Source organism: Halorientalis pallida, assembly GCF_004118325.1.
In the GTDB taxonomy this organism is placed as follows: Archaea; Halobacteriota; Halobacteria; order Halobacteriales; family Haloarculaceae; genus Halorientalis; species Halorientalis pallida.
On sequence record NZ_RDFA01000006.1, the window covers coordinates 108628 to 218530 of the forward strand.

At 67.1% G+C, this 109903-nt stretch carries 116 protein-coding genes and 1 pseudogene (2 of these 117 running past the window's edge); 60 read left to right on the forward strand and 57 right to left on the reverse strand.

Annotated features, from left to right (window positions below; genetic code table 11):
* From EAF64_RS16210 to EAF64_RS16225, 4 genes are all read right to left on the reverse strand, one after another.
* A protein-coding gene (locus EAF64_RS16210; protein WP_129070031.1) for a transglutaminase TgpA family protein crosses the window boundary here: on the reverse strand, positions 1-1437 show its 5' portion. Its footprint begins 750 nt before the window's first position; only the first 1437 of its 2187 coding nucleotides appear in the window; it begins with the start codon at positions 1435-1437; its stop codon lies off the left edge, out of view.
* Positions 1434-2480 (reverse strand): DUF58 domain-containing protein, encoded by a 1047-nt coding sequence (locus EAF64_RS16215; protein WP_129070032.1) that lies wholly within the window; start codon positions 2478-2480, stop codon positions 1434-1436. The genes EAF64_RS16210 and EAF64_RS16215 overlap by 4 nt, the downstream gene beginning before the upstream one ends.
* Positions 2477-3439: an AAA family ATPase gene (locus EAF64_RS16220; RefSeq protein ID WP_129070033.1), complete on the reverse strand. Its 963-nt coding sequence runs from the start codon at positions 3437-3439 to the stop codon at positions 2477-2479. Before EAF64_RS16220 ends, EAF64_RS16215 begins: the two co-directional genes overlap by 4 nt.
* A 184-nt stretch (positions 3440-3623) precedes the next feature.
* On the reverse strand, positions 3624-3917 hold the full coding sequence (locus EAF64_RS16225) for a DUF7573 domain-containing protein (RefSeq protein ID WP_129070034.1): 294 nt from the start codon (positions 3915-3917) through the stop codon (positions 3624-3626).
* A gap of 78 nt (positions 3918-3995) precedes the next feature.
* Here EAF64_RS16225 and EAF64_RS16230 point away from each other — a divergent pair, with 78 nt between their 5' ends.
* Positions 3996-4211 (forward strand): hypothetical protein, encoded by a 216-nt coding sequence (locus EAF64_RS16230; RefSeq protein WP_129070035.1) that lies wholly within the window; start codon positions 3996-3998, stop codon positions 4209-4211.
* Here EAF64_RS16230 and EAF64_RS16235 read toward each other — a convergent pair.
* Positions 4180-5148 carry a 5,10-methylenetetrahydromethanopterin reductase gene (locus EAF64_RS16235; protein ID WP_129070036.1) on the reverse strand — a complete coding sequence of 323 codons (969 nt, stop codon included), beginning with the start codon at positions 5146-5148 and terminating at the stop codon, positions 4180-4182. The genes EAF64_RS16230 and EAF64_RS16235 overlap by 32 nt on opposite strands.
* The gene (locus EAF64_RS16240; protein ID WP_129070037.1) at positions 5145-5897 is read right to left on the reverse strand and encodes a coenzyme F420-0:L-glutamate ligase; all 753 of its coding nucleotides are present in this window, start codon (positions 5895-5897) and stop codon (positions 5145-5147) included. Before EAF64_RS16240 ends, EAF64_RS16235 begins: the two co-directional genes overlap by 4 nt.
* Before the next feature lie 329 nt (positions 5898-6226).
* On the opposite strand from EAF64_RS16240, the gene EAF64_RS16245 reads away from it, so the two are divergent.
* Positions 6227-6535, forward strand: a complete 309-nt coding sequence (locus EAF64_RS16245; protein ID WP_129070038.1) for a hypothetical protein — start codon at positions 6227-6229, stop codon at positions 6533-6535.
* Between the two features lie 208 nt (positions 6536-6743).
* Here EAF64_RS16245 and EAF64_RS21465 read toward each other — a convergent pair whose 3' ends face one another.
* The 4 genes from EAF64_RS21465 to EAF64_RS16265 all read right to left on the reverse strand — a co-directional run bounded on the left by EAF64_RS21465 (position 6744) and on the right by EAF64_RS16265 (position 11425).
* A complete protein-coding gene (locus EAF64_RS21465) occupies positions 6744-8387 on the reverse strand; it encodes a DUF4393 domain-containing protein (protein ID WP_227739020.1) in 1644 nt (547 codons plus the stop codon).
* Positions 8384-9700, reverse strand: coding sequence for a DUF445 domain-containing protein (locus tag EAF64_RS16255; RefSeq protein ID WP_129070039.1), 1317 nt, complete (start codon positions 9698-9700; stop codon positions 8384-8386). The genes EAF64_RS21465 and EAF64_RS16255 overlap by 4 nt, the downstream gene beginning before the upstream one ends.
* Before the next feature lie 211 nt (positions 9701-9911).
* Positions 9912-10580 (reverse strand): hypothetical protein, encoded by a 669-nt coding sequence (locus tag EAF64_RS16260; protein ID WP_129070040.1) that lies wholly within the window; start codon positions 10578-10580, stop codon positions 9912-9914.
* A 347-nt stretch (positions 10581-10927) separates the two neighbouring features.
* Positions 10928-11425: a metallophosphoesterase family protein gene (locus tag EAF64_RS16265; protein ID WP_129070041.1), complete on the reverse strand. Its 498-nt coding sequence runs from the start codon at positions 11423-11425 to the stop codon at positions 10928-10930.
* Between the two features lie 78 nt (positions 11426-11503).
* Between EAF64_RS16265 and EAF64_RS16270 the strand changes: the two genes are divergently transcribed.
* Positions 11504-12790: an NUDIX domain-containing protein gene (locus EAF64_RS16270; RefSeq protein ID WP_129070042.1), complete on the forward strand. Its 1287-nt coding sequence runs from the start codon at positions 11504-11506 to the stop codon at positions 12788-12790.
* A 333-nt stretch (positions 12791-13123) separates the two neighbouring features.
* Positions 13124-13285, forward strand: a complete 162-nt coding sequence (locus EAF64_RS21115; protein WP_193767728.1) for a hypothetical protein — start codon at positions 13124-13126, stop codon at positions 13283-13285.
* On the opposite strand, the gene EAF64_RS16275 is transcribed toward EAF64_RS21115, so the two are convergent.
* Entirely contained in the window at positions 13286-14203 is a 918-nt protein-coding gene (locus tag EAF64_RS16275) for a hypothetical protein (RefSeq protein WP_227739021.1), read from the reverse strand.
* A gap of 71 nt (positions 14204-14274) precedes the next feature.
* Positions 14275-14934 carry a helix-turn-helix domain-containing protein gene (locus EAF64_RS16280; protein WP_193767729.1) on the reverse strand — a complete coding sequence of 220 codons (660 nt, stop codon included), beginning with the start codon at positions 14932-14934 and terminating at the stop codon, positions 14275-14277.
* Positions 14935-15151: 217 nt separating this feature from the next.
* Here EAF64_RS16280 and EAF64_RS16285 point away from each other — a divergent pair, with 217 nt between their 5' ends.
* Positions 15152-15622 carry a PaaI family thioesterase gene (locus EAF64_RS16285; protein WP_129070044.1) on the forward strand — a complete coding sequence of 157 codons (471 nt, stop codon included), beginning with the start codon at positions 15152-15154 and terminating at the stop codon, positions 15620-15622.
* On the opposite strand, the gene EAF64_RS16290 is transcribed toward EAF64_RS16285, so the two are convergent.
* From EAF64_RS16290 to EAF64_RS16305, 5 genes are all read right to left on the reverse strand, one after another.
* Positions 15623-16666: a DUF4352 domain-containing protein gene (locus EAF64_RS16290; protein WP_129070045.1), complete on the reverse strand. Its 1044-nt coding sequence runs from the start codon at positions 16664-16666 to the stop codon at positions 15623-15625.
* A 76-nt stretch (positions 16667-16742) separates the two neighbouring features.
* Complete coding sequence (locus tag EAF64_RS16295; RefSeq protein ID WP_129070046.1) at positions 16743-18428, reverse strand: aldehyde ferredoxin oxidoreductase C-terminal domain-containing protein; 1686 nt, start codon at positions 18426-18428, stop codon at positions 16743-16745.
* 120 nt (positions 18429-18548) lie between these two features.
* Positions 18549-19556, reverse strand: a complete 1008-nt coding sequence (locus EAF64_RS16300; RefSeq protein ID WP_129070047.1) for a TIGR04024 family LLM class F420-dependent oxidoreductase — start codon at positions 19554-19556, stop codon at positions 18549-18551.
* A gap of 66 nt (positions 19557-19622) precedes the next feature.
* Entirely contained in the window at positions 19623-19781 is a 159-nt protein-coding gene (locus EAF64_RS21120; protein WP_193767730.1) for a DUF7331 family protein, read from the reverse strand.
* A gap of 183 nt (positions 19782-19964) precedes the next feature.
* On the reverse strand, positions 19965-21842 hold the full coding sequence (locus tag EAF64_RS16305) for a cation:proton antiporter domain-containing protein (protein ID WP_394345755.1): 1878 nt from the start codon (positions 21840-21842) through the stop codon (positions 19965-19967).
* A 157-nt stretch (positions 21843-21999) separates the two neighbouring features.
* Between EAF64_RS16305 and EAF64_RS16310 the strand changes: the two genes are divergently transcribed.
* The 6 genes from EAF64_RS16310 (at position 22000) to EAF64_RS16335 (ending at position 25862) form a co-directional block, all read left to right on the forward strand.
* Positions 22000-23589 carry a methyl-accepting chemotaxis protein gene (locus EAF64_RS16310; protein WP_193767731.1) on the forward strand — a complete coding sequence of 530 codons (1590 nt, stop codon included), beginning with the start codon at positions 22000-22002 and terminating at the stop codon, positions 23587-23589.
* A gap of 70 nt (positions 23590-23659) precedes the next feature.
* The gene (locus EAF64_RS16315; protein ID WP_129070049.1) at positions 23660-24046 is read left to right on the forward strand and encodes a hypothetical protein; all 387 of its coding nucleotides are present in this window, start codon (positions 23660-23662) and stop codon (positions 24044-24046) included.
* A 101-nt stretch (positions 24047-24147) separates the two neighbouring features.
* Complete coding sequence (locus EAF64_RS16320) at positions 24148-24540, forward strand: hypothetical protein (RefSeq protein WP_129070050.1); 393 nt, start codon at positions 24148-24150, stop codon at positions 24538-24540.
* Between the two features lie 82 nt (positions 24541-24622).
* Positions 24623-25012 (forward strand): hypothetical protein, encoded by a 390-nt coding sequence (locus EAF64_RS16325; protein ID WP_129070051.1) that lies wholly within the window; start codon positions 24623-24625, stop codon positions 25010-25012.
* Positions 25013-25094: 82 nt separating this feature from the next.
* On the forward strand, positions 25095-25478 hold the full coding sequence (locus EAF64_RS16330; RefSeq protein ID WP_129070052.1) for a hypothetical protein: 384 nt from the start codon (positions 25095-25097) through the stop codon (positions 25476-25478).
* A 3-nt stretch (positions 25479-25481) separates the two neighbouring features.
* Positions 25482-25862: a hypothetical protein gene (locus EAF64_RS16335; RefSeq protein WP_129070053.1), complete on the forward strand. Its 381-nt coding sequence runs from the start codon at positions 25482-25484 to the stop codon at positions 25860-25862.
* Here the strand turns inward: EAF64_RS16335 and EAF64_RS16340 are convergent, their stop codons facing one another.
* Positions 25863-26774, reverse strand: a complete 912-nt coding sequence (locus EAF64_RS16340; RefSeq protein WP_129070054.1) for an MBL fold metallo-hydrolase — start codon at positions 26772-26774, stop codon at positions 25863-25865.
* Positions 26775-26880: 106 nt separating this feature from the next.
* Between EAF64_RS16340 and EAF64_RS16345 the strand changes: the two genes are divergently transcribed.
* Entirely contained in the window at positions 26881-27075 is a 195-nt protein-coding gene (locus EAF64_RS16345) for a cold-shock protein (RefSeq protein ID WP_077206686.1), read from the forward strand.
* Positions 27076-27153: 78 nt separating this feature from the next.
* Here the strand turns inward: EAF64_RS16345 and EAF64_RS16350 are convergent, their stop codons facing one another.
* Both EAF64_RS16350 and EAF64_RS16355 read right to left on the reverse strand, forming a co-directional pair.
* The gene (locus EAF64_RS16350) at positions 27154-29379 is read right to left on the reverse strand and encodes a methyl-accepting chemotaxis protein (RefSeq protein WP_129070055.1); all 2226 of its coding nucleotides are present in this window, start codon (positions 29377-29379) and stop codon (positions 27154-27156) included.
* An 85-nt stretch (positions 29380-29464) separates the two neighbouring features.
* On the reverse strand, positions 29465-30220 hold the full coding sequence (locus EAF64_RS16355; RefSeq protein WP_129070056.1) for a bacteriorhodopsin: 756 nt from the start codon (positions 30218-30220) through the stop codon (positions 29465-29467).
* Between the two features lie 207 nt (positions 30221-30427).
* Here EAF64_RS16355 and serS point away from each other — a divergent pair, with 207 nt between their 5' ends.
* Entirely contained in the window at positions 30428-31810 is a 1383-nt protein-coding gene (serS, locus tag EAF64_RS16360; protein ID WP_129070057.1) for a serine--tRNA ligase, read from the forward strand.
* On the opposite strand, the gene EAF64_RS16365 is transcribed toward serS, so the two are convergent.
* Both EAF64_RS16365 and EAF64_RS16370 read right to left on the reverse strand, forming a co-directional pair.
* Positions 31807-32145 carry a nuclear transport factor 2 family protein gene (locus EAF64_RS16365; RefSeq protein ID WP_129070058.1) on the reverse strand — a complete coding sequence of 113 codons (339 nt, stop codon included), beginning with the start codon at positions 32143-32145 and terminating at the stop codon, positions 31807-31809. The two genes, serS and EAF64_RS16365, sit on opposite strands and share 4 nt — an antisense overlap.
* 48 nt (positions 32146-32193) lie before the next feature.
* On the reverse strand, positions 32194-33480 hold the full coding sequence (locus EAF64_RS16370; RefSeq protein ID WP_129070059.1) for a redoxin domain-containing protein: 1287 nt from the start codon (positions 33478-33480) through the stop codon (positions 32194-32196).
* Positions 33481-33532: 52 nt separating this feature from the next.
* Here EAF64_RS16370 and EAF64_RS16375 point away from each other — a divergent pair, with 52 nt between their 5' ends.
* A complete protein-coding gene (locus EAF64_RS16375) occupies positions 33533-34051 on the forward strand; it encodes a DUF367 family protein (protein WP_129070060.1) in 519 nt (172 codons plus the stop codon).
* A 1-nt stretch (position 34052) separates the two neighbouring features.
* Here the strand turns inward: EAF64_RS16375 and EAF64_RS21125 are convergent, their stop codons facing one another.
* Entirely contained in the window at positions 34053-34214 is a 162-nt protein-coding gene (locus EAF64_RS21125) for a hypothetical protein (RefSeq protein ID WP_193767732.1), read from the reverse strand.
* Between the two features lie 64 nt (positions 34215-34278).
* Positions 34279-35322: a hypothetical protein gene (locus EAF64_RS16380; RefSeq protein ID WP_129070061.1), complete on the reverse strand. Its 1044-nt coding sequence runs from the start codon at positions 35320-35322 to the stop codon at positions 34279-34281.
* 83 nt (positions 35323-35405) lie between these two features.
* Here EAF64_RS16380 and EAF64_RS16385 point away from each other — a divergent pair, with 83 nt between their 5' ends.
* Positions 35406-35555, forward strand: a complete 150-nt coding sequence (locus EAF64_RS16385) for a 50S ribosomal protein L40e (protein WP_129070062.1) — start codon at positions 35406-35408, stop codon at positions 35553-35555.
* Here EAF64_RS16385 and EAF64_RS16390 read toward each other — a convergent pair.
* Positions 35552-36097: a hypothetical protein gene (locus tag EAF64_RS16390; protein WP_129070063.1), complete on the reverse strand. Its 546-nt coding sequence runs from the start codon at positions 36095-36097 to the stop codon at positions 35552-35554. The genes EAF64_RS16385 and EAF64_RS16390 overlap by 4 nt on opposite strands.
* Before the next feature lie 90 nt (positions 36098-36187).
* Positions 36188-36856, reverse strand: a complete 669-nt coding sequence (locus EAF64_RS16395) for an MBL fold metallo-hydrolase (RefSeq protein WP_129070064.1) — start codon at positions 36854-36856, stop codon at positions 36188-36190.
* A gap of 79 nt (positions 36857-36935) precedes the next feature.
* On the opposite strand from EAF64_RS16395, the gene EAF64_RS16400 reads away from it, so the two are divergent.
* The 4 genes from EAF64_RS16400 to hisH all read left to right on the forward strand — a co-directional run bounded on the left by EAF64_RS16400 (position 36936) and on the right by hisH (position 39275).
* Positions 36936-37127: a DUF5786 family protein gene (locus EAF64_RS16400; protein WP_092691192.1), complete on the forward strand. Its 192-nt coding sequence runs from the start codon at positions 36936-36938 to the stop codon at positions 37125-37127.
* Positions 37124-37687 (forward strand): endonuclease dU, encoded by a 564-nt coding sequence (locus EAF64_RS16405; RefSeq protein ID WP_129070065.1) that lies wholly within the window; start codon positions 37124-37126, stop codon positions 37685-37687. Before EAF64_RS16400 ends, EAF64_RS16405 begins: the two co-directional genes overlap by 4 nt.
* A gap of 51 nt (positions 37688-37738) precedes the next feature.
* On the forward strand, positions 37739-38323 hold the full coding sequence (locus tag EAF64_RS16410) for a uracil-DNA glycosylase (RefSeq protein ID WP_129070066.1): 585 nt from the start codon (positions 37739-37741) through the stop codon (positions 38321-38323).
* Positions 38324-38570: 247 nt separating this feature from the next.
* Positions 38571-39275 (forward strand): imidazole glycerol phosphate synthase subunit HisH, encoded by a 705-nt coding sequence (gene hisH, locus EAF64_RS16415; RefSeq protein WP_129070067.1) that lies wholly within the window; start codon positions 38571-38573, stop codon positions 39273-39275.
* Between the two features lie 36 nt (positions 39276-39311).
* On the opposite strand, the gene EAF64_RS16420 is transcribed toward hisH, so the two are convergent.
* The 3 genes from EAF64_RS16420 to pepF all read right to left on the reverse strand — a co-directional run bounded on the left by EAF64_RS16420 (position 39312) and on the right by pepF (position 43889).
* Positions 39312-40700, reverse strand: a complete 1389-nt coding sequence (locus EAF64_RS16420; protein ID WP_129070068.1) for a PAS domain-containing sensor histidine kinase — start codon at positions 40698-40700, stop codon at positions 39312-39314.
* Between the two features lie 75 nt (positions 40701-40775).
* The gene (gene pan2 / locus EAF64_RS16425) at positions 40776-41996 is read right to left on the reverse strand and encodes a proteasome-activating nucleotidase Pan2 (protein WP_129070069.1); all 1221 of its coding nucleotides are present in this window, start codon (positions 41994-41996) and stop codon (positions 40776-40778) included.
* A gap of 102 nt (positions 41997-42098) precedes the next feature.
* The gene (gene pepF / locus EAF64_RS16430) at positions 42099-43889 is read right to left on the reverse strand and encodes an oligoendopeptidase F (protein WP_129070070.1); all 1791 of its coding nucleotides are present in this window, start codon (positions 43887-43889) and stop codon (positions 42099-42101) included.
* 105 nt (positions 43890-43994) lie between these two features.
* Here pepF and EAF64_RS16435 point away from each other — a divergent pair, with 105 nt between their 5' ends.
* Positions 43995-45338, forward strand: coding sequence for a M28 family metallopeptidase (locus tag EAF64_RS16435; RefSeq protein ID WP_129070071.1), 1344 nt, complete (start codon positions 43995-43997; stop codon positions 45336-45338).
* Here EAF64_RS16435 and truA read toward each other — a convergent pair whose 3' ends face one another.
* The gene (gene truA / locus EAF64_RS16440) at positions 45339-46163 is read right to left on the reverse strand and encodes a tRNA pseudouridine(38-40) synthase TruA (protein ID WP_129070072.1); all 825 of its coding nucleotides are present in this window, start codon (positions 46161-46163) and stop codon (positions 45339-45341) included. It lies immediately after the preceding gene.
* Positions 46164-46188: 25 nt separating this feature from the next.
* Here truA and EAF64_RS16445 point away from each other — a divergent pair, with 25 nt between their 5' ends.
* The 4 genes from EAF64_RS16445 to EAF64_RS16460 all read left to right on the forward strand — a co-directional run bounded on the left by EAF64_RS16445 (position 46189) and on the right by EAF64_RS16460 (position 50010).
* Entirely contained in the window at positions 46189-46686 is a 498-nt protein-coding gene (locus EAF64_RS16445) for a universal stress protein (protein ID WP_227739022.1), read from the forward strand.
* Between the two features lie 178 nt (positions 46687-46864).
* Positions 46865-47569 (forward strand): hypothetical protein, encoded by a 705-nt coding sequence (locus tag EAF64_RS16450; protein ID WP_129070073.1) that lies wholly within the window; start codon positions 46865-46867, stop codon positions 47567-47569.
* Between the two features lie 184 nt (positions 47570-47753).
* Positions 47754-48824, forward strand: coding sequence for a helix-turn-helix transcriptional regulator (locus EAF64_RS16455; protein WP_129070074.1), 1071 nt, complete (start codon positions 47754-47756; stop codon positions 48822-48824).
* On the forward strand, positions 48817-50010 hold the full coding sequence (locus EAF64_RS16460) for a hypothetical protein (protein ID WP_129070075.1): 1194 nt from the start codon (positions 48817-48819) through the stop codon (positions 50008-50010). Before EAF64_RS16455 ends, EAF64_RS16460 begins: the two co-directional genes overlap by 8 nt.
* Here EAF64_RS16460 and hisS read toward each other — a convergent pair.
* Positions 50007-51308, reverse strand: a complete 1302-nt coding sequence (gene hisS / locus EAF64_RS16465) for a histidine--tRNA ligase (RefSeq protein ID WP_129070076.1) — start codon at positions 51306-51308, stop codon at positions 50007-50009. The two genes, EAF64_RS16460 and hisS, sit on opposite strands and share 4 nt — an antisense overlap.
* Positions 51309-51346: 38 nt before the next feature.
* Positions 51347-51823, reverse strand: coding sequence for a hypothetical protein (locus tag EAF64_RS16470; protein WP_129070077.1), 477 nt, complete (start codon positions 51821-51823; stop codon positions 51347-51349).
* 115 nt (positions 51824-51938) lie between these two features.
* On the opposite strand from EAF64_RS16470, the gene EAF64_RS16475 reads away from it, so the two are divergent.
* Both EAF64_RS16475 and EAF64_RS16480 read left to right on the forward strand, forming a co-directional pair.
* Positions 51939-52217 carry a type II toxin-antitoxin system HicB family antitoxin gene (locus EAF64_RS16475; RefSeq protein WP_129070078.1) on the forward strand — a complete coding sequence of 93 codons (279 nt, stop codon included), beginning with the start codon at positions 51939-51941 and terminating at the stop codon, positions 52215-52217.
* A gap of 67 nt (positions 52218-52284) precedes the next feature.
* A complete protein-coding gene (locus EAF64_RS16480) occupies positions 52285-52647 on the forward strand; it encodes a type II toxin-antitoxin system VapC family toxin (protein ID WP_227739023.1) in 363 nt (120 codons plus the stop codon).
* A gap of 12 nt (positions 52648-52659) precedes the next feature.
* On the opposite strand, the gene EAF64_RS16485 is transcribed toward EAF64_RS16480, so the two are convergent.
* The 4 genes from EAF64_RS16485 to EAF64_RS16500 form a co-directional block, all read right to left on the reverse strand.
* Positions 52660-53259 (reverse strand): DUF7411 family protein, encoded by a 600-nt coding sequence (locus EAF64_RS16485; RefSeq protein ID WP_129070080.1) that lies wholly within the window; start codon positions 53257-53259, stop codon positions 52660-52662.
* The gene (locus EAF64_RS16490) at positions 53260-53610 is read right to left on the reverse strand and encodes a DNA-binding protein (protein WP_129070081.1); all 351 of its coding nucleotides are present in this window, start codon (positions 53608-53610) and stop codon (positions 53260-53262) included.
* A gap of 284 nt (positions 53611-53894) precedes the next feature.
* The gene (locus EAF64_RS16495) at positions 53895-54356 is read right to left on the reverse strand and encodes a 30S ribosomal protein S19e (RefSeq protein WP_129070082.1); all 462 of its coding nucleotides are present in this window, start codon (positions 54354-54356) and stop codon (positions 53895-53897) included.
* Positions 54357-54414: 58 nt separating this feature from the next.
* On the reverse strand, positions 54415-55458 hold the full coding sequence (locus tag EAF64_RS16500; protein WP_129070083.1) for a lysylphosphatidylglycerol synthase transmembrane domain-containing protein: 1044 nt from the start codon (positions 55456-55458) through the stop codon (positions 54415-54417).
* Positions 55459-55545: 87 nt separating this feature from the next.
* Here EAF64_RS16500 and thiL point away from each other — a divergent pair, with 87 nt between their 5' ends.
* Entirely contained in the window at positions 55546-56424 is an 879-nt protein-coding gene (gene thiL / locus EAF64_RS16505; RefSeq protein WP_129070084.1) for a thiamine-phosphate kinase, read from the forward strand.
* 6 nt (positions 56425-56430) lie between these two features.
* On the opposite strand, the gene EAF64_RS16510 is transcribed toward thiL, so the two are convergent.
* From EAF64_RS16510 to EAF64_RS16520, 3 genes are all read right to left on the reverse strand, one after another.
* A complete protein-coding gene (locus tag EAF64_RS16510; RefSeq protein WP_129070085.1) occupies positions 56431-57537 on the reverse strand; it encodes a site-2 protease family protein in 1107 nt (368 codons plus the stop codon).
* 108 nt (positions 57538-57645) lie between these two features.
* On the reverse strand, positions 57646-57903 hold the full coding sequence (locus EAF64_RS16515) for a DUF7123 family protein (RefSeq protein ID WP_129070086.1): 258 nt from the start codon (positions 57901-57903) through the stop codon (positions 57646-57648).
* Positions 57904-58215: 312 nt separating this feature from the next.
* On the reverse strand, positions 58216-59046 hold the full coding sequence (locus EAF64_RS16520) for a molybdopterin synthase (protein ID WP_129070087.1): 831 nt from the start codon (positions 59044-59046) through the stop codon (positions 58216-58218).
* Positions 59047-59316: 270 nt separating this feature from the next.
* On the opposite strand from EAF64_RS16520, the gene EAF64_RS16525 reads away from it, so the two are divergent.
* From EAF64_RS16525 to EAF64_RS16555, 7 genes are all read left to right on the forward strand, one after another.
* Positions 59317-60600 carry an FIST signal transduction protein gene (locus tag EAF64_RS16525; RefSeq protein ID WP_129070088.1) on the forward strand — a complete coding sequence of 428 codons (1284 nt, stop codon included), beginning with the start codon at positions 59317-59319 and terminating at the stop codon, positions 60598-60600.
* 310 nt (positions 60601-60910) lie between these two features.
* Entirely contained in the window at positions 60911-62458 is a 1548-nt protein-coding gene (locus tag EAF64_RS16530; RefSeq protein WP_129070089.1) for a methyl-accepting chemotaxis protein, read from the forward strand.
* The gene (locus tag EAF64_RS16535; RefSeq protein WP_129070090.1) at positions 62455-63531 is read left to right on the forward strand and encodes an ATP-binding protein; all 1077 of its coding nucleotides are present in this window, start codon (positions 62455-62457) and stop codon (positions 63529-63531) included. Before EAF64_RS16530 ends, EAF64_RS16535 begins: the two co-directional genes overlap by 4 nt.
* A gap of 26 nt (positions 63532-63557) precedes the next feature.
* The gene (pyrH, locus tag EAF64_RS16540) at positions 63558-64250 is read left to right on the forward strand and encodes a UMP kinase (protein WP_129070091.1); all 693 of its coding nucleotides are present in this window, start codon (positions 63558-63560) and stop codon (positions 64248-64250) included.
* 44 nt (positions 64251-64294) lie between these two features.
* A complete protein-coding gene (gene lysS / locus EAF64_RS16545) occupies positions 64295-65938 on the forward strand; it encodes a lysine--tRNA ligase (protein WP_129070201.1) in 1644 nt (547 codons plus the stop codon).
* 94 nt (positions 65939-66032) lie between these two features.
* On the forward strand, positions 66033-67859 hold the full coding sequence (locus tag EAF64_RS16550) for a site-2 protease family protein (RefSeq protein ID WP_129070092.1): 1827 nt from the start codon (positions 66033-66035) through the stop codon (positions 67857-67859).
* 80 nt (positions 67860-67939) lie between these two features.
* On the forward strand, positions 67940-69874 hold the full coding sequence (locus EAF64_RS16555; RefSeq protein WP_129070093.1) for a heme-binding protein: 1935 nt from the start codon (positions 67940-67942) through the stop codon (positions 69872-69874).
* A gap of 468 nt (positions 69875-70342) precedes the next feature.
* On the opposite strand, the gene EAF64_RS16560 is transcribed toward EAF64_RS16555, so the two are convergent.
* Positions 70343-70894, reverse strand: a complete 552-nt coding sequence (locus EAF64_RS16560) for a VIT1/CCC1 transporter family protein (protein ID WP_129070094.1) — start codon at positions 70892-70894, stop codon at positions 70343-70345.
* A gap of 99 nt (positions 70895-70993) precedes the next feature.
* Between EAF64_RS16560 and EAF64_RS16565 the strand changes: the two genes are divergently transcribed.
* The 5 genes from EAF64_RS16565 to EAF64_RS16585 all read left to right on the forward strand — a co-directional run bounded on the left by EAF64_RS16565 (position 70994) and on the right by EAF64_RS16585 (position 73859).
* The gene (locus tag EAF64_RS16565; protein ID WP_129070095.1) at positions 70994-71422 is read left to right on the forward strand and encodes a universal stress protein; all 429 of its coding nucleotides are present in this window, start codon (positions 70994-70996) and stop codon (positions 71420-71422) included.
* A gap of 384 nt (positions 71423-71806) precedes the next feature.
* On the forward strand, positions 71807-72415 hold the full coding sequence (locus EAF64_RS16570) for a XylR N-terminal domain-containing protein (protein WP_129070096.1): 609 nt from the start codon (positions 71807-71809) through the stop codon (positions 72413-72415).
* A gap of 2 nt (positions 72416-72417) precedes the next feature.
* The gene (locus tag EAF64_RS16575; RefSeq protein ID WP_129070097.1) at positions 72418-72609 is read left to right on the forward strand and encodes a hypothetical protein; all 192 of its coding nucleotides are present in this window, start codon (positions 72418-72420) and stop codon (positions 72607-72609) included.
* A gap of 370 nt (positions 72610-72979) precedes the next feature.
* Positions 72980-73456: a pyruvoyl-dependent arginine decarboxylase gene (locus EAF64_RS16580; protein WP_129070098.1), complete on the forward strand. Its 477-nt coding sequence runs from the start codon at positions 72980-72982 to the stop codon at positions 73454-73456.
* A 40-nt stretch (positions 73457-73496) separates the two neighbouring features.
* On the forward strand, positions 73497-73859 hold the full coding sequence (locus EAF64_RS16585; protein ID WP_129070099.1) for a DUF5811 family protein: 363 nt from the start codon (positions 73497-73499) through the stop codon (positions 73857-73859).
* On the opposite strand, the gene EAF64_RS16590 is transcribed toward EAF64_RS16585, so the two are convergent.
* The 3 genes from EAF64_RS16590 to infB form a co-directional block, all read right to left on the reverse strand.
* Positions 73860-75041 (reverse strand): RNA-guided endonuclease InsQ/TnpB family protein, encoded by a 1182-nt coding sequence (locus EAF64_RS16590; protein WP_129070100.1) that lies wholly within the window; start codon positions 75039-75041, stop codon positions 73860-73862.
* A 138-nt stretch (positions 75042-75179) separates the two neighbouring features.
* Positions 75180-75425: a hypothetical protein gene (locus EAF64_RS16595; RefSeq protein ID WP_227739024.1), complete on the reverse strand. Its 246-nt coding sequence runs from the start codon at positions 75423-75425 to the stop codon at positions 75180-75182.
* Positions 75426-75489: 64 nt separating this feature from the next.
* Positions 75490-77304 (reverse strand): translation initiation factor IF-2, encoded by a 1815-nt coding sequence (gene infB, locus EAF64_RS16600; protein ID WP_129070101.1) that lies wholly within the window; start codon positions 77302-77304, stop codon positions 75490-75492.
* Positions 77305-77469: 165 nt separating this feature from the next.
* Between infB and EAF64_RS16605 the strand changes: the two genes are divergently transcribed.
* Together EAF64_RS16605 and EAF64_RS16610 are read left to right on the forward strand one after the other, a co-directional pair.
* Complete coding sequence (locus EAF64_RS16605) at positions 77470-77709, forward strand: PRC-barrel domain-containing protein (protein WP_092661531.1); 240 nt, start codon at positions 77470-77472, stop codon at positions 77707-77709.
* A gap of 15 nt (positions 77710-77724) precedes the next feature.
* Positions 77725-78183 carry an NOB1 family endonuclease gene (locus EAF64_RS16610; protein ID WP_129070102.1) on the forward strand — a complete coding sequence of 153 codons (459 nt, stop codon included), beginning with the start codon at positions 77725-77727 and terminating at the stop codon, positions 78181-78183.
* Here EAF64_RS16610 and EAF64_RS16615 read toward each other — a convergent pair.
* The 3 genes from EAF64_RS16615 to EAF64_RS16625 all read right to left on the reverse strand — a co-directional run bounded on the left by EAF64_RS16615 (position 78180) and on the right by EAF64_RS16625 (position 80946).
* The gene (locus tag EAF64_RS16615; protein ID WP_129070103.1) at positions 78180-78332 is read right to left on the reverse strand and encodes a CopG family transcriptional regulator; all 153 of its coding nucleotides are present in this window, start codon (positions 78330-78332) and stop codon (positions 78180-78182) included. The two genes, EAF64_RS16610 and EAF64_RS16615, sit on opposite strands and share 4 nt — an antisense overlap.
* A gap of 109 nt (positions 78333-78441) precedes the next feature.
* The gene (locus EAF64_RS16620) at positions 78442-79572 is read right to left on the reverse strand and encodes a CPBP family intramembrane glutamic endopeptidase (protein WP_129070104.1); all 1131 of its coding nucleotides are present in this window, start codon (positions 79570-79572) and stop codon (positions 78442-78444) included.
* A gap of 54 nt (positions 79573-79626) precedes the next feature.
* On the reverse strand, positions 79627-80946 hold the full coding sequence (locus tag EAF64_RS16625) for a glucose-6-phosphate isomerase (protein WP_129070105.1): 1320 nt from the start codon (positions 80944-80946) through the stop codon (positions 79627-79629).
* A gap of 97 nt (positions 80947-81043) precedes the next feature.
* On the opposite strand from EAF64_RS16625, the gene EAF64_RS16630 reads away from it, so the two are divergent.
* The 5 genes from EAF64_RS16630 to EAF64_RS16650 all read left to right on the forward strand — a co-directional run bounded on the left by EAF64_RS16630 (position 81044) and on the right by EAF64_RS16650 (position 87013).
* Positions 81044-81643, forward strand: coding sequence for a hypothetical protein (locus EAF64_RS16630; RefSeq protein ID WP_227739025.1), 600 nt, complete (start codon positions 81044-81046; stop codon positions 81641-81643).
* A 325-nt stretch (positions 81644-81968) separates the two neighbouring features.
* Positions 81969-82427 carry a DUF5812 family protein gene (locus EAF64_RS16635; RefSeq protein ID WP_129070106.1) on the forward strand — a complete coding sequence of 153 codons (459 nt, stop codon included), beginning with the start codon at positions 81969-81971 and terminating at the stop codon, positions 82425-82427.
* A gap of 163 nt (positions 82428-82590) precedes the next feature.
* Complete coding sequence (locus tag EAF64_RS16640; RefSeq protein WP_129070107.1) at positions 82591-84327, forward strand: sensor histidine kinase; 1737 nt, start codon at positions 82591-82593, stop codon at positions 84325-84327.
* A gap of 171 nt (positions 84328-84498) precedes the next feature.
* Positions 84499-85374: a protein translocase subunit SecF gene (gene secF / locus EAF64_RS16645; protein WP_325051214.1), complete on the forward strand. Its 876-nt coding sequence runs from the start codon at positions 84499-84501 to the stop codon at positions 85372-85374.
* Between the two features lie 13 nt (positions 85375-85387).
* On the forward strand, positions 85388-87013 hold the full coding sequence (locus tag EAF64_RS16650) for a preprotein translocase subunit SecD (RefSeq protein WP_129070108.1): 1626 nt from the start codon (positions 85388-85390) through the stop codon (positions 87011-87013).
* 211 nt (positions 87014-87224) lie between these two features.
* Here EAF64_RS16650 and rnhB read toward each other — a convergent pair whose 3' ends face one another.
* From rnhB to EAF64_RS16660, 3 genes are all read right to left on the reverse strand, one after another.
* Complete coding sequence (gene rnhB, locus EAF64_RS16655) at positions 87225-87869, reverse strand: ribonuclease HII (RefSeq protein WP_129070109.1); 645 nt, start codon at positions 87867-87869, stop codon at positions 87225-87227.
* Between the two features lie 45 nt (positions 87870-87914).
* Positions 87915-88076 carry a hypothetical protein gene (locus tag EAF64_RS21130; protein WP_193767733.1) on the reverse strand — a complete coding sequence of 54 codons (162 nt, stop codon included), beginning with the start codon at positions 88074-88076 and terminating at the stop codon, positions 87915-87917.
* A gap of 66 nt (positions 88077-88142) precedes the next feature.
* The gene (locus EAF64_RS16660) at positions 88143-89441 is read right to left on the reverse strand and encodes a tRNA pseudouridine(54/55) synthase Pus10 (RefSeq protein ID WP_129070110.1); all 1299 of its coding nucleotides are present in this window, start codon (positions 89439-89441) and stop codon (positions 88143-88145) included.
* A gap of 84 nt (positions 89442-89525) precedes the next feature.
* Between EAF64_RS16660 and EAF64_RS16665 the strand changes: the two genes are divergently transcribed.
* Positions 89526-90008, forward strand: coding sequence for a GNAT family N-acetyltransferase (locus tag EAF64_RS16665; protein WP_129070111.1), 483 nt, complete (start codon positions 89526-89528; stop codon positions 90006-90008).
* Between the two features lie 24 nt (positions 90009-90032).
* On the opposite strand, the gene EAF64_RS16670 is transcribed toward EAF64_RS16665, so the two are convergent.
* Complete coding sequence (locus EAF64_RS16670; RefSeq protein WP_129070112.1) at positions 90033-90899, reverse strand: esterase/lipase family protein; 867 nt, start codon at positions 90897-90899, stop codon at positions 90033-90035.
* Positions 90900-91140: 241 nt separating this feature from the next.
* Here EAF64_RS16670 and EAF64_RS16675 point away from each other — a divergent pair, with 241 nt between their 5' ends.
* Together EAF64_RS16675 and EAF64_RS16680 are read left to right on the forward strand one after the other, a co-directional pair.
* Entirely contained in the window at positions 91141-91392 is a 252-nt protein-coding gene (locus EAF64_RS16675; protein WP_129070113.1) for a hypothetical protein, read from the forward strand.
* Between the two features lie 100 nt (positions 91393-91492).
* A pseudogene (locus tag EAF64_RS16680) lies at positions 91493-93064 on the forward strand (SLC13 family permease).
* A gap of 4 nt (positions 93065-93068) precedes the next feature.
* Here EAF64_RS16680 and EAF64_RS16685 read toward each other — a convergent pair.
* On the reverse strand, positions 93069-94187 hold the full coding sequence (locus EAF64_RS16685) for a mechanosensitive ion channel family protein (protein WP_129070114.1): 1119 nt from the start codon (positions 94185-94187) through the stop codon (positions 93069-93071).
* A 142-nt stretch (positions 94188-94329) separates the two neighbouring features.
* On the opposite strand from EAF64_RS16685, the gene EAF64_RS16690 reads away from it, so the two are divergent.
* Positions 94330-95877, forward strand: a complete 1548-nt coding sequence (locus EAF64_RS16690) for an aldehyde dehydrogenase family protein (RefSeq protein ID WP_129070115.1) — start codon at positions 94330-94332, stop codon at positions 95875-95877.
* Between the two features lies 1 nt (position 95878).
* Here EAF64_RS16690 and EAF64_RS21135 read toward each other — a convergent pair whose 3' ends face one another.
* Both EAF64_RS21135 and EAF64_RS16695 read right to left on the reverse strand, forming a co-directional pair.
* Positions 95879-96040, reverse strand: coding sequence for a hypothetical protein (locus tag EAF64_RS21135; RefSeq protein WP_193767734.1), 162 nt, complete (start codon positions 96038-96040; stop codon positions 95879-95881).
* A gap of 32 nt (positions 96041-96072) precedes the next feature.
* Positions 96073-96726 (reverse strand): helix-turn-helix domain-containing protein, encoded by a 654-nt coding sequence (locus tag EAF64_RS16695; RefSeq protein WP_129070116.1) that lies wholly within the window; start codon positions 96724-96726, stop codon positions 96073-96075.
* Between the two features lie 176 nt (positions 96727-96902).
* Here EAF64_RS16695 and EAF64_RS16700 point away from each other — a divergent pair, with 176 nt between their 5' ends.
* From EAF64_RS16700 to glmS, 5 genes are all read left to right on the forward strand, one after another.
* Positions 96903-97838, forward strand: a complete 936-nt coding sequence (locus tag EAF64_RS16700; RefSeq protein ID WP_227739026.1) for a ribonucleoside-diphosphate reductase — start codon at positions 96903-96905, stop codon at positions 97836-97838.
* A 298-nt stretch (positions 97839-98136) separates the two neighbouring features.
* A complete protein-coding gene (locus tag EAF64_RS16705; protein ID WP_129070117.1) occupies positions 98137-98946 on the forward strand; it encodes an undecaprenyl-diphosphate phosphatase in 810 nt (269 codons plus the stop codon).
* Between the two features lie 218 nt (positions 98947-99164).
* Positions 99165-100022 carry a CheF family chemotaxis protein gene (locus tag EAF64_RS16710; protein WP_129070118.1) on the forward strand — a complete coding sequence of 286 codons (858 nt, stop codon included), beginning with the start codon at positions 99165-99167 and terminating at the stop codon, positions 100020-100022.
* Between the two features lie 114 nt (positions 100023-100136).
* On the forward strand, positions 100137-101330 hold the full coding sequence (locus EAF64_RS16715; RefSeq protein ID WP_129070119.1) for a sugar phosphate nucleotidyltransferase: 1194 nt from the start codon (positions 100137-100139) through the stop codon (positions 101328-101330).
* On the forward strand, positions 101330-103165 hold the full coding sequence (gene glmS / locus EAF64_RS16720; RefSeq protein ID WP_129070120.1) for a glutamine--fructose-6-phosphate transaminase (isomerizing): 1836 nt from the start codon (positions 101330-101332) through the stop codon (positions 103163-103165). Before EAF64_RS16715 ends, glmS begins: the two co-directional genes overlap by 1 nt.
* Here glmS and EAF64_RS16725 read toward each other — a convergent pair whose 3' ends face one another.
* Both EAF64_RS16725 and EAF64_RS16730 read right to left on the reverse strand, forming a co-directional pair.
* Positions 103166-103798: a hypothetical protein gene (locus tag EAF64_RS16725; protein WP_129070121.1), complete on the reverse strand. Its 633-nt coding sequence runs from the start codon at positions 103796-103798 to the stop codon at positions 103166-103168. It abuts the gene before it with no gap.
* Positions 103791-104909, reverse strand: coding sequence for a DUF4330 domain-containing protein (locus tag EAF64_RS16730; RefSeq protein ID WP_129070122.1), 1119 nt, complete (start codon positions 104907-104909; stop codon positions 103791-103793). The genes EAF64_RS16725 and EAF64_RS16730 overlap by 8 nt, the downstream gene beginning before the upstream one ends.
* Positions 104910-105058: 149 nt before the next feature.
* Between EAF64_RS16730 and EAF64_RS16735 the strand changes: the two genes are divergently transcribed.
* Genes EAF64_RS16735 through EAF64_RS16750 form a run of 4 tightly spaced genes read left to right on the forward strand, consistent with a single transcriptional unit; the run spans position 105059 to position 107867 of the window.
* Positions 105059-106237, forward strand: coding sequence for an NAD-dependent epimerase/dehydratase family protein (locus tag EAF64_RS16735; protein WP_129070123.1), 1179 nt, complete (start codon positions 105059-105061; stop codon positions 106235-106237).
* 3 nt (positions 106238-106240) lie between these two features.
* The gene (locus EAF64_RS16740) at positions 106241-107185 is read left to right on the forward strand and encodes an NAD-dependent epimerase/dehydratase family protein (protein ID WP_129070124.1); all 945 of its coding nucleotides are present in this window, start codon (positions 106241-106243) and stop codon (positions 107183-107185) included.
* Between the two features lie 58 nt (positions 107186-107243).
* Positions 107244-107522 (forward strand): DUF433 domain-containing protein, encoded by a 279-nt coding sequence (locus EAF64_RS16745; protein ID WP_129070125.1) that lies wholly within the window; start codon positions 107244-107246, stop codon positions 107520-107522.
* Between the two features lie 3 nt (positions 107523-107525).
* Positions 107526-107867 carry a DUF5615 family PIN-like protein gene (locus tag EAF64_RS16750; RefSeq protein ID WP_129070126.1) on the forward strand — a complete coding sequence of 114 codons (342 nt, stop codon included), beginning with the start codon at positions 107526-107528 and terminating at the stop codon, positions 107865-107867.
* Between the two features lie 30 nt (positions 107868-107897).
* On the opposite strand, the gene EAF64_RS16755 is transcribed toward EAF64_RS16750, so the two are convergent.
* Together EAF64_RS16755 and EAF64_RS16760 are read right to left on the reverse strand one after the other, a co-directional pair.
* On the reverse strand, positions 107898-108071 hold the full coding sequence (locus EAF64_RS16755; protein ID WP_129070127.1) for an antitoxin VapB family protein: 174 nt from the start codon (positions 108069-108071) through the stop codon (positions 107898-107900).
* A gap of 42 nt (positions 108072-108113) precedes the next feature.
* Positions 108114-109199 (reverse strand): guanosine monophosphate reductase, encoded by a 1086-nt coding sequence (locus EAF64_RS16760; RefSeq protein WP_129070128.1) that lies wholly within the window; start codon positions 109197-109199, stop codon positions 108114-108116.
* A gap of 127 nt (positions 109200-109326) precedes the next feature.
* On the opposite strand from EAF64_RS16760, the gene EAF64_RS16765 reads away from it, so the two are divergent.
* Positions 109327-109903: the 5' portion of an NAD-dependent epimerase/dehydratase family protein gene (locus EAF64_RS16765; protein ID WP_129070129.1), read on the forward strand. 416 nt of this gene lie beyond the right edge of the window; only the first 577 of its 993 coding nucleotides appear in the window; its start codon is at positions 109327-109329; its stop codon lies beyond the right edge, outside the window.

Below are 109903 nucleotides of genomic sequence, written 5' to 3' on the forward strand. Positions count from 1 at the left end.
CGGGATGTTCTGGGTCCGCAGCATCGTCACCATCGTCGTCGCGTAGTACGTGCAGTACCCCTGGTTCATCTCGAACAGGAAGCTGTCGGCGATGTCGCCCTCGGGTCGCTCGACGTCCAGCGAGTATCCCTTCTCTCGCTCCAGGTAGGACTCGACGGCCCTCGCCGTCTCGTAGGCCGTGTCGGCGTCGGCCGCGTCCTGGATCTGACGGGTGCGCGTCGCCACCCGGTCGGGCGTACTCGCCGGGAGGTTCGTGTACCGCGACTCGATCTGTCGCGGGTAGTCGTCACCGCCCCGCTGGAGTCGACTCGGTGCCGCCACGGGCTGGCGGCTGACGACGCTGTAGCTGTCGCCGGGCCCGAAGGCCCGTGTCGGCTGGATCCCTCCTAGCGAAGTCACCGACGTGTCCCCGGCCACGCCGTCGCTGACGCTGACCGGTTTCCAGGCCGCGGGCATGGCGCCGATCTCCGACTCGATGGTCACCTCCTGTTCGAGGACCCGGTCCTCGCCCGGCGGCGAGGACAGCTCGCCGCGGTAGTCGAGCGTCGAACCGGTCCGCACCCAGCCGTCGCCCGTGTAGCGGTCGTAGGCACCGGTCCGCCAGTAGGCCTCGCGCGGACTCTCGACGGTGAACCGGACCTCCGGGGAGAGGCTGATCGACCCCTGGATCGAGACGCGCTGGTCGGAGTTGATCAGGCTCCCTTCGATGGTCTCCGTACTGCTGGTCCCGAACAGGCCGAAGGGCGTCCCGGTCCCGCCGGGGACGACGCTGACCAGCATCGTCACGACCACCATCGCCGCCAGGACGACGGCCATCGTCTCGATCGCCCGGTCGGTGCCACCGAACCGTTCGAGCCGGCCGAAACCGATCGTTCCGACCGCCCCCAGCACGCCGAGCAACGCGACCAGCGTCTCCACGTCGCCCGTGAGGACGAAGAAGGTCAGTGCGGCCCCGCCGACGAGCGCCGTCCCCACGTACCGCCGGCGCAGCGCCAGGTACCACGTCAGGAGGACGGGTGCCGGCGTGTACGCCAGCGCGAACAGTTCGATCATCTGGAGGCGCAACACCGACAGCCCCATCAACAGCGACACCACGTCGCCGAGGATGCGGTCCTGCTGGGCGACCACGTCCGCCGGCAGCGCCGAGGCGTACATCCAGAGCCCGAGAAGCAGGAGCGCCAACCCGACGGGCAGGGCCGTCCACGCACCGACGACCCGCGACAGCCCCGTCGCCAACAGAAGCGTCACCGCAACGACCAGCAGGAACGTGCTGGGGTCGCCGACCACGTCGATGATCTCGTACAGCGGGAAGGTGAACGAAAACAGCAGCAGTCCAGTCGACAGGAGGGCCAGCCCGCGGGGCTCGAACAGCACGTCCAACGGTCGCTTCGCCGCGTCCAGCGCCTCGCCCGCCCGTCCGTCAGTCTCGGTACTCATCCCGACACCTCCTGCTCGGCTGGTGACTCGTCACCCGACTCGGCAGTCGCTCCCGCCTGCCCGTCGTCATCGCCGGGAGGCTCCGGCGGCGTCGGGCCGACCGGGAGCCGGTGGTCCTGACCGTCGATAGTCGCGGTCACGCCGTCCTCGGTGGCGGTGAGGACGACGTCCGCGTTCTCGCGGACCGGTCGGGCCGGTCGTCCCGGCCCGGTGCGCGCGAGCAGGTCGAGGACGTGGCGCCGGTGGGCCTCGCCGCGGCCCGTCGCCACCTCGCCGGCCGGACAGGTGACCCCGACCGAGAGCCCCGCCTCCATCGCCAGCACCGCGAGACTGGCCGCGGCCGACGCCATCGCGTCGTCGTGGCCCGTCGCGGCCCCCGCGGCGACGGTCAGCGTGGACTCGCGTTGCTCGCTGACGAACTGCTTGACCACGAGGTCGTCGTCGCTGCGCTTGGCACTGGACTTCCAGTGGACGTCCCGCAACGGGTCCCCCGGCGCGTACTCACGGATCGTGTCGAAAGCCTGCCGGTCGGTCGCGGTGTCGTACCCCAGCAGACTCGCGACGGCGTCGTCCTCGCGCAGGTCGACCAGGGGCGGGTAGACCAGCGCCGTCGCGGTCCCCCCGGGCTCGAACGACCGCACGAACAGGCCGAGCACATCGGTCACGACCACGCGGGGCGGCCCGAGGTCCCACGCGCCCCGCGCCCCGAGTTCGACCTCGTACTCGACGGTCGCCGGGAGCGTCACCCGCCGGTCGTAGCCCTCGGCCGCCACGCCCGGCGGGACGGCGTCGGTCACCCGCGCGAGCGCGCCGCCGTCGACTGTCAGTTCCACCGTACGGGACTCGCCGGGGTGGCCGGGGACGGGGTCCGCGCGGTCGACCTCCGGCCGGCCGGCGTAGAACACTTGGACGGCACTCACCAGGAGTGCGATCAGCGCGGGTGCGGCCAGCGCGTTGAGCGAGCGAGCGCCCGACGCGGCCGCCATCAGGATCGAGCCGCCGGCGACGCCGACGACGCCGACGGTGCGCCAGGTCGGTCTCATTCGACCGCGACGGTCTCCAGTGCCTCGCCGACGATCTCCTCGCCGGTCCGGTCGGCCGTCGCCGTCTGGACCCGGTGGGGCATGATCGCCCGCGCCTCCGTCTGCACGTCGTCTGGGACGACGTAGTCGCGGCCCGACAGCGCCGCTCGGGCCTGGGCGGCCCGCAACGTGGCGATCGAGCCCCGTGGGCTCACTCCCAGCTGGGCCTGGTCGCGGGTGTGTTTCGCCAGCCGAGTGACGTAGGCCCGGATCGGTGCCTCGACGGTAACCTCGCTGACCGCCGTCCGCGCGGCCTGGAGGTCCGCGAGCGTGGCCACCGGCGAGAGTTCCTCGATAGGATGGTTCCCCACTACGCGGCCGAGCATCTCGGCCTCGTCGTCGGCGTCGGGGTACCCCAGGTGGAGTTTCTTCATGAACCGGTCGAGTTCGGCCATCGGGAGTTCGTAGGTCCGGTCGCGCTCGACCGTGTTCTGGGTCGCGATCACGGTGAACGGATCGGGCATCTCGTGGGTCGCCCCGTCCACCGTCACCTGCTGTTCCTCCATGGCCTCCAGCAGGGCGCTCTGGGTCTTTGGCGGCGCGCGGTTGATCTCGTCGCCCAGCACGACGTTGGCGAACACCGGGCCGGGCCGGAAGTCGAAGTCGCCGCTCTTCTGATTGTAGACGTTGACGCCGGTGATGTCGGAGGGCAACAGGTCCGGCGTGAACTGCACGCGTTTGAACGATCCGTCGAAGGAAGCGGCGATGGAGCGGGCGAGCATCGTCTTGCCGACCCCGGGCACGTCCTCCAGCAGGACGTGACCCCGGCCCAGCACCGCGGTGAGGATGTGTTCGATCTCCGCGTCGTGGCCGACGATCACCTCACCGACGTTCTCGGCGACGCGGCGAGCGAGGTCGCCGGCCGCGTCCACGCCGTCGTCCGACTCCGATCCTAGCGTCGATGTGTCTGCGTCAGTCATGGGTAGCGGGGATGGCGGGCGGGTAGCGGGTCCTGCACTGCCGACCGACAAGTGTCTTGTCCAACTGGCCGGACGGACCGCGAGCTCGACCGCTGCACCCGTCGAGGCCGCGACCGTCGGTACCGTTCACATGCATCGTTCGGGCCGGTCCCACCTAATATTGCTGTATCAGACAACTGACTCGTTACCACTCCTTGCAGTCGGCACAGACCAAGTCGTCGCCGTCCCGCCAGCGCCGCGCAACCGACTCGTCACAGACCGCACACACCGCGTCCGCCCCGCTCCAGGCGTACGTCGAGGTGGCTGTGTCGACCGCGTCGGTGTCGGTCGCCGGGTCCTCGCCCGGGTCGGCACCGGTGCCGTCCGTCTCTGCCTCGTCCCCGGTGACACCCTGCCCGCTCTCGGCAGTGCCGTCGCTGGCGTCGGCATCACTGTCGTCGCTCGCGCCCACGAACTCGTCGAGCGAAGCGTCGTCCATGCGACCGCTTCGGTCCCCGGTCGTCTTAGGCCTTCGCCAAACCACGACACACAAGTACCAGCCCACGAACGTTGCGGTATGGCAGGACTCGCCGATATCGTCACCAGCATCCCGGAACTCGTCCGGAGCATCAGCGAGATCGCCCTCTCAGATCCCCTCAGCGCCGTCCTGATCACCGTCGGTGGACTCCTCATCGCCGGGACGGTCGGCCTGACGGGCTACCTCGTGCTCGGCGTGATCGTCTCGGCGGTGGTCCCGGATCTCAGCGGAGGACAGCCCCCGCAAGCTCGATAGCCCGCTCAAGATCCGGTCCGAGCGGCGCACCGACGACGAAACTGTCCGCGTACTCCATCACCGCCTCGATCCCTTCTTCGACCTGTGCCTGCGTCCCCGCGATACAGAACGCGTCGATCATGTCCCCGGTCACGAGTTCGAAGGCCTCGTTGAACGACCCCGCTTCGATGGCCGCCCCGATCTCCTCGGCACGTTCTCGGTCGAGGTCGTGGCGATCAAGCACGGGCGGGGCCGCGCCGCCGGCGATGAACGCGACCGGCGGCCGGGCGGCCTCCCGGGCGGCCGCTTCCTCCTCTGCGACGCTGACGCTCGCGTAGGCGGCGAAGTCGAAGTCTCCTCGCTCCTCGGGCCGCTCTTCCAGTCCCTTCTCGACCTGTTCGGCCGCCCACGCCATGTCGCGGGGGTGTGAGCCGTTGTAGAGGACGCCGTCGGCGTGTTTCGCGCTCATCCGGATCATGTGGGGGCCCTGCGCGCCGACGTAGACGGGAATCTCGCCCTCGACCTCGTATTCGAGGTCGGCGTCGGCCGCCTGGAACGTGCCGTCGGCGTCGACGGACTCGCCGGCCCAGAGATCCTGGGCGACTTTGAACGTCTCCAGCACGCGCCGGAGCGGGCTGTCGCGTTCGACGCCCAGCGCGGAAAGTGTCGACCGGTCGCCCGGGCCGACGCCGAAGACGGCCCGGCCGTCGCTGACCTCCTGGATCGTCGCGACCCGGGAGGCCAGCGCGACGGGGTGTGTGTCGTACGGGTTGGCCGCTGCGGGACCCAGCGCCACCTCCTCGGTGGCGTCCGCGATCCGGGAAAGCGCGACGTACGGATCGCGGTTGAAGTAGTGACACGACGCCAGGACGGTGTCGAAGCCTGCCGTCTCGGCGGTAACTGCCAGTTCGGTAACCTCCTCGATCGGATGTTCGGGGGTGAGTTCGATAGCCTTCATGAGTCGTAATCCCACGCTTCCAGTGCCTGACGGACCAGATCGTCCGCCCGCTCCCGGAACAGTTCGTCGCTGCCGGCGTGGTCGCCGAACTGCCAGTCGCGAACGACGGTCACCGGGGTGCCGCCGCCGCCCTCGCCGGCCACGAGGTTGCTCGCCGCCGCGAGTTCGTCGACCACTGATTGTACTGTGACGTCGAGTTCGCGGCCGTCGCGGTCGGGTTCGCCCCGCCAGTCGCGGCTGGCGGGTATCCCGGCCCAGCCGACCGCGACCCCGCGCTGGCCGTGTCGGAAGGGTCGTCCCGAGGTATCGGAGACGATCACCGGCCGGTCCAGCGTCTCGGCGAGCGCCTGTGCGCTCGCACCCGGGTCCTCGGGCAACAAGAGGAGATCGGCGTCGGGCACGTTCGAGCGGTCGATGCCGGCGTTGACCGTGACGTGCCCGAACCGGGTCTTCGTGAGCAGGAAGGGAGCCGATAGCAGGAGCGACTCGCTCTCTTCGAGCACCGCCTGCGCGAACCGGGGGTCTTTTCGCTCGCCGGTCAGGTCGGTCAAGCGCTCGGCGATCTCCCGGGCGCGTGCGCTCGGTTCGAAGTCCGAGAGTTCGGCCGTCCGGCCCTCGGCTTTCGAGACGACGGTACTCGCGACCACCACCACGTCGTCGGGCCGGAGCCGGACCCGGCGCTCGATCAACTCGGCCAGGTCATCGCCCGGCCGAACCTCCGGCAGTCCCGGGACCGCGAACACCTCCATACCCCCACTGTGGCGTGGCCGACAAAAAGGGACGCGCCACTGGCAAGGTCGGCCCCCATCGCGGACGCACCACTCTCCCGACACCCGTACTTGAACTGCCGGAGGTTTCCGGATGACATACCAGTATCTGGACATACCGCGATATTCGGCTATTTTTAAATACCGACTTAAACTGCCGGCTATCTACGCGGAGGGATATATCAGATACAGGCGAATGTTTGAAGTACCGTTGCGTGAAAGAAACGGTTGGGGTGACCGATATGGCGACCACGACTCGAACGCGGCGATGGCCTCCAAGGGTGGACCTGACTGTTCTCGTACCGACAGTCGTGCTCATCGCTGCAGAGGTGTGGTTCCTGGCGACGCAGGCGCGGGCGGTACTCGTCCCCCTCATGTGGATGGCGCCGATGAACCTGCTCCTGTTGGCGTACGCTGTCGAAGAGTCGCTCGCGCTCTCGATGGTAGGGATGGTGTTGTTCTTCGCGCGGTTCGTCTACCTGCCGTTCCTGCTGTTTGCCCCCATGAACAACTTCCTGTTGTTCTACGCGCTGTTCATGGCACCGGTCGACGTGCTCATCGTCGGCTACATGACCAGCGCCGCCGGGAAGCGGGTCTTCGGGTCGTCGTCGGCCACCTGACCACTCCCCCACCTCTCCCACGAGACGCTCTCCCAAACACCACGAGCCCGTTCCCACACGGAACGCGCTCCCGAACCAACGACCGACGCTCCCCCAACGGAACGCGCCCCCCACACGCGTTCCCGTCTCTCACTCTCGAATCGACCGCTCCGGAGCGACGCACACGTATCGAGAACCCGCAGTCGAGACCGGCGTCGCCGAGTGCCGCTCAGTCCCGTTTCGCCGCGTCCGACTCTTCGAGCCCCTGTGTGGTCACGTCCCCGGGCATCTCCGGGCGGTCGGGTGCCTCGCGTGCCTCCGGCGTCTCGGGTGTCTCGTAGACGCCGGCGGCCGTCTCGACGACCACTTCGATGGGGAGCACTTCCCGACAGAAGTCGACGCCGAAGGGCGTCAGGTGGATGCTCCGGCGGATCAACTTGGCACGTTTGGCCTCCTCGATGGCCTCCTGGACGTCGGGCTGGGCCTGCAGGATCTGGTACTCGTTCAGGTCCTCGACCGGTTCGTCCGAGAACCAGATCAGCCCCAGCCGCTTGAGATTGTTCAGGTAGGCGTGGACCCGGTCGAGGTGTTGACAGCCGGCCTCGTTGCCGATCATCGTCAGCCCGGCCGCCACGAGTTCGGAGTTGATCGGCACCCAGCCCACGTCGCGCACGTCCATCGAGGGCTGACGACCCTCGGTAGCCAGCAACCGGAGGATGCGGACCTCGTCGGGAGCCACTTGGTCGAGGATCGACGCGTACGCCGGGTGGACCTCCTCGACGTAGTCCACGTCGGCGGATGCCTCCATCAGGCGCGCACCGCGTCGGCGCAACTGGTCCTCGTCGGCCGGCAGTGACGAGGTCGGCCGATCCACCTCCGTCTCGTCGTTTTCGGCCGGCGTATCGACCCCCAACCGGTCCAGTTCGTCGAGCGTGATCGACCGCACCTCCTCGACCATGTCGACCATCGACTCGGAGGTGGCCGCGGCCCGCACCAGCCGCGGACCGGTCCGCACGCCCGACCGGACGGAGTACCCCGTCGACCGCTGGAGGGCGGCCGCCCCGATCCGGGCGACCCGGAACGAGTCGTCGAGGTCACCCGGCGTCGTCGACAACGAGGGGTGATCGACCCCTTCGAGGTCCGGCGGCGAGAACTTGTCTTCCTCCGTCTCGCCGGGATTCAGCAGGTGTGACATCACCCTGTCGACCGACGAGAGCGTATCCCCCGAGTCGGTCGCCGGGTCCGCCATGTCCGCGACGGCCTCGTCGAGCGAGGCCACCAGCTCGTCGGTGTCGACCGACGGGTCCAGCAGGCTCGTGACCGTCGAGTCCAGCGTCGAGAACACCTCTTCGGAGTCCCCCGACGGATCGGTCAACGTGGCGAGGGCGGCGTCGAACATGGTGAACGCCTCTTCGATGCCCTCCTCTGCGACGGTCGGATCGGTCATCGCGGACTCGATCACCGAGAGGACGCCGTCGGTCCGGGTCGCCGAGGAGCCGGTCGGGTCGACGATGGCCGTGTTCAGCACCGACAGCGCCTCCTCGGTGGCGTCGGGATCGACCGGATCGACGATCGTCGACTCCAGTACCGAGAGGAGCCGTTCGGTCTCGCCGGTGTCAAGCGGTGTGGGCGTGACGATAGACGCCTCCAGCACGTCGAGCAGTTGCTCGACCTGGTCCTGCCCGAGGTCGCGCTCGGTCGTGGCCACGTCGAGGATGTCGAACAGGCGCACGACCGACCCGGGGTCGAGCGCGTCGGTGGTGCCGGCGGTCCCCTCCGTTTCGCGTGCGATCTCCGACACCCAGTCGTCGCTGTTCCCCCCTCGCGGCTCGGAATCGCCCCCTCTCCGTTCGCTGTCGTTGAATTCGCTCATATTGGCACCGTGGTTACCACCAGTAGCTGGATCCACCCGGCAACGAACCCGAGGGCTGCCCCGATACCGATGAGCAGCCACTCGTCTTCTTTGAAAGCAGAACGTAGCGTCATTGTAAAGTCTTGCGGGGGGAGCTTTTGCATCCGGCTCGCGATCAGTTCCTTGACGGGAATCGAACGCTCGCGGTTGAAGTCGGTGTCCTGTAACGGTTCCAGCGCGAACTCCACGCCTTCGGTCGCCAGGGCATCGCGGATCTCCTCGTATCGCCGATCACCGGTCGCGACGCGAACGACCGGCGCGGCCATCCCCAGCGCCTCGTCCAGCGACGGCCGGATCGCCTCCTCTATCATCCGCCGGGTCCGGTCGGAGCGTTTCCCGTAGAGGAGGTTCTGTGCCACGTTCTCCACCGTGATGATCTCCTCGGCGACGATCTCGCCGTACCGTTCGGCGACCTCTTCCTGGCGCTGGATGAACAGCCCCTGCAGTGTGAACGGGCCGATCTCGACGGGTTCTTGCGGATTGAAGATCGCCTTGATCGCGATGTAGTTCGTGAAGTAGCCGACGAGCACGCCCGACACCGGCAGGACCCACCACGCCCGGTTGAAATACAGGAACAGTGGGATCGAGAACACGCCCAGGAGCGTCCCGAAGTAGAAGCCGGAGTTGACGAGGAACGTCAGCTCTTCCTCCCCGACTTCCAGGAACATCCGGTTGAGCAACTCGGGGTGGTTGTCGAGGTAGTCGATGACCATCAGCTTGAGGCTCAACACCTCGTCGATGTTCCGGGCCGTCGACTGCATGATCCGGTCGGCCACCTCCGGGAGTTGCTGCTCGATCTGTGCGTGGACGAACTGCCGAGCGCCGTTCGGAATCGAGTTCCAGACGACCGGCTGTTCCCGGCCCAGCAGTTCGTCGACGTACGCGTGGAAGTTGTTCCGGGACTGATCGACCATGTGCTGAGCGATCCGGTCGGGATCGAGGCGCTCGTAGAACTCCTGTTGACTCGCGAGCTTCGCGATGGAGGCGTCGTAGGCGACGCTCCCCATCTTCGCCGACCGTGACGGGATGATTCCCTGCCACCCGATCTTTCCCTCCATCACCCCGGGAATCTGCTGGATCTTCATCGGGAGCATCGGGGCCAACTGCTTCAGCCCCGGCATCTCGAACCCGCGGAACTCGAGCGGGTGAAAGAGCAGTCTGATCCCGACCCAGTTGGTGACGTACCCGATGATTCCGGTGATCGGTGGGATCAGTATCAGATTCCACTGGAGTGGCGGGAGCGACGCCAGTACCCACTCGACGGCCGGGATCATGGCGGCTCACTCACCCCGCTCCGGGCGCCTCGATCCGGCGCCCCATCCCCGATCACGTCGTCCCGTACAGCGTCGGCTCTTCCGATCCGTGTCACTCCCCCACATCCGTCTCGTGCCAGCATCATCTCTGTGGACGTATGTGAAACCCCTGTATCCGCACTCCCCCCTTCGAGTTCGGAAACGGTGCGGCGCGGTGCCGCGTGGTCGCCGGTCAGGCTTCGGCGGTTTCGTCGTCCTCGGCCCCGACCTCGTCGGGCAGTTCCTCGAACTGCTCCTGGAGGTCTTCGACCTGTTCACGGTACCGGTCGATCTGGTCGCCCAGCGCTTCCTCGAACTCCTCGGCCTGCTCCTCGAAACGGCCGCCGAGGTCCTCGGCCTGTTCGCTGACCTCGTCCTGGAGTTCCTCGAACTGGTCGACGAGTTCGTCGAGGGCGTCGAGGGTCTGCTGTTCGACGGTCTCGTTGGCGTCGATCAGGACCTCGAACTGCCTGTCGATGATCTCGAGGGTCTGGTCGAGCTGTTCCTCGTAGAGATCGAGCGTATCCTCGTAGCTCTCGTCGATGCTGTCCAGTGCCTGCTCGTGCTGGTCGAGCAGCTCCTCGAAGCCCTCGTCGACGGCCTCGCGGATGTCCTCGACCGTCTGCTCGCCCTGTTCGGGCGTGGCCGACTCGACGGTGTCGAGCAGCTGGTCGATGGTGTCCTGCACGAACTTGACGGTGTCCTGCTGGGCTTTCTTCTGGTCGCCGATGGTCCCGTGGAGCGACTCGTTGGCCGCTTTCGGGACTTTGAGCGTCTGCTCGATGACGTCCTGTCCGGTCTCGATTGTCCGACGCTGCACCTCGAAGATCGTGCCGATCGGTGAGTTGTCGTCTTCGCTCATTGTCGTACCTCCAATCTGTCGCTGGTTGCCACCGGAATGTCGGACTGGTGCTGCCGACAGTCTCGTCCCGGGGTCCGTCCACCGTCTCGACCCCCCACTGACTCCCGAGGTGACGACCGGTCGCCAGTCGCCCCGGCGTCGGCCGGTCCACGTCGACGCCGACGGCCGCCTCGGGCGATACGACGCCACTCGCTACCACCGACTGCGTCCAACATTCCCTGTACACGGATAGCTACGTTTCTTTCCCGTATTTAGCTGGTGCCATTAATGTACGTCCCATTAAATACCCTGTCAGAGGCCCGCACACGCTATTTGCGATAATAGTACCTTCGAAGGAAAAGTATCGATCACCGGTCACGTTCGTGCACCGTGACGGTGACTTCGCCGCGTTCGACGGCCGCGGTCAGCATCGTGACCTGTGTCGCCGGCGGTGCGCCGGTCGCGCTCCCGGGGTTGAGCAGTCTGACGCCGTCGATCACCGTGTCGAGCACTCTGTGCGTGTGGCCGGCGACACCTACCGTCGGGCCGAAACCGGCGTGTTCCCGCACGGTTTCGGCGACACGCTCTTGATAGCCCACCGGACTGCCGATTCCGTGGGTGACCACGAACTCCACGCCGCCCAGAGTCACGGTCTCGACCGGGGGCAGGCCGAGCCCCACGTCCGTATTGCCCGAGACGGCGGTCAAATCGCCGGCGAGGTTCTCGACGGTCGACAGTGCCTCCGCGGAGTCGAAGTCCCCGGCGTGGACGACGTGATCCGCCGCCCGCAGTCTGTCGCGCACCCAGTCGGGGATGCGGTCGATCCTGGCGGGCACGTGCGTGTCGCTGACGATGGCGACGTTCATACCCGGACGTGTGGGTGGGTCGACTAAAACCGTCCCGTCGGGCGCGGGTTTTTGCACCGTGCGGGCCCCACTGTGCGCATGGACGAGACGCCAGTCGTCACCTGCTTCCTGCGCCACCGCACGGACGTGTTGCTCCTCCGTCGGAGCGAGGCGGTCGGGTCCTACACCGGCCGGTGGGGCGGCGTCGCCGGCCACGTGGCCCGCGAGTCCGAGGCGGCGACCGACCCGGATTCGACGCCCGACGAGGCCGCCCGTCGCGAGATCGCCGAAGAGACTGGCCTGGCGGACGCCGTGACGTTCGTCCGCCGGGGCGACCCGTTTCCCGTCGAGGACGCGGCGCTGGACCGCCGCTGGCTGGTCCACCCGTACCTCTTCGACTGTACGTCCCGTGCCGTGACCCTCGACGAGGAGACGACCGAGTCCGAGTGGGTCCCGCCGACGGCCATCCTGCGCCGTCGGACGGTTCCTCGACTGTGGACCTCGTACGACCGGGTGCGTCCGACCGTCGATACCGTCGCCGCCGACCGCGACCACGGCGCCGCGTCCCTCTCGGTGCGCGCGCTCGAAGTCCTCCGCGACGACGCCGCCCTCGCCGCCGACCGCGACGCCGGGGACTCGGCCACTCTCGCGGACCGTGCCCGTGACCTGCTGGCCGCCCGCCCGTCGATGACCGTCGTCCGCAACCGCGTCAACCGGGCGATGTCCGAGGCCGACGAGCGAACCCCGGCGGCAGTCGAAGATTCTGCCCACGAAGGTATCGGGGCGGCGCTGGCCGCCGACGACACGGCCGCGGACCGTGCTGCCCAGACAGTGGCCGGGGACGCCATCGTGACGCTCTCGCGGTCGGGAACGGTCGAGCGTGCGCTGTCGTCGGCCGATCCCGAACGGCTGCTGGTCGCGGAGTCCCGGCCCGGCGCGGAGGGGGTCGGAGTCGCGGAACGACGGTCCGGGGCTGGCGACGACGTGAGGCTGGCCCCTGACGCGGCGCTTCCCTGGCTCCTGGCCGACGGGGACTACGACGCCGCGCTGGTCGGTGCCGACACTGTCCTCGCCGACGGACGCGTGGTGAACAAGGTCGGGACACGTGCGCTCGCTCTCGCCGCCGCACGCGAGAACGTCCCCCTCTACGTCGTCGCCGCCCGGGACAAGATCAGTCCCGGGTCAGACCCCCACCTCGAAGCCGCCGACCCGGCGACGGTCTACGACGGCGACGCGGTCCTCTCGGTCGCGGCCCCGCTGTTCGACGTGACACCGCCCGACCTCGTGACCGCGCTCGTCACGGAGGACGGCCCGCTCGACGCCGACGCGGTGCGAGCGGTGGCCGACGACCACCGCACCCTCGCCGACTGGAACGCAAAGGCTTAGCCGCGCCGTCGGGTACTCCAACTCGGGCGGCAGTGACGAAGGGTTACCCCCTCCGAGCCCCGTGTGACGAGCGTTTTTCTCCGAGCCGCCCGTTCCGATGCGCCCAGCACCTGCCGTGGGCCGCACTGGCATTGGTATGTGTATAAGGTTGTACAGCCGTCCCGTCCACGTCCGGCGATTTCACACGTAAAAGGGGCTATCTCTATATACGAACCGGTCGTAATCGAGGGTACGGCCAGGCGGCTCGCGTGAGGGGAGCGAGGCGCGACCGGGTGCGTGGTACGGACGGTACTCGTGGCACCCGCGAGCGCGAACCGCCGACCGGAGTGAACCATGTTACAGCACAAACCCACACCGGGGACCGAGCGACTCGAGAGCGACCGTGATACAGTGTCGACACACGTCACCACCTGTCCGACCTGCGACGCCAGCGTCGTCGACGGACAGGGCCTGCTCACCTGCACCGACTGCGACTGGGCCGGCCTCGTCGGCTGATCAGACCGACCGCCGCCGGAACTTCTCCAGCACGACCGCGACGCCGTCCGCGCCCAGGTCGCGAACGGTGTAGCTGGTCGGATACCAACCGTCCTGTGGATAGACCGTGGGCTGGGCGATCGGCCGCCGATCCACGCCGGCCAGCGACGACAGGTAATCGACGGTCACCATCGGCTCGACGAACGTGAGTTCGCCCACGCCGTCGTCGTCCACGTCGTGAGCGCCCCAGATCAGCGTGTTCCCGAAGGTCACCCCGTTCAGCTCCGGCGCCGTCGGATCGCCGAGGTGTTCGCCCATGTGGATCACGGTGTCGAATTCACCGGCCGGGTTGGGCAGGCGGACGTACCCCTCGGGCATCCGGTCGTCGGGAATCGGGTACTCGGGTGTCCCGGGCTGAATCGCCTCCACGACAGACTCCGGCTCGAAGTGAAAGTGTACGTCGAAGTGGGGCAGGTCGTAGGTCCCCGGCGGCGGGTGGCCTTCGGGGTTCCAGTAGAAGCCGAGGACGGTGAACGGATCGGGCGCGGCCTCGGGGAAGGGCAGGAAAAACTCCTCGGACTGCGCGCCGTGAACGGTCAGCCCCTCGCCGCTCGCTTCGAGGTCGGCCGCCGACGGCAGCCCCGAGAGCGCGGCCCGCGTCAGGTGGACGCCGAGGTACTTCGGCCGTTCCGAGGGGGTGACCGACGCGAACGTCGAGAGTTCGCCGTCGCCGACCGACGCCGTGTACCGGTCGCCGTCCTCGTCGGTCGCCCAGGTCGTGATTCCCGCGGGTGGGAACCCCGACCCTCGACCCCGTCTCCGTTTCCGCCCCTTGCCGGGGGTTGCCCCCGCGACACCGCCGGTCAGCGCGAGTCCACCGAGGCCCGCGAGAATCGTTCGTCGCCGCGACACACTGCGTCGGGTATCGTCGGATCCCATACGCTGTCGACCGCGCTACGGGTTATAATCACTCGGGCTACGCTTCTAGAAAAACGGCCAGCACTGCCGGGTCAGTCCATCGCGGCGTGGATGATCTGTGACTCGATGCGGTTGAGGTGTTCGCCGACGGTCCCGACGGTGCAGTCACAGACGTCCGCGATCTCCTCGTAGGTTGCCTGTCTCGGGACCTCGTAGTAGCCCATCTCGACGGCCGCCTCCAGTACCTCGCGCTGGCGCTCGGTGAGGCCGGCGATCGCGCGCTCGTCGTCGGGATTGTACTCGCCCATCTGGGTGGCCTGGGCGTCGATGGTCTCGGGGACGTTCCGGAGCGCCTGCTGGATGTTGTCGTCGCTCCCGATGACGGTCACCCGGAGATACCCCTCGCTGGTGAACCGGAGGGGCAACTCCAGGACGAGACGGTACTCGTCGAGCAGTTTCAGCAGGCCGACCGCCGGTTCGCGGCCCTCGAAGTGGATGTATGCGTAGTAGCCGTCCTCGTCGTTGCCGGGGATCAACTCCCAGTCGAGCACGTCGTCGACGGAACTCAGAACCTCCGCTGCGGCTTCCGGGTCCCCGCGGCCACCCAGCAGGACCACGCCGCTCTCGTCTTCGAACAGGTTGATGTACTTCATCTGCTCGAGCGTGATGTCTGGGTGCTGTCGCGCGGCGACGAGCGACGGGTGGAAGTAGCGGTCGGCAAGCGGGACGAGTGTGAAAGTGAAATAGCGCATCATGGGCTCGCTTCCCCCTCCGAGCCCAGTGGTGTCGTCCGGACCAACGGTTGATCGGGTTGGTCGGCGAACGGTCGAACGTCGTATGTCGGATGTTGCGTGATCATCTCTCGGCACTGCCCCCCGTTGACGGAACGCGGCGGTTGGCTCCGACCGCGTGTCTACTCCCGTCGTTTATCTTCTGAACCCTTATTTTGCGGTGGTTGTATGGAGGCGTATGGACGTAACAGAAATCTTCTCGTACATGCCGTTTACGAACCTCGTCGGCATCGAGTTGACCGAGGCCGAGGACGGCTACGCCGAAGGACGCGTCGAGATGCGCGAAGAACTCGCCTCCGTCCCGGGCGGCGACGTGGCCCACGGCGGCGTCACCTACTCGCTGGCCGACACCGTCGGCGGCGCGGCCGTCATCTCGCTGGCCCACGACGTGACCCCCACCGTCGACATGCGCATGGACTACCTCGCACCCGCGACGGACGACCTCTACGCCGAAGCCGAGGTCATGCGGATGGGCGGCAGCGTCGCCGTCACCGACATCGAGATCTGGGACGCCGACGAGCACCACGTCGCCTCCGCTCGCGGCGTCTACAAGACCGGCGGCGACAGCGAAGGGACCCCCTGGGTCCGCAGCGGCGACGACGCGCCGGAGGGAATGACCGACGACGCGTCCGAGGACGGCGAGGACTGATCAGCGGAGCTGCCAGATCCCCTTCTCGTCGGCCCCATTGGACGTGAAGTCGAACGAAAAGTACAGCGGCCCGTTCCCGGCTGTGACGACGTACGGAATCTCCCCCTCGACGTGTTTCCCCGACGCGACGTTCGGATTCAGCGGGAACGCGTTCCCGAGTTGCTGTTGGACACCGAGATCGAGCGCCTGCGGCGTGCCTCGCCTGTCGGTCAACAGCGTCTGCCCGGTGAGACCGAGGTAGGCCGTCCGACCTTTCGCGTTGTCGACACGCACCGTCGGCAGGAGGAACTCCCGTCCCTCGCCGGCCGTGGCCCTGCCGACGCTGTCGGCGGTCCGCACCTCCGACACCGTCACCGTCAGGTTCGCCGCCGAGACGCTCGCGCCCACCTCGTTGACCGGAACGCGAAGCGACTGGCGGAACACCGACTCGGGCCGCTGTGGGTCCGCGGTCAGGTCGACGGTCACCCGCTCGAACGCCGTCGCCGCGGCGTCCACGTCGAAGACGAACGACCACCCCTTGCTGTCGGTCGCCACCTCGAAGGCGACGAACCCGCGAATCGTCTCGCCCGGGAGGAGCACCCCCCTGGTGAACTGCCCGCCCGTCTGGGAGACCAGTCGGAGCCGCTCCCGCGTCGTCCCGTCGCCGTCGGTCACCCGGAAATCCCGCAGGTCCGCCAGCTCCAGAGCGTCGTCACTCCGGTTTTTCACCGACAGCACGACGATCAGGAACTCCCGTCCGCTCGGGGCCTCGCCTCGCCCGGCGAGTTCCCGCCGTCGGTCGGTCCCCTCCACGAGGAAACCGACCGACTCGTCGACGATCCGCTGGCCGACGACGGCCGACGGGCGCTCGCTGTCGAGTTCCGCCACCTCGTCCGTCGTCGTCCGATCGTCGGTGGTTCCACCTGCTCCGACGCTCCCGCCCGGGATGGTCGACTGTCCCGTGGGCGTCGTCGAGCCATCGCCGGAACAGCCGGCGAGCAAGAGCGTCCCCGCGGCCACACCGCTACCGAGAAGCGCACGTCGCGAGAGCCGATCGTCGGTCATGGTAGGAGCGCTACGCCGACCCCCGGCATAAGCTTCCTGACCTGCGAACGTGGCGACGACCGCTCGACCGAGCCGATCAGTCGCCGGTGGCTGCCGCACCCTCGACGTTCTCGTCGGGCACCGTCCCGTCGTCGTTCCAGCCGCGATGCTCGTAGTAGCTGTCCAGTTCCGCCGAGAGCCCGTCCAGATCGTAGGGCAGTGCCTCGTCGTCACTGCGGTCCTTCCCGCGCTCGTTGTGGAAGTGCCGCTCCATCTCGACGATCCGGCTCCCCACGTGCATCAACTGCTCGTAGTCGGTCTGGAACACTTTCTCGTAGCGTTCCTCCTCGGTGTAGGAGGAGGAGAACTGACAGAGCACGCCACTGTCCCTGACGGCCTTGAGGTTCTCCAGTTCGATGATCGTCTCGGATTTCCCTTCGACGCCCTCTTTCTCCATCGCCTCTGCCGGCGAGACCAGCGGGTACTCGTAGTCGTAGGCGACCGAGTACATGTGGTCTGCGCCGCGGTTCGAGGTGGCGTAGGAGAGGCCCTGGCCGTTGAGCGTCCGGCCGTCGTGGGCGGCGAACTCCATGCCCTTCATCGTCCAGTTGTCCACGCCGAGTTCGTCGTGGATGCGGTCGATCCCCTCCGCGAGCATGTCGCCTTCCTCCTCGCGGCGGGCGATCTTCTCGACCAGTTCCAGCATGAGTTCCTCGTTGCCGAACTCGTCGTTGGCGGCGAGGTACGCCGAGACCGTGTCCCCACAGGAGATGGTGTCGAGCCCGTAGCGGTCACACAGTTCGTTCGCCTCCATGATCGTCCGGAAGTTGTCGACCAGCGCGTTCGACCCGAAGGCCATCACGGTCTCCCATTCGGGGCCCTCGGTCGTGAACCCGTCCGATTCGTCCTTCGTGGGGAGTTTGCAGGCGAAGGCACACGACGAGCAGGTCCCCTTCTTGTACTTGTGGTCGATGACCGCCGACGAGCCGATGTCCTCGAGTTTGTCGTAGGACAGTTCCTCGAAGTACTTCGTCGGGACGGCCTCGACGGCGTTGGCAAAGGAAGAGACCGACACCGTGCCGGCGTCTTTCATCGGGCTGTCGGAGGTCGCGGCCTCCTGGTGGATCGCCTGGGTCACCTCGTCGTCGAGTTCGATCTCCGGCCGGGAGTCCCCGTCGAAGGTGAGGAACTTCACGTTCTTCGAGCCCAGTACCGCGCCGAGGCCGCCGCGACCGAACGCGCGGGACTCGGAGGTGATGATCGAGGCGAACCGCACGAGGTTCTCGCCGGCCGGGCCCGCGATAGCCGCGTGTTCGTTGCCGAGGTCGTGTTCCTCGTCCAGATACTCGATGGTCTCGGGGATCGTCGCGCCTTCCAGATCATCGACCGCCTCGAAGGTGACGCCCTCGTCGGAGATGTGGACGCCCACCAACTCGTCGCTCGCGCCGGTGATCTCGATGGCACCGTAGCCCGTGTCCGCGAACGGCCGGGACATGAACCCGCCGGCGTTGCTCGACAGCAGGCCGTCGGTCAGCGGCGACAGGCCGGTGCAGTTCATCCGACCCGTGAAGCTCATCGTCGAGGTCTGGAGCGGGCCGGTCGCGAAAAACAGCGAGTTCTCCGGCCCGAACGGGTCCGCGTCGAACGGGATCCGCTCGTGGGCGAGTCTCGTGCCCACGCCCCGGCCGCCGATGAACGACTCCAGCACGTCGTCTATGTTCTCCGTCTCCGTCTCCTGGGTTCCCACGTCCACTGTCAGCAGTGGACCCTGCCCGTGTATCATTGGCAATGGCAATGGCTGGCAGCCTAATAAATCAATAGCCACTGGACACGGATGTCTTTAACCGGCCTTCCGGATGGAAGGGTCGACCGTCGGACCAGCTTACATTGGTCAGCGTCGCCGTCAGTCGTCGGTCACGGCGGCCATCGTCGTCTCCTTGTGATCCTGACTCATCCCGGAGACGAAGCCGACCCGGACCGAATCCACGCCGTCGACGGCGGCGAAGGCCTCGACTTTCTCGCGGACGTCTTCGGGCGTACCGACCGCGGCCACGGCGTCGAGCAACTCGTCGGGGAGCGCGTCGGCCATCGCGGCCGTGTCTCGGTCCTCCCACGCGGCCCGGATCGCCTCGACCTCGTCGGTGTACCCCTGCTCGGCGATGGAGTCGCCGTAGAAGGGCCCGTACGCGCCGATCAGGAAGGCGATCATCTGCCGGGCCATCGTGCGGGCGGTGTCGCCGTCCTCGGTCGCACAGCACCGCACGATGGGGCTAACTCGCAGGTCTTCGGGGTCCCGATCACCGAGGTCGGCCCCGCGCCGGAGGTCGTCCATGCGCTCGTCGAGGCCGTCGAGGGTGAACAACTGGGGAACCCAGCCGTCGGCGAACCGGCCGGCGAGTTCCACGGCCTTGGGTCCGAGCGCCGCCACGTCGATGGCCGGTGGGTCTTCCGGGACCGTCCCCTCGTAGCTCATCCCACCGAGGTCGTAGAACTCGCCGTCGTAGTCCACGTCGCCGCCGGCACAGACCTGCCGGATCACGTCGATGGTCTCCCGGAGGCGGCGCAGCGGGCGGTCGAACGCCTGGCCGTGCCAGCGCTCGGCGATGGCGGGCGAACTCGTGCCCAGACTCATCCGGAAGCGGCCGTCGCTCACGTCGTGCAGTGTGAGCGCGCTCTGACCCAATACGGTCGGGGCCCGGGAGTACGGCGAGATCACGTCGTCGGTGATCCCGATGTCGTCGGTTCGTTCCGCCAGCACGGTGAGCACCGAGACGATGTTCCAGCCAGTCGTCTCGCCCATCGTGACGTGGCTGAAGCCGTACTCCTCGGCGCGCTGGGCCTGCTCGGCCAGCGAGTCGACGCTGTCGTGGTCGCGGCTCATCAACACGAGATCGCAGGTCGGGGCCGTCATGGGCCGACAGAATAGGGGGATGGTCTTAAGCGTTGGAGGCGATGCGCCGCGTCGTGTGCCGACTCGTCACCGCATCTCGGCCAGCGAGACGACGAGTTCGGACTGGAGCCACCGGGCGGTGTCCTCGCGGTCGTAGACGACGAGGGCGTCGCCCGCGGTGAACTGCCTGTATCTGCCCTGCGGTTCGTCGCGGTCGTCGGCGGGGTCCGTCTCAGGGTGCGTCATCTTCGTTACTGAACTAGTACCCTATCTACGTATAATCCCGAGACCGTATGGTTCGTTACAGGCCATTTAACGTCCGTTCGACGTCGAACTGTCGGTGAACGGGTTCGAAACGGCGTGAAACGTCGTAAAACGTCGTCGGTGCGACCGGTGTTCCGGTAAAATCGCGGGACCGTACGCCGGTCGCTACTCGTGGTTACACATCTTCATGGCGTCCCGGACGGCCTCGCGCTTGCCGAGTAGCGTCACCCGGTCGCCGCCCTCGATCTGGAAGTCCGGGCCGGGGACCTCGACCTCGCCGTCTCGATCCACGAGAGCGATCAGGCAGGTGTCGGGCAGCTTCGGGCCGATCTCTTCGACCGTCCGGCCCGCGAGTTCGCCGTCGGGGGAGACCTCGACCTCCTGCACGTCGCCCTTGCGGCCCACGTCGGTCATCCAGTGGGCCAGCGCGGGGCGTTCGATCTGGTTGTCCATCGCCCACGCGGTGGCCATAGCCGAGGAGATGGTCCGGACGCCCAGTTCCTCGAAGGCCTCGACGTTGTCGGGATTGTTCGCGCGTGCGATGACGCGGTTGGTGTCGAACTTCGAGGACGACAACTGGGCGATCAGCAGGTTCGCGTCGTCGTCCCCGGTGGCGGCGACGACGGTCTTAGCGTTGGCTGCCCCGGCCTCCCGGAGGATGTCCGTGTCGGTCCCGTCGCCCCAGACCACGGAGTAGCCCTCGTTGCGGGCGTGTTCGACTGTCTGTTCCTCTTCCTCGACGATCACGACGTTCTCGCCGCGATCCTCGAGCCGTTCGGCCAGCGCACGGCCGACCTGACCGCCACCGACGATGATGACTCGCATTGGTATCACGTCTAGGTATTCCGCGATGTAGCGCGCGAAGCCGCCCTCGAGGGCGACCGTCGCGAAGATGACCAGAAAGACCGTCCCGACGAGGAGCTGTGCCTGCTGGTCCAGCCCGTGGGCCTGCATCTCGACGGCAAAGAGCGTCGCGACGGAGGCGGGGATGATCCCGCGCGGGCCGACGAAACTGATGAACAGCTTCTCCGAACGTGTGAAGCGGTCACCCCGGGCCGAGATGAACACCAGCAGGGGTCGGATCACGAAGATGACCGCCGCCACGACGACCAGTCCCGCCAGCCCGAGCCGGAGCAGGTCGTCGATCTCCAGGAGTGCGGCCAGCGCGATGAAGACGAACGAGAGGACGATCAGCGTCACGTCGCCTTTGAACGCCTCGATCTCGTCCTCGTAGGGCACGTCGAGGTTCCCCAGCACCAGGCCGGCGGTAGCCACGGCGGCGACGCCCGCCTCGCTGGCGATGGTGTCCGCGGTTGCGAACGCCACCAGCGCTCCAGCGAAGGCGAGCAAGCGAGCGTTTCGTGGCGCGTTCCCCGGCGAGAGATCGACGTACCGGAGGAGATAGTAGACGATCACTGCGACGACCAGCCCCACGAGGAGGCCGATTCCCAGTCGCGAGGCGAAATCCCGGAGGAAGGCGACGCCGGCCCGGTCCTGCAGGATGACGACCTCGAAGATGACGACGGCGATGATCGCCGCCGACACGTCGTTGATAATCCCCTCGGTTTCGAGTGCGGCGGCCACCCGGTCCCGGACCGGCACGACCTGCAGGATCGGGGTGACGACCGTCGGGCCGGTGGCGACCAGCAACGCACCGATCAGGAAGGAGAGGTCCCACGGCTGGCCCAGTGCGAACTTGATCGTCGCGGCCGTGCCCAGGAGCGCGATGGCGGCCCCGACGGTCACGAGTCGGAGCGTCGCCGAGGGTGCCTCCTTGATGCGGTCGATCCGAAGGTGGAAGGCCCCCTCGAAGACGATGATGGCGACCGAGAGGCCCACGATGGCCGGGAGCGCCTCCGCGCCGAACGTCGCCGCCGAGAGGAGCCGCGTGCCGAAGATGAACCCCGAGAACGGACCCAGTAACAGCCCCGCCGAAATGAGAAAGATGATACTCGGGACCTGGAACCGCGCCGCGAGCAGCTGCGCACCCACGCCCAGCCCGATGATAGCGGCCACGAGGGGAATTATCTCGCCTGTGGCCACGTCCAACCCTCCATGCACCTGGGGCGACGAACGCACGGGGCTTAAACGCACTCACTCGCCGCCGTCGAAACCGCCGTCCAGCCCCGTCAGAGCCACAGTATCGGCGACGATAATTTCACCCGCACCTATTTATGCTACTCTCTATCAAACCAGGGTAATGAGCCTCGCCAACCGTGTCTCGGCGCTCCTCCGGTCGGTCCGGTCCGAATCCGGTGACGCGGACGATGGGCGGACGGCCGACGGAGTGACGGGACGCGTGGAGACGGAGGAACGGGATTCGGGAACCGAGACGGGCGGCCACGCCGGCGGGAGAGACGAGTCGACACTGGGCGAGACGGCGGCCGGAGGCGACGACGAGACAGAATCAGACGACGACGGCACCGGCCGGAACGGGGCCGAACCCGAGCCCGCAGAGCGTGGATCCGACGACGGCGAACCCGCCGAGACCGACCCGGGGACGGTCGTAGCGGACGGGGGCGCGACGGCCGCCGAGACACCGCTCGAAGCGACCGCTCGGGAGTTCCGCGACGCGATGGAGGCGGCCGCGGACGGCGATCTGGGCCAGCGTCTCGATACCGACCGCGAGAACGAGGCCATGGCCGACGCCGCGGCCGCGTTCAACGAGATGCTCGCCGACCTCTCCGAGACGGTCGGTGAACTCGACGAGTTCGCCGACGAGGTCGACGACAAGACCGAAGAGATGAGCGCGGCGACCCGGGAGGTCCGGGACGCCAGCGAGGACGTGGACTCCTCGATGGACGAGATCACCGAGAACGCCGCCGAGCAGGAGGAACTGCTCGAACGCGTCGCCAACGAGATGACGGACCTCTCGGCGACGGTCGAGGAGATCGCCTCTTCGGCCGACGAGGTCGCGACCATCTCACAGGAGGCGGCCGAACACGGGAAGGACGGCCGTGACGCCGCCACCGAAGCCCTCGAAGAGATGCACGACATCGAATCGCACGCCGACACGACCATCGACCAGGTGTCCTCGCTCGAATCCCGGATCGAGGACATCAGCGGCGTCGTCGAGGTGATCGACGACATCGCCGACCAGACGAGCATCCTGGCGCTGAACGCCTCCATCGAGGCGGCCCGGGCGGGCGAGGCCGGTGAGGGCTTCGCCGTCGTCGCCGACGAGGTCAAACAGCTGGCCGAGGAGGCAGGGCAGGCGACCGAAGAGATCAGCGAGATGATCGAGGACGTCCAAGACGAGACGGGCGAGGCCGTCGACGAAGTGCGCGAGATGGGCGAGCGGGTCTCGACGGGGACCGAGACGGTCGAGGACGCGCTCTCCGCGCTCGACGAGATCGCCGACCGCGTCGAGGAGGCCAACGACGGTGTGCAGTCGATCAACGACGCCACCGACGAACAGGCCGCGAGTACCGAAGAGGTCGTGGCGATGGTCGAGGACGTGGCCGAGTTGAGCGAGGAGACCGCCGCGGAGGTCGAAGACGTCTCCAGGGCGACCGGGACCCAGACCACGATGCTCTCGGAAGTGGCCGTCCAGATGGACCGGCTGGCCGACCAGGCCAACACGCTCCGGGACCTGCTGGCGGGCTACGAGGAGGGGGGCGACGACGGCGACGACGAGTTGTCCTGGGACGACGCCCAGGTCCACGACGGTGGGGACGACGGTGACGACGAGTTGTCCTGGGACGACGCCCAGGTCCACGACGGTGGGGACGGTGACGACGGTGACGACGAACTCTCCTGGGACGATGCGCAGGTTCACGACGGGCAGTAACTCGCGCTGTTTTTGAATTCTGATAACCAGCAGGGAACATTGATTGTGGTGTGTGTGAACAGTTCTCTCTATGGCGGACTGGAGTGTCGACACAGACGAAGCACAGAACCGACTGTACATCGAACTCGTCGGGAGTCACGATCCGGAGATGGCGAAGGAGTCGTCGGAAGCGGTGAAGGCGGCGGCCGAACGACTCGATCCCGGCTTCGAGGTCATCACCGACATCTCCGAGTTCGTGCCGGGCGACCAGGAGGCAGTCCAGTACATCGAGGAGGGTAAAAAGGCAGTCCGCGAGAACGGCGCAGCTGCGGCGGTCCGGGTCCTCGGTGAGGGGTCGACGACGGGGCAGATGCACTTCGAGCGCGTCGGTGAGGACGAGGAGGAGTACGCCGTCGCCGTGGCCGACACCGTCGAACAGGCCGAGAAACTGCTCGACAAGCGCGCGGCTTCGCAGTGACTCCCGCCAGTGGCCGTGATGGCCGCCTGTAGAGGCCACTGGTTCTACGAAATGATAATGGGCGGAGAGAACTCATACTTGATCTGTGCTACGCCGTGTCTATGGCGGAGTGGAACCACCGTGTCGACGAAGCGGAGAACCGACTGTACATCGAACTGGGCGGCCACTTCACCGCCGAGGAGGCGGAGAAATCGACCGCGGAAGTGAAAGAGAAAGTCGAGCGACTCGACCCTGGCTTCGAGGTCATCACGGACCTCGAGGAGTTTATACCCGGTGACCAGGACGCCATGAAGTACGTCGAAGAAGGGAAACGGGTAGTTCGCGAACACGGTGCGGAGGCGGCCGTCCGTGTAATGGGTGAAGGGTCGACGACCGGTCAGATGCAATTCGAGCGCCTCGGCGAAGGCCAGGAGAAGTACGCCGTCGCGATGGCCGACACGGTCGAACAGGCCGAGAAACTGCTCGACAAGCGCCGCGAGCAACCCTCGCAGTGACGTAGCTGTTTCTGTCAATCCGACTATCGAACCTGAGAACCGTGCGGCAACTCTTATTGTCGATTGGTAACGAGCCACATGTATGGCGAACTGGGACCTGACAGTCGACGAGGCGAAACAGCGCGTCTACCTGAAACTGGGTAGCGGGCTCTCGGTCGAGGAACAGGCGGCGGCGTCGGACGCGTGTATCGACGCCGCGAAGCGACTCGACGACGGGTTCGACCTGATCAACGACATGCGGACTTTCGAGCCGACCAGCGGGGAGGCACTGCAGGAGGTCGAACGCGGCAAGCGTGGCCTCGCGGAGAACGGCATGGGTGCCGCAGTCCGCGTGGTCGCCGAGTCGACGGTCACCCAGATGCAGTTCGACCGGGCCGGCGAGGACGTCGAAGAGTACGAACTCGCCAAAGCCGAGTCCGTCGAGGAAGCCGAGAAACTACTCGACAAGCGTCGCGAACAGGCGTCGCAGTAGTCCGTCGCTGGCGGCGCAATTAACTATCAGTGCTGAAAACGCCGCGGCAATTCTTAAGCGGCGCTGGGTGTCAACTCCGGGTATGGCACATTGGGACATGGAAATCGACGAGGAGAAACAGCGAGCCTATCTGACACTTGCGGGCGAGCTCGGCGTGGACGGGCACGCGGCGGCCGCCGACGCCTGTGAGCGGGCCGCCGAACGACTCGACGAGGGATTCGACCTGATCAACGACATGCGGACCCTCAAGCCGTCCGACGAGGCGGCCATGCGCGAGACCGAACGCGGCAAGCGGGCGCTGGCGGAGGGCGGTATGGCGGCGGCCGTCCGGGTCGTCTCTGAGTCCACGACGGGTCAGATGCGGTTCGACCGGGCCGGCGAGGGCGAAGAGTCGTACGCCGTCGCGAAGGCCGAGTCCGTCGAGGAGGCCGAGCAACTGCTCGACAAGCGGTCACAGGAGGCCTGACCGATGGGTGACTGGAACGTGCGGATCGACGAGGCGAAAAACCGACTCTACCTCACTCTGGACGGACAGTTGAGCGTCGCGGAGGCCGAGGCGGCGGCCGACGAAGTGATCGAGAAGACCGGCCTGCTGGAGTCGGGGTTCGACGAAGTGAACGATATGCGGACGTTCAAGACGACCGACGAAGCGGCGCTGGAACACATCGAACGCGGCAAGCGCGGCATCGTCGAGAACGGTGTCGCGGCCGTCTGTCGCGTGGTCTCGGACTCGGCGACGGGACAGATGCAGTTCGACCGGGCCGGCGAGGGCGAAGAGGAGTACGCCGTCGCGAAGGCCGACTCCGTCGAGGAAGCCGAGAAACTGCTCGACAGCCGGCGTTCGGCGTAGCTACGCCGATCGGCTGTCGAGGTAGGTCAGGACGCCGCGTGTGTTCATCCGCTCTTCTGCGGCTGCTTTCCGCTCGCTCCAGGCGTCGGTCATCGACGTGTGCTCGCCGAAGGACTCGATCACGGCGTCGTCGTCGCCGAGCTCCGCACGTTTCTCTTCGACCGCCCCGACCCACTCGCTCAGCACGTCGGCGTACTCGCGCAACCGGTCGTCGGCTGCGGCCGGACCGAAGTGTGCATAACAGAGGACGGCGGGATCGCAGTCCCTGATCGTGTGCAGATCCGCGAGACACTGTTCCAAGTCGAAGTTCGGCGGCGGCGTCGTCTGACGGACACTGTCGAGTTCGGGGACGTAGATCCCCGCCGCGTCGGCGGTGAACACGAGCGACTGGTCCGGGTCCTCGAAGACGACCTGGTGGGGCGCGTGCCCGGGCGTGTGGTGGATCCGTAGCTCGCGGTCGCCGAGGTCGACGGTGTCGCCACCGGTCACTTCACGGATCCGCTCCTCGGGGATCGGTTCCGGGTCCGCGTAGAACTCCCACTGGTCGCCGACGGCCTGTTTCGTGCCCGCGACCAGCCGTGCGGGGTCGACGAGGTGGCGCGCACCCTGCTCGTGGACCACCACGTCGGCGTTCGGGCAGGCCTCGGCGAGATAGCCCGCGCCGCCCGCGTGGTCGAGGTGGACGTGTGTCAGCGCGATGGTCGCCAGGTCCCCTGGTTCGATCCCACGCTCGGCCAGGCCGTCGAGGATCGCCCCGTAGTTGGTGCCGATGCCGGAGTCGACGATGGCGGGGTCCTCGCCCTCGACCACATACACCGCGCCGTACTCCGCGGTGCCGTACATGCCCGTATCGACGAAGGAGATACCATCGACGCCGCCGACGGTCACTTCGAAGGAATCGCCGATTGCCATAGCGACAGTCTGACGCCCCCGGTGCAAAGCCGTTCCGGCGGTCGGGGGTCGTGGTAACCCGACTCTCGCCACCTTTATCCATCCACCCGGGTTGTATACAGAGGCAATGGCAAACGGTACGGTCGATTTCTTCAACGACACAGGCGGCTACGGTTTCATCGAGACTGACGACGCGGACGAGGACGTGTTCTTCCACATGGAAGACGTCGGCGGCCCGGATCTCGAAGAGGGACAGGAAGTCGAATTCGACATCGAACAGGCCGACAAGGGCCCCCGCGCGACGAACCTCGTTCGTAACTGAGCGACGCTTCGGACCGCGATTTTTCAGAGACGCTTCCCGGTGAGCCACGGCGTCACCGAGAGCGACACCGACCACTGCTCACCGCTCCGTTCCACCGTCGGCGGCGGTCCCGTCCGCCGACTGCTCGGCTTCGACCCGGAACGTCGAGAGCATCCGCCGGAGTTCGCGGGTCCGGTCGGCGAGTTGGCCCGCGGCCTCGGACACCTCGTCGATGGAGTCGGTCGCCTCCCCGGCGGCGTCCGTGACGGTTTCGGCCTGCTGGGTCGTCTGCTCGGAGACGCTGGCGACTTCGTCGACCATCGCGACGATCCCTTCCGCGGAGTCGGCCTGATCGTCGGTCGTCCGGGCGATGCTCTTGAGGCCGGTGTCGACCTCGTCGACGCCGTCGACGATCTCCTCCAGCGCCTCGGTCAACTCCGTCACCGCCTCCACGCCGTCGGTGATCTGTGACTCGGTGGCCCGGATGTCCTCGGCGCTGTCCCGAGCCCGTGCCTGAACCTGCTCGATCTGTGCCTGGATCTCCGTGACGACCGACTTGGTCTCGCTCGCGAGCTCTTTCACTTGGTCGGCGACGACGGCGAACCCGTCGCCGGCGTCCCCGCCGCCGTCCCCGGCCCGTGCCGCCTCGATGTTGGCGTTCAACGCCAGGATGCTCGTCTGCTCGGCGATGTCGTCGATCAACGCGGTCGCCTCGCTGACCTGTTCGATCTCGGCGGCCAGGTCCTCGATAGTGGTCACGGCGTCGTCGATCCGGCCCTCGACCTCGCGCATCTCGGCGATGGTTCGCTCGGCCTGGTCGCGCCCGTCTGCGCCGAGTCGTGCCACCCGGTCCGACTCCGTGGCGATCTCGTCGGTCGTGGCCGCGACCTCTTCGATGGCCGCCGAGAGGTCGTTGACCTCGTCGGCCGTGCGCTGGAGATCCTCGGTCTGTTCGCGCGCCCCGGCCGAGATCTGTGCGACCGAGTCGTTCACCGCCGCGCTGGCTTCCCTGACCTCGGCGGCGCTCTCCTCTACGTCGGTACTGGAGCCGGCCACGTCGTCGGTGAACTCCTCGACGTCGGCGATAGTCGTCTCCAGCGACGCGATCATGTCGTTGAACGACGTGGCGATCGCGCGCATGGCCTCGCTGTCGGCCTCGGGATCGAGGCGCTCGGTGAGGTCCCCCTCGGCACAGGCGGCCATGACCTCGCTGTATCGCTCGGCCTCGGCTTCGAGTGCCTCGTTGAGTCGCTGGGTCTGCAGTTCGGACTCCTCGGCCTCTTCGCGGGCGCGCTCGGCCTCCGCACGGGCTTCCTGTGCCTCGTCGAGTGACTCCTCCAGCGAGTCCCGCATCGAGTCGAACTCGTCGTACAGCACGCCGACCTCGTCGGTCCGGTCGGTCGACAGTTCCACGTCGAGGTTCCCGGCCCCGATCTCTTCGGCCCGGTCGGCCAGTCGCTGGAGCGCCAGCGCGAGGTTGCCGCCGATAGTGACGCCGAAGATACCGAGGTTCAACGCGACGATGTAGATGAGCGCGACGATGGCCGCGGTCGCGACGTTCCGGTCGGCGTAGACCGTCCCGGCCGGCGCGTGGCTCACGACGTGGTACCGAGTCCCCGGGACGGTCGCCGCTCTCGCGACCAGTTCGGTCTCCCCGACGGTGCCGGTGGCGCTCCCGTTCGCCGCCAGTTCCGCGGCCCCGGCGGCGCGCTCCCCGCCGCCGGCCGCGAGGACGACCTCGCCGCCCGCCGCGAGCGCCGTGTCGTGGCGCCCGTCCCCGAGTCGACTCCGGAGCGTCTCGGCCGCGCCCGCCACGACGACGTACCGGTTCTCGCCGGCCGGCGCGACCACCGGGATCACGGACCCGTCTCCGACGACGGCGGTCCGGGCGTCACCGACCGCGACCGAATCGGCCCCGTCCGGCGGCGTCACCGACACCGACTGGCCGACGGCGCGCGACTGCGAACTCGCCGCGATCCGGCCGTCCTCGACGTAGTGGATCGCACCGATCCGGTCGGAGCCGGCGGCGGCCGCGGCGAGGGAGTCGCCCATCCGCGCCGTGTCGCCGCTTTCGACGGCGGCCGTCGCGGCGACGGTCGTCGCCAGGTCGGCGTTGGCGTCGACCCACAGCGCGGCCGTGTCGGCGCTCTCGTTCGCGTCGGCAGCGATGGCAGCGTCGGCGGACGCGCCGAGTTCGCCGGCGACGTTGCCGTAGAAAAAGAGGGCCGACACGAGCGTGACGGCGAACACCAGCGCGAGCGTCGTCGCGATCTTCAGGCTGTAGCGCGATCTGATCCGGTCGGGGACGAGTCCTCGTGCGTTCATGGATAGACGTCTCCAGTGTCCGCGGGTGTGTCTGTGACGGGCCGATCGGTCGCGGTCGGTCGTCGTGAGCTGCGCCAGTTCATCGTCAGTCGTCGGCCGGTGCGTCCGCGGTGGTTCGCCGTGACCCCGACTCCGTCAGGAACGAGAGCGGCGAGGGGTGGGTTTCGACCAGCGACCTGATCGCCGGTTCCGAGCGCAGGACCAGGCCGACCAGCGCGACGTGGCTGAACAGATCGAGATAGGCCGAGACGTAGATGCCGGTGAACGCGCCGAGCAGGCCCAGCGCCTGTCGCGTCGTCAGCGCGACCAGCAGGTACGTGATCAGCATGATGAGCTGGACGTTGCGGAGTTTCCCGAAGAGCAACCGCCGGTCGCCGGACACGGACGCGGCCGCCCGCGTGTACGGTCGAAGCAACAGCCACAGCGTGTAGGCGAACCCACCGAGTACCAGCAGACTCGCGAGGCTGTCGAATGGCGGCGGCGCGAGGTGGCGGATCATCGCCCCGAAGGAGAACGCCCACAGCCCGAGGACACCGGAGAAGATCACCCTTCGGTCGACGTTCGCGACCTGGCCCGTGTAGGCCGCGGCGAACGCGTAGACGATCCCGTAGTCCAGAAACCGGGTGACGTACACGGGTGCGCCCTCCGGGCCGTGAAACAGCAAGATCCCGGCCGCCATCCCGGCGTAACTCACCGTGAGCGACGCCATTGCGGCCGGTGCGAGTAGCATGTGTCGGCGCGTCGCGCCCCCGAACCGGCGGATCCCGGCGATCAGACCGACTGTCAGTAGTAACGCCACGATGGCAACTGCCGCGTAGAGGGTCTGTTCTTCGAATAACATCGTCTTGCAGGTTCGACGGCTGTCTCCGGGCGACGGTGCCGCAGTGTCGCCCGCAACGATCGCTGTCTGCACGTTCTGTGGTCGAACGCGATCATAAACTCGCGGACGGTTTCACACGCTGAACCGCGGTCCGGGGCCGACGGCCGCCACTCCGACGTTCGCGGAGAGCGACACGGTTTTGCCACGGCACGGAAAAGATCCGAGCAAATGATCAGCAGGCAGTTCCTCCGCGAGAACCCCGAGACGGTCAGGGACGCCCTCGAGAACAAGGGTGTCGACGACGTGGACCTCGACCACATCCTCGAGATCGACGAGGAGTGGCGCGACCTGAAGGCCCGCGGCGACGACCTCCGCCACGAGCGCAACGAGGTCTCCTCGAAGATCGGCCAGCTCAAACAGGAGGGCAAAGAGGAGGCGGCCCAGGAGGCCATCGACCGGTCGGGTGAACTGAAGGCCGAACTGGAGGAGGTCGAGGACCGCGCCGCCGATCTCGAGGCGAAACTGGAGGAGGCGCTGCTGGAACTGCCCCAGATCCCCCACGATGACGCTCCCGTCGGTGACGACGAGAGCGACAACGTCGAAATCGCCCGCGAAGGATTCGACGGCCTGCGTGACCTGCCCGCCGACGTGACACCCCACTACGACCTCGGTGAAGAACTGGACATCCTGAACTTCGAGCGCGGGGCGAAAGTCTCCGGCGGCGGCTTCTACTTCCTGCAGGGGGAGGGCGCACGGCTGGAACACGCTCTGATCCAGTTCATGCTCGATCTGCACCGCGAGCAGGGCTACACCGACGTGTTCCCGCCGATCCCGGTCAACAGCGCCTCGATGGAGGGGACCGGCCAGTTCCCCAAGTTCGTCGAGGACGCCTACCGCGTCGGCGGCGACAACGACGACCCCTACGACGAGGACGACCTCTGGTTGCTCCCGACGGCGGAGGTACCGGTCACCAACATGTACCGCGACGAGATCCTGCTGGACGACGACCTCCCGCTCAAACACCAGGCCTACACCCCCAACTTCCGGCGGGAGGCCGGCGAACACGGCACCGAAACGAGAGGAATCGTCCGCGTCCACCAGTTCAACAAGGTCGAACTCGTCAACTTCGTCCGCCCGGAGAACAGCTACGACCGCCTCGAAGAACTCCGCGGCGAGGCCGAGGCAGTCCTCGAAGAACTGGGTCTTCCATACCGCGTGCTGGAGATGTGTACCGGCGACATGGGCTTCACCCAGGCCAAGAAGTACGACATCGAGGTGTGGGCACCCGGCGACGACATGGACGAGGGGCCCGAGGAGGGCGGCCGCTGGCTCGAAGTCTCCTCGGTCTCGAACTTCGAGGCCTTCCAGGCCCGTCGGGCGGGCATCCGCTACCGGCCCGAGCGCCACGAGTCCGCCGAGTACCTCCACACCCTGAACGGCTCCGGCCTGGCCGTCCCGCGTGTGATGGTCGCCATCATGGAGTACTACCAGAACGAGGACGGCACCGTCACCGTCCCCGAACCCCTCCGGGAGTACATGGGCGGCCAAGAAGTCATCGAGGGCCACGAACCCGTCGGCGAGAGCGCCGTCGGCGCGGGCGAGAAAGACTAGGCTTGCGTGTAGGTGTGGATCGTCTCCACTCTCTCTCCTTCGAAGGCAAATATGTCCACGAACGAGACGACCGGCTCACCGTCGGGGTCGAGTAGTCGGCCGCGGACGGCGACGTCGCCGTCGCTCCCACTCTCCTCGAAGACCCCATCGAGCGGGTGACTCGTCGCTTTCATCGGCCGTTCCTCACGCATGAATGTCACGAACCGGTCCCGACCCTCGATGGTGCGGTCGGGTCGGTAGTGGACGAACTCGGGGGCCAGCAGGTCGGCGAGCGTTTCGTAGTCGTCGTCGTCGAGCGCCCGGTAGTACGCGCGGGCGGTCGCGTCGCGGTCCATGCTCGTCCTTGGGGGGCGGGGGCCGAGAAAGTGTGGGCCCCGGTTCCGTCACTCCGTCGGGTCTTTCAGGTCGAGTTCGATGTCCTCGTCCTCGCCGTCCGCGTCGTCGTCGGGGCTCGCGCCCGTCGACACCGACTCGTCGGACGACGGTTCGTCGGTCCCGTCGCTCGGGGCCGTTACGCCGTCGGTTCCGTCGGTCCTGCCGTCGTCAGCCACGTCGAACTCGACGGCGCTGGAGACGCCGCCGGCGTCGCGGTCGCCGTTTCCGGCCCGTGCCCCGTCGTCGCTCTCGGCCGTGTCCTCGTCGACGGCGACGTCTTCGACGGCGGCGTCCACGTCGTCCTGTTCGCCGGGGTCGCCGTCGGCGTCACCGCCGGGTTCGGACGTGTCCTCGTCCTCGGCGGGATCGGTCGGGGCGTCGAGTGAGTCGTCCGGCTCTGTGCCGGATGTCTCCGTGGCCGTCCCGTCCGCGTCGAGCGTGATGTCGTCGGGGTCCGGCGGCTCGCCGATGTCGCGGGCTTTCTCCAGGGGCGTCTCGGCGTCCTGCCGGAGTTCGTCGGCCTCCTTCCCGTCGCCGCTGGCGTACTCGCTCGCGGATTCGGCCAGCCACTCGGCGGCCTGCCAGAGCGCGGTGGCCTTCTCCTGAGCGCGCTCGAACCCCTGTTCGAGCGCTTCGGACTCGGCGAACCGGACGGCGCTCTCGAACTGGTCCGCGGACTCCTGGAACTCCTCCATCGCCCGCTGGAAGTCACCCTGCGCGATCAGCCAGTCGCGGTCCTCGAAGCTCTTCATCGCGCTGGTGAACGCGCGTCGGGCCTCGATGTAGTGGGCGTGGCCGACGCGGTAGCGGCCGACGGCGGTGGAGTCGCCGCCGATCTCGGAGACGGCCTCCCTGACCGCGTCGATGTTCGGTCGGCGTTCCAGATCGGCCGTCGACCACGCGTACTGGATCACGCCTTCCTGGTCGATGACGAACACCGCGCGCTCGGACAGCAACTGGTCGCTGTCCAGGGCCACGTCGTAGGCCTCGACGGCCTCGCCGTGGGTGTCGCTCAGGAGCGGAATCGACAGGGAGTATTCCTCTGCGTACGCACGGTGGCTGAACACGCTATCGGTACTGATGGCGAAGATGTCCACGTCCCGCTGCATCGTAAACAGGTCGAGTTCGGTCAGGTCACAGGAGTCGTCCTCGCAGGAGGGGTTGAAATCGGCCGGATAGAACGCCAGCACGACGATCCCGCTCCCGACGTAGTCGTCGAGGGAGACGTCTCTCGGCGCGCCGTCGACCACGCCGGGCAGCGTAACGGTTGGAGCCACCGTCCCTTCCGATAACACATCCGAAACTCTACTGCAAGGGACTTAAACCCTGACTGCGTTTGTCCACTCGATGGGCGCGTACGGCCTGCACGTCCGCTACGAGGGCGACGACGACCCCGACAAGTGCAGCGCCCGGAAACTCGCGCGGTTCGACCTCGCGGAGTTACACCGGGCGACCCGGTCGACACCACCGGGTATCGTTCTCAACCCCTTCGCCGAGCGGGCGCTCTCGCCCGAAGACGGCGTCGGCGCCGGTGCGCGCCACGACCGTCTCGTCGCACTCGACTGCTCCTGGGAGACCGCCGAACGCGAGGCGTTCGACCTGGAGGGTATCCACCGCTCTCTGCCATTCCTCGTCGCGGGCAACCCCGTCAACTACGGGACGCCCTTCGAGTTGAACACCGTCGAGGCCTTCGCCGGAGCGCTGTGTATCCTCGGCCAGCGCGACCACGCAGAGCGACTCATGTCGAAGTTCACCTGGGGCCACACCTTCCTCGAACTCAACGACGAACCGCTCCGGCGGTACGCCGAGTGCACCGACTCCGCGGAGATTCTCGACGTCCAGGACGACTACCTCGACCGGGAGTAGCTCACCGTTCCTGCCGGCCGTGGAACTCCTCGGAGAGGAACATGCTGTCGCCGTCGCCGTAGAACGTGTCGAGCGCGCGGAGTGTACCGATGTACGCGCCGATGGCGATGATGCTGACGGTGATTACGAGGCCGAACACGAACCAGAAAAACTGGAGGACCATACGCACGACAAGACGGGCGACCGACTTCAAAACTGCTGGTGAGTTCGAGATTCGAACCCCGGCGTCAGGACCACCGGAACCCGGTCGGCTCCGACGGCGGTTCGAGCGGACTCGGTGACAGATCCCCCTCGAATTCGGGATCGTTGTACCCGCCCGGAGCCACGTCGTTGGGCCCGTCCGGATAGAACAGCGAGGCCAGCGCCTGGATGTGGCCACGACCCACACCGAGTTCGAACTGGCCGCCGCCGTACATCCGAACGTCCCGCTCCAGACAGTACTCGATGCTCGCGAACAGCGACTCGACGCTCCCGAATCGGGAGGGCTTGACGTTGAGCCAGTCGGGTTCGAAGGGCAGGGCTTCGATGCTCTCGACCCCGGTGATCGGGGCGTCCCAGGAGACCCGATCCTCGTGGCCCTCGAACAGCGGTCGCGTCTCGTCGGTGAGGTTGGGGTCTTCGATCACGGCGTCGGGGAACGTCTCCAGTACCAGGTCGTAGAGGTCGGGGTCGGCCGGCGCGTCCACCTCGGTCCCCGAGTACTGGCCTTTCAGGTCACAGATGCGGACGGGCGCGAGATCGGCGACCGCGGCGGCGAGGTCGGCGGTCCAGTCGGTCGTCGGGTCGAGTTTGAATTCGGTGCCGGGCCTGACGTCGAGGACCTGTTCCAGCCGGTCGGTGCTGGGTGGTTCACCCAGTCGCGTGCTGACGACGAACTGGACGGGGTCGTACGTGCGGTCGAGTGCCGACGCCAGGTCGAGGTCGTTCTGCCGGAGCGCCAGGTCGAGCGCGGCGCTCTCGACGCCCCACTGGCGGTAGTGTCGGAAGTCCTCGCGCTCGGGTGGCGTCGGGAACAGGTCCAGTTCGCCCACGCGAGCGGAGAACTCGGCGAACGTGTACTCGCCGGTCAGGTCGGGGAGGCCGGCCTCGGCGAGGTCGTGGTGGAGATCGGTCTCGTAGGTCACGTCCTCGCCGCGGCCCGTCTCGCCCTGGCCCGAGAGCGCGACGGTCGTGGTGGCGCGCGCGAACCCGCTGGTGGTGTCCCGCTCCTGGAGCGTCAGGTCGATCTCCTCGACGACGAGCGGCAGGTCGGCGACCCGGTCGTAGAACATACGCCGACTACGGTGGGTGAGGTCAAAAAGCCAGTCCGGGTGGTCTCGGAACACTTAACCACGACGACGGGAAACAGGCGCTCATGGCTACGTTCGAGAAAGCGGAAGACCGCATTCTGTCGAAGATGATCTGCATGCGGTGTAACGCGCGCAACCCGAACAAGGCGGACCGCTGCCGGAAGTGTGGCTACGGGAACCTCCGACCGAAGAACCGCGAACGCAACGCGGCCTAGAGTTCTCGTAACGCCGCCCTCGCGGCGTCGCTGACCGTCGGCTCGGAGTGGCGTCGCAGCCGTTCCAGCAACGGCGTCGCGTCGTCGATCCCGGCGGCGGCCGCGGCGTGACTGAGCCCGGCCGCCTTGTCGGGGTCGATGTACACGTCGCTGCCCGGCTGCTTGTCGGCCTCCAGCTCGGCCTCTAGCGAGTCGACCAGCCGATCCGCCTCGGGCGCGACGACGCTGGGGTCCTCGTCCGCGACGTGTTCTACCGCTCGCGCGAACGCCCCACGCTGTTTCGAGCCGACACCCTCGAGCACCATCGTCGCCTCGATCAGCTCGGGCACGTGATCGAACAGCCGGCCCGGGCGCTGTTCGACCAGGGCGGTGACCCCGTTGGCCGCGGCGCGCGACACCGCGTGCTCCCCGGGGTCGACCGCCAGGCCGACCAGTCGGTCCACGTCGACTTCTCCGGGCGATTCCTTGGCCGTTCCACGGAGCCGGTTGGCCGTCTCCAGCGCCGTCTCGTCGCCGCCGAACACCCAGTCTCGGAGTCCCACAGTTGGTACTCGGGGGTGTCTCCCGAGTCTGTGATAACTCGTGTGGATTCGGATAGACACGTCTTTTTGAGCACCCCCTCGGGTTCTATCCTACTCGTCGGGGTACTTCGGCTCTCGTTTCTCCGCGCGCTCCAGCGCCGTCTCCAAGACGTCGCGCACGGCTCCCTCGAACGTGTCGCCGTGGCCGGCGTACATGTGTTCGACGCCGGCAGACTCGCTTCGCTCGGCTCCCGAGGCCGCGCTCGCATCGCTCGCGCGACCGCCCTCGGGCATGCGGTCGAGCAGGTCGCGGATGCTCTCGATCAACCGTTCGCGGGACTGGCCGGCCATGTCGGTCCGGCCGAACGAGCCGTAGTCGAACGCGCCGTCGTCGTGGACGACGACGTCGCCGCTGAACAGCGTGGTTTCGCTGACGAGCGAGACGTGGTCGTCGGCGTGTCCGGGTGTGTACACCACGTCGAAGGCTTCGTCACCGAGCATGACCTGATCGCCGTCCTCCAGTTCGACGGTCCGGCGGTCGTGGGGGCCGTAGGCGTAGAGGTCGGCGTCGAACTCGTCGAGGACGACGTCCAGTTGTGCGACGTGGTCGCCGTGCTGGTGGGTGAGGACGACGGCGTCGAGGTCGCGTGTGTGGTCGCGGATGGCGTCGACGACGCCGTCCATCGCGCCGGCGTCGACCAGTACGGGGCGCTCCCCCAGCGCCAGGTAGGCGTTGCAGGTAAACGTCTCCGCGTCGGCCGTGACGTTGTACACGTCCATGTTCACGTGGTCGGCCGGGGGGCGTATCAGGGTACCGGGCGGCGAGATACTTTTTACTCTGCAACTCAAATGAACGTACATGGGGTTCGGGAGCTACGACGAGTCCGAACAGGAAAATCAGGACTACGACACTGATTTTGAGGACGACGACGGCGTATCAACATCCGAGAACACCCACGACGGCGACGTCGAGTACGAGTTCAGCGCGTCGAACGACGAACTCCTCGACAAACTCAAGCACATCAAAGAGGACGAAGACGAGAACACGTGAAGCGAGGGGTCCGTGCCCTCGGCATCGCCGAGTCCTTTCGCGAGGACCGGAGTACGCTCGCCGGCGTCGTGACCCGCGCGAGCCGCGTCGTCGACGGCTTCAGCTTCGGGACTTGCACCGTCGGCGGGACCGACGCCACGGACACCGTCTGTGCGCTGTTCGACGACCTCGGCCGTGAGGACGTCCGATACGTCCTCGTCTCCGGGATCGCTCCCGCCTGGTTCAACGTCGTCGACCTGCACCGCGTCGCCGACCACACGGACCGACCCGTCTGTTCGGTGACCTACGAAGAGAGTGCGGGCCTCGAATCGGCCCTCCGCGAGCAGTTCGACGGTGACGCTCTCGACCGACGGCTGGCGATCTATCACGACCAGCCCGACCGCCACCGTGTCGGCGTCGGCGACGAGACGCTCTTCGTCCGCGCGGTCGGACTCGACGACGACGAGGCGACCGCGGTCGTCGACGGCTTCACACCCGAGGGTGGCCGCCCGGAACCGCTCCGGGTCGCGCGCCTGGCCGCCCGCGGGGCCGACGAGTTCCGGCGCGCGGGCTCGGGCTGACCGGGCGGGCGCAGGCGACTCACTTTTGTCTCCGCCTGCCGGAGCGACCCCATGGGCGAGATGGAGGAGCTGACGGTAGTCGAGTGTACACGCTGTCCCGACCTCGCCGAGTGCCGGAGCCGGATCGTCAACGGCGTCGGGCCGGCGGACGCGGACCTGCTGTTCGTCGGCGAGGGGCCCGGCGCGAACGAGGACGACCAGGGCGAACCGTTCGTCGGCCGGAGCGGCACGGTACTCGACGACGCGCTCCGAACTGCCGGACTGGCGCGCGCCGACGTGCGGATCACCAACTGCGTACGCTGTCGGCCGCCGGAGAACCGCGACCCGCGGGCCGAGGAACTGGCCAACTGCCGTGAGTACCTCGAACGGGAGATCGACGCCGTCGATCCGACGGTGATCGTCACGCTCGGGAAGGTCCCGAGCGAACACCTGCTCGAACGGGACGTCGCCGTGACCGGCGAGGCCGGCGACACGTTCGACTCCCCCATCGCGGGCGAGCCTCGGACCGTCATGGTGTCGGTCCACCCGGCGGCGACCCTGTACGACCGGAGCCAGGAGGCGACCTTCGAGGAAACCATCCAGCGCGCCGCAGACCTGACCGGCTCGGGCGGGCAGTCGACGCTCGGCTCGTTCTGACCGTCCGTGGCGCTTCGCGCCACGCCCCGCTCACTTCGTCGCCGGCGTGGTTCGAGAGAGCTTTGCTCTCTCGTCGTCACGAAATGCGGCTCGCGCCTTTCGAACGACTACGCGCCGGCTGCCAGCGGGATCTCCGGTCCCGCCCTGTTCGCGGGAACACCGAGAGAGCAAAGCTCTCCCGAGCTCCAGCCTCGTTTCACTCGGCTGGAACGGAACTGACTTGGCCCGGACCCCCCAACCGTCGCTCATGAGTACGACCCAGACGGCCGCCGAAGTGGTCGTCGTCGACTACGGGTTAGGGAACCTCCGGAGCGTGACCCGCGGGCTGGAGCGCGCGGGCGCGTCGGTCGAGCTGATCGAGGAACCGGCCGCCGTCGACAGCGCCGACGGCATCGTCCTCCCGGGCGTCGGCGCGTTCAGCGAAGGCATGGAGAACGCCGGTCCCTTCCGGGCGGCCCTGGCCGACGCCGCCGACGAGGGAACGCCCCTCTTCGGCATCTGTCTCGGGATGCAGATGCTCCTGACCACGAGCGAGGAGGCCGACCACGCGGGCCAGGGCGAGGCCGAAGGGCTGGACCTGATCCCCGGGACCAACCGGCGGTTCCACGGCGACCAGAAGGTGCCCCACATGGGCTGGAACGAACTCGACGTGCAACGGGACCACCCGCTGGTCGACGGCGTCGACAGTGTGGGATCGCAGATCCCACGGGCAGACGGAGTCGCCGAAGGCGGCTCCGTCGACGGGGAACACGCCTACTTCGTCCACTCCTACTACGCCGAACCCGAAGCCGACGAGGCGGTCGTCGCGACGACCGACTACGGGCTGGACTTCCCGAGCATCATCGCCGACGAGAGCGGGACGGTCTTCGGGACGCAGTTCCACCCCGAGAAGTCGGGGGAGACTGGGCTGCAGATTCTGCGGAACTTCGTGGAGATCTGCGCGGAGGAGTAGTTCGCCGTCGTGGTTGCGAGCGGTAGCGAGCGAGCTCTACGTCTCCGACGTCGCCAGCGGGAGCGAGACGGTGACGGTGTTGCCGTCGTCGTCGGACTCGAAGCTGATGGTGCCGTTCGAGAGGTCGACGACCCAGTAGACGAGCCAGAGGCCGAGGCCGCTGGTGTGGGTGACGCCGTCCATCTCCTCTTCGCCGGTCAGGACGCGGTACTCGTAGTCGGGGATCGGGGGGCAGCTGTCTTCGATCTCGACGACGCCGCGGTCGTCGACCTGGCCCGCGGTGACCCGGATCCACGGTGACGCCTCGGCGTGTTTCGCGGCGTTGCCGAGCAGTTCCTGTATCGCGGTGCCGATCTCGCCGATCGCACAGATCGGCAGCGACGCCGGGAGGTCGGTCTCGATGTCGGCACCGGGATAGTGATCCGTGACCGTCGCCACGGCCTCCTCGATGGCGGTCGTCACCTCGATCCGACACGGGGTGACGGGATCGGTGAGCAACTCGATGGTCCGGCGCTGTTTCTCGGCTTTGTACAGCAACTCCTGGGCCGTTCGCTCGATGGCACTGGCGTGGGTCGGCGGGTCGTCCTCGGGATGTTCGGACACGTACTCGGCGTGGCCGATGACGGTGTTGAGGTCGTTGCGGAGGTTGTGCCGGAGGATGGTGTCGATCACGCGCAACTGTCGCTCGCGGCGTCGCCGGTCGGTCACGTCGCGTGTGAATCCGACGATCCGGACGACGTCACCCGCCTCGGAGATCGGTTCGGCCTGGACCCAGACCCAGCGGCTGTAGTCGTGCCTCCGGTTGACGCGGTACTCCATGTCGACCGACTCGCCGGCCGAGAGGCGGGCCATGCCGTCACGGACCGCCGTTCGGTCGTCGGGGTGGACTGCGTCGAGGAAGCACTGCGGATTCGCTCGGACTTTGTCGGCCGACTGGCCGTAGATCGGCTCGTACGCCGCGTTGAGAAAGAGCAACTCGGACCAGTCGGCGGAGAACATCCACAGCACGTCGTCGGCCTTGGCGGCGAGTTCCTCGAGACGCTCCGCGGTCTCGTCACGCTCGCGTTCGGCCTGGATCCGTTCGGTGATGTCCCGTGAGCTGACGATGTACCCCTCCGGATCGGTGAGTTTGGCGATCCGGCTCTCGAGCCACATGTACGATCCGTCACCGGTCCGGTGACGGTACTCGACGGTCCCGTCGTACTCCCGGCCGGCCACGACCCGCTCGAACCGCGAGAGGACTTGTTCGCGGTCGTCGGGGTGGATGTGCTCGAAAGCGTTCTCGCCCTGGAGCTCATCGGGCTCGAACTCGAGAATATCCGTTGTCGCTCGGTTCAGGTAGCGGAAGGTCCCCTCCTCGTCGAGAACGACGATCTTGTCCCGGGCGTGCTCGAGCAACGCCTCCGCGGGGCCGGGCCACTCCATTGCTCGAAACAGAGGGCCGACGATCAAAAGGGTGCTGGCCGATCTCACGCCGGTTCGGCGCAAAAAAAGACCGAATTAGTAGAACGCGATGGGGCCCGTCTCGGCACTCTCCTCGTCGGTGACCTTCTCGCGGGCGTCCTCGAAGTCTTCCATGCGGACCTCCGTGCGGCCGTCGCGGATGGCGAACATCCCGGCTTCGGTCGTGAGACTGGCGAGTTCGGCACCGCTGAAGCCCTCGGTCTCGGCGGCGATGGCCGCCAGGTCGAGTTCTTCGGCGAGGTTGAGATCCGACGTGTGGATCTCCAGGATGCGCTCGCGGCCCTCGGCGTCGGGTTCGGGGACCTCGATGAGGCGGTCGAAGCGGCCAGGGCGGAGAATCGCGCGGTCGAGCATGTCGAAGCGGTTGGTGGCGGCGATGATGCGGATCTCGCCGCGATCCTCGAATCCGTCCATCTCCGAGAGCAACTGCATCATCGTCCGCTGGACCTCTGCGTCGCCGGAGGTCTTGGACTCAGTCCGCTTGGCCGCAATGGCGTCGATCTCGTCGATGAAGATGATGGCGGGTTCGCGTTCGGAGGCGAGCTCGAACAGGTCCCGGACCAGCCGCGCGCCCTCGCCGATGAACTTCCGGACGAGCTCGGAGCCGGCCATCTTGATGAAGGTGGCGTCGGTCTCGTTGGCGACCGCCTTCGCGAGCATCGTCTTCCCCGTGCCCGGCGGGCCGTGGAGCAGGACGCCGCTGGGCGGATCGATGCCGACTTCCCGGAACTGCTCGGCGTTGACCAGCGGTTCCTCGACGGCCTCCCGGACTTCGCGGATCTGCTCGTCGAGGCCGCCGATGTCCTCGTACACCACGTCGGGGCTGTGGTCGACCTGCATCGCCTGGGCGCGGGCGTCGGTCTCGGCGTCTAGCAGCGTCTGGACGGAGAACGAATCGTTGATAGCCACCCGGTCGCCCGCTTCCAGTTCCTCGCGGAGGTTCGGCGACACCTCCGTGAGCACCTCTTGGTTGTTGCCGTGCTGTTTGACGATGACGCCCTCCTCGGTGACCTCCTCGGCCGTGGCGATGTACAGCGACGACGTTTTGAGCGTCTCGTTTTCCCGTTCCAGTCGGTCGACCTCGCCACTGAGGTTGTCGCGACGCTCCTCGGCCGAGTCGAGTTGGGACGATAGCTCGTCGTTGACCTGTTCCAGCTTGATAAAGTGCTCCCGCAACGCATCCAGCCGCTCTTCCGGAGACATCTCCGGATCGAGATCGAGGCGCGGCCGGTCCGGGAGCGACGGACTCCGGGACATCTGACTGTCGGTGCTAATGGGTGCTCGTAAAAGGGCCTTTGGGTCGCGGCCATCTTCCCTCACCGGGGTCGGACCCGTCCGAGTCCGTCGATTTCCGGCCGTTCAGGTCAGGTCTGCGAACTCGTCGAGGTAGTCGTCGTAGACGTTCAGGGCCGACTCGACGGGTTCGGGCGAGGCCATGTCGACGCCCGCACCCCGGAGCAGTTCCAGCGGGTACTCCCGGGACCCCTTCCGGAGGAAGTCGACGTACTGCTGGGCCGCCGGTTCGCCCTCGTCGAGAATCCGGTCGACCAGCGCGACCGCCGCCGAGATGCCGGTCGCGTACTGGTAGACGTAGAAGGCCCGGTAGAAGTGGGGGATCCGCATCCACTCGCGGGCGATCCGGTCGTCGATCTCGGCGGGTTCGTAGTAGTCGCCTTTCAGTTCACGGTAGAGCTCGTCCAGCCGGTCGGGCGTCAGCGCCTCGCCGGCCTCCGAGAGTTCGTGGGCGCGGTGTTCGAACTCGGCGAACATGGTCTGACGGTAGAGCGTCGACCGGAACCGTTCGAGGTACTCGTTGAGGACGTGCCGCCGGAGCCGTTCGTCCTCGACCGTGTCGAGCAGGTGGTGGGTGAGCAGGGTCTCGTTGACCGTCGAGGCCACCTCGGCCACGAAGATCTCGTAGCCCGAGTAGACGTAGGGCTGTTCCTCGCTCGTGAACTGGGTGTGCAGGGAGTGGCCGAGTTCGTGGGCCAGCGTGTACATCGAGGACACGTCGTCCTGGTAGTTCATGAGGATGTACGGCTGAGAGTCGTAGGTCCCGCCGCTGTAGGCCCCCGACTGCTTCCCGTCGGTCTCGTACACGTCTACCCAGCGCGATTCCAGACCCTCCGCGAGCCGGGACTGGTACTCCTCGCCCAGCGGCGCGACGGCCTCGACGACGTACTCACGGGCCGCCTCGTAGGTGACTTCCGGGCTCTCGCCCTCGACCATCGGGACGTAGAGGTCCCACATCTGCAACTCGTCTGCGCCTATCGAGTCGCGCTTCAACTCGGCGTGACGGTGGAGCTTGTCGAGATTCTCCCGGACCGTGTCCACGAGGTTGTCGTACACGTCGACGGGGATGTTCGGCCCGTCCAGTGCGGCCTCGCGGGCACTGTCGTAGTTGCGGGCGTTCGCCAGCTTGCTGTCGGTCTTGACGCTGTTCTTGTAGGCCGAGCCGACCGCATTTCTGACGGTCTCCCACTCGTCGTAGAACTGTTCGTAGACGTCCTGCCGGAACTCGCGGTCGGGCTTTTTCTGGAGCGTCGTGAAGTTGTTGAGAGTGATCCGTGTTTGCTCGCCGTCGGGCGTTTCGACTGCGGGAAACTCCATATCGGCGTTGGCGAGCGTGTTGTACACCTCGCCGGGCGCGCCCGTGACCTCGCCCAGTTCGGCCAACAGGTTCTCGATCTCGGCCGAGCGGGTGTGTGCCTTCATCCGCAACACGTCGTCGAAGTAGTGGTCGTAGACGCCGAGGTCGGGTTCCTCGGCCACCATCGCCTCGATCTCCTCGCGGTCCAGGTCCTGGAGCTCCGGTTCGATGAACGAGGCGGCGCTCTGGGCCTCCGAGGACAGCGACTGGGCGCGGGCCAGCAGCGCCTGATAGTGGCCATCCGTCGTGTCCTCGTCCTTGCGCATCCGCGCGTACGAGGCGACGTTCGAGACGGTCCGCATGATCTCCTCGCGGAGTTCGAGCACGTCGAGCAGCGTCTCGGCGTCCTCGGTCACCCGCCCCTCGTACGCCTCCAGGTCCGCCAGCCGTTCTTGCACTTCCTCGAAGGCGTCCTCCCACGCCTCGTCGTCGGCGTAGAGCGCCTCCAGGTCCCACTTGTGTTCCTCGTCGACGTCGCTTCGTTCGGGAACCGAACTCATTGCCTGTAGTACGTGTCGACGCGAAGTAAGCCTTTACGCGCCGGCCGGGCCTGCCGGCCCTCCCCGCCGCGGCAAGCCTTTGAGGATGCCAACCGAAACCGGCCCATGGACATCGACCGGGCGCTCGGCCGGGCCTGGCGCGACGACGCCCCCTGGGACCTGCTGACCCGACTCTGTGAACTCGACGACCGGCTGGGCGGGCACCCGGGCGAGGCCCGCGCGGCCGAACTGGTCGGCGACGCCCTCCGTAACGCAGGGGTCAGGGACGTCGAGACTCGCCCCTTCGAGATGGCTCGGTGGACGCGCGGCCGAACCGATCTCGCCGTCAGCGTCCCCGACCGCGACCGCGAACGCGCGTTCGAGGCCGTCGCCCTCCCCTACTCGCCGGCCGGGGAGCTGGACGCGCCGCTGGTAGACGTGGGCCACGGGACGCCCGCAGAGATCGAGGCTGCCGACCTCCACGACTGCGTCGCGCTGGCGAGCACGGGCACGCCGGCGGGGGCCGACCGGCGAATCCACCGGATGGAGAAGGTGGGACAGGCCGCGGACGCGGGTGCGGCGGCCTTCGTCTTCGCCAACCACACGCCCGGACAGCTGCCGCCGACCGGCGCGCTCCGGTTCGGCGACGCCGCGGCCATCCCAGGCGCCGGCGTCAGCGCCGAGACGGGCGACTGGCTCCGGGAGTACGCCGCCGACGGCGCGTCGGTGTCGCTCTCGGTCGCGGCCGACACGGATCACGGGACGAGTCGCAACGTCGTCGGCCACCTGGGGCCCGACACCGACGAGTCGATTCTCCTCGTGGCGCACCTCGACGGGCACGACGTGGGCGAGGCGGCCCTGGACAACGGCTGTGGTGTCGCGGTCCTACTCGGGGCGCTCCGGATTCTCGGCCACGTCGAGAGCAGTCTCGGAACGGGCGTCGTGGTTGCGGCCGTCGGGAGCGAGGAACTCGGCCTGCTCGGGAGCGAGGCGCTGGCCGCGGACCTCGACCCTGGCCGGCTCCGGGCCGTCGTCAACTGCGACGGCGTCGGCCGGTACCGCCGACTCCGCGCGCTGACCCACACCAGTGACGCCCTGACCGACCTCGCGACGGGTGTCACAGACGACCTCGGTCACCCGCTGGAAGTCAGCGAACGCCCCCACCCTTACAGCGACCACTGGCCGTTCCTCCGCCGCGGGGTCCCGGCGATCCAACTTCACAGCGAGCGTCCCGACGACGAGGGGCACTGGGAACGGGGCTGGACCCACACCCGCGCCGACACCCGCGAGAAGGCGGACGTGCGGACGATCCGCGAACACGCGATGGTCACGGCCCTGCTCGTCCGGCAACTCGCTCGCGACGGCCGAGCGCCGCCCGGCGTGGACCCCGCGGCCGTCCGCGAGCGCCTGGTCGAGACCGGCGCGAAGCCCGGGATGGTCGCCGCCGGTATCTGGCCCACCGACTGGTGACTACTCCGCCGACTCACTCCCGACGCCGGCGACCAGATCGTCGGCTACACGTGCTCTCGTCGTGTGCCTGACGCGGCGCTCCCGGAAGATTTCGCGTGCACTCGCGGCGGCCTCGGGGTCGCGCTCGAAGGTCAGGTCGGGGTAGGTCACGTCGGTCAGCACTAGCGGTTCGGGCGGCGCGGCCGGAACGCCCGCCGGCCCCGGGAGTGGTTCGGACGCGAGGACGCGGTCGACGGCACCCGGGCCGCGCTCGCCGTGGGCGATCTCGTCGAGCAGGGCGACCAGCCGGCGGACCAGCTGGCGGGCGAACCCGCCGGCACGGACGCGTGCCACGAAGTAGTCGCCGTCCCGGCTGATGGTGCCCTGGAGGTCTCTCACGGTGCCGTTCGCGTCGGGCGTCAGGTTGTGGAAGTCGTGTTCGCCACGGAGCGTGTCGAACGCGGCCGTCGCGCGCTCGTCGTCGACGGACTCGGGTGGCGCGTGGAGGTGGTAGACGTATTCCCGACGCGTCGCGTCGTGGGTGGCGTGGAAGCCGGTCGGTGCGTCGGCGACGGCCCACACTCGCACGTCGGGCGGGAGTTCGCTGTCGAACGCCCGTGGGGTCAGCCAGCCGGGCGCGTCGAAGGCCACGGTCTGGGCGACCGCCGACACCCCGGCGTCGGTCCGGCCCGCGGCCGCGTAGCCCGGCGGCGCATCCGTCTCGTCGTCCAGCACGTCGAGGTCGCCCAATGCCGTCAGCAGCGTGTCAGAGACGGTGGGTACGTCGGGCTGGCGCTGGAACCCGTGGAACCGTCGTCCGTCGTACGCGACCCGGTACGCGCGCATGGCTCGTGCGTGTTCGGCGAGGGCCATGAGCGTTTCGACGGATGCCGCGACTGAACGGGTCCGCCGAACTAAGTACCGGCCGCTCGAAGCGGGGGGCATGTATCACGTGTTGCTCGCGACGGAGGACGAACCCGCACCGCTCGTCGAGACCGTCACCGACCTCCCCGCCGATCCCGGGGAAATCGATGTCACCGTCCTCAACGTCTTCGAACAGTTCGAGGTTCGCGACGAGGCCGAAGCCGTCTCCTCCGAGGCCATCTACGACGAAGACGACGTGCCCGAGAGCGTCACGGCGGCCGTCGACGCGCTCGAAGCGGCCGGCGTGACCGCCAGGGTCCGACACGAGCACGGTGATCCCGCGTCCGTCATCCTGGAGACCGCGACCGAACTCGACGTGGACGCCATCGCCGTCCACGGCCGGAAACGGTCCCCCATCGGCAAAGCCCTGTTCGGCAGCGTCACGCAGGCCGTCCTCCTCGACGCCGGCCGACCGGTCTTCGTCGCGACCGAGGGCGGCAACTGACCCGGACACGAAACCCATGTTAAATATTTCGACCGTTCAGTTTATCTCTTAGTGATATTTTTCACGAAAACGCATTACAGCAACGGTGTGGGAATCGGTGCAAGTGTCGGCAATCCGGCGGAATGCACCGCCAGGGCCACCGCTTTATACCACCCTCCGGTCACAAGCTGGGGATGCAATGCGCCTGAACACCCGAACTGGTTCGCTGCTACTGGCGCTCGCGGTGGTCCTCACCGCGACGGTGCCCGCAGCGGCGGCCGCGAACACGGACGCACAGATCGAGAACGAGACGAACGGCGACGCGTCGGCCGAAGCCGGTACCGAGGTCGCGGTGACGGCGTCCGGTAGCGCCGACGCGGACGGCGAGGCCAACGGCTCGGCGGCCGTGGCCGTCGACGCCTCGGCGAGCGCGAACGGTGACGCCCGCGCGGACCGCGGCGAGGCCGCCGCCGAGGGCTCGGCCGACGTGAGCGCCGAGGGCAAGGTCGTGTTGCCCTTCGGCATCGTGATCGACCTCCCGTTCCAGGGTAGCGCTCAGGCCGACGCGAGCACCAACGCGAGTGCGAGCGCGGACGACGGTGACGACAGCGACGAAGGCTTCGTCGCCACCGTCCTGAGCCTGTTCGCCAGCGAGAACGCCGAGGCCAACGCCCAGGGCGACGAGAACGCCAACGCGGCGGGCAACGCCGAGGCCGATCTGGAGGCCGACGTCGATGCGGACGCGAACGGGAGCGCCGCCGTCGACGACGCCCGCGAGGACGCCCGCGACGAAGTGACCGAGGAACTCGACGAGTTCGACGAGGAAGCCAGCGAGGAGATGGCAGACGCCAACGACGAACTGAGCGAGGGGGTCGACGATCTCCAGGACGAGATCGAGGACTGACGACGCTCCCCCCACGCAAGCACCCGAACCAACACCCACCCGACTCCCCACGGGACCCACCCGAACCCCATACACATGTCCCGCCCTGACACTCCCGCTGTCGCTTTTGCTGCCCTGGGGTCCCGTTCGCGGTTCGCATCCGAAGATAGATTACGATCACTCGACCTATCCACGCACGGACGGAATGAGACGAGCATCCCGGTGGCTGCTGGTCGGCCTGGCCGTCGTCGCCGCCTGCTGGCTCTGTGCCGGTCCGGCGGCGGCTCAGTCCGCCGGCGCGGACAACGAGTCGCTGTCGCCCGACAGCACGCTCATCCGGATCGACGCCGGTGCCGACGGGTCCGCCGCCTGGGAGATCCAGTACCAGTTCTACCTGACCGAACCCGGCGAGAGGGAGGCCTTCACCTCCTATCGCCAGGACATCGAGGCGAACCGCTCGACCTACGTCGAGGCCTTCGCCGCCGACATTCGCCCATCGGTCCGGCAGGCCGAGAACGAGACCGGCCGGGAGATGGCCCTCTCGAACGTCACGGTGACGGTTCGCCGCCAGCGCCTGGCCCAGTCGACCGGCATCGTCACCTACCGGTTCGCCTGGTCCGGGTTCGTCGGCGGCAACGACTCGACGCTCCGGATCGGCGACGCCATCAGCGGCTTCTACCTCGGCCCGGACACACGGCTCACCGTCGCCTGGCCCGACGGCTACAGCCTCGACCGGGTGACGCCCGACCCGACCGAGACCAGGCGCGACCGGGTCGCCTGGACGGGCGAACTCGGCTTCGGCTCGACGGCACCACGGATCGTCGCCAGCGAACCGGCCGACGCCGACCCGGCGACCGCCGGCGGGGTCCCGCTGCTGGCGGCCGGCGTCGCCGTCCTCGTGGTCGCCGCGTTCGGGGCCGCCGGCGTGCTGTACGTCCGCAGACGGCCGACCGACGGCTCGGACGGACCCGGCGACGGGGCGACCGTGGCCGAGTCGACGGCCGGAACTGCCAGTCCGCCGGCAGGGACAGCCAGCGACGACGGCGACACCGCCGACGGCCCGTCGGCGGACCTGCTGAGCGACGACGAGCGCGCACTGTCGGCCATCCGCGACCACGGCGGCCGGATCAAACAGCAAGAACTGGCCGACGCCTGCGACTGGGGCGACTCGAAGACCAGCCGCGTCGTCTCCCGACTCAGGGACGACGACGAGATCGAAGTGTTCCGCCTCGGCCGCGAGAACGTCATCTCACTCCCGGAGGAAACCCATGACTGACAGCGCACACATCCGACTCTCGAACCGCCTGCGCCCCCTCGTCGCCGCGGTGCTGGTCGTCTGCCTCGTCGTCGGGGCCGCCGTCCCGGCGGCCGGCCTGCTGGCCGATTCCCCGACAGCGAATTCGGCGGCCACCGACGGTGCGGAAAGCACCACGACCGCGAACGGGGCGACGGCCGCCAGCGCCGACGCCGCCCGGACCGGCGATTCCGGCGACAACGAGAGCGACGCGAACGTGACGGCGTCGGCCGGGGCCCGACTCGCCGGGACCATCGGGACCCAGCAGTCCGAGGTGGCGGGCCAACTCGAAACCCGGACGCTGGTCGTCAGGCTCGGTCGCGCCGACTCCCCGGATGAGCGGGCCGCGGTGCTGGCGGTGCTGGAAACACGCGCCGACGCCCGCCTCGCCTCGCTCCGTGAGCGTCGCGAACGGCTCCGATCGGCCGCGGGCAACCGTTCCGTCTCGGCCGGTGCGTACGCCTATCTCGCGGCCACCGTCTCGGTCGAAGCGACCGTGAACCGGCAACTCGCCGACCGCGGCGAACGCGCCACCGCGGACCTCCCCGACGCCGTCACGGCCGAGTACGGGCTCTCCGCCGAACGGTTCCGAACGCTGGCCAACCGCTCCGACTCGGTGACGGCCGAACTCCGCCGAGACCTCCGGGTGCTCGGTCGCTCCCTGGTCGCCGACGAGGTGGTCGACGAGATCGACGGAGCGGAGGCGGCCGACGCAGAGGACCTGCTGGAGGGACTCAACGAGACCGTCGACCCGACCAACCGGACCGACTGGCCGTTCGACGAAAACGACTCCACGCTCGGCGACGCGCTCGACGACCTGGGCGAGGACAACGAGTCGCTGGATCTCGACGACGTGTTCGAGGACGAACCCTCCGAGTCCGACGGCCTGCTCGACGGTGACGGTACCGACGGCAACGAGACCGACGGGAGCGACGACCCGTTCGGCGGCAACTTCGACGGCAACCTCGACGGCAACCTCGACGGCAACGTCACCGACGAGGACGGCCTCATCGACGGGACCGACGGGATATTCGACGACGACACCGAGACCGCGACAGACGATCCGTCCGGTGACGACGGCATTTTCGACGACAGCACCGGGACGGTCGACGAGGAAGAGACGGGAGACAGCGACGAGTCGACCGACGACGGCCTGTTCGACGGCTAGAAGTCGTCGAACGTGGGTCGGTCGTGGTCGCCGGGGAATTCCGTCAGTGGGACCTGTTGCTGGTCGCCGGAGGCCATGTCCTTCACCGTCACCGCGTCGTCTTCGAGGTCCTGCTCGCCGACGATGACGACCGTCTCGGCGTCCACAGAGTCGGCGTAGTTCAGCTGGCCGCCGAAACTCCGGTCGGAGAGGTCGGTCTCGACGACGTGGCCGCGCTCGCGCAACTCGCGGGTGATCCCGGCCGCCACCTCGCGGGTGTCGCCGACCTGCAGGACGTAGTAGTCGGTCGTGAACCCCTCGTCGGGCCAGACGCCCGCTCGCTGGAGGAGGAGTGAGAGCGGCGCGAGGCCTGGCGCGACCCCCACAGCGGGCGTGGGCTGGCCCCCGAAACTCTCGATGAGGTCGTCGTAGCGACCGCCGCCGAACACCGACCGGGAGACTTCCCCGGTGGCGTCGAAACACTCGAACACGACGCCCGTGTAGTAGTCGAGCCCGCGGGCGGTCTCCAGCGAGAGCGTGCAGTACTCCCGCGCGCCGAAGTCGTCGGCCACGTCCAGCACGTTCTGGAGGTTCGTCACCGCCGCCTCCACCCGGTCGGTCCCGGCGAACTCGATCAGTTCGTCGAGATTCTCCTCGTCGGTGTCCAGCAGGTCGTCGAACTCGGCGGCCTGGTCGTAGGAGAGGCCCGCCGCGACCAGCAGGTCGTGGTACTCGTCGTCGTCGATCTTCTCGGACTTGTCCACCGCGCGGATGGCCTCGCGGGTGTCCACGTCGGCGTCGAACGCCTCCAGCAGGCCGCCCAGAATGTCGCGGTGGGAGACGCGGAACTCGAACTCCGCGCTCGTCAGACCGAGGTTCGTCAGCGCGTCGGCCGCGAAGGCGAGCACTTCGGCGTCTGCGTCCGGCTCGGCCGACCCGAAGATGTCGACGTTGGTCTGGTAGAACTCGCGGAACCGACCCTGCTGGACCTGCTCGTAGCGCCAGAACGGTCGCGTCGAGACCCACTTGATCGGTTTCGAGAGTTCCTGTTGCTTGGCGACGACCATGCGCGCGACCGTCGGCGTCAACTCGGGGGTGAGCGAGACGTCGCGGCCGCCCTTGTCCTCGAAGGCGTACAGCTCCTCGACGATCCCCTCGCCGCTCTTGTCGACGTACATCTCGGTGCGTTCCATCGCCGGCGTTCCGATCTCGCGGAAGCCGTACCGCTTCGCCGTGGCCTCCAGCGTGTCGATAACCTCTCGCCGGGGCCCCATCTCCGCGGGGTAGAAATCGCGAAAGCCCTTCAGGCCGTCGTACATGTGCCCCGATTTGGGGACCCCGCGCTTGAATCTGTCCGTTACTGTCGGTCGGACGTTTCGAGACTCACGTCCGTCGTATTGGCCGCGTCGGTCCCGTTCACGGCAGTCCCGTTCGAAGTTCTCGATGTCGTGACTGGACGGCTCGGAGAGACGGTGACCTCCTGCGGGCCGTCGACGACGACCCGGACTGCATCCCAGGTCGGATCAGTCCTCGTCTCGGTCACGACCGTCCCGTCGACTGTGACCGACAGCAGCAGGTAGTAGTTGTGGTCAGTGACCGAGAACACCTCTTCCGCCTGGCTGGATTCGCCGGGGCCGAGAGACTCGGTGACTGGACCCTCGAATTTGTAACACTCACCCGTCTCCTCGGATCTCGTACACTCGACGCCGACCCGATGGTCGGATGCGTCCTCGTTTCGGATCACCAGATCCTCGTCTTCGGGCGTCGGCAGAATACACCCGGCCAGCGAGGCGGCCACGGCGACGCCCCCCAGTACCGTCCGGCGGTTGACCATAGACCCCTCGTCCGACGGGTTGGAATATGTCTTCTGGTCAACTGGTCTCTCGAAGTCCCACCACTCGCGTTCAGCGAAGCAAGAGCTATTTCGCTGGAGCGACGACTGTCGCCCGATGAGTACCGGAACGAACGAGCCAGCGAGTACGGACATCTCGCTGACCTACGAGGACGGGTCGTGGGTCGCGACTGACGAAGACCGGGGGGTCTCTCGACGGGCCGAAACACGCCGGAAGGCACTGGCGGCACTGGACCGGGCCATCGCCGATGATCAAGAATTGGCGACCGGTGCAGAAGACCCGTTCCTGCAAGCTCCAACGTTCGCGAGCGGGCGAGGGGACGGTTCTGAATCCGTCGACGCGACGATTGCAGACGAGGCCGATCCCGACGAATGAGCGGTCCAGGGGCGCACTCTACGCAAGGTTTGATACTGACGACCAACACCACGACGACGCAGTCTACGTGTTCGAGAACATCGCGGCTGGAAATCTCGTCTATCGACCGCTCTACGTCAGTACGTTCGTGCTTTCGGAACTCGCGACGTTGGTCCTTCACAACAGCGGCCCTGAACAGGTCCCTGCCGTCCTGAACAGTGTGTACGATTCTTCGCTTTTTACTGTCGTCCACCCGGACGAATCCGCGCTTGAAGTGGCACGAAAGGCGACTGACCGTTACGACGATCAGGAAATCACACTGGTCGATCACTTGACCGGCGTGCTCGCTGAAAACCGTAGCGTCGAACGCATTTTCGGGTTCGACAGCGATTCCAGAACGCTCGGATTCACGCTCGCACCGGCTGACACCGGTGATTTAGTCGAGTCCTGAGAATTCGTCCGCTCAGTCGCTGTCCCGAAGCCCCACCACCCGCGTCTGGTCGTGCGCGGGAAACACGTCCTCGATGGCCCCGTCCTCGAACTCCTCGCGGATCAGCGCCCGCAACTCCGCCTCGTAGTCGCCTTTCTGGATCTCCTCGCTCGGGCCCTCCTCGACGAGCAGCGTCGCGTCCACGAGGTCGTCGACCGCGCCGCGACCGAACCCCGACAGCGGCGCGATGTAATCCACGTCGTGGCGGTCTTCGAGACTCTGTGCCTGCGCCCGCGAGACCGTCGGCACCCGATCGTCGCGCCGGGTCCCGTCCGCGACAGCCGAGAAGGACTCCGCCGCCACGACTTCGAGAACGTGATCGTGCACCTCCTGGATGCCGTTGCGCGGGAAGCCGTCCTCGACCATGCGCGCGGCGGCCTCACGGGCGACTGCTTCGTCCAGCTCGACCGTTTCCAGTGGAAAGCCCACGGCTTCGGCGGCCTCGCGGGCGTGATCGGCGGCGTCGGTGATCCCGAACGTCGCCGACACGAGGGTGACCTCGTAGAACGGATCGAGGACGAGCGCGGCCAGCGTCGAATCCTTGCCGCCGCTGTAGAGGACGCCGACGTCCATCTACCGGCGTTCGATGTCGAAACTCTTCGAGTCGGGCTTCAGCTCCGAGAGGAGGTCTTTCATCTTCTCCTCGTCGATCTTGCCCTGGATCCGCCCGCTCCGGGCCAGCGCGATGACCTGCTTTTCGACCTGCTCGCCGAACTGGGGCTTGGACATCTTCACCGTGTTCAGCCGCTTGCGTGCCCCGTCGGTCAGGTGCTGGCGGAGCAGCGCTTTCTTCTGGGCTTCGGCCTGCTGGCGCTGGGCCTCCTGGGCCTCACCGCCGCCCTGTCCCTGTTGCTGCTCGCGCAGTTTCTCCATCTTTTCCTGTCGCAGCCGTTCGAGTTCGTCGTCGTCGGGCTCGCCACTCATGACTACCCGACAATTGCTCGGTCAGCCGCAAAACCCTAACGGACCACCTTTTTACTGCAGGGGGATTCGCCGGAGGCGAACCCCCCTTGCAAAAACGTGGGCAAAAAAGCGCGAGCGCGACCGCTGGTCGCGCTCGCGTGATACCCGCGAGTGACCGCAGGGAACGAGTGGGTGCTCGTCAGAGCGAAGCTCTGACGGTGACCCCGCATCCGGCGGCGGATGCTCGTCGCCCCGCAACCGCCACAGCGACCGCTACCCGCCGAGAGAAAACTGAGAAGATCGGCTTACGCGTACCGTTCGAGTTCCGGGCGGTCGAGGGCTTCCAGAACCTCGCCCGCGGTGTCGTCGAGCAGACTCATCCCATCGGGGGAGACCTTGCGACCCTCACCCTGGGCGATGTTGATGTAGCCGGCGTCTTCGAGCTGCTGGAGCGCGGTCCGGATGACCTTGCCGGAGCCGTCCGTGCTGTTCGGCGGGCGGACACGGTAGCGGGTCGATCCCTGGGTGGAACTGCCGTACTCGGTGCTGAGGCGTTCGACGCCGACGGGGCCGTCGACGGCCACCTTCCGGAGCAGGCTGGCGGCGCGGCGCTGCCAGAAGTCCTCCTGCTCGGGCGGGAGTTCGCGTCCAGTGCCGGTCTTGGTGTAGCGGGCCCAGTCGGGTTCTGTCACGGCCTCTTCCTCGGCGAGCTTCTCGGCGACCGCCTCGATGAGATCCTCGGCGGGCACGTCGTAGAGCGTCGTCATTGCATCTCCGTTCCGCGTGGCGTCATAAAAGCGCATCGTTAGCGACCCGTCGCAGCCGTCACTCGGAGTTCGCCCGCCGCTTCCGGCTCCGCTGTGTCCAGATGGCGGCCGCGACCCCACCGCCGGTGATCGTCGAGAGCCAGTAGGTCGCGGCGCGGTGGATGAAGACGGCGGCGAACGCCGTCGAACCGGGGATGCCGGTCGTCGCCACGAGGAGCGCGGCGAACGCCGCTTCGATCCCACCGAGCCCGCCGGGCAGCGGTGTCACCCCCGCGATGGAGCCGATCGGGATCACGACCATCACGGCGGCGAACGGGACGGTGACCCCGACCGCGTACGTGGCCACCCACAGCGCACCGGCGAGCGAGACCCAGCCGGCCAGCGAGAATCCGAGCGCGAGGACGATGGTGCGGCGACTGGCCGCCACGCGGTCGATGGCCTCGAAAAAGCCCTCGATGCGGCGCTCGATGACGCCGGGTTCCACCGGCTCCCGCCCGGGTATCAGACGCCCGACGCCGCGGATGACCGGTGTGAGAACCCGCACGACGGCCGCTTCGAGTTCGTACCGGTAGCGCCAGCCAAGGAAGGCGGCGAGGGGCACCGCCGTCGCGAGGACGGCGACGGCACCCGCCGCCAACAGCAGGTTCCGCCCCAGCGTCACCGTCTGGACGGCGATGTAGCCCAGCCCGAGCGTCGCCAGGCCGATGGAGGGGACGAAGTGGAGCGCGTCGACCGACGCGATGGCCGCGAGCCCCGTCTCGTACTCGGTGTCGGCCGACTCGGAGATCAGCAGCGCCGACAGCGGTTCGCCGCCGGCCTGTCCGAACGGCGTGACGTTGTTCGCGAACATCGCCGACGCGAACACGAGCACGGCCGTCGGAGCGCTGACGGGGGCATCGAGTGCTCGCAGAACTGTGTGGAGCGCCATCCCCCACATGGTCAGCCAGCAGACCGCGACCGGGACGACCAGCAGTGCGATGGGGAGACTGGCGGAGCGTAGCGCCTGCAGTGTCTTGTCGATGCCGACGATCCAGAAGACGATCCCGAGGACGACGATAGCGGCGGCGAACCCGAGGGCCGTCGCTCCGCGCTCACCGTCCATATCTCGCCCGTGGACCGGTCACCGCTTGAACCCACCGACTCCGCTCCAAGGGGTTGTTTTCTTAACGAGCGGGTACGATGCCCCCGTATGGACGAGCGGGCGGCACTGGCACTGCTGGCCGACGATCTCCCCGCCGCGGGCGACGACGCGGCCGTCGTCGGCGAGCAGGTCCTCACGACGGACATGCTCCACGAACGGACGGACTTCCCTGCCGGCACCACGAGGTACACCGCCGGCTGGCGGGCCGTCGGCGCGTCGCTGTCCGACGTGGCCGCGATGGGTGCCGAAGCCACCGCCGCCGTCGCGGTGTACGCCGCCCCAACCTTCGATCCCGAGGAGTTGCGCGCGTTCGTGCGTGGCGCACAGGACGTGTGTGCCTACGTCGAGGCCGACTACGTCGGCGGCGACCTCGACGACCACGGGGAGTTCACCGTCGCCACCACCGCCCTCGGCAGGACGACCGACCCCGTCCGGCGCTCGGGTGCCGAGCCCGGCGACGCCCTCTGCGTGACGGGGACGCTCGGTCGGAGTGGGGCTGCCCTCCGTCTGTTCGACCGGGGCGACCACGAGTGGGCCAACGAGCTCTTCCGGTTCACGCCGCGGGTCGTCCCCGGACTGGCGATCTCCTCGTCGGCGACGGCGATGATCGACTCAAGCGACGGGCTGGCCCGGTCGCTCCACCAGCTCGCCGACGCCAGCGACTGCGGGTTCGCCGTCGAGACGCCCCTGCCCATCGACGACGCCGTCGACGACGTGACCGACGGCCCCGCCGACCGCCGCGAACTCGGCGTGTTCTTCGGCGAGGACTTCGAACTCGTGTTCACCACTCCACCCGACAGTCTCCCGGGGCTCCGGGACGTGTGTGGCGTGCCGATCAGCCGGATCGGGACCGTCACCGACGACGAGGCGGTCACCCTCGACGACGTGGACCTCCCCGACCGCGGGTACACACACGGCGAGGAGTGAGGACGATCAGGCCGTGACGGGGACGGGCGTGAAACAGGTCAGGCCGATCAGGAACGTGACGACGCCGAGCGCGAACCGCTCGCGGTCGATCCCCTCGTCACTGATCGGCGTCGTGGGCCCGGCGTAAGCCAGGCCGAGCGCGAGCGTCCCCCAGAGGAACCAGACCAGCGTCACGTCGCCACTCCGGGAGAGCAACTGGAATGCGCCGAGGCCGAACAGCGCGGCCGGCACGGCGGCACCGATGGTCTCGGTGCGCTCGCCGAACATCGCGCGGACGACGTGGCCGCCGTCGAGCTGGCCCACCGGGAGCAGGTTCAGGAACGTCAGGAAGGCACCGAGCCAGCCGCCGAAGACGACGGGATTGAAGATCAGCTGGGGGTCGCCGTAGACGAGTTGCTGGCCGGTCGCGGCCGCGATGGCCTGCAACAGGAGCGGGTGGTTGAACTGGACGCCGAAGGGGTTGGTGACCGGCGGGAGGTGGAGCCCGATCACGGTGACGACGACGGTGGCGACCAGCCCTGCCAGCGGGCCGGCGATGCCGATGTCGAACAGCGCCTCGCGGTCGGGTATCCGGCCTTTCATGCGGATGACCGCGCCCATCGTGCCGAAGGGTGGGATCGGGACGGGGATGAAGTAGGGGAGGCTCGCGTCCACGCGGTGGTAGCGACTCATCACGTAGTGACCGAGTTCGTGCGTGCCGATCACGCCGAGGACGGCGGCGGTGAACGGCCAGGCACGGAGCACCGACGCGGGGTTCGCGAAGGCGTTCCCCTGGTACCACAGCGAGCCGACGAACAGCGTGGTCGCCACTGTGGCCAGCGCGAGCGCGACGTTGGTCCAGGGAATCCCGTCGACGCCGACGGTCTGGGGTTCGGCGACCAGCGCGTACGTGCCGGGTCCCGTCGGGCCGGCCGGCTGGTGTCGTCGGAGGCTGATCTCGTACCCGTACTCGCGAAACAGGGGGTGGACCTCGCGTTCCAGGGCGTCGGCGGAGACGGTCGGACGGCCGACGTAGAGGAGCCTCTCGCCGTCGGTTCGGACCTCGTGGACGCGAAACACCGACGCGAACTCCTCGATGGGCGGGCCGTCCCCCGGCGTCCGGGCAGCCGCCATTGACCAGTAGTTACGGGTCGGTACTGTAAAAACCTCGTGTCGGCGGAGTGGCCGTTCGCAGGGCGTCGAACGACCGGTGGCGGGGCGTCGGGCGGGCGTGGTGTCCGATCAGGCGGATTCGATTCGCCAGGTGGTCGCGCTCGTGTACGACCACTTCTCGATCTCCAGTTCGCTGGCGGAGTCTTTCAGCTTCACCATCAGCGCACCGATCTCCTTCGGCGACAGTCCGACTTCGTCCGCGATGAACTTGCTTTTGAAGTACAACTCGCCGTCCTCGGCCTTCCGTGCGAGGAAGGCTTTCAGTCGTTCCTCTTTGCTCGCGGTTTCGTCGTCCTTCTTCGTGGAGGGCTGTGTGGTTGCGCTCATCTTTGACACCTCACTTCGCCCTTCCAACCAGAACCCCATATAAAGGCGGGAACCTTCGCATCACTTCGCCGGTTTTAACGACGCTTTGCGCCTGTTCGTCCGTGAACCGGTGTAAAACGCGTCTTTCAGGACGTTTCGAGAAGGCCTGAGACGTTTTACAAAGCGCTTAGAAGTCGTCAGAGGTGTATCGAAACCTCGTCCCGAAACCCGTCTGACGAGCGTCTCACGGCCGTCGGTTGCCGGACAATGCTGCTGGTTCTATCGTGGCGCGCAGACACGACGCGGCGGCGCGTGCGCGGGTGACGCCGGTGGCTACTCCCGTTCGTGGACCCAGAACTCGTCGTCGACGGTGACCTCTTTCTTGAACAGCGGGACCTCGTCCTTGAGGCGGTCGATGCCGTCCTCGACGGTGCGGAACGCTTCACCGCGGTGGCCCGCCAGGACGACGACGAACACGATGTCCTCACCGTACTCGATGACGCCCGTGCGGTGGTGGAGGAGTACGTCGAGGACGCCCTCGCGCTCCTCGAGTTCGGCCGCGATGGTCTCCATCCGGTCGTCGGCGACGCCCTCGTACTTCTCGAAGGTCAGATACTCTGTGGGGTCGTCGTCGGGGGCGTCCTTTGCACGGACGCGCCCGGTGAAGGTAGCGATCGCGCCCGCTCGGTCGGCTCGCGGGGAGCGTTTGACCCGTTCGACGAGCGATTCGAGTGTCTCGCGGGGTTCGGTCCCGGCCAGCGCGTCGAGGACGGCGTCGACGTCCACGTCGTCGGCTGTCGGTGCAGCGGCCAGTTCCGGGCCGGCGTGGTCCCGGTCGCCCAGCACGACCTGTGGGACCGTGGCGTCGCTGAACCCCTCGACGATGGCGTAGTCGTAGTCCGGGGCGAGGGCATCGAGCGCTTCGTCGAGCGTGCGGTCCTCGCCCGTGGCGAACCAGCCCTCGTCGTCGGTGAGGCCGTAGGTCGTCGCCGCCCCGGCCGCCCGATGGCGTGCGGTGTCCTTGCCGTCGGTGTCGACGTCGGGCGCGTGCGTGAGGTGTTTGACCGTCGCCACACGGCCGCGGTCGATCAGTCGCTCGGCGAGGCGTTCGACTAGCGTCGTCTTCCCCGAGTCGGATGGCCCGACGACCCCGAGTACGTGCATGGATGCTGGTCGGTCCTCCGGGCGCATTAGCGTTCGGTCCGGGTCCGGGAGCGGCGTCCACGACGACCGAGCCCCGACGGCGACCCCGTGCCGACCGATAGGGTCGGCGTGCCGGGAGGATGCCGCCCTCCCCGGGGTTCCCCGAGAGAGGGCACGCCGGGTGGTAGGGTCGGACAGATCTCCCTCGAGAACCGGCCTCTCCCCAGTCTCTCTGGTATTCGATTCGAAAAGAGAGACAGATACAATAGTAAAGGAGAATTGAATGACATTATGGGCACGCAACTCGGGACGGGACAGCACGACGGCAAGAACGGATATACGGTCGCGGTGCAGGCCGTCGAAGAAGCGATCGACAGGATCGAGAGCGACACGGTCGATTTCTGCCAGGTATTCTGTTCGACGCGGTACGACTACGAGGACGTCCTCGACGGTGTTCACTCGGTCGTCGACGACGAGACGGCCGTGTTCGGCTGTTCGTCGTCGGGAGAGTTCACGGAGAACGGCGTTCAGGCCGGCAGCGTCGTCGCCAGCGTCGTCGCCAGTGACGAGATCCGATTTTTCACCAGTCTCTCGACGGGTCTCGAGGACGACCCGCACCGGTGTGTCTTCGAGGCGGTCAACGCCCTCCCCCGGGACGGGAACCCGCAACTGGAGGGGTATCCACACAGAGTGGCCATCAATCTCCACGACGGGCTCTCCGGTCTGAGCGATCAGGTCGCCAGGATCGCCAACGACCAGTTCGACGACAACGTGACACTCGTCGGCGGCGCCGCGGGGGACGACCTCCTGCTCGAAGAGACACACGTCTTCTGTGGCGAACAGTTCGCGACCGACGCGGTCGGGCTGGCACTGCTGGCCTCGAAGAAACCGATCCCGGTGACGGTCAACCACGGTCACACACCCATCTCCGAGCCGATGACGGTGACCGAGTCCGAGGGTGGCGTCGTTCACGAGATCGACGGCGAACCGGCCTTCGAGGTCTGGAAAGAGGCTATCCGCGAATCGGCGGCGGAGAACTACGGGATCGACGTGGACGCGCTCGAAGACGGCTCCGACCAGCTCTCGATGATGCTGGCCCGCTACGAGTTCGGGATCGAATCCGAGCCCCGGGCCGACGATCCGGGCGGACTGCTCGGTCGACTCAAGTCGTTCGTCGAGCGGACGTTCGTCTCGACGAGCGGGTACAACATCCGGTGGCCCGGTATGGAGACGACGACTGCGGGCCCCCTGTCGTTCGCCGTCGCGATGCCCGAGGGAACCGAACTCCGGGTCATGCACAGCGACCCCGACGACCAGATCACGTCCGTCCGGACCGCCGCACGGAACGCCGTCGGTCAGGCCGACGACGGCGACATCGCGGGCGGGTTCGTCTACGACTGTTTCTGCCGGGCCGCGATCCTCGAAGACGAATTCGACGACGCGCTGGCCGCCGTCGAAAACGAGGTCGAGGCCCCGTTCGCCGGCTTCGAGACCTACGGCGAGGTCTGTACGAAAAGCGACGCTCTCACCGAGTATCACAACACGACGTCGGTCGTGATGCTCCTGCCAGCGTAAGTCGCGCGACTGCGCCCGTGCGCGGCCACCGCCCCGGCCGCCGAACCCCACGACCCCGTCCTGTACCCGCCGCTCGTGCCACACAGCGGACGGACCCTCGCGACTGTGCGACCCACGCGGCCCGGCCGGTCCCACCCCGCGCCCGTCTGTGATGATTAAGGCCGTTAAATGAAAATATACCCAATACTTAATCTTCATCGGCTACACCCCACGTTCGTATTATGAAAATCGAGAATTGGAGACGATACGTGTCGTTTACCGAATTACTTTTTGATATTCTAAATCGGAGTTCGCCCGGGGCTGGTGTAGCGTGACCGGACGGGCGACCGGCGTCGCCGATCCGGAGCGTCGTGCGCTCGTGAACGCGCGAGGGGCGCTGAAAGTCGTTCGAACGGCGTCCGTCTCCGTCGACGACGGCCTGGGCGATATCGACGACCGGATGACCACGCAGGCCGAGGAGATGCGCTCGGTGCTCGCGGACGTCTCGGACCTGAGTGCGACGATCGAGGAGATGGCCGCGAGTTCTCAGGAGATCGACGAGCGAACGACTCAGGCGGCCGAAGTGGCGAGCGAGGGGCGCACCGCCGCCGCCGCAGCCATGGAGCGGATGGGCTCTGTCCGTGAGACGAGTGCCGCCGTCTCCGAGGAGATGCAGCGGCTCCAACAGCAGATCGACAGCATCGAGAGCGCACTGGAAAACATCGACGACGTCGCGGACCAGACCAACATCCTGGCGCTGAACGCCTCGATCGAGGCGGCGCGGACCGACGGTGACAGCGACGGGTTCGCCGTCGTCGCCGACGAGATCAAGGGGCTGGCCGCCGAGTCACAGCAACTCTCGGACGACATCGCCACGACACTGGCCGAGGTCCGCGAGGCGACGGACGCCACCGTCGCTCGCCTCGACGAGGCCGTCGACGAGATCGGTGCGAGCGCACGACAGATCGAACGGGCGGCCGACAGCCTGGCCGACGTGGCCGACACCGTCGAGACCACGTCGGAGGACGTGGCCGCCATGTCGGCGACGACCGACGAGCAGGCCGAGGTCAGCGAGAGCGTCGCCGACCGGTGTGAGCGGGCGGCGGAACGGACCGACGCGATCGACGAGGAACTCGCCGACATCCGCGAAGCCCGCACCGAGCAGACCGCGATGCTGGGCGAGATCTCCGAGGCCATCGCCGACGCCGTCCCGCCGCTCGCGCCCGACACCGTGGAAACGGTGCCGACCGGGATCCGCGACCTCGACGAGCGGGTCGACGGCCTCCTCCGTGGTGGCCGCATCGTCCTCCGGTACGACGGGGGCACGGTCGGCGACCTGGTCGCGAGGCTGTGTTCGGCGGCACTCGACGCCGGACTCGCCGTCTCGCTCACGCCGCCGCCGGGCCTCGACGAGGCGACGCTGGCCGAATCGCTCGACCGTCGGCCACGGACCGCACTCGAAACCGACCGGCTCTTCGTCCTCGACGCGTTCGACGACTGGCGGTCGCGCCGGAACGTGTTCGATCTCTCGTCGTCGTCGCTGTCGACGGTCAACGAACGGACCGTCCAGCGCCGTGGCGAGCCCCTGCTCGTCGTGGGTAACGTCGCGGCGGAGATCCGGACGCTGAGCGAACAGCGGGCACGCGAGGCTCGCTACGAGAACGACGCCGGCGTCTTCGACGCCCGGGACACGGTCCTGAACGTCGTCGACGACGGGACCGTCGACGACACCTTCGGCGCCTTCTACGCCGGCGCGGCCGATCAGGTGTTCGAGCTGTCCCGTTCGGCCGGCGAGCGTCGCCTCCAGGTCCGTACCTCGCCGACCGGCGGGGACGGCGCTACCGTCCCACTCCCCGGTCTCGACACCGTCAAATCATGACCGCTACCACACCGGAAGATCGATTCGGCCACCTGTTCACACTCATCGGCGATCCGGTCGTCGAGATCGAACTCGTCGACGGCGAGCCCATCGTGCGAACGGTCAACCCCGCGTTCGAGACCGTGTTCGGCTACGACCGCGACCGGCTACGCGGCGAGTCGCTCAACGATTTCATCGTCCCCGAAGGCCGCGTCGAAGAAGCGACCCGGTTCGACCGGCGGACGGCAGCGAACAAACCCAACACCGAACTGGTGACCAGGGTGACGGCCCGGGGACCCTGTGAGTTCCTCTACCGTGGCATCCCCTACGAGCGAGACGGCGGCCAGTACGCCTTCGCCATCTACACCGACCTGAGCGATCAGCGCCGGTACGAACGCCACATCCAGGTGATCCACCGGTTGCTCAGACACGACCTCCGGACCGATCTGCAGGTCATCATGGGGACCGCGACCCAGGTGGCCGACCGGACGACGGACGACGAGATCGCCGCCCTCGCGACGACCGTCGTCGACCGGGCCGAGCGTCTCGCCAGCGTCGGCGAGGAGGCTCGGACCGTCGAACGACTCCTGCTCGACGAACACGACCCCGAGCCGACGGACGTGGCGGAGCTCTGTCGCAGGGTCGCCGGTCCGCTGGCCCACACCTATCCGGACACGACAGTGCAGGTGTCCACGCCGGACACGCAGTCCGTGGTGGCCGTGCCGCGGCTCCGGGCCGCGCTCGAAGCCCTGCTCGACAACGCCGCCAAGCACGGCGGCGACACCGTCGACGTCTCCGTCCGGCCGTCCGGTGAGCGGGTCGCCGTCGAGGTAATCGACGACGGTCCGGGAATCCCGGAGAACGTGCGAGCCCCCGTGTTCGAGGACAGCGCGATCACCAAACTCCGGCACGGCCGCGGGATCGGGTTGTGGCTCGTCCGCTGGGTGACCGAGATCTGTGGCGGCCACCTCGAGTACGAGCGACACGACGGGCTGACGGTCGTCAGACTGCTGCTCCGGCCGACCCGGACCGACGACCAGCCGCCGCCGGCGGACACGGACCCTACCTCCGTCTCCCCGCTTGACAACCCTTAAGCCGGCAACAGGGCAACCGTGACGTAATGAAAGTCGTCGTCTCTATCGGCGGGAGCGTCCTCGCACCGGATCTCGATCCCGAGCGGGTGCGCGCCTACGCGGACGTCGTCGAGTCGCTGCTGGCGGCGGGCCACCGCGTCGGCGTCGTCGCCGGCGGTGGCACGGTCGCCCGTGACTACATCGCCTCGGCCAGGGAACTCGGGGCCAACGAGATGCAACTCGACCAGCTCGGCATCGGCGTCACGCGCCTGAACGCCCGTCTGCTCGTCGCCGCCCTCGGTGACGCGGCTGCGCCCACACCGCCCGAAACGTACGAGGACGCCGGTGCCGCCTTCCACCGGGGCGACGTGCCGGTGATGGGCGGGGTCGCGGCCGCCCAGACCACCGACGCCGTCAGTGCCGCCCTCGCGGAGTACGTCAACGCGGATCTGCTGGTGTACGCCACGAGCGTCCCCGGCGTCTTCAGCGCCGACCCGAACGAACACGACGACGCGACGAAGTACACCGAACTCTCGGCCGACGAACTGGTGGACGTGATCGCCGACATCGAGATGGCCGCCGGGAGCAACGCCCCCGTCGACCTGCTGGCCGCGAAGGTCATCCAGCGGGCGCGTCTCCGGGCCATCGTGCTCGACGGCACCGACCCCGCGGCCGTCGAGCGCGCGATCCGCGAGGAGGACCACGACGGGACCGAGGTCGTCCCGGGTGATGGGACGTGACCGGCGACGTTCCGGAGATCGACGTGGACCTGGACGACGAGGACATCTACGACCCGTACGCCGTCGGGACGGGTGACCAGCGGGCCTTCTGGGCCGACGCCGTCGCCGACGCCATCCTGGCCACAGAACCCGAGGACCCCATCGTCATCAAGGGCGGCGTCTCTCCCTCCGGCGTGCCCCACATCGGCCACTTCAACGAGATCCTGCGGAGCTACTTCGTGGCCGAGGCCCTGCGCGACCGGGGCCGGGAGGTTCGACAGGTGTTCACCACCGACGACAAGGACCCGCTCCGGAAGATTCCCCGGACGCTCGCCGATCTAGACTGGAACATCGTCGATTTCGGTGACGATGCGGTGGATTCGGCCGCGGTCGGTCAGAACCTCGGCAAGCCCTACACCGACATTCCCGACCCCTTCGGGTGCTGTGACTCGTACGGCGAACACTTCACTACCCTGCTCCTCGAAGCGGCCGACCTCGTGGACGTGCCTATCGAGTTCGTCTCGAACACGGAGCGCTACGAAGACGGCGAGTTCGAGTCGATCACGCGCGACCTCCTCTCCCGGGCCGACGAGGCCCGCGACCTCCTGAGCGACTACCAGGACAGCGTCGACGCCGAGTACACCCCCTTCACACCCCAGTGTGCCGAGTGCGGGAAGCTGACGGGCGAGGTCACGAACGTCGACCTCGACGCCGGCGAACTCGAGTACACGTGCACGGACCTGGAGGCCGGCGACCGCACGATCCAGGGCTGTGGTCACGAGGGGACCGCAACGCTCCGGGCGGGCAAGCTCCCCTGGCGGTTCGAGTGGCCCGCGCAGTGGGACATCCTCGGGGTCGATTTCGAGCCGTTCGGGAAGGACCACGCCGAGGGCTCCTGGCCCAGCGGCGAGGAGATCGCCCGGAACCTGCTCGACGTGGACCCGCCGGTGCCGATGGTCTACGAGTGGTTCACGCTGAACGGCGCGGCGCTCTCTTCCTCGTCGGGCAACGTCGTCACCGTCGCGGAGGTGCTGGAACTCCTCGAACCCGAGGTGTTCCGGTACTTCTTCGTGAAGAACCCCCGCAAGCAGCGGGACTTCAGCGTCGAGACGCTGGACCAGCTGGTCGACGAGTTCGACCGCCTCGAGCGGGTCTACTTCGGCGCGGTCGAGCCCCGGGACGAGACCGAAGCGGAGCTCGTCGAGCGGGCCTACCCGAAGGTGGTCGACTCGGTGCCCCAGCACCAGCCGATCCGGATTCCCTACACCTTCGCCGCGGTGCTCGGGATGACCGACGACCCGGAACTGCGGGAGACCATGGCCCGGCGGGAGGGGCACATTCCCGAGGACGCGACGCCGGAACAGGTCCACGCGGCGCTGACCCGCGTCGAGCAGGCCCGTGCCTGGGCCGAGCGGACCGACAACGAGTACAACTATCGACTGGCCGAGGCCCTGCCCGACGTGGACTTCGACGAGGCGACCGCCGCCGCGCTGGACGACCTGGCCGAGTTCGTCGCCGAGCACGACGACGGCGAGGAGATCCAGGGCGAGATCTACGAGGCGGCCAAGCGCCACGAGATCGAAGTGAGTGACTTCTTCGGCGCGGGCTATCGCCTCTTTCTCGACACGGACCAGGGCCCCCGCCTCGGCCCCTTCCTCGCGGCGCTGGACGAGGCGTTCGTCCTCGACCGACTGCGCCGGGAGGCCTGAGCGGCGGTCCTGCGACTGGCCGTCCCGCCCAGGGTTCCCGTGTGGCGTGTGCCGAACCAAACCCTCTTGACCGACAGGCCCCTCAGTTCGAGCGATGGCAGACCTGTTGTTGTGGGTACTCGCCGGGGTCCTCCTCTACACCCTGGCGATGATGGCGTTGCGGACCCAGGGGTGGCTCCCGAGTTACATCCGCGTGTCGGGGCCGATCACGACCGTCCACACCAAGCGCGGGCGGGCCTTCCTGAACTGGCTCGCCGCGCCGAGACGGTTCTGGCGCGCCTACGGCAACTTCGGCGTCGGGATCGCTCTGGTGACCATGGGCGCGATGCTGGTCGTCGTGTTGACGGCCGCGGCCGGAAGCATCCTCTCGCCCGAAGCGACACCCTCCGAAGTCCGCAACCCCCAGAACGTCCTCGTGATTCCTGGCGTCAACGAGTTCCTCCCGCTGTCGGCCGCCCCGGGTATCATCTTCGGCCTGCTGGTCGGCCTCGTCGTCCACGAGGGCGGCCACGGCCTGCTCTGCCGGGTCGAGAACATCGACATCGACTCGATGGGGCTTGCCTTCTTCGCCTTCATCCCCGTCGGGGCGTTCGTCGAACCCGACGAGGAGAGCCGGAACGAGGCCGATCGGGGCTCCCAGACCCGGATGTTCTCCGCGGGTGTGATGAACAACTTCGCGATCACCGTGATCGCGTTCGCCCTCCTCTTTGGCCCTATCGTCGGCTCCATCGCCGTCGCCGACGGCGCGCCGGTCGGCCAGTCACTGCCCGGCTCGACCGCCGAAGCGGCGGGCATCGAACGTGGCGACCTCATCACGGCCGTCAACGGGACCGCGATCGCCGAGCCCGGCGAACTGGAGACCGTCCTCCGGAACACCACCGGCCAACAGGTGGCGGTCGACCTCAACGGCGGTGACCGGACGATCCAGGTGACCAGGGAGCCGACGATCACGGCCGCGGTCCCGCAGGTCATCGACGGACGGGGGAACGAGAGCGGGATCAACTGGAGCGAGCGGACTCCGACCGACGTGGTCGCGGTCAACGGGACGGCGGTTAGCACCGAACGTGAGTTCGAACAGGCTGTCGCGAACCACACCGTCGCGACGGTCGAGACCGAGAACGGCACCGCGACGTTCCCGACCGGCGCGTTCGTCATTCAGGTCTTCGAGGACGGGCCGCTCGGGAACACCACGGCACCGACCGACCGGTACGTGATCGTCACCGAAATCGCCGGCGAGCGGGTGATCGACCCCGGCTCGCTGAGCGAGGCCCTGCGTGACGAGCAACCCGGCGAGACGGTCCCGGTCGAGACGTACGTCCTCCGGGACGGCGACTTCGAGCGGGACGTGTACAACGTCACGCTCGACCCGCACCCGAACGGACCGGGCGGGTTCGTCGGCGTCGCACCCGCCCGCGGCGTCAGCGGCCTGGTCGTCAACGACTTCGGGATCAAGACCTACCCCGCCGAGGACTTCCTGGGGCTCCTGCAGGGTGACTCGGAGGCCTTCGGCGGCCTGACCGACGGCTCGTGGCTCGGCCGCGTGTTCATGGTGTTGATCATGCCATTCATCGGCGTCCTCCAGTCCCAGATCCCCTACAACTTCGCCGGGTTCGTCCCCGAGATCGCCAACTTCTACACGGCGACCGGCCTGCTGGGTGGCCTGGGCAGCGGCGTCTTGATCGCAGCCAACCTGTTGTTCTGGACTGCCTGGGTCAACCTCCAGCTGGGGATGTTCAACCTCGTCCCGACATTCCCGCTGGACGGCGGGCACATCCTCCGGACCAGTTCGGAGGCGATCATCTCACGGCTCCCCGTCGACGGCGGCCGGCGGCTGACCACGACGGTCACCGTCTCGATCAGCCTCCTGATGCTGGCGGGCCTGTTCCTGATGATCTTCGGGCCACAGCTGTTCACGGGCTGACGGGGCCGTCGACTCCGGCGTCGCGGCCGTGTCCGTCCGAGAACGGAAACCTCCTTACGAAGCCGTCCTAACGGACGTGTATGACTCAGCGCGACCCGCCGCCGACGGAGGAGGGATGGTACGCACTGCACGACTTCCGAACCATCGACTGGGACGCCTGGCGCGAGGCCCCAGAACGCCGTCGTCAGCGGGCACTCGAGGAGGGCACCGAGTACCTCCAGTCCCACGCCGCGCTAGAGGACGTGGACGACCCCGGTGAGTTCGGCGGCGGCCACACCGCCGTGTTCACCGTCGTCGGCCACAAGGCCGACCTGATGATCGTCCATCTGCGACAGACGGTCGGCCACGTCGAAGCCGCCGAGCGCCGGTTCGAGCGGACGGAACTCGCCGCGTTCACCGAGCAGCCGACCTCGTACCTCTCCGTTACCGAGGCCTCGGGCTACACCGAGCGCGCCCGCGACTACTTCGAGGGCGAGGTCGACGACGACTCCGGGCTGGCTCAGTACATCCAGCAGCGGCTCCACCCCGAGATTCCCGACGCCGAGCACGTCTGTTTCTACCCGATGAGCAAGCGTCGCCAGCCCGAGCAGAACTGGTACGACCTGCCCTTCGACGAGCGGGCCGAACACATGGCCCGCCACGGCGACATCGGCCGGGGCTACGGCGGCAAGGTGAACCAGATGATCGCATCCAGCGTCGGTTTCGACGACTACGAGTGGGGCATCACGCTCTGGGCCGACGACCCCACCGACATCAAGGACCTGCTCAACGAGATGCGCTTCGACCCCTCCAGCTCGAAGTTCGCCGACTTTGGCCCCTTCTACTTCGGCAAACGATTCGAGCCCGTCGAGCTGGACGCCTACCTCGCCGGCGAGCCCGTCCCGACCGACGGCGACGCCGAGAGCGCCGCGAGCCACCACGGTGAGAGTCACGGTGACGCCGACGCTCAGCACGGCGGCGACGACCACGCCCACGGACAGACCGACGCCGACGATCACCCGCCAGCCGAGGAGAGCGCCGACAGCGAAGACGGCGACTCGGGGTCTTCTGGTGGCCGCCCCACGCCGGGCGACGCCGACCTCGACGAGGACGACGAACTCGAAGGCAAACTCGCCAACCTCGGACTGTTCCCCGGGCAGGACTACGACGAGGGAACCTACGGACTGGTCTTCTACTCCGAAGCCGACGCGAGCGACCTGGCCGACGACGTGGACGGCCTCCGGGGCAACTTCGAGCACTACGACACCCACGTCCTCACGACCGTTCGCGCCAACGAGGGTCGGGCGGCCATCGCCAGCGTCTGGCGGACCGAGAGCGCGGCCGACACCGCCGCGGGCTTCCTGAACGATCTGGACGGGATCGTCGAGGGCTATCGCGGCCCGCTCGGTGAGCAGGACGCCGACGAACCCGAGGCCGCCGGCACCGACGACGAGATCCGCGGCGAACTGGTCGAGGAAGACATCTACGCCGGCCAGCCCCGCGGCGAGGACGTGTTCGCCTTGGTCCTCTACTCCGAGGCCGACGCCGACACCCTCTTCGAGGAAGTCGACGGCCTCCGGGACAGTTTCGACCACTACGACAGCCACGTGAAGACCGCCGTCTACGACACCCGGGCCGAGGACAGCGACCGGTCGGCCGTCGTCTCCCTCTGGGAGACCGAGACGGCCGCCGAGAAGGCCGCCGGCTTCCTCTCGGACCTGCCCGAAGTCGTCGGCCGCGCCGGCGAGGGCGAGGGCTTCGGGACGATGGGCATGTTCTACACCGTCAAGCCCGACTACCGCGATGAGTTCACCGAGCGCTTCGATGCCGTGGGTGACCTGCTGGCCGACATGGAGGGCCACCGCGAGACGGCCCTGCTGGTCAACCGCGAGGACGCAAACGACATGTTCATCGCCAGCCAGTGGCGGGCCCAGGACGACGCCATGGAATTCTTCCGCTCCGAGGAGTTCTCCGAGACCGTCTCGTGGGGACAGGAAGTGCTGGCTGATCGGCCGCGGCACGTGTTCCTCGCCTAGCACCTTCTTACCTCGGGGGGTTCGCGGATCGAACCCCCCATCGTAAAAACGTGTGCCAAAAACGTCCCGGACGCTCGCTGCGCTCGCGTCCGGTGTCCTCGTGAGTGACCGCAGGGAACGAACGAGGGCTCGAAAGACACAGAGTGTCTTTCGGTGAACCGCGCGCCTCCGGCGCGCGGATGCTAGTTTCGGCAAGAAGTATGTGCAATAGCCGATGCACAGTGCCTGCCAACCTCCTGCTGTCGGTTCTGCCGGTTCGTGTTAATGTTCACGGAGCGCTGCTGAATACAGAGGGTGCATTCAGTACGCTGCATTCACTTTGTTGTGCAATAACCCGCAGTGACTACAGCTGCCCAGTGTCATTTCAACAGCCTCCACACGACTGAAGCCGTGGGCTCTCTCCTCGAATCTCTGTAAAACAGGGTTTCGCATCAACAGGGAAATGACAATCTCACACCGAGACACTTCTCAGGCGATACCGCCAAGGAGATTCCCGACGGTGTAGGCGACGAGGGCGGCAACCATGCCGACGACGAACATCTCGGCACCGTTCACGTACCACTGTCGTCGCGTTACCAGACTACGGCTCGCGCCGACAGCGAAAAAAGCGAGCCCAGTGAAAGCGATCGATAACTGAAAACTGGGGCTGAATTCGAGGATGTATGGAATCAGGGGAGCCCACCCGGCAATGACGAAGGCGAGAAACGTGACGAACGCCGTTCTGCCTGGTGACTTCCCATCGGTCGGCTCTTCTGGGGGGTCTGGATTATCACTACGAACGGAGCGCTGGTAATCGAGTTCTGACCGCCGACTGAGATAGTTGCTCATCCCCATCGAGAACCCGTCGGCGAAGAGATTCGCCGCCCCCAGGATGAGCACGATCGAGGGGTTCAGTGCGGCCCCGGCGACGCCCGAGACGACGGCAAACGTCGTGACGATTCCGTCGTTTGCGCCGTAGATGACTTCGGCGAGATATCGTCCGGATGATTCAACATCGTCGCCGAGGAGTCGTTCAATCATTCTCCCTCAGTACGTACGCCAGTTCTCGACTAATTATTCGTGGTCACTCGCGTCGGAAGTGGAAAGAACAACTTCCCGCTCTCAACCCCATGGCTAACCATGAGGGAACGCGTCCTCGTTCCATTCGATGGATCTCCCCTGTCTCAGCGTGCACTGGAGCGAGCCCTCACGAAGCACCCTGACGACCAGATTACCGTCCTCTACGTGATTGACCCGGTGCTTGCCGTGTACGAAGTGGAGATGAAGGGACTACCCGCAGCAAACACCTGGCATGACCGGATAACCGACTGGGCCGACGAGATCTGTGCTGAGGCAACGGAGTACGCTGGCGAACATGGCTGTGAAATCACGACAGCGACCGAAATCGGTCGACCTGCCCGTACCATCTTAGCGTACGCGGACGAATACGGAATCGACCACATCATCATGGGAAGCCATGGACGCGAGGGAGTGTCACGAGTCGTCCTCGGAAGTGTCGCAGAACGTGTACTGCGACAGGCACCGATCCCAGTAACTATCGTGCGGTAAGAATCATGGTGACAGTGATAAGTGACAGTTCCACGAAATTCTCACATTGTTGATTAAAACGATCTAGCCACTCCCTGCTGCATTCGCGCACTGTATTCACCGCCATGTGTTCTGACAACCTTCGTATACAACAATTCACCGTGTCCAATACTCAGAGGTTGAACTCATCAGGATGGGTCCGTATCTTTCGTCGTCTCATTGCAACTGTTTTGTCACGAACCATGGTAGAGAGTCAGGAGTTCGATCCCCACTGATTCCTCTTACTGAGTGAGTACGCCACGAAGAATCGACTTTCACTCCCAGGCAAAGATAAAATCGCCTGTATTACCACATCTGATACTGTGGCCGTGCAAATTTGTACTGTTACTGGCTATATTCGTGTGGATGCAAGCATCAGACTTCGACTTGGAGGGCGACCTGACATATGGGGCACAGCAGGGTGTGAACGTATTCAAGAACAATCGGATGGTGACGTTCAACGCTGGTGCCATTGGGCTCCTCCGGCAGCAGCTCATCGACTCGATGGGCACAGAGACAGCCCGAGAGCAACTCCTTCGATTTGGCTTTCAGTCCGGCTACGCCGACTTCTTGCAGATGCAGGCCAGCTACGACTGGGAGACCCCGGGTGACTTATTGGAGGTCGGTCCAGCACTCCACACTCAGGAGGGAATTGTCGCAGTTGAGCCGACCGAGATGGAGTACGATCGCGAGGCCGGCGAATTCTACTTCAACGGCACCTGGCACAACTCGTATGAGGCACAACAGCATCTCATACACAACGGCGAAAGCGACCACCCGGTCTGCTGGAGTCTCATGGGGTATGGCTCAGCGTGGTGTAGTGGGTTCATGGGGATTCCAGTTCTAGAGATGGAGTCACGATGTGTTGGCATGGGTGACGACGTTTGCGAGTGGGTCATCAAACCGCTCGATGAGTGGGGTGAAGAGGCTGATCCATATATCGACGCGCTTGAAGATTTCTACGAGGAGGTGTAAACATGGGAGAAAAACTCATGCAATACTACAGCCTGGTCGAGGAAGAAGAGGGTCTCAACGGCAAGATCGAACTGGCCAAAGAGACGAATCTCCCGGGAACAAAGGCATCGACAGCACCGGATTCAGAAGAAAACATCGAGTTGTTCCGAGACGCGCTTGAGGACATTCTAGGCGAGGAACCACCGCAACTGTAGATTACAATCACTCGTAATTTCCAGTTGGTGTGGGCAATCGACGTGATGACAGTACCTGATGAGTGTGGATTCTCATCAGGAGTGAATCTCCAACCCTCTCACCCGAACTGCCGCATTCGCGCGATCCATCCAGCACGCGGCCCTTGTCAGAGATCAGATTGGTCGCTGATCGGAACGGTACATCAGTCCTCTGTACTGAGCGCAGGCATCCGCGAGCGAAGCGAGCGCTTCACTGAAGCCGAACGGAGTGAGGCTTCAGCCTCTCTCGCCCACGTTTTTCGAGGTGAGGTTGCGCGCCGCTGACGCGCCACCCGACGATGAAAAAGGTGGGTTCGAAACACTCACCAGTCCCATCCGTCTTGATGCTGGTATGAGCGTGATTCGGCTCGTCTGGGCCACTGCGACGGGGCCGACGCCCACGGCCTCCTACGACGCGGCCCTGGCCGAGGCCAACGTCCACAACTTCAACCTCGTCACGGTCTCCTCCGTTATTCCGGCCGAAGCACGACTGGAGGCCGTCGGCGAGGCTCCGGATCTGGGTGCGGTCGGCGACGGGCTGACGGTCGTCCAGGGACGCCACACTGCGCCGCCGGACGAAGCGGGCGCGGCGGGTATCGGCTGGGCGCGCAGCGAGTCCGGGCGTGGCATCTTCTACGAGGCCGACGGCGAGAGTGATGCGGTCGTCCACGAGCGCATCGGGGACGGACTGGCGGCGGGCAAAGAACTCCGGGACTGGGCGTTCGTCGAAGAAGATTCGATCGTCGTCGAGGCCGACCCAGATCCCGACGAGTACACGACGGCGCTGGTGATCGCGGCCTACGGTGAGAGCCGGTCACTCCTGCGGTAGCCGGCGGATTTTTACGTGGGTCGCACCTATCAGGGGATCAATGTACGGGAACACTCCGTTCGCGGGTGCAGACGACGATGGTGCCGTCCCACGGCTCACGGCCGAGCAGCGTCGCCATCTGCGCCGCGATCTCGCCAACGTCGCCGCCCAGACCCGCGACCTCCTCCCCGACGAGTTCGCCGTCGGTCTCGAACTCGCCCAGGGTGCCAACGGTCCGCGCGCGACCGTCGCCGTCCAGCCGCCCGTCGGCTCCGCCGTCAGCGCGGGGTACACGCCCGAGGACGACGCCGACCTCCGCATCGCCGAGGACGAACAGACGGATCTGGCCCAGGGACTCGCGGCCAGTGCGGCACTCCAGATGAAACAGGCGATGGGGACCGACCACTCCCCGACGGCGCAGTGACTACTCCCACGACTGAAGTCGCGGGCTTCCCTCACTGAGGGTGAGGCCCACGTTGTCTGGGGAGTTCGCAGGTTCCATCTCGCCGTTGGTTCCAGTGAGTACGACCTGCGTTTCGGGCTGAGCCACAACAGCCCCCGCCGTCGATAGCGGGCTCCGAATGTCCTTACCGACGGCTCGTTGTCCGATGTTCAGCGCACCATTCTTGTCCGCGTTGTCGTCCAGTCCACAGTCGTGACACTCCAGTCGTCCCTGCACGTCACGCCTCGTGTTCTGGGACCCACAGCGCCAACACGTCACAGACGAATCGTATTCCGCCACTGGAGTGCACTCGCGCCCATCGAGGTGGGCTTTGTACGTCAAGAAGTTCGCCAGCTTCGCATACGGCATCTTGTGGGTCTTGTCGTTCACGTACCTGCCCTCGCCGGTGTCGAAGCGCAACCCCGTCATATCACCGAACACGATGACGGCGTTGCGCTCCCGTGCCCGGGCGATGAGGTCGTTCGCCACCTGATGCAACTTGTGTTCGACTGTCCGCGACTCTTTATCACCGAGACGCTCGATAACCTGCGCTCCCGACCGCACCTTCGCTTTCCCGATGGACTTGCGGAGTTGCTTGTAGTGTTCACGGACACGCCGAACTTCCGCGCCGTGGAACGTGGTGTCGCGGTCGGAGAGGAACGTGCTGACGGCGATCCATTTCGCGCCCATATCGACGGCCAGCACGTCGTCGTACTCGTCTGCGACGGCCACAGACCGCTTGCAGACGAGATGAACGTACCACTCGCCGTCCCGAGAGATAAGTTCCGAGTCACAGATATACTCGTCTTCGAGGAGATGTGTGTCCTTCTCGGGAACGTGGACGGGCACCCAGATGCTGTCTCCCTTCTCTTTCTCGGGATTGTAGACAGGGAGTTTGAACCACCACGACGAGAGAACCGTCGCCTCGTCGTGTTCGATGGTGATGCAATCGTTGCGGAGAACGACGGGTTGCTCGGTATCCTCTCGGGGATTCTTGTTCGACCGGACTTTCCCCGCCTGTTGCATGGTCGCGGAGTAGGGGTTCGCGTCGTCACCGTGCACGGCGTCTTGGAACGCACCGTACTCACGCTCGACGAGGCGAGCCTTCCGCCCGGTGAGCGAGTGGAGTTTGACCCGAACCGTGGTGGTGACCTCGCGATGCATCGTATCGCCCGGTCTGTGTTTTGTGTGACGAGTGCTACCTGTATATTAGGTTGCCAACCGGAGTGAAAGTGGTTGCAGGACAGTTGTCGGATTCGTCCCACGACTGAAGTTATGGGCCTTCTCCTTTACCTTCTGTAACTACTGGCTTCCTTCTGTCGCGTTCGGCGTCTCGGTCGCTGTACTTTCGACCGGCGGGCGATAGAACAGCGCGTAGCCGACGACGGCACTACTCGGCAGGCTCCCGACGGCCAGCGCCACCGACAGCGGGACGCCGAGTAACACGCCCAGCACCGCCGCCAGCGCCACTGGCCCGGGAATCGCGGACAACACGAGATCGGGTCGTGACACCGATCCGAGCGGGTGCTCCGAGATAGTTGCCTCCACCAAACACAATCCGACTCCCGCTAATTAAATATTATTACTCCCGCAACGGCCCGCCGGGGCGGGGCTACTTCCCCCAGAAGGGGTCCCGATTCCGCTGCTTTTCGAGGTACTGGTTGAGCGCTTCGCGTTCGTCCCCGGGAATCTCGTCGGTCAGTTCCTGTTCGAGGATCTTGGCGTGTTTCTCGGGGAGGTAGATCCAGAGTTCGTCGCCCTCCTCGATGTCGCGGCCGACGGTGGGGCCGTCGATGGAGACGGCGACCTGATCGCCCATGCGGGCCTCGTCGATGTCCTCGCCGGCGTCTTGGATGGACTTGAGCTTGCCGACGCGCTCGAACTGGCCGTCCTCGAACTTCGCCACGTTCGAGTTGCGGGCGACGGTGCCGGTCAGCACCTCGACGCCGACGACGGCGGGGTCGTTCTGCCGGAACGTGTGGTCGTTGAGGATCTGGAAGCGCGCCGGTCGGGTGATGTTTTCGAGTACCTGGGTCTGCTGGGCCCGTTCCATCTCCTCGACGTACTCCTCGTACTCCTCGACGAGGCGGTAGATCACGTCGTGTTCGAAGATGCGGACGCCCTCCTGCTCGGCCAGCCGGCGGGCGTCGTCCAGCACGTCGACGGAGAAAGCCAAGAGGACTTCGTGTTTCTCCTCGTCGGCGGTCTCGGCGACCCGGACGTCCCGGGGCGCTACGTCACCGACCTCCGCGCGGACGATCGGGATGTCGACCTCGTCGAGGGTGCTGGCGATGGCCTCCAGGCTCCCGAGGGTGTCGGCCTTGACCACGACACCCTGTTCTTCGGTGGTGACCTCGATCTCGGCCAGTTCCTCTTCGACGTCCGCGATGACCGCGCCGCGATCGCGGTTCCGGACGACCCGGATCGGCGCGCCGGCCATCGCGTCGTCCAGGTCGGGCGCGGCGATCTTGACCCCCGCGGCGGCCGACACTTCGGGTACTTTCTCGAAGGCCTTCTCGGTGCGGATCTCCTCCAGCGGTTTGGGCTGGAGCAGTGCGCGAACGTCGGTCGTGATGGGGGCTTCGAGGCCGCCGACGACGATCTCGTCGTCCTCCCGGATGGTGCCGTCGTAGAGGACGGCGTCGACGGTCGTCCCGAACCCGCGGGCCTCCTTGACCTCCAGTACGGTGCCGGCACCGGGGCCCGCCACGTCGATCTGCATCTCGTCTTTCATGTACCGCTGGGAGAGGCCCATCAGTACCGTGAGGAGGTCGGGGACGCCTTCGCCGGTCATCGCGGAGACCGGGACGACACCGACGTTGTTCTGGAAGTTCTGGACGCGCCAGTACATGTCGGCGGCGAAGCCGTGATCGGAGAGTTCGCCGATGATGCCGTAGAGGCGTTCGTTCAGGTCGCCCTGGACGCGCTCGGACTGCTGTTCCATACTCTCCTGGATCGGGACGCCCTCGTTGGGGTTCCAGCCGGGGACGGTGTCGACCTTGTTGGCGGCGACGATGAAGGGGGTCTGGGTCCGTTTGAGGATGTCGACGGCCTCCTCGGTCTGGGGCTGGAAGCCGTCGTTCACGTCGACGACGAGGACGGCGATGTCGGCCAGCGCGCCACCGCGGGAGCGCAGCGTCGAGAAGGAGTGGTGGCCGGGCGTGTCGATGTACAGCAGGCCGGGCAGGTCGAAGTCGGTGGGGTCGACGAGTTCGCCGGCCATCTCCGAGATGGTCGAGAGCGGGACGGCCGTCGCGCCGATGTGCTGGGTGATCGCCCCGGCTTCACCCTCACTTACCGCGGAGCCGCGAATCTTGTCAAGTAGCGTGGTCTTTCCGTGGTCGACGTGGCCGAGGACCGCGACGATGGGGGTCCGGAGCGTGGACTCCCCGTCGGCGTCGGCGTCGGCTTCTGTAGAGTCAGACATTGGCACATCACCCTGGAGAATCCGTACGCGATACCAACCGGCCAGCCCATTTAACTTTCTCCATTTCCGTCCTCCTCGTCGACGCGGAACCCGCAGTTTGCCGGCGTCAGACCCGCGTCACACGTCCCCGTGGCGTTTATGTGAGTGGAATACACTACGGCGTGTATGGCAGAGATACTCGCGGAGAATCTCTCGGGGAAGGCCGTCATGGGTTCTGACGGCAAAGAACTGGGAATGCTGTACAACATCACGATGGACGCCAAATCGGGCCGGCTGGAGAACCTCGTCGTCGAACCCGACGAGATGCTCCGGGAGTCCGAGTTCCCCACCGACGAGCGCGGCCGTCTGCTGGTTCCGGTCCCCCGTGTCCAGGCCGTCAAGGACCACATGATCGTCGACCGATAACTCGTACTCTTTTCGATGTACATTCTCGACTCGTCGGCGTTTATCAACGAGTATCACACCCAGGAGCGCAAGGCGTCGATTCCGATGGTCCGCGAGGAGCTCGAAGACGAGAGCGCCTATCGGTTCGACGCGCTGGAGGGCTCGGGTATGCACCTCCACATCCCCGAAGAGGAGACCGTCGAGCGGATCGAGCGGGCCGCCCGCGAGACCGGCGACTTCGACGAACTCTCACGGACGGACATCCGGCTGGTGGCCGCCGCCTTCGAACTCGACGGGCACCTCGTCACCGACGACTACGCGATGCAGAACGTCGCGGAGAAACTCGACGTGGCCGTCGAAGTCATCGCCCGCGAGGGGATCACCGAGCAACGCGACTGGCGGTTCCAGTGTAGCGGCTGTGGCCGCGAATTCGACGACGACCACGACCGCTGTCCCGTCTGCGGGAGCGATCTCACCCGGAAGAACCCGGCCTAGTGCCGGTTTCGCGTCCGGTGGGCCTCGTCCAACCCCAGGTCGATCAACTGGGTGAGTACTTCCTCCTCGGTGAGGTCGTACTCCCGGGCCAGCGACTCGACCTCGCTCGCGAGATCGTCGTCACAGACCACGGTGAAACGGGTTGGCATACCACGCGTATTTGTCACGGGTCTGTATAAAGTCCCGTCAGACGATCGTCTCACGCCCGGTCGGTCCGTTTCTCTTTCTCTGCCGCGGAAACTACGTGACGGCGTCGACTCAGGCTGCGGGAATTTGCCCGGTCGCCTGGAAGTAGACCGCGAGGAACTGGAGGGCGTTGAACGCGCCGTGGACGAGGATGGGGACGACGAGGTTCTCGGTGCGGTAGTAGACGTAGCCCAGGAGCAAGGAGAGAAAGAAGATCACCGTGAGCGTGGTCAGCGTCGCCAGCGGGTTGGCGTTCTGGTACTGGCTGAAGTGGACGGCCGCGAACACCGCGGCGCCCAGCACCACGGCCGACCGCTCGGTGAACCACTCGTAGAGGTACTTTTGCACCACGTTGCGGTAGGCAAGTTCCTCGACGGGCGCGATGACGAGGATGGACAGGGCGACGAGGGACAGCGCCAGCGTCGGGTTCTCCATCGCCTGCTGTTGGATCCGGGATTCAGACGAGGGGAGTCCGAGTTGCTGGATGAGGGTCGTGACCGTCCCGAGCAAGAGCAAGAGGCAAAATAGACCACCGGCCGCGACGAGCAAATCACGCGCCGACGGGACGGACACGTCGACGTAGTCGAACGACAGGCGGCGACCGCGCAGGTACAGGACGACGAAGCCGACCGACCCGAGGTAGCCGATCGTCGTCACGACGCTGTACTCAAGCGCCGTGTCGGGCGGGTACAGCGGCAGGGCGAACAACTGGCCGACGAACAGGCCGATGAAAGCCCCGCCGCCGATGGCGAGCGCGACTGTGAATCCCTTGACGCGCCCCCAGAAGGCGTCGTCGGCGATGGCATCGTAGTCGGCGACGGCGACGGCGGCTGCGCCCAGCCCGGCCAGTGCCGCAACGGGGAGGCCGATTCCCACCGCTGGGACGACGTCGGTGCCGATGGCCGGGCGCATCAGCTGGTAGAGCGCGTAGCCAAACAGCGAGAGCGAGAGCACGCCGGCGACGGGCGCACCGAGCCGGCGGTCGACGGTTCCGTGGCGGCGCAGGCTGAACACCAGCGCCGCGCCGGCCCCGAGGACGAGGCCGACGACGCTCCCGTCGACCCCGGGGACCGCGACCACTGGCGTCCCGCCGGTCCAGGGGAGGACGCTCGCCGCCAGTGCGATCCCGGCCAGCACCAGCCCCGTCGTCGGTGCCGCGGTCGTCCGCGGCCCGCGACCGTCGACTGCATCAACTGCTGCCATTGACCCTCACCACGGCGGCGGGCGGTTTAGGGACTGTGTTTCGGTGCGCCCCACTCACTCGACGACGAGTTCGGTCTTGTCCGCGACCGCCTCGGCCTCCGCGAACTCGCCGCCGCCCAGCAGGCCCCGCGCCGCTCGCTTGCCCCACTCGACGGCCGGCTGGTCGAACGTCGAGACGTTCGCCAGTTCCCCGTACAGCACGCAGGCGGCCTCCATCGTGTACAGCAACTCGCCGACGCCCTCGGCGTCCAGGCGCTCGATCTCGACGCGAACCGAGGGCCGGTTCGCGGCCGCGAGGCTGGCCTCGGTCGCCTCGAACTCCGCGTCCAGCAGGTCGCCGAGCGTCGAGCCGCCCAGATACGACAGCCCGTCGATGTCGGTCTCGGGAATCTCGCGGTCGGACCGCTCGCGCGGGCGCACCATCGTCACGAGTTTGTCCCGCGGCCCAGCCCGGTAGAGCTGGAGCTGGGAGTGCTGGTCGGTCGCGCCGAGCGCCCGCGCGGGCGTCTGCCCCAGCCCGTCTTTCCCCAGACTCTCGGCCCACAGTTGCGCGAACCACTCCGCGAAAAACTCCAGGCGCTCGGCGTAGGGGACGACGGCGTTGATGCGGGCCCCGCGCTGGGCCAGTGCGTAGCTCACCGCCCCGTATGCGTACGCCGGCGAGTCGAACAGCGAGGGCGACAGGGAGTCGGCGGCCCGCTGGCCTCCGGTCAGCAGACCCTCGACGTCGTGGCCCTGGATCGCCGCGGGCACCAGGCCGACCGCCGAGAGCGCCGAGAAGCGCCCCGGGACGCCCGTCGGCACGTCCAGCGCGGGCATGCCGTGGCGGTCGGCCAGCTCTCGGAGCGGCCCCGCCTCGCCCGTGGTGACGACGGTCCGCTCGGTCCAGTCGACGCCCGCCGCCTCCATCGCCTCGCGCACGACGAGGAAGTTCGACAGCGTCTCGGCGGTGGTGCCCGACCGCGAGACGACGTTGACCGCGGTGCGGTCGAGGGGCACCTCCGACAGAATCTCGCGGACGTGGGCGGGATCGACGTTGTCCAGGACGTACAGCGGCGGGGCGTCGGCGGACTCGCCCTGACTGTCCAGTCCACCCAGCGCCTCGGAGATGGTCGCCGCGCCGAGCGCGCTCCCGCCGATGCCGACCGTCAGGATGGCCTCGGCGTCGGCCAGCGGTTCGACAGCCGACTCGACGGCGGCGGCGTCGGTCCGCTCGGGCAGGTTCAGCGCGACGTAGCCGAACTCGCCGTCTTCCCGGCCCGTCGCGATGCGGTCGTGTGCCCGTGCCACGTCCTCGTCGAGGCGATCCAGCGCGTCGCGGCTGACCCCCGGCTCGGCCTCGGCCGCGAGCGCGTTGCCGATGTCCACTTGCATGGTCGTCCGTCCACACCGGGCGCGCAAAACGCTACTGTTTGCTCCGACGGGGGTGGAATCGCGTGGCTTTTCGGGCCTGGACGCCTACCCGTGTGTAATGACCGGCGAATCCGTCGACGAACGGACGAACCCGGAGGACGCCCCGACCGTCGAGGGCGGTTCCGAGCACGTCGAGACCGAGTCGGACACTGAGGAGCGCTCCTACGGCGGTCTCTTCGGTTCTTACCCCTACGCCTTCCGGCGGAGCGACTCGCTTCTGTTCAAGTCCTACGCCGTCATCGGCGGCCTGCTGGCGCTGTTGATCGCGCTCATGTTCACCTTCGGGCTGGTCGGCGTGATCGCCAGCACGACCGGGACCGCCGGCGGCGTGTTCTCTTTCTCGCGGGCCTTCTTCATTTTCGTCGGGTTGCTCGTCGTCTTCCCCCTGCTGGCCCCGGTCCTCTCGGTCGCGCGACGGCACCGCCGGATCGGCTCGAACGCCCGCTACGACGCCGCCATCGCGTCGGCCGGCTACCTGTTCCTGCTGACCCTGTATCTCGCCCTGCTGATCTCGACGCCGCCGGAACAGCAACAGCCCGTCTCCGGAGCGTACGCCCCGCTCGTCGAACTCTTCTACGCCCTGCCCGCCATCGTCGGACTGGTGCCGCCCATCATCGGCGCGGCCGCGATCTACGCCGCCCACCGGCTGACGAGATGAATTCGTCATCCGAGCCCCGTCTCGCTCCGCTCGACAGGACACCGGCTGACGCGATGAATTCGTCATCCGAGCCCCGTCTCGCTCCGCTCGACAGGACACCGGCTGACGCGATGAATTCGTCATCCGAGCCCCGTCTCGCTCCGCTCGACAGGACACCGGCTGACGCGATGAACTCGTCATCCGAGCCCCGTCTCGCTCCGCTCGACAGGACACCGGCTGACGCGATGAACTCGTCATCCGAGCCCCGTCTCGCTCCGCTCGACAGGACACCGGCTGACGCGATGAACTCGAAACGCCGAAACCGTCCGGCGTACAAGCGACGCCCATGAAAGACGCCACGTTCCTCGTCACGGCCGCCGACGACGAGTCGGCGGTCCTCCAGGACGTGACCGACAGCCAGGTCCACACCCTGAGTACCAACCCCGGCGTCGAGGTCGGCGAGACCGTCGTCGCCACCATCGAACCCGAACCGCCGATGGAGGTCGTCTGGCAGGTCGTCGAGATCACCGACCAGCGGACGATCCCCGTCGAGCGGAGTCCGGAGCCACCGACCCAGCAGACCAGGGAGATCGCCGCCGACCAACCCGTCGGGGAGATCACCCGCCAGGAACGCGCCGGCGAGGGCGAACTCCACGTCATCACCGTCCCCGACGGCGAGGCCGACGACGCGGCCGAAGACGTTCTCGACGACGCGGAGACGCTGGCACGCGCGGCACGGCTGGGCGTCGACCGCGTTGAGATCCGCGCCGACGGCCAGGCGCTCAGCGTCCGCTATCTGCCCTGATCGGGGTCCTCGACACCCGGTAGCGGTCCCACCGGTCGTGTCCGTCCGCTGGAACTCTTCCCGTACTTAAATATTGCCGGACTCTGACGGCTCTACTCTTATGCAGGTGGATCTAACAGTGGCAAGTGAGCCCGGGAAGGGGGCGTAGGGGGTAGTAGAGAACGTGTCCGTTTCACCGTACGCGCTAGCGCTCGGCGTGCCCGTGGTACTCGCAGCGGCGTTTCTCGTCGAGACGTGGCGTCGCTGCAGCGGGCCGGGCGTCAGAGCCCTGCGACTCCTCCTGTGTTCGATCGCGCTGTGGGCCGGCGGGAGTGCGCTCGCGCTCCTGGCACCTGACAGGGCGGCCTGGATCACGTTCGAGCAGGTCGCCTGGATCGGTCGGATCGGTGTCCCGGTCGCCTGGGCCCTGTTCGCGCTGCAGTACACGGGGTACGGCGACCGGGTCACGCGCCGGTCGGTCGTGCTCTTGGCCCTGCCGGCGGCCGTCATGCTCGCGCTGGTCTGGACCAACCCGCTCCACGAACTGGTCTGGTCCGAGGTCCGAATGGTGTACACACAGGGTGTCGCCGTCGGCGTCCAGGCCCTGGGGCCGGCGTTCTGGGCGTTCCTCGCGTACGCGTACACACTCGTATTGGCCGGGATCGTCCTCGTCATGCGACTGGTGTTCACCGCCGATCACCTGTTCGTGGACCAGGGAGTGGCCCTCCTGCTCGGCGTCTCCGCACCGCTTTTCGCCAACGTCGCCAGCGTCACCGGCGCCGTCCCGATCACCGGGGTGGACATGACGCCGTACATGTTCACGATCAGTGGCATCACGTACGGCTACGCGTTCTACCGGTCGGACCTGTTGGATCGTGTCCCGGCGACCCGACAGATCGGCCGGACCGCCGTCGTCCGGAACATGCGTGACGGCGTCATCGTCGTCGACGAAGACGACGTCGTCGTCGACGTGAACCCGCTCGCTCAACAGCAGTTCGGCCTCGCGAAAGACGAGGTGGTGGGCCGCCCGGTCCGGGCCGTCTTCGACGATCCGGAGTTCCAGTTGCCGGTCGGCGAGGGGACCGTCGTCTGGTCGGCGCGTGGCCCCTTCGAGTACGAGGTGAAGGTCTCGAAACTGACCGATCAGCACGGCCACCAGCTCGGTCGGATTCTGGTCCTGCGGGACATCACCGACCGGACCAACCGCCGCCAGCAGTTGCAGGTGCTCAACCGCGTCCTCCGGCACAACTTCCGCAACGACATGAACGTCATCGACGTGTGTGCGACCCAGCTGGTCGACCGCCTCGACGGGGAGGACGCGGAACTGGCCGACCGCGTCCGGTCGGTCGCCTGTGATCTGAGCGAGACCGGCACCAAGGCCCGCGAGATCGAGCGGATCATGTCCCGCCGGCACAACGATCCCCAGCCGATCGACCTCCCGTCGCTGGTGACCCGGCAACTCGATACGCTCCGCCACGAGTACCCCGCGGCCGAGATCGAGGCCGACCTGCCCGACACGCTGGAGATCAGCTCGACCGGCATCCTCGAATCGGTCCTGCAGAACGTCCTGGAGAACGCCGTGGTTCACAACGACAGCCAGCAGCCCCACGTCTGGGTCCGGATCGAGGCCGACGACGGCCGGGTCGAAATCTCCGTGGCCGACGACGGCCCCGGCATCCCGCGGCAGGAACGGGAGGTGCTGACCAAGGGCACCGAGACACCGCTGGAACACGGGAGCGGCCTCGGGCTCTGGTTGGTCAACTGGGGCGTGACGATGCTCGGCGGGGACATCGAGTTCCGCGACCGGGTGGCCTTCGGCCAGGACGACGACGTGAGCGGGAGCGTCGTCACCATCACCATCCCCCGCCAGGGGCCGACGATCCACACCGCGTCGGGCCGACCGCCGGTCGACGCTGACTGACTCGCTGCGTTCGCCGACCCAACCGCTCGACGACCCGCTCGACAGCCATCGCTGTCCGTCCGTCGGAGTGGGAACGACAGCCGAGATAAGAAGGCTTATTCAGGGCTGTTGCACACGGTGGCGTATGGTGGAGTTCGAGGTACCGGGAGTCGGAAACGGGGGATGGTCCGGATGAGCGCGATGACCGACCTCCCGGACCGGTTCCCCGATATCGACTACACGCGGTACACGAACAGGCAACTCGCGGCGGTGCCGCTCGCCGTCCTCGCGGTCGCGCTGGCGATCCTCGCCGCCTGGTACGTCATGACCGGCACACCGGTGGCACTCGGGATCGAGTTTACCGGCGGGACCGAGGTACAGATACAGACCAGCGCCTCCCAGAGCGAAATCCAGCAGAGTCTCAGTGGCCTCGATCCGACGATCCAGCCAGTGCAGGTCAGCCAGGGGACCCAGGAGTACGTCGTCACGACTCAGCAGACCGACGGCGTGCGCCAGGCGATCGAGAGCCAGGGGTACGAGATCGCCTCGTTCAGCGAGACGTCTGCCAGTTTCGGGACCGACTCGGTGCGACTCACGCTGATCGGGTTGGGGATCGCCTTCGTCGGGATGAGCCTGCTGATCTTCCTGCTGTTCCGGTCGTTCGTCCCGTCGATCGCCATCGTCATCTCGGCGTTCTCCGACATCGTCATCCCGCTCGCGCTGATGAACGTCCTCGGACTGAAACTCTCGCTGGGGACCGTCGCCGCCCTGTTGATGCTGATCGGTTACAGCGTCGACTCCGACGTACTGTTGAACAATCACATCCTGCGGCGTCGCGGGGAGTTCTACGAGTCGGCCTACCGGGCGATGCGGACCGGGGTGACGATGACGCTGACCTCGATCGCGGCGATGACGGTCATGTCGGCCGCCGCGTTCCTGCTCGCGATCCCGCTGCTGCCCCAGATCGGCCTCGTCCTCGTGATGGGGCTGTCCGCGGACCTGATGAACACGTACATGCTCAACCTCAGCCTGCTACGCTGGTACAAGTACGAGGGGGTTTCACGATGACGGAGGGCGACCGATGAACCTTCGAGAGAACTGGCGAATCGTCTTACTCGTCATCTTCACGATCGCGAGCGCCGGTATCCTGTTCGGCCCCTTCGTGGCCGCACAGGCCGGCGGTGGCGACGCCGGACCGGTCAGCCTCGACTACGGGCTACAACTCTCCGGCGGCACGCAGATCCGCGCGCCGCTGGTCGGCATGACCGCCGACGACGTCGAGTTCACACAGGACACGAACTTCCCGGAGAAGCGCCGGGCGATCGCCGAGGATCTCGGCCTCGAACCGAGCGAGGTCCGGCTGAGTGCCGGTGGCCGACAGGCCCAGAGCCAGGCGCAGGCTCAGAGCGGGAACACGATCGAGGTGTTCTCGAAGAACGTCACCCGGGCGGAGTTCGCCACTACCCTCCAGAACAACGGGTTCGACGTGTCACAGGATCAGATCCGGAACGGCGTCACGGCCCAGACCCGGGAGACGGTCGTCAACGTCCTCTCGGACAAGATCAACGAGGGCGGTATCTCCGGCGGGAACGTCAAGACCGCCGCGGCCGGTAACGAGTACTTCGTCGTCGTCGAGGTGCCAAACGCCGGCGAACAGGAGGTCAAAGACCTGATTTCCGGGACGGGTCGCGTCCAGATCGTCGCCCGCTACCCCGTCCGGGAGAACGGGACCACGACCTACCGCGAGACGCCACTGCTGAACAACAGCGACTTCACGGACATCGGGGCGGCCCAGCAGGCCGACCCCCAGAGCGGGATCAACCAGCCCCACGTCCCGGTGTCGATCCGGCAGGACGGCTCGGCCGAGCGATACTCCCAGTCGCTCCAGGACTTCGGCTTCACCCGCGAAGGGATCGGGAGCTGTCCGCCCAACGCGGACCGGAACCCGGACAACGCGAGCGGGTACTGTCTGTACACCGTCCAGAACGGTCGGGTCGTCTACGCGGCCTCGATGGGCCAGCAACTCGCCCAGTCGATGAACGGCGGTGACTTCGCCAACAGTCCCTCGTTCGTGATGACGACGACGAACATCAGCGAGGCCCAGCAGCTGGCGGTCAACCTCCGTGCGGGGTCGATCCCGACGGAGCTGAACTTCACCGCGGGCACCACCTACACGCTCTTGCCCTCGGTCGCCGAGCGGTTCAAGTTGTTCTCGCTGATCGCGGGCCTCGTCGCCTACCTCGCAGTCAGTGGCGTCGTGTTCCTGCGATACGGCAGTCCACGGGTCGCCGTGCCGATGTTGGCGACGGCCGCCGCCGAGGTGTTCCTGCTCCTCGGGTTCGCCTCCGTCATCGGGCTGGCGCTGGACCTCTCACACATCGCCGGGTTCATCGCGGTGATCGGGACGGGGGTGGACGACCTGATCATCATCGCCGACGAGATCCTCCAGGAGGGGAAAGTCGCCACCGGCAAGGTGTTCCAGAGCCGCTTCAAGAAGGCGTTCTGGGTCATCGGCGCCGCCGCGGCGACGACCATCCTCGCGATGAGTCCGCTGACGGTGCTGTCCCTCGGTGACCTCACCGGGTTCGCCATCGTCACCATCGTCGGGGTCCTCCTGGGCGTGCTGGTCACCCGCCCGGCCTACGGTGACATCCTCCGGAACCTGATGCTCTCCGAGGAAGAACGGGAACGCTACACCGAACAGTAGCGGTCTCGGACTCGTCGCTCGTCGCCGGTACTTTCACGCGTTGAAAACGCTCCTGCCCTTTTGTAGTGGTGTAGCCCGTAGCTTCGGGTGCAGTCACCCTACATTGCGGTGCACTGTCGATTCCCCCAACACCCCCCATTCCCACCCCACCCACAATCTGTCCCCCCTCTTTCCTCTCGTTCGGTGATCGGCGAGCGACCGCCACGTGGCCTCAGAACTCGGAGAGTGCCGACTGTTCGGCGGCCGCCAGCACGTCTTGGCTCGTCGACCACGAGCGTCGCGCGCACGGCGGGAGGTCGCCGTGCTCGGCCACGTACTCCCGGAGGAAGGCTCTGGTTGCGGGGTCGCTCGGGTACCCACTCCCCACGTCGGTGTCGGGGTACTCGGCCGCCAGGTCCGTGACGTGTGCATCCCGGGCGACCTTCGCGAGGACGCTCGCGGCGCCGACCAGCGCGTAGGTCTCGTCGGCTCCGTGTTCGGCGGTGATCGACACGTCGGCCCCGATGCGGTCGGCGACGCGACGGCCGAAGCGCTCGGCGTCCGTGTCACCGGCGTCCACGAGCCCGCCGTCGCCGTCGCGGGCCACGTCGTCGAGGGCCTCGGCCTGTGCGGCGACGGTCAGCGTGTTCATGTCCGTCTCCGGATCGTCGATTCGCGCCGGGGGGACCTCCGCGACGGTGATCTCGACTCGCTCGTCCGCACGCAACTGCGCGGCCAGGTCTCCGCGCCGGCCCGGTTGGAGGTTCTTCGAGTCGTCGATCCCGGCCGGGAGCACGGCCGGATCGGCCCGGACGGCCGCCGCGAACATCGATCCGAGGACCGGTCCCTTGCCGGCCTCGTCGACGCCGAACTGCATGGCTCTCCGATCGGGTGACGCCGACAAAAAGCAGTGGGTTCCGTCTCAGTCGTCCAGTTCGGCCTGCCCCAACTCGGGTTCGTCGAGTTCCGGCTCCTCGATCTCGTGCTCGCCGATCTCCGGCTCCTCGATGTCGACGTCCGGCGGCTCCTCGTCGTCGGCCTCGGCCTCACGGACCGCTTCGCGCCAGTCGATGTACTCGTCCATACTGTGGCACATAATCACACACCACTAAAGAGAAGGGACTGGTCGTCCCTAAGGGTTGTGGCGGGTTCACTCGGTGTCACCGTCCCGGAAGAACTCCGGGCGGGCGAACGGTTCGTCCTCGCCTTCCACGTCGATCACGTCGAGAGCGGTGACGACGGCCCCCGTCTCCAGGACGCCGGCGAGGCTGGGTTCGGTACGACCCTCGTCGCCACTGACGAGTTCCTTGACGTAGAGGCCGCCCTCGCCGTTGACTTCCAGTTCGGCCGCGGTGTCGCTCTCCAGCGTCCCGTCGATGTCGTACACCTTGCGGGTTCGGGTCACGTCCGCGCGGCGGTGGGTGACTCGCTGGGGGGTGTCCTGGTAGATGGTCGCGCCGTCGAGTTCGGCGAGGGCGTCCGCGAAGTCGTCTTCGGTGACCGGGTCGTCGAAGGCCACGTCCATCCGGTAGGTCTTGTTCGCGTCGAGTTCCTTGACGCGCTCGACCATGTCGTGGGTGGCCAGCCGGAGTCCCTCGACTTCGACCTTCCCGTCGGCGAACTCGCCGATTTCGGCTTCCAGTTCGGCGGGGTCGACGTCGCGCGTCCGTGGCTCCTTGATCTCGATGACGAACGGACGACCCGACTCGAGCATCAGCGCGTCCACGTCCTCGCGGCCTGCGCCGTGGAACACGGCCTCTTCGCCGTCCATCGCGTCCAGCACGACGGGTGCGGTGAGTTGCTCGACGCTCTCGTCGTAGCGGTAGCCCGATCCGCCACACCCGTCACAGGTGTCGCCCCGCTTCAGCCCCGTCCCACCGCAGTCGTTACAGGGCCACTTCGTCTGGGGGATGTCACGCTTTAGTTTGCGGTAGCGACCGTAGACGAACGCGGAGTTGACCTGCACGTCGAGTTCGTCGGTCGCGAGGTCCAGCAGGACCAGCACGTCCGGTCGCTGGAAGTCGACCTCGGCGTCGGTCTCGGCACCCAGTCGTTTGCCCACCTCGCGGTTGAGTTCGGTCTTGAGCTGTTCGCCGGCGTCCGGGTCCAGCCCGACTTCCTCCCGGAGGAGGCGGTCGTTCTCCTCCAGCAAGGGCGGGACCTTCGTCCCGGTCTGGTAGGTGGCGAAATCGTAGGGGCCCAGCGCGTGGACCGCCCGTTCGGCCCACTCCTCGTAGCGGTCGCTCTCCGCCTCACAGACCCAGCAGGGCTCGTCGGGTTCGAGGTCGCCGACCGGTTCGTCGTCTTCGAGGGCGGCGGCCACACGCAGCGACCGACCGCGCTCGCGGTTGGTCAGTCCGAAGCTCCGGTCGGCCACCAGCCGCCCGAGACAGGCGTCACAGAGCGGACCCGAATCGAGAGCCCGCCGGGCGGTCGAAAGCACTGTCATTGTGAGTTGGAGGTGGGGCGCGCCTAACTCCCTTTCCTTTGTACTCGACAGGACTTTGCCGCCGCGGACCGCCCGTCCGGACGGATGTCGGGGGGCTGTACGATCCGCGCGTACGAACCGCGTGACTACGACCGCGCCAGCACCGTCCACACCGCCGCACTCCGGGCCAGTCCGGTTCCGTACCGGGAGGGCGGCCCACCCGACAGCGAGTTCGAGACGACCGTCGACGCGGCGACCGACGGCGACGCCTGCCTGCTCGTCGGCCTCGTCGACGGCACCCTCGTAGCCCTCGGCGGACTGAAACCTCGCGACGCCTCGTCGGGCGTCGTCACCGCCATGCGCGTCCACCCCGACCACCAGGGTGAGGGGTACGGGGCGGCGATCCTCGACGCGCTGGAGCGGGAGGGACGGGAGCGCGACCACGAGACGCTCGTCCGCTACACCGACGCGCGCCGCGAGGCCGCCCGTGGCCTCTACGAGCGTCACGACTGGACCCGGGTCGACAGCGCGAGCTACGGCCCGAACGCCGAGGTCGTGCGGTATCGAAAGCGGTTCCGGGCCGAGTGAACCGCGAGACTGCGGGCCGACCGATCAGGAACGGAGCGTCGTCTTCAGGTTGTACGGTTTCTCGCCGGTGAGCCACTCGTAGGTGAGTTCCATGCTGGTGAGGCTCGCCCGGACGCCGTCGTGGTCGGTGCGCAGGAGGACGTTCTCTGCCCCCTCCAGAGCGGGGCTGTCCTCGCAGTTCCAGAACAGCGGGTCGTCGGTCCCGCGAACGGTGTAGTAGTCCACGTCGCCGGGCGTCTCGTTCTCGTTGAGCGCCGCGAGCGGGTGGCCGTCGACGGACTCGTAGTCCCGGCGCAGAAAGTCGCTCATCTTGTAGGTCCCGCCGGTGAGGCCGGCGGAGGCGGCGTAGGAGTTCAGGACCGACCCGTGGTTCGCGCCGGCCATGAACACGCAGGTGTCGATCCAGTCGTAGCGATCCTCCCGGAGGAGCCAGTATCGGGCACCGGTCACGCCCAGGCTGTGGGCGACGATCGAGACCTCGTCGCTGCCGGTGTACGCCCTGACTTCGGCCACGAAGTCGTCGAGCTGGTCGGCCATGCGCGCGTGACTCGGACTCCCGGACTCGAAGGTGATCGCCCAGAGGTCGTCCCCGGTGTAAGCGCGGTTCAGGCAGAACTCGGCGTGTGCGTCCCAGTCGCAGGCGTCGCGCTGGTTCCCGTGGACGAACACGACCGGTGTCTCCGCCGACCCGGCCTCGGTGTCGTGGTGCTCGTGGCCACCCCAGCCGCCGTAGTCGCTCGTGGACCACGGCAGTCGGTGTTCCTCGGTGCGTTCGTGTCGGCAGTCGACCCGGCAACCCCCGTTGCGACGACAGCGTCGCAGTCCTGCGAGGTTCGAAGTCAACTGCTGGAAGACGGGTCGCGACCGACCCGACCCCCTGTCGACGGACATATCTGATTAGTGTGAACGTGTGCCATATATAGCTATCTCCTTACAACGGTTCCCGAAACGCGAAAGAAACGTCTGACTGGTAATCGAACCGCGGAAGTGCTTACCGAGTGTCGTCTATCGATGTCGAAACATTACCAGATGAAACTCCGGCGTGGGCCGCCGGTGTGGTTCCGGCATCGCCGCGTGTCGCGTCGCCGCGGGTGCCAGCCCTTTTGACGGCCATTCCGGTTAGTTGGACGTGATGGCACCGGTCGAGGATCGGTCCGTCGGCGTGGCCGAGATCTCCCCAGACGCGTGGCGGTTACTGTGGACGGCCGCGGGCTACGAACAGCGCGGTGTCGAACGCGAGGTCGACGACCTCATGCAGGCCCACGTCTCGATGCTCGAAAGCGGGAGCCGCGGCCTGTCTGCCTCGCGCCGACGTGCCCTCCTCGATCTCTACGCTGCGGAACTCACCGACGAACAGGTCCAGGCGCTCGTCGAACACTTCTGACGCCGGGCCGCTCGGTACCCCGAGGGTAACTTTGCGGTGTGATGTCGCACCTGCGTGGGAAAAACTGGTAAACGTAGCCACTATCGAGAACCGTGTATCAGTGATACAGCTCGGTAACGGGACGAACGGGCGCAAACTGGCCGTCTTCGCCCTCGCGGTGGTGGGGACGGCGACCGTCGCGTTCGGGCTCGACCCGGGGGGCTCTCGACGAAGAGAGAGTACGCTGTCGCGACTGTGTTCTTCGCCGCCGTGCTGTGGGTGTCCGACGTAGTGCCCCTGGGGGTGACGGCACTGTCGATTCCAGTCCTGTTGACGGCGCTGGGCGTCTACGACGACATCGACCCTGCGCTGTCGGGCTTCGCCGACCACCTGATCTTCCTCTTTATCACGAGCTTCGTGATCGCGAACGCGCTCCAGAAGTACAACATCGACCGACGGATCGCGCTGTGGATCGCGAGTCGGATGGGCTCGTCGCCGCGACGGCTCATCCTCGCGATCATGCTCGCGACCGCCTTCCTCTCGATGTGGGTGTCCAACACTGCGACGACGGCGATGATGACGCCCATCGCGCTGGGCGTGCTCGCGCAGGTGATCGGGCGCGACCAGCTCAGGGAGTAGACCGCCGACAGCGAGGCCCCCTCGAACATGCAGATCGCGACGCTGCTGGGGACGGCTTACGCGGCCAGCGTCGGCGGTGTCGGGACGCTGATCGGGACGCCGCCGAACGCGGTCCTGGCGACCCAGCTCAACGCCATCCTCGGCTACGAGATCGGGTTCGTCGACTGGCTGCTCATCGACCTCCCCATCGTCGTCACGCTCCCGCTGGTCTGGTATCTCCTCACCTTCCGGCTGTACCCGCCCGAGATCGACGACGTGAGCGACGCGCGCCGGCAGGCCCGCGAGTACCTCCGCGAGGAGGGCCCGCCGTCGCCCCGCGGTCGTCGGGTCGCCTACATCTTCGCCGCGACGGCGACCCTGTGGGTCCTCGGCGGCCTCGACCCGTTCGTCCAGCAACTCGGCGTCCTCCCGACCCCGTGGTTCAACACCCTGCTCGGGACCGACGGCGGTGCGACGGTGCTCGGCGTCGCCGGCCACTAGGGTCTGCTCTACTACGTCGTGGTCGGGATGTACGCCATCCCCGCACTGATGCTGGCCGACACCGTCGAGTCGGAGGACATCGTCGACATCGACTGGGGCACTATCCTCCTGTTCGGCGGTGGGATCGCCCTGGCCGACGCACTGGCCGAGACCGGTGCGACCGAGTGGCTCGCCCGGACCATCTTCGGGTCGCTGACCGGCGCACCCATCGTGCTCGTGGTCGGTGCGGTCGTGCTCGTGGTCGTCCGCCTCACCGAGATGCCCTCGAACACGGCCACGTCGACGATCATCGTCCCCATGCTCATCGGCATCGGCGGCGTCTTCGCCACGACGCTTGGCCTGTCGGAAGTCGCGGCCGCGGTCTTCCTCGCGGTCAGCGGGGCGATCGCCGCCAGTTTCGCGTTCGCCCTCCCGGTCGCGACCCCACCCAACGCCATCGTCTTCGGGAGCGGGGCATCTCAAGCAGCGGCACATGATGCGGGCCGGGATGGTGCTGAACGTCCTGACGACGCTCGTGTTGACCGGCCTCATCTGGATGCTCTTCCAGTTCGTCTGTCCGAGCCTCCTCTGGTGACCGGTCAGTCCGTCGCCGCGTCGACGTGTCCGTCCCGGGTCCCGTCGAGACCGGCGTCGGCGGTCCCGTCCGGCGCGCCACCGACGACGGTGAGTTCGCGCTGGGGGAACGGAATCTCGATGCCCTCTTCGCGGAACGCGGCGTGGACGGCCTTGACGAGGCGGTGGGTCACGCGACCTCGGAGGACCGGGTCGTCGATCCAGCCAAGCAGTTCGACGTCGACGGCCGAGTCGCTGAAGGAGCGGTAGCGGACTCGCGGTTTGGGTCGCTCCTCGATCAGTCCTTCCGCGGCAGCCACCTCCTTTAGAACCGACTCCACGTGCTCGAGGTCGGAGTCGTAGGCGACGCCGACGGGAACCCGGACGCGGCGGTCCCGCCCCGGCGTGGACTCGTTGACGATCAGCGCCGAGTTCAGGACGCTGTTTGGCACCGTGACGAGCATGTCGTCGCGGGTCCGGATCACGGTCGACCGGATCGAGATGTCCTCGACGCGGCCGCGCTCCCCCGAATCGAGCACGACGAAATCGCCGACGGCGTAGGTCCCGTCGGCGTACAGCGCGATGGAGCCGAAGAAGTTGGCGATGGTGTCTTTCGCCGCGAAGCCCACCACGATCCCGACGATCCCCGCCGAGGCCAGCAGGGGCGTCACGTCGACCGACCACAGCGTGAGCAGGACGAACGTCGACGCGCCGAGGACGATGGCTGTCCAGACGTTCTGGAAGATCGGGAGGATCTTCCGGTCGAAGCTCACTTCGTCGCTCGCGGCCGTCGCGACCCGCCGCCCGAGTCGGGTCAGCGTCCAGGCCCAGAGGACGACGAGAATCGAGAGCGTCCCCGACCGCACCGGGTACCCGAACGTGGTGAAGTCCCAGACCACCGCCCCGGCGAGGTAGACGCCGCCGATCAGCACGGAGACGTACAGCGGCGGGTGCAGCGTCGAGAACACCGCGTCGTCGACGTCGCCGTCGATCCGGCGGGTCAGTCGCCGGATCACGACGTCACCACCCACCCGGACGAGCCAGGCGAGCGCCAGCGATCCACCGAGAATCACGAGGACGGCCGCCCACGGCGGCAGTCCCAGCACTGCCGCCTCGGCGTCCGTCCACAGGTCCGCGAGTTGCATGCACTCGGTACGCCGTACCGATATATAGCCGTGCTGTCCTGACAGGGGGTCGTACGGTGGCTGTTACCACACGCCGCCGACTTAAACGGACGAACAACTGAGGCGGTACTCGTTTTTGTCGGTCCGGTGAACGACGCAAAGAATGCAGCGCGAGTACTTCGATTCCGAGCAGGTGGACGTGGGGGATTCGATCGCCGAGAAACACGAGCAGGTCGCCAGCGAGGCGGTGGGTGACGAGGAGTACGGCATGCTCGTCGGTGGCGAGTGGGTCGAGTCGGCCAGCGGCGAGACGGTCGAGTCCGTCGACGCCACGACCGGCCAGCAGTTGGCCCGGTTCCAGAAGGGGACACCCGCGGACGTGGACCGCGCCGTCGAGGCCGCACAGGCGGGCTTCGAGAAGTGGTCGGTCATGTCGCCCCAGCAGCGCTCGAACAAACTGCTGGCGGTCGCGGATCGACTGGAGGATCGTCGCTCGGAGATCGCGCGACTCGACTCGCTGGAAGTGGGGAAGGCCAACCAGCACTCGATGTTCGTCGATCTGGAGGTCGCCATCGAGCAGTTCCGTTACTTCGCCAGCCTCGCCCGCACCGCCGACGAGGGCCGCCGACCGCCGGCCAGCCCCGACCGACTGACCTACACGCAAAAGGAGCCCTACGGCGTCGTCGGGCTCATCAGCGCCTGGAACTTCCCGGCGATGTTCGTCGCCTGGAAGATGGCCCCCGCGCTGGCGGCGGGCAACGCCGTCGTGTTCAAGCCCTCCTCCCGGGCCTCCCTCTCGACGCTGGAGATGGCCCGCACCATCCAGGAGGTCCTGCCCAACGGGGCCGTCAACGTCGTCACCGGCGCGGGCAGTGAGGTCGGCAACGCCCTCACCGGTCACGCCGGCGTCGGCAAGGTCGCCCTGACCGGTTCCACCGCGGCTGGCCAGTACACGATGGAGAACGCCGCCGAGACGATCACCCCCGTGTCGCTGGAACTCGGCGGGAAGAGCCCCAACATCGTCTTCCCCGACGCCGACATCGAGAAGGCCGTCCAGGGCTCGATCATCGCCTCCTGGTTCAACGTCGGCCAGCAGTGTACGATGGGCTCGCGTATGTTCCTCCACGAGGACATCTACGACGAGTTCCTCGACGCCTTCGTCGCGGCCACCGACGACCTGACGGTTGGTGACCCGCTCGACCCCCGCACCGACGTGGGGCCGCTCATCGACCACGACCACTTGGAAGACGTGCGGTCCTACGTCGACACTGCGCTGGAGGAGGGCGCGACGCTGGCTTACGGTGGCGGACAGCCCGCCGACGCCGATCTCGACGGCGCACCCTTCTACGAGCCGACGATCCTCACGGACATCGACAACGGAGACACCATCGCCTGCGAGGAAGTGTTCGGTCCGGTCCTGAGCGTCCTGGAGTGGTCGGACTACGACGAGATGATGGCCGAGGCCAACGACACCATCTACGGGCTGGCCTCAGGGGTCTGGACGACCGATCTGGAGAGCGCCAAGCAGGCCGCCGACGACCTGGAAGCCGGCACGGTCTGGGTCAACACCTACAACGACATGTTCGAGCCCAGTCCCTACGGCGGCTACAAGCAGTCGGGCATCGGCCGCGAACTCGACGAGTCGACGCTGGAGGACTACACTCAGCAGAAATCGGTGACGATGAACTTCGGCGGCCTGCCGGATATGTAAGTCAGGCGTCCGAGCAGTCGGTATCTTCGTCCGAGCGAGACTCGACTATTTGGTCGATGTCTGCCTTCGCGTCGGAATCAACCGTATCCAGTACGTCCCGGAACTTCTCGGCCTCGTCCGCTGAGAGTGTTCCCGTCAGGTCCAGCAGCGACGACCGTTTCATGTGTTCGAATCCTAGCTCCGGCAAAAAGAGCGTTACCCCGGCAGAATCTCGCTGAGCACCCGCGACTCGATCTTCCGGAGGTGTTCGCCGACTGTCACGGGTGCGAGATCCAGTTCGGCGGCGATGTCCTCGTACGTGGCATCGCGGGGCACGTCGTAGTAGCCCAGTTCGGCCGCCGTGAGCAGAATCTCCTGCTGGCGGTCGGTGAGCATCGAGAACAGCTGGCGGTCGTCGGGGTGGTACTCCCGCATCGCTTCCAGTTCCACGTCGACGCTGTCGGGGACGACCGCGAGCGCCTCGGTGATCGTCTCCTGGTCGCCCATGCCGGTGATCCGGATGCCGCCGTCGGACAGGCACTCGACGGGCGTGTCGACGACGATGCTGTACTCCTGCATCGCGCGGAACAGCGCGTCGACCAGGTCGTTGGGCTCGAAGTGGATGTACGCGTGGAGTTTCGAGCCCTCGCGGGAGACGCTGTACTCCAGCACGTCCTCGTGGCCGTCCATCAGGTCCCGGGCGCGGTCGAGCGGGCCCCGGGCCTCGTAGAGGAAGACGATGGTCCCGTCGTCGAGCTGGTTGAGGTGGTGGATCGCCACCCGGTCCAGTTCGGGATCGTCGACGATTGCCTGCTCGGCCGGGTGAAAGCCCTCCCGGTCCGGCCGCAACACAATCTCCACGTAACGCATGACCCTCGCTAACGGCCGATCCCATATGTGTGCGGCGGTTACCTCGGCCGGCGAGCCCTTGGCTCTTCACCCCGGCGGGCCCTCACATCGGGACCCGTGCTATTGCGGTGGTATAAATGACCCACTGAAGATTTGCACCACGGATAGGTGGTTCGTGCCGAACAGTCGGATGTACAATGACACAGGTGGAGGACGACAGTCGCGAGATGCGACTCGACCCGGACTCGTTCGCACAGGGCTACTTCAAAAACGCCGTCTACCGGCACTGGGACCCCTACGAGATCGAGGGGCTGGAGGACGACAAACGGAAGATGGTCGAGTACGGCCCCGAGGAAGCCGAATTCGACGAACTCCGGACCGCAATCGCCCGCTTCGGTGCGGGCGAGGAGGCCGTCACGGAGGACCTGATGCCGCTGGCGATGGTGCTGGAGGACATCGACGACCAGATGTTCCTCTCCAGTCAGATCTACGAGGAGGCCAAGCACACGCAGTTTTTCGACCGGTTCTGGCGTGAGGTCATCGACCCGGTCGCCGAGGAGATGGGCTACGAGGTCACCAACCCGACGGACCAGCGCTACTTCAACGACGACTACATCGCGCTGTTCGACAAGACCGAGGACGCGATGGAGCGTCTGCTGACCGACGACACGCCCGAGAACCGCGTTCGGGCGTACTGTCACTACCATCTGGTCGTCGAGTCCGTCCTCGCCCAGACCGGCTACTACGGCTTCCAGTCGGCCTTCTCGGACCAGGGCTCCGACGAAGTTACCGACCAGGACTTCCCCAACTCCGACGGACTGGTCGACGGCATCGCCAAGGTCCGCTCCGACGAAGGCCGCCACGTCGGCTTCGGGATGAACAAGGTCCGTGGCTACGTCCAGTCCGGCGAGGTCAGCGAGGACGTGGTCCAGGAGACGCTCCAGAGTCTGATGCCCCACGTCGCGGGCACGTTCAGCGACCTCACCGAGAGCCTGAACCCCGCGCCGCTCGTGGCCTACTCCCGCGACAAACTCACCCGCAGGATCGAGATCATCACCGACGCCGAGGCCGAGGTTCCCGACGTGGACGAACTCGTCGAACTCGGCAGCGACGACGCCGCCGCCGCCGACTGACTCAATTCGTTCGTCAATCGAGCCCTGTCTCGCCACGCTCGACAGGGGCGGACTGACGCAGCTCGTTCCCGACACCCCGACTGGAAATCCCGACGACACGCTCCCAACACCACGACGACTCCCCCAACTACGCGTGATTCGGGTCCCGCTCCCCACGCTACGGGACCCACTCACTCTCGTTCGGGCCCGCGCCCACTCGCGGGCCACCTCTTCTCTCCGGCCGCGTGGTGGACAGTTCCGCCGTGCCCCTCCGCCACAGTACCGAACGCTATTTGGGGTGCCGTAGCGCCTCCACTGTATGGACGAGCAGTTGCTCGCCGTGATCGTCGGGGTCGTGCAGGGCGTGCTGGAGTGGTTGCCGGTCTCCAGCGAGGGGTCGGTCGCGCTGGTGTTGAATTTGCTCGGGAACGCCGATCCGGGGGCGGCGGTCCAGTTCGCGCTCTTTCTCCACGCCGGGACCGCGCTGGCGGCGACGGTCTTCTACCGCGACGAGATCGGGGGCGTCCTCCGGACGCTGCCCGCCCTCTCGACCGCCGACCCCTTCGGCGAGGACACCGCCGACGTCTCCTTCCTGCTCGTCGCCACGCTGTCCTCGATGGTGGTCGGACTGGCGGCCTACACCGCGCTCGAAGCCCTCGTGTCGGAACTGGCCGGCGGCGCGTTCGTGGCGCTGATCGGCGGGCTGCTGGTCGTGACGGGCGTGGTCCAGAAGGTCGCCGAGTCCAGGGGTAGTATCGACCGCCGGACCGAGCCCGACCTGTTCGACGCGCTGGCGGTCGGCGTCCTGCAGGGCCTGGCGATCCTCCCCGGTGTCTCCCGATCCGGAACGACCGTCAGTGCGCTCCTCCTGCGGGGCCACGAGGGCGTCGAGTCCCTCCGGCTGTCCTTCCTGCTCGCCATCCCTGCCTCGCTCGGTGCGGGACTGCTCTCCTTCGAGGGACTCGGGATCGCGCCGACCGCGGCGGTGACCGCGCTCGCGGTGAGCGCCGTCGTCGGCTACCTCACCGTGGGCGCGCTGGTAGCGCTGGTCCGCCGGGTCGCATTCTGGGGCGTCTGTGTGGGCTTTGGCACGCTGGCCCTGGTCGGCGGTGGCCTCCTGTTGCTTTGACCGACCGTCGTTTCCAGTCGAAACCGCGACCGGCTCCGCCAGTGGTGTACAATCTCTGAGAACGACCCGACAACGTTTATCTTTCCCAACTGGGTAGTCTCCGACGAGTTCGACCAGTTCGGCGGGGTCGGTGGTCGGGTCGACCGACCGTCCCCTTGCCGCTGGCGACGCCAGGCACGCATGGACCGGAGACACCCCAGTCGTCGAGGTGATCGCCCGTGAGCGACGCCGAGCAGAAGCTGCTGGACGCGCAGGGCGACTTCCTCTATGCCGTCCGGGGTGGCGAGGTCGACCAGGGTGCGACCTGGCAGTCCTGCCGCCTGATCGTGACGAACAAGCGGCTGGTGCTGGCGACCAGCGGGAACAAGCAGACGGTGCCGCTGGCGAAGCTCTCGCTGGTCGACGATCCGCCGGAGATCGAGGCGACCGAACACGTCGCCAGCTTCACAGCCATCCGGGTCGGGAGTGCGATCATCTTCCTGACGCTGCCCGACGCCCAGCTGGAGGAGACGATCTGTCGGGCGACGCTACACGACGAGATCGTCCTGGTCAAACACCCGGCCGTCGAGGGCGGTGTCGTCCAGGACACCGAGTGGGAGAAAGCGAAGTTCCGCTACGTCGACGACACGATCCAGATGGCCCTCTCGGACGGGCGCGTGGCCATCGGCATGGACAACGTCGGAACCATCGACACGAGTCAGTCGACGGTACGGAGTACCGACCGCACCGTCATCTCGGTCGAACACACCGAGGACGACCGCAGCGTCGAGACCCACCTGACGGGGACCGAACGCCACACGCGAGCGCTGTCCTCGCTGTTCACCAGCGCCGTCGAGCGCAACGAGGGTGACGTGGGTGAACTCGACGACATGGAGAGTCAGGTGCTGATGGCGCTGTACTCCGGCGTCTCGCCGTTCGAGATGTCCGACTTCGTCGGTATCCCGCCCGACGAGGTCGAGGAGATCTACCAGCGCCTGCTCGACATCGGTGCGGTCGACGAGGTCCGCGTTCGGACGGAAGTCGCACTGAACGCGCGTGGGAGAAACCTGGCGAGCGATGCCATGAGTGATGAGTAGTCGGCCGCTACTCTGTCCAGAATTCCCGTAATAAAGCCACTAACGTGCGTAATGCTGTGGAAAACGGGGTTCGCCGGCCGGAAAGTTGAAACGGGCCGCCGGCAACCAATTTGTATGAGCGTCAGCACGGCGGTTGTCCTCGCTGCCGGTGAAGGGACTCGGTTGCGTCCGCTGACGCGCAACCGTCCGAAACCGATGTTGCCCGCCGCCAATCGCCCGATCCTCGAACACGTGTTCGACGCCCTGGTCGACGCCGGCATGGACGAACTCGTCTGTGTCGTCGGCTACAAGCACGACCGGGTGCAGGACCACTTCGGCCCGAGTTATCGGGACGTCCCCGTCCAGTACGTCCGCCAGCACAAACAGTTAGGAAGCGGCCACGCCCTCCTGCAGGCCCGCGCGGCCGTCGACGGCCCGCCGCTGGTCGTCAACGGTGATCGGCTCATCGAGTCCTCGATGGTCGAGGCCGTCGCGGAGGGCTTCGAGCGCCACGGCTCCAGCGCCGCCCTCGCGGTCCTGGAACACCCAGACGCCGGCCAGTACGGCGCGGTCGTCCTCCAGAACGACGAACTCACCGAGATAATCGAGAAACCCACGACCGGTGAGTACCGGCTGATCAACGCCGGGATCTACGCCTTCGACGCGGGAATCTTCGACGAGATCGCCGACACACCCCGGTCGGCCGGCGAACTCGCCCTGACCGACACCATCGCTCGCCTGGCCGAGCGCGGGCAGGTGCGGGGGGTCCGCTGTGAGGGGATGTGGGTCGACGCGACCTACCCCTGGGACCTGTTGACCGTCGCCCGGACGGTGCTGGCACGGGGAAAAGTCGACGTGCCCGAGCGAGACGAGCGCGTCTGGGTCCACGGCGACGCCCGCGTTCACGAGGACGCGACGCTCCGGCCGCCGGTCGTCGTCGGGCCGGACTCGGAGATCGGCCCCGGCGCGGTCGTCGGTCCCGACGTGGCGCTGGGATACAACGTCACCGTCGGCGCGAACGTGACGGTCGAACGCACAGTACTGGACGCCGACGCACGCGTCGATGCCGGGAGCGTCCTCGTCGACACCGTGACCGGGCAGGACGTGGACGTGGGTGCGGGCTCGGTCGTCCCTGGCGGGCAGGCCGACGTGCGCGTCGGCAACGAGGTCTTCGAGGATCAGCGCCTCGGCGCGGTCCTCGCGGATCGCGTCACCGCGGAGGGCGACGTGAGCTTCGACCCCGGCACGCTGGTCGGGCCGTCGGCGCACCTCCACACCGGCGCCCACGCCCGGGGACAGATCCCCGACGGCGCGGAGGTGATGCGCTGATGTGCGGGATCATCGGCTGTGCCGGCCGCGACGGCGAGACGCTCGACGTACTCGTCCACGGGCTGTCGAAACTCGAGTATCGGGGGTACGACTCGGCGGGCGTCGCCCTCGCCGGCTCCGACCTCGACGTGTGCAAGACCGCGGGCGAGATCGACGAACTCCGGGCAGCACTGGAAGAGCGCAGTCCATCGGGGTCGGTCGGGATCGGCCACACCCGCTGGAGTACCCACGGGCCGCCGACCGACGAGAACGCCCACCCACATCTCGACTGCAACCGCGAGGTCGCGGTCGTCCACAACGGGATCATCGAGAACTACCAGGAACTCAGAGACGAACTCTCGACGGCCGGCCACGAGTTCCGCAGCGACACCGACACCGAGGTCGTCCCGCACCTGATCGAGGACGCGCTCGCGGACGGTGCCGACCCCGAGGACGCGGTCCGACAGGCCGTCGCCCGGCTGGAGGGGAGCTACGCGGTCTGTGTCGTCATGTCCGGCGTCGATCGCATCTTCGCGGCGCGCAACGACTCACCGCTCGTGCTGGGCGTCGACGGCGAGGCGCGAAGCGCCTCGGAATCTGCGAGCGGCGACGAGCCGCGAGCGGCCTACTACCTCGCCAGCGACGTGCCGGCCTTCCGGGACCACACCGACCGGGTGGTCTACCTCGCCGACGGCGAGTTCGCGGTCGTCGACGCCGACGGCTACCGGGTGACCACGCTGGACGGCGAGCCCGTCGAGAAGACCGAGGACACCGTCGACTGGGACCCCGAGGAGACCGGCAAGAGCGGCTACGACCACTTCATGCTCAAGGAGATCCACGAGCAGCCCCGGGCGCTCCGGCAGTGTTTCCGTGGGCGGGTCGACGAACTCTCCGGCACCGTGGACCTCGCCGACCTTGGCGACCTCTCGCCGCGTGGCGTTCAACTGGTCGCCTGTGGGACGAGCTACCACGCGGCCGTCTACGCCGCCCAGCTGTTCCAGCAGGCCGGGATTCCCGCCCAGGCGTTCCTCGCTTCCGAATACGCCACCAGCCCACCGCCCATCGGGGACGCACTGGTGATCGGCGTCACCCAGAGCGGGGAGACCGCGGACACCCTGAGCGCGCTCCGGGAGGCCCGGCGGCGCGGTGCGCGCACGCTCGCGGTGACCAACACGGTCGGTTCGACGGTCGCTCGTGAGTGCGATCACGCGATGTACATCCGGGCGGGCCCGGAGATCGGCGTCGCCGCGACCAAGACCTTCTCCAGTCAGATCGCGGCGCTGAACCTGCTGTCGCTGGCGATCACGAGCGTCGGGGACAGCCGCGAGGTCATCAGCGGCCTGCGCGATCTTCCGGGGGCGGTCCAGGAAATCCTCGACACTTCCACGGCTCAGGAGATCGCCGAGACCTACCGGGACGCCGAGTCGTACTTCTTCATCGGCCGGGGCCTGCACTACCCCGTCGCGCTGGAGGGCGCGCTGAAGATGAAGGAGATCACGTACAAACACGCCGAGGGCTTCGCGGCGGGCGAACTCAAACACGGGCCGCTGGCGCTGGTCACCTCCGACACGCCCGTGTTCGCGGTCGTCACCGGCGACGACGAGCAGGCGACCAAGACCGTGGGCAACGTCAAGGAAGTCGAGGCCCGCGACGCGCCGGTCGTGGCGGTCACCGACGGCGCGAGTGACGTGGAGCGATACGCCGACCACGTGTTGGAGGTGCCCGACACCCACCGGCGTGTGGCCGCGGTCGTCGCGAACGTCCAACTCCAGCTCGTGGCCTACCACACTGCGGACATGCTCGGGCGCTCGATCGACAAACCGCGAAACCTGGCCAAAAGCGTCACCGTCGAGTAATCAGCCGCTATCGTCGTCGTTCGGCTGTTTCTCCGGACGATCGGTCTCCTCTCCCGGCGGCTCCGGTGGTTCGAGGACCGCCCGGAGGAGGCGACCCGTTCGCGTCTCCGCGAGTTCCGACGCCGACAGCGGCACCTGGGTCGCCAGCGTGGCGAAGCCGAACAGGATCGCCCGGACGAGGAGGCCGGACTGCCCGAGATTGCCCAGCACCAGCGAGAGCGCCGTCTCGACGAGGACCGCAACGACCGCGACGATGCCCAGCGCACGCACCGGTGCGTCCACGACGGAATCGGCCGTGGCCTGCGCACTCGACCCGTCCCACGCGTCGGCGATCGGGTCGACGACGCGGTCCAGCACGCGGATGATCGGGCCGATGGTGTAGGTCTCCCGCAGGTCGACGACGATCACGTCGGGGTCGGGTTCGGCGGTCAGCCAGCGGTACGACCACGAGGCGCGAACCCAGTCACCGAGCGTCGCTATCACTCCTCTCGTCGTGGAGCCGGCGGCGGCGGTCTCGAACCGGTCTACGACGGCGGTCAGTGTCTGCCCGGTCCGGGAGGTCGCGAACCAGTCCGCGACGGTCTCACGCACCCGAACGACGGCAGACACGTCGTCGCTCGACGCATCACTCATCGGACTCGAAATCGAGAAGGGTTCCGTGAATCGTAACGCCGTCGAACTCGAGGGTGACCTGGCGGCCGACCGTCAACGGTCCGTCGTGGAACTGGATCGCCGACCCGCTCGCCCTGCCGGTCGCCCGGACGGTTAGGGTCACGTCGCGGTCCCGCGGATGGTCGCGGACGACGAGTTCGCCATCGCTGGTCGGCACGACCACGGTCGCGGGGCCCGTGGTCACGTCGACGAGCCGCGCGGTCCCGCCACGATGGCTCTCCGTCGTCCCCGGCCCGAGAGCCGTGGCGACAGCGGGCCGAACTCCCTCCCAGGCGATCGTCATGGTGACGTCGGTCGGGTCACCCGGTGGCTGGAGCGACCCGACAGCCCGGATCGTCCCGTCGAGTCCCTCCACGTGGTTCGTTCGGAGGGGGATGGTCGAGCCGACGCGGAGCGCCCGATCGGCGAACTCGGACTCGCCGCCGACGGTCCGGGTCGCGAGCGTGATACCCAGCCGGAGCCGGCGACGCTCGTCTTCGTTCGTCGGAATCGACACGACGGACCCGACCGTCGCGAGCGTCCGGTTGCCGACGGTGAGGCGGTCGCCGGTCTCGACCGCCGCCGCTGTCGACGCGTCGACCTCCGTCGTGAGGGACACGGCGACCGTGTCAGTCTGGAACGCCGACCCGTTGTGGTCGACGGACCGGACGGCTGCGTCCGTCTGGTAGCCGTCTCCGACGACAGTAACACTCCGTCCAGTACGGATCGGCGCGCCCCTGACAGGCAGTCCGGCGGGGTAGGCGATCCGGAGGAACGACTGCACGCGGCCGTTGGTCGCCCCGGTCCGGTGGACGTCGGTGACCCGAACCGTCGTGCTCGATCCGGCGAGCGTGACGTTCTGCCCCGCCTGGATCGCCGACGCGGACTGGACCGACTGCGGACCGAGCGCGAGCGTCGCGTAGCGAGTCTCGGTGTTCCCGCCGTCGCCATTTCCGCCCGGTTCCGCCTGGTCGCTACTACCGGTCACCAGCGCGACGCCCGCGCCGACTACTGCGAGCACGACCAACAGGACGAGCGCGTCGACCACGTTGACGCGTCCGAACAACCGTCCCTCCTCGTCGATCAACTCCATCGCTTGTCCCCCGCGTCGATCCCTGCGCGTATAGTGGTTTCGACAGATTCAGCCGTCAGCGACCCGATGTCGACGTTCCCGATAGCCACTGGCAGTGACAGATCACAAACTATTTACTCGCGCGTGGTTACTCGGAACGTGAGTAACTAATGACGATACTCGTCACTGGCGGTGACGGCTACGTCGGGTGGCCCACCGCGCTCCGGATCGCGACCAGAACCGAGGACCGAGTGCTGGCGGTCGACAGTTTCGAGCGGCGCGAGTGGGTCGAAGAGGTCGGGTCGACCAGCGCCGTCCCCATCGGCTGGATGGACGAGCGCCTCGCGGCGGCCCGCGAGGCCCACGACGTGCACAATCTCTCCTTCGTCCAGGGCGACCTCGTCGAGAAGGAGTTCGTCGACGAACTGCTCACCGTGCACGAACCGGACGTGATCGTCCACGCCGCGGCCCAGCCCTCCGCGCCGTACTCCCAGATCAACGGCGAGCGGGCCAACTACACCCAGCACAACAACATGCAGGCCACGCGGAACCTCGTCTTCGGCCTGCACGAACACGACCTCACGGACACGCACTTCATCGAGACCACGACGACCGGCGTCTACGGCGCGCCGGAGTTCCCCATCCCTGAGGGTGGTGCCATCATGGAGAACGACGGCGAGCGCGACGAGGTGCCCTTCCCGGCGATGGCCGGTTCGTGGTATCATCTGACGAAATCGCACGATGCAGCCAATCTCCGGCTCGCTCAGAGCCAGTTCGACATCCCCGTCTCGGACGTGCGGACGGCCATCGTCTACGGCACCGAGACCGACGAGACCCGGGCCGACGACCGGCTGAAGACCCGCTTCGACTTCGACTACTACTTCGGCACCGTCGGCCACCGCTTCTGTGCCCAGGCCGTCGCGGGCTACCCCGTCACGGTCTACGGGAAGGGCGAACAGCGCAAACCCTTCATCAGCCTCGAAGACACCGTCGAGGGGCTCGCGCGGCTGGCCCTGATCGACCCCGACGAGCGGCCCGACGACCTCACTGTGTACAACCAGGTCACGCGGGCCATCAGCATCGTCGAGATCGCCGAGACCATCGCCCACGTGGGCGACGAGTTCGACCTCGACGTGGCCGTCGAGCACTTCGAGAACCCACGCGACGAGGACGAGACCCACAAGATGGAGATCGAGAACGCACAGTATATGGACGTGATCGGCGAGCAGGCCCAGGACTTCGAGGGCGGCGTCCGGGACATCTTCGAGACGCTGACCCGCTACACCGAGACCATCGAGGCCCACGAGGACCGGTTCCTCCCGGGCGTCCTGGAGGAGTCGGAGGACTGAGCCGTGGACGTACTGGTCACCGGCGGCTGTGGGTACATCGGGAGCGCGCTGATCCCGGAGCTCCGAGCCGACGATGCGGTCGAGCGGGTGGTCGTCCTCGATTCGTTGTCCAGCGGCTCACCCCGCGCCCTGCTGGGGACGCTCGCCACCGACCCCGACGACGGCGTCGACTTCCGCCGTGGCGACGTGCGGGAGTACGGCGACGTGGAGAACGCCATGCGCGACGTGGACACCGTGATCCACCTCGCGGCGATCACCGGCGCGGCCAGCACCCACGACCGCCGCGAGGAGACGATGGCGGTCAACTACGACGGCACCGAGAACGTCCTGAAGGCGGCGGGGAAACTGGGCGTCGAGAACGTCGTCTCGGCCTCCTCGTGTAACATCTACGGCCGGGCGATGAGCCGGGACATCGACGAGTCGGTCGAACCCGACCCGATCAACCCCTACGCCGAAGCCAAGTACGAGGCCGAATCGCTGCTGGCCGACTACTGCGAGGACCACGACATGGCCGGGACCGCGCTGCGGATGAGCACGAACTACGGCTACTCGCCGGGCGTGCGGTTCAACCTCGTCGTCAACCACTTCGTCTTCCGCGCGCTGACCGGGCGCTCCTTGACCGTCTACGGTGACGGGTCGAACTGGCGGCCGTTCATCCACGTCGAGGACGCCGCCGCGGCGTACAAACACGCCGCCTGCAACCCCGACGACTGGAGTCACGACGTGTACAACGTCGGCACCAACGCGGGCAACTACCGGATCAGCGAGATCGCCGACCTCGTGCGGGACGAGGTGGGCCCCGTCGACGTGACCTACCTCGAAGACGAACATCCTGGCCCGTCGTATCACGTCAACTTCGACCGGCTGGCCGAGACCGGCTTCGAGCCGGAGTGGTCCCTGCAGGAGGGCGTTCGGGACCTGGCCGACCGGTTCACGGGCGCGGAGTGAGCGCTTCGCGGTCAGGACGACACGCAAGTTTATCGGGGAAAACGCCCAACTACCGGGTATGACCGAAATCGTCCGGACGGACGACGTACTCGGCGGTGATCCTCGCCTCGACGGTCGGCGTATCTCCGTTCTCCAGATCGCGGATATGGTTCTCGAAGCGGACCGATCACCGGAGTACGTGGCCGACCAGCTCGACATCTCGCTGGCCGAAGTACACACGGCTCTAGCGTACTACTACGACCATCCCGACGAGATCGAGATGATCCGTGACCGCCACGACCGGCTCGAAACGTCACTCGCCGAACGAGCGACGACGCCGGACCACGTCGAGCAGTGATCGATGGCACGGTTGTCTTTCTGTACCGACGAACACGTTCCACACGCGTTCGTGTCGGCGCTCGAATCGAACGGGTTCTCGGTCGTCACTGCTGCCGGGGAACACGGGCAGGATACCGTCGACGAGGAACTACTGGCGTGGTGTGGTGATTCGGACCGTGTTCTGGTCACGAACGACCGGGATTTCGTCGAACTCGACGAGCAGGTAAACCACGCCGGACTCGTGATATACACGTCACAAGCGATTTCGCCCAGCGATTTTGCGAGAGCTATCAGACGCGTCGACCGTCAATTTGGAGCTAAAGAGATGCGGGACGTTCTGGTGTGGCTCGATCAGTGGCTGTGACAGTTCGGAACCTGTCCCGACGCTTCCTTTTCAGTCTTCAATTCGGTCGACTGTCCCGGATTCGAAGATTCCCTGCCCAGTCACGTCGGCCAGTTTTCCGCCGCTTTCGAGTCGATCCTCGATGACCTCGCTGAAACTCCGATCCCCTTTCTCCCGTTTCAGCTTGCGGTACACCTCGTCGGAGACCGAGATGGTCTTGCTCACACTCTATGTGTGGGTGTTTGCTCGCAAAACTGTTCTGCCGACTCAGTCGTCGCCCTCGACCTGGGCGTGTTTCGTGCTGTCGACGCTGACGGTCTCCCACTCCTGGTCGGTGTGGGCACCCTCGCGCTCGCGGGCGCTGGCGGCGACGCGGATGAACTCGGCCTTCTCGCGGGCGTCGGGGATGGTGTGGCCGCCACAGTAGGAGAGGCCGGACTTGATGCCGGCGGAGAACTCCTCGGCCACGTCGGCGACCGGTCCCTTGTAGGGAGTTAGCCCCTCCACGCCCTCGTCTTGCGTTACGTCTTCCTCTTTGTCCGAGCGGTCCTCGGCGGCCGCGGTCGTGGCCATCCCACGGGAGCGCTTGTACCGGACGCCGTCGACTTCGACGGTCTCGCCGGGGGCCTCGGCCGTCCCGGCGAAGAGACTGCCCAGCATTACGGTGTCCGCGCCGGCCATCAGCGCCTTGACGGCGTCGCCGGAGGTCCGGATGCCGCCATCGGCACAGATGGTCACGTCCAGATCCGCGGCGGCCTCGGCGCAGTCGTCGACCGCCGTCAGCTGGGGCACGCCCGCGCCCGCCACTTTCCGGGTCGTGCAGTGTGACCCTGGACCGATGCCGACTTTCACGCAGTCAGCGCCGGCGGCGTAGAGGTCTTCGACGCCCGCCGGCGTGGCGACGTTGCCCGCGACCAGTTCGAGGTCGGGGAACGCGTCCCGGATCGCGGCGACCGCGTCGAGCGTCCGTTCCATGTGCCCGTGGGCGACGTCGACGACGACCGCGTCGACGCCGGCGTCGACCAGCGCACCGGCCCGCCCGAGGGTATCCTCGTCGATGCCGACGGCGGCCGCGACCGGCTGGCCGGCGTCGGCGACTGTCGCGACCTGCGTGGCTTGCTCGTCGACGGTCAGGAAGCGGTGGATCGTCCCGATCCCGCCGGCCTCGCCGAGTGTGATTGCCAGCTCGGCCTCCGTCACCGTGTCCATCGCCGCCGAGACCAGCGGTGTGTCCAGTTCGATTCCGGGCGTCAGGTCGGTGGTGAGGTCCACGTCGCTCCGGCTGTCGACCGGCGAGCGCTGTGGGATCAGCAACACGTCCCCGTAGCTCAGTCCGGTTCGCGGTTCGTTCATGGCCGCACAGTACCAGTCGCTTCGAGCGGATAAATCCGCTGATCGTGTCAACTATCGTTTTCACGACGTGTTGACCTGACACCCGCGGACCACGAAGTTTGTAACCCCTCGCGTGGACATCCTGCCCATGAGCGAGACCGCCGAGCCCGTCCACGTCGCCGTCACCGGCGCGGCGGGCTACATCGGCAGCCGCGTCGTCGCACAGCTCCAGCAGGACCATCCCGACTGGGAGATTACCGCGCTGGACAACTTCTACCTCGGCGACCTTCGCGAGATCGGTGACGTGCCCGTCGACCACGTCGATATCCGCAACCGCGACCGGCTTGAGGAGTCCTTGGAGGGCGCGGACGTGGTCCTCCACCTCGCCGCGATCTCCGGCGTCGACGACTGCGACGACAAGCCCGACCTGGCCTACGAGGTCAACGTCACCGGCACCAACAACGTCGCCTGGTGGTGTCAGAAGACCGGTGCGGCGCTGTGTTTCCCCTTCTCGATGGCCGTGATCGGCGACCCCCAGGAGTTCCCCATTACGGTGGATCTGCCACGCGATCCGTTGAATTGGTACGGCCGGACGAAAGTGCTGGGCGAGCGAGCCATCGATACGTTCGCCGACGGAAGCTTCCCGGCTCACCAGTTCATGATCTCGAATCTGTACGGTCGCCACGAGGTCGGCGATCGGGAGGTCTCGAAGGGCACGGTGATCA

Coding starts and splice junctions, on each gene's coding strand:
- EAF64_RS16215 (WP_129070032.1), bottom strand. CDS start 2,480: ATGAGACCGACCTGGCGCACCGTCGGCGTCGTCGGCGTCGCCGGCGGC.
- EAF64_RS16220 (WP_129070033.1), bottom strand. CDS start 3,439: ATGACTGACGCAGACACATCGACGCTAGGATCGGAGTCGGACGACGGC.
- EAF64_RS16225 (WP_129070034.1), bottom strand. CDS start 3,917: ATGGACGACGCTTCGCTCGACGAGTTCGTGGGCGCGAGCGACGACAGT.
- EAF64_RS16230 (WP_129070035.1), top strand. CDS start 3,996: ATGGCAGGACTCGCCGATATCGTCACCAGCATCCCGGAACTCGTCCGG.
- EAF64_RS16235 (WP_129070036.1), bottom strand. CDS start 5,148: ATGAAGGCTATCGAACTCACCCCCGAACATCCGATCGAGGAGGTTACC.
- EAF64_RS16240 (WP_129070037.1), bottom strand. CDS start 5,897: ATGGAGGTGTTCGCGGTCCCGGGACTGCCGGAGGTTCGGCCGGGCGAT.
- EAF64_RS21465 (WP_227739020.1), bottom strand. CDS start 8,387: ATGAGCGAATTCAACGACAGCGAACGGAGAGGGGGCGATTCCGAGCCG.
- EAF64_RS16255 (WP_129070039.1), bottom strand. CDS start 9,700: ATGATCCCGGCCGTCGAGTGGGTACTGGCGTCGCTCCCGCCACTCCAG.
- EAF64_RS16260 (WP_129070040.1), bottom strand. CDS start 10,580: ATGAGCGAAGACGACAACTCACCGATCGGCACGATCTTCGAGGTGCAG.
- EAF64_RS16265 (WP_129070041.1), bottom strand. CDS start 11,425: ATGAACGTCGCCATCGTCAGCGACACGCACGTGCCCGCCAGGATCGAC.
- EAF64_RS16270 (WP_129070042.1), top strand. CDS start 11,504: ATGGACGAGACGCCAGTCGTCACCTGCTTCCTGCGCCACCGCACGGAC.
- EAF64_RS21115 (WP_193767728.1), top strand. CDS start 13,124: ATGTTACAGCACAAACCCACACCGGGGACCGAGCGACTCGAGAGCGAC.
- EAF64_RS16275 (WP_227739021.1), bottom strand. CDS start 14,203: ATGGGATCCGACGATACCCGACGCAGTGTGTCGCGGCGACGAACGATT.
- EAF64_RS16280 (WP_193767729.1), bottom strand. CDS start 14,934: ATGCGCTATTTCACTTTCACACTCGTCCCGCTTGCCGACCGCTACTTC.
- EAF64_RS16285 (WP_129070044.1), top strand. CDS start 15,152: ATGGACGTAACAGAAATCTTCTCGTACATGCCGTTTACGAACCTCGTC.
- EAF64_RS16290 (WP_129070045.1), bottom strand. CDS start 16,666: ATGACCGACGATCGGCTCTCGCGACGTGCGCTTCTCGGTAGCGGTGTG.
- EAF64_RS16295 (WP_129070046.1), bottom strand. CDS start 18,428: ATGATACACGGGCAGGGTCCACTGCTGACAGTGGACGTGGGAACCCAG.
- EAF64_RS16300 (WP_129070047.1), bottom strand. CDS start 19,556: ATGACGGCCCCGACCTGCGATCTCGTGTTGATGAGCCGCGACCACGAC.
- EAF64_RS21120 (WP_193767730.1), bottom strand. CDS start 19,781: ATGACGCACCCTGAGACGGACCCCGCCGACGACCGCGACGAACCGCAG.
- EAF64_RS16310 (WP_193767731.1), top strand. CDS start 22,000: ATGAGCCTCGCCAACCGTGTCTCGGCGCTCCTCCGGTCGGTCCGGTCC.
- EAF64_RS16315 (WP_129070049.1), top strand. CDS start 23,660: ATGGCGGACTGGAGTGTCGACACAGACGAAGCACAGAACCGACTGTAC.
- EAF64_RS16320 (WP_129070050.1), top strand. CDS start 24,148: ATGGCGGAGTGGAACCACCGTGTCGACGAAGCGGAGAACCGACTGTAC.
- EAF64_RS16325 (WP_129070051.1), top strand. CDS start 24,623: ATGGCGAACTGGGACCTGACAGTCGACGAGGCGAAACAGCGCGTCTAC.
- EAF64_RS16330 (WP_129070052.1), top strand. CDS start 25,095: ATGGCACATTGGGACATGGAAATCGACGAGGAGAAACAGCGAGCCTAT.
- EAF64_RS16335 (WP_129070053.1), top strand. CDS start 25,482: ATGGGTGACTGGAACGTGCGGATCGACGAGGCGAAAAACCGACTCTAC.
- EAF64_RS16340 (WP_129070054.1), bottom strand. CDS start 26,774: ATGGCAATCGGCGATTCCTTCGAAGTGACCGTCGGCGGCGTCGATGGT.
- EAF64_RS16345 (WP_077206686.1), top strand. CDS start 26,881: ATGGCAAACGGTACGGTCGATTTCTTCAACGACACAGGCGGCTACGGT.
- EAF64_RS16350 (WP_129070055.1), bottom strand. CDS start 29,379: ATGAACGCACGAGGACTCGTCCCCGACCGGATCAGATCGCGCTACAGC.
- EAF64_RS16355 (WP_129070056.1), bottom strand. CDS start 30,220: ATGTTATTCGAAGAACAGACCCTCTACGCGGCAGTTGCCATCGTGGCG.
- serS (WP_129070057.1), top strand. CDS start 30,428: ATGATCAGCAGGCAGTTCCTCCGCGAGAACCCCGAGACGGTCAGGGAC.
- EAF64_RS16365 (WP_129070058.1), bottom strand. CDS start 32,145: ATGGACCGCGACGCGACCGCCCGCGCGTACTACCGGGCGCTCGACGAC.
- EAF64_RS16375 (WP_129070060.1), top strand. CDS start 33,533: ATGGGCGCGTACGGCCTGCACGTCCGCTACGAGGGCGACGACGACCCC.
- EAF64_RS21125 (WP_193767732.1), bottom strand. CDS start 34,214: ATGGTCCTCCAGTTTTTCTGGTTCGTGTTCGGCCTCGTAATCACCGTC.
- EAF64_RS16380 (WP_129070061.1), bottom strand. CDS start 35,322: ATGTTCTACGACCGGGTCGCCGACCTGCCGCTCGTCGTCGAGGAGATC.
- EAF64_RS16385 (WP_129070062.1), top strand. CDS start 35,406: ATGGCTACGTTCGAGAAAGCGGAAGACCGCATTCTGTCGAAGATGATC.
- EAF64_RS16395 (WP_129070064.1), bottom strand. CDS start 36,856: ATGGACGTGTACAACGTCACGGCCGACGCGGAGACGTTTACCTGCAAC.
- EAF64_RS16400 (WP_092691192.1), top strand. CDS start 36,936: ATGGGGTTCGGGAGCTACGACGAGTCCGAACAGGAAAATCAGGACTAC.
- EAF64_RS16410 (WP_129070066.1), top strand. CDS start 37,739: ATGGGCGAGATGGAGGAGCTGACGGTAGTCGAGTGTACACGCTGTCCC.
- hisH (WP_129070067.1), top strand. CDS start 38,571: ATGAGTACGACCCAGACGGCCGCCGAAGTGGTCGTCGTCGACTACGGG.
- EAF64_RS16420 (WP_129070068.1), bottom strand. CDS start 40,700: ATGGAGTGGCCCGGCCCCGCGGAGGCGTTGCTCGAGCACGCCCGGGAC.
- pan2 (WP_129070069.1), bottom strand. CDS start 41,996: ATGTCCCGGAGTCCGTCGCTCCCGGACCGGCCGCGCCTCGATCTCGAT.
- pepF (WP_129070070.1), bottom strand. CDS start 43,889: ATGAGTTCGGTTCCCGAACGAAGCGACGTCGACGAGGAACACAAGTGG.
- EAF64_RS16435 (WP_129070071.1), top strand. CDS start 43,995: ATGGACATCGACCGGGCGCTCGGCCGGGCCTGGCGCGACGACGCCCCC.
- truA (WP_129070072.1), bottom strand. CDS start 46,163: ATGCGCGCGTACCGGGTCGCGTACGACGGACGACGGTTCCACGGGTTC.
- EAF64_RS16445 (WP_227739022.1), top strand. CDS start 46,189: ATGAGCGTTTCGACGGATGCCGCGACTGAACGGGTCCGCCGAACTAAG.
- EAF64_RS16450 (WP_129070073.1), top strand. CDS start 46,865: ATGCGCCTGAACACCCGAACTGGTTCGCTGCTACTGGCGCTCGCGGTG.
- EAF64_RS16455 (WP_129070074.1), top strand. CDS start 47,754: ATGAGACGAGCATCCCGGTGGCTGCTGGTCGGCCTGGCCGTCGTCGCC.
- EAF64_RS16460 (WP_129070075.1), top strand. CDS start 48,817: ATGACTGACAGCGCACACATCCGACTCTCGAACCGCCTGCGCCCCCTC.
- hisS (WP_129070076.1), bottom strand. CDS start 51,308: ATGTACGACGGCCTGAAGGGCTTTCGCGATTTCTACCCCGCGGAGATG.
- EAF64_RS16470 (WP_129070077.1), bottom strand. CDS start 51,823: ATGGTCAACCGCCGGACGGTACTGGGGGGCGTCGCCGTGGCCGCCTCG.
- EAF64_RS16475 (WP_129070078.1), top strand. CDS start 51,939: ATGAGTACCGGAACGAACGAGCCAGCGAGTACGGACATCTCGCTGACC.
- EAF64_RS16485 (WP_129070080.1), bottom strand. CDS start 53,259: ATGGACGTCGGCGTCCTCTACAGCGGCGGCAAGGATTCGACGCTGGCC.
- EAF64_RS16490 (WP_129070081.1), bottom strand. CDS start 53,610: ATGAGTGGCGAGCCCGACGACGACGAACTCGAACGGCTGCGACAGGAA.
- EAF64_RS16495 (WP_129070082.1), bottom strand. CDS start 54,356: ATGACGACGCTCTACGACGTGCCCGCCGAGGATCTCATCGAGGCGGTC.
- EAF64_RS16500 (WP_129070083.1), bottom strand. CDS start 55,458: ATGGACGGTGAGCGCGGAGCGACGGCCCTCGGGTTCGCCGCCGCTATC.
- thiL (WP_129070084.1), top strand. CDS start 55,546: ATGGACGAGCGGGCGGCACTGGCACTGCTGGCCGACGATCTCCCCGCC.
- EAF64_RS16510 (WP_129070085.1), bottom strand. CDS start 57,537: ATGGCGGCTGCCCGGACGCCGGGGGACGGCCCGCCCATCGAGGAGTTC.
- EAF64_RS16515 (WP_129070086.1), bottom strand. CDS start 57,903: ATGAGCGCAACCACACAGCCCTCCACGAAGAAGGACGACGAAACCGCG.
- EAF64_RS16520 (WP_129070087.1), bottom strand. CDS start 59,046: ATGCACGTACTCGGGGTCGTCGGGCCATCCGACTCGGGGAAGACGACG.
- EAF64_RS16525 (WP_129070088.1), top strand. CDS start 59,317: ATGGGCACGCAACTCGGGACGGGACAGCACGACGGCAAGAACGGATAT.
- EAF64_RS16535 (WP_129070090.1), top strand. CDS start 62,455: ATGACCGCTACCACACCGGAAGATCGATTCGGCCACCTGTTCACACTC.
- pyrH (WP_129070091.1), top strand. CDS start 63,558: ATGAAAGTCGTCGTCTCTATCGGCGGGAGCGTCCTCGCACCGGATCTC.
- EAF64_RS16550 (WP_129070092.1), top strand. CDS start 66,033: ATGGCAGACCTGTTGTTGTGGGTACTCGCCGGGGTCCTCCTCTACACC.
- EAF64_RS16555 (WP_129070093.1), top strand. CDS start 67,940: ATGACTCAGCGCGACCCGCCGCCGACGGAGGAGGGATGGTACGCACTG.
- EAF64_RS16560 (WP_129070094.1), bottom strand. CDS start 70,894: ATGATTGAACGACTCCTCGGCGACGATGTTGAATCATCCGGACGATAT.
- EAF64_RS16565 (WP_129070095.1), top strand. CDS start 70,994: ATGAGGGAACGCGTCCTCGTTCCATTCGATGGATCTCCCCTGTCTCAG.
- EAF64_RS16570 (WP_129070096.1), top strand. CDS start 71,807: ATGCAAGCATCAGACTTCGACTTGGAGGGCGACCTGACATATGGGGCA.
- EAF64_RS16575 (WP_129070097.1), top strand. CDS start 72,418: ATGGGAGAAAAACTCATGCAATACTACAGCCTGGTCGAGGAAGAAGAG.
- EAF64_RS16580 (WP_129070098.1), top strand. CDS start 72,980: ATGAGCGTGATTCGGCTCGTCTGGGCCACTGCGACGGGGCCGACGCCC.
- EAF64_RS16585 (WP_129070099.1), top strand. CDS start 73,497: ATGTACGGGAACACTCCGTTCGCGGGTGCAGACGACGATGGTGCCGTC.
- EAF64_RS16590 (WP_129070100.1), bottom strand. CDS start 75,041: ATGCATCGCGAGGTCACCACCACGGTTCGGGTCAAACTCCACTCGCTC.
- infB (WP_129070101.1), bottom strand. CDS start 77,304: ATGTCTGACTCTACAGAAGCCGACGCCGACGCCGACGGGGAGTCCACG.
- EAF64_RS16605 (WP_092661531.1), top strand. CDS start 77,470: ATGGCAGAGATACTCGCGGAGAATCTCTCGGGGAAGGCCGTCATGGGT.
- EAF64_RS16610 (WP_129070102.1), top strand. CDS start 77,725: ATGTACATTCTCGACTCGTCGGCGTTTATCAACGAGTATCACACCCAG.
- EAF64_RS16615 (WP_129070103.1), bottom strand. CDS start 78,332: ATGCCAACCCGTTTCACCGTGGTCTGTGACGACGATCTCGCGAGCGAG.
- EAF64_RS16620 (WP_129070104.1), bottom strand. CDS start 79,572: ATGGCAGCAGTTGATGCAGTCGACGGTCGCGGGCCGCGGACGACCGCG.
- EAF64_RS16625 (WP_129070105.1), bottom strand. CDS start 80,946: ATGCAAGTGGACATCGGCAACGCGCTCGCGGCCGAGGCCGAGCCGGGG.
- EAF64_RS16630 (WP_227739025.1), top strand. CDS start 81,044: ATGACCGGCGAATCCGTCGACGAACGGACGAACCCGGAGGACGCCCCG.
- EAF64_RS16635 (WP_129070106.1), top strand. CDS start 81,969: ATGAAAGACGCCACGTTCCTCGTCACGGCCGCCGACGACGAGTCGGCG.
- secF (WP_325051214.1), top strand. CDS start 84,499: ATGAGCGCGATGACCGACCTCCCGGACCGGTTCCCCGATATCGACTAC.
- EAF64_RS16650 (WP_129070108.1), top strand. CDS start 85,388: ATGAACCTTCGAGAGAACTGGCGAATCGTCTTACTCGTCATCTTCACG.
- rnhB (WP_129070109.1), bottom strand. CDS start 87,869: ATGCAGTTCGGCGTCGACGAGGCCGGCAAGGGACCGGTCCTCGGATCG.
- EAF64_RS21130 (WP_193767733.1), bottom strand. CDS start 88,076: ATGGACGAGTACATCGACTGGCGCGAAGCGGTCCGTGAGGCCGAGGCC.
- EAF64_RS16660 (WP_129070110.1), bottom strand. CDS start 89,441: ATGACAGTGCTTTCGACCGCCCGGCGGGCTCTCGATTCGGGTCCGCTC.
- EAF64_RS16665 (WP_129070111.1), top strand. CDS start 89,526: ATGTCGGGGGGCTGTACGATCCGCGCGTACGAACCGCGTGACTACGAC.
- EAF64_RS16670 (WP_129070112.1), bottom strand. CDS start 90,899: ATGTCCGTCGACAGGGGGTCGGGTCGGTCGCGACCCGTCTTCCAGCAG.
- EAF64_RS16675 (WP_129070113.1), top strand. CDS start 91,141: ATGGCACCGGTCGAGGATCGGTCCGTCGGCGTGGCCGAGATCTCCCCA.
- EAF64_RS16685 (WP_129070114.1), bottom strand. CDS start 94,187: ATGCAACTCGCGGACCTGTGGACGGACGCCGAGGCGGCAGTGCTGGGA.
- EAF64_RS16690 (WP_129070115.1), top strand. CDS start 94,330: ATGCAGCGCGAGTACTTCGATTCCGAGCAGGTGGACGTGGGGGATTCG.
- EAF64_RS21135 (WP_193767734.1), bottom strand. CDS start 96,040: ATGAAACGGTCGTCGCTGCTGGACCTGACGGGAACACTCTCAGCGGAC.
- EAF64_RS16695 (WP_129070116.1), bottom strand. CDS start 96,726: ATGCGTTACGTGGAGATTGTGTTGCGGCCGGACCGGGAGGGCTTTCAC.
- EAF64_RS16700 (WP_227739026.1), top strand. CDS start 96,903: ATGACACAGGTGGAGGACGACAGTCGCGAGATGCGACTCGACCCGGAC.
- EAF64_RS16705 (WP_129070117.1), top strand. CDS start 98,137: ATGGACGAGCAGTTGCTCGCCGTGATCGTCGGGGTCGTGCAGGGCGTG.
- EAF64_RS16715 (WP_129070119.1), top strand. CDS start 100,137: ATGAGCGTCAGCACGGCGGTTGTCCTCGCTGCCGGTGAAGGGACTCGG.
- glmS (WP_129070120.1), top strand. CDS start 101,330: ATGTGCGGGATCATCGGCTGTGCCGGCCGCGACGGCGAGACGCTCGAC.
- EAF64_RS16725 (WP_129070121.1), bottom strand. CDS start 103,798: ATGAGTGATGCGTCGAGCGACGACGTGTCTGCCGTCGTTCGGGTGCGT.
- EAF64_RS16730 (WP_129070122.1), bottom strand. CDS start 104,909: ATGGAGTTGATCGACGAGGAGGGACGGTTGTTCGGACGCGTCAACGTG.
- EAF64_RS16735 (WP_129070123.1), top strand. CDS start 105,059: ATGACGATACTCGTCACTGGCGGTGACGGCTACGTCGGGTGGCCCACC.
- EAF64_RS16745 (WP_129070125.1), top strand. CDS start 107,244: ATGACCGAAATCGTCCGGACGGACGACGTACTCGGCGGTGATCCTCGC.
- EAF64_RS16750 (WP_129070126.1), top strand. CDS start 107,526: ATGGCACGGTTGTCTTTCTGTACCGACGAACACGTTCCACACGCGTTC.
- EAF64_RS16760 (WP_129070128.1), bottom strand. CDS start 109,199: ATGAACGAACCGCGAACCGGACTGAGCTACGGGGACGTGTTGCTGATC.